Annotated in this window: 110 protein-coding genes and 1 pseudogene (2 of these 111 running past the window's edge); 45 read left to right on the forward strand and 66 right to left on the reverse strand. The window is 36.4% G+C overall.

The annotated features are described in order from the left end of the window. Positions 1-925, forward strand: partial view of an MFS transporter gene (locus NOX80_RS16105; protein WP_256550824.1) — the 3' portion only. 236 nt of this gene lie to the left of the window's left edge; 925 of the gene's 1,161 nt are visible here — the last part of the coding sequence; its start codon lies off the left edge, out of view; it ends in the stop codon at positions 923-925. Positions 926-1,050: 125 nt separating this feature from the next. Here NOX80_RS16105 and NOX80_RS16110 read toward each other — a convergent pair whose 3' ends face one another. Beyond that, entirely contained in the window at positions 1,051-1,644 is a 594-nt protein-coding gene (locus NOX80_RS16110; protein WP_256550825.1) for a hypothetical protein, read from the reverse strand. A gap of 355 nt (positions 1,645-1,999) precedes the next feature. On the opposite strand from NOX80_RS16110, the gene NOX80_RS16115 reads away from it, so the two are divergent. The 4 genes from NOX80_RS16115 (at position 2,000) to NOX80_RS16130 (ending at position 4,438) form a co-directional block, all read left to right on the forward strand. Further along, the gene (locus NOX80_RS16115; protein ID WP_256550826.1) at positions 2,000-2,608 is read left to right on the forward strand and encodes a hypothetical protein; all 609 of its coding nucleotides are present in this window, start codon (positions 2,000-2,002) and stop codon (positions 2,606-2,608) included. Between the two features lie 167 nt (positions 2,609-2,775). Continuing rightward, a complete protein-coding gene (locus NOX80_RS16120; RefSeq protein ID WP_256550827.1) occupies positions 2,776-3,186 on the forward strand; it encodes a hypothetical protein in 411 nt (136 codons plus the stop codon). A 141-nt stretch (positions 3,187-3,327) separates the two neighbouring features. Further along, on the forward strand, positions 3,328-3,798 hold the full coding sequence (locus NOX80_RS16125) for a hypothetical protein (protein WP_256550828.1): 471 nt from the start codon (positions 3,328-3,330) through the stop codon (positions 3,796-3,798). 37 nt (positions 3,799-3,835) lie between these two features. Then, positions 3,836-4,438, forward strand: coding sequence for a hypothetical protein (locus NOX80_RS16130; protein WP_256550829.1), 603 nt, complete (start codon positions 3,836-3,838; stop codon positions 4,436-4,438). A gap of 69 nt (positions 4,439-4,507) precedes the next feature. Here the strand turns inward: NOX80_RS16130 and NOX80_RS16135 are convergent, their stop codons facing one another. After that, entirely contained in the window at positions 4,508-5,635 is a 1,128-nt protein-coding gene (locus NOX80_RS16135; protein WP_256550830.1) for a WG repeat-containing protein, read from the reverse strand. 2 nt (positions 5,636-5,637) lie between these two features. Then, on the reverse strand, positions 5,638-6,669 hold the full coding sequence (locus NOX80_RS16140) for an RNA ligase family protein (RefSeq protein ID WP_256550831.1): 1,032 nt from the start codon (positions 6,667-6,669) through the stop codon (positions 5,638-5,640). A gap of 302 nt (positions 6,670-6,971) precedes the next feature. Here NOX80_RS16140 and NOX80_RS16145 point away from each other — a divergent pair, with 302 nt between their 5' ends. From NOX80_RS16145 to NOX80_RS16175, 7 genes are all read left to right on the forward strand, one after another. Then, a complete protein-coding gene (locus tag NOX80_RS16145; RefSeq protein ID WP_256550832.1) occupies positions 6,972-8,492 on the forward strand; it encodes a hypothetical protein in 1,521 nt (506 codons plus the stop codon). A 139-nt stretch (positions 8,493-8,631) separates the two neighbouring features. Then, positions 8,632-9,459 carry a toll/interleukin-1 receptor domain-containing protein gene (locus tag NOX80_RS16150; protein WP_256550833.1) on the forward strand — a complete coding sequence of 276 codons (828 nt, stop codon included), beginning with the start codon at positions 8,632-8,634 and terminating at the stop codon, positions 9,457-9,459. Between the two features lie 140 nt (positions 9,460-9,599). After that, positions 9,600-10,244, forward strand: coding sequence for a hypothetical protein (locus NOX80_RS16155; protein WP_256550834.1), 645 nt, complete (start codon positions 9,600-9,602; stop codon positions 10,242-10,244). A 116-nt stretch (positions 10,245-10,360) separates the two neighbouring features. After that, positions 10,361-10,603, forward strand: coding sequence for a type II toxin-antitoxin system ParD family antitoxin (locus tag NOX80_RS16160; RefSeq protein WP_256550835.1), 243 nt, complete (start codon positions 10,361-10,363; stop codon positions 10,601-10,603). Between the two features lie 241 nt (positions 10,604-10,844). Then, positions 10,845-11,492 carry a JAB domain-containing protein gene (locus NOX80_RS16165; RefSeq protein WP_256550837.1) on the forward strand — a complete coding sequence of 216 codons (648 nt, stop codon included), beginning with the start codon at positions 10,845-10,847 and terminating at the stop codon, positions 11,490-11,492. A gap of 216 nt (positions 11,493-11,708) precedes the next feature. Further along, entirely contained in the window at positions 11,709-12,557 is an 849-nt protein-coding gene (locus NOX80_RS16170; RefSeq protein ID WP_256550838.1) for a hypothetical protein, read from the forward strand. Between the two features lie 144 nt (positions 12,558-12,701). Beyond that, entirely contained in the window at positions 12,702-13,310 is a 609-nt protein-coding gene (locus tag NOX80_RS16175; RefSeq protein WP_256550839.1) for a hypothetical protein, read from the forward strand. Positions 13,311-13,436: 126 nt separating this feature from the next. Here the strand turns inward: NOX80_RS16175 and NOX80_RS16180 are convergent, their stop codons facing one another. The 10 genes from NOX80_RS16180 to NOX80_RS16225 all read right to left on the reverse strand — a co-directional run bounded on the left by NOX80_RS16180 (position 13,437) and on the right by NOX80_RS16225 (position 30,599). Further along, entirely contained in the window at positions 13,437-14,423 is a 987-nt protein-coding gene (locus NOX80_RS16180; RefSeq protein ID WP_256550840.1) for an SH3 domain-containing protein, read from the reverse strand. Between the two features lie 207 nt (positions 14,424-14,630). Next, the gene (locus NOX80_RS16185; RefSeq protein WP_256550841.1) at positions 14,631-15,149 is read right to left on the reverse strand and encodes a phage tail protein; all 519 of its coding nucleotides are present in this window, start codon (positions 15,147-15,149) and stop codon (positions 14,631-14,633) included. A gap of 50 nt (positions 15,150-15,199) precedes the next feature. After that, on the reverse strand, positions 15,200-16,093 hold the full coding sequence (locus tag NOX80_RS16190) for a tail fiber domain-containing protein (RefSeq protein ID WP_256550842.1): 894 nt from the start codon (positions 16,091-16,093) through the stop codon (positions 15,200-15,202). 26 nt (positions 16,094-16,119) lie between these two features. Continuing rightward, positions 16,120-18,162 carry a hypothetical protein gene (locus NOX80_RS16195; RefSeq protein ID WP_256550843.1) on the reverse strand — a complete coding sequence of 681 codons (2,043 nt, stop codon included), beginning with the start codon at positions 18,160-18,162 and terminating at the stop codon, positions 16,120-16,122. A gap of 23 nt (positions 18,163-18,185) precedes the next feature. Then, positions 18,186-19,982, reverse strand: a complete 1,797-nt coding sequence (locus NOX80_RS16200; RefSeq protein WP_256550844.1) for a hypothetical protein — start codon at positions 19,980-19,982, stop codon at positions 18,186-18,188. Positions 19,983-19,993: 11 nt separating this feature from the next. Then, positions 19,994-23,551: a hypothetical protein gene (locus NOX80_RS16205; protein WP_256550845.1), complete on the reverse strand. Its 3,558-nt coding sequence runs from the start codon at positions 23,549-23,551 to the stop codon at positions 19,994-19,996. Continuing rightward, positions 23,544-25,742 (reverse strand): hypothetical protein, encoded by a 2,199-nt coding sequence (locus tag NOX80_RS16210; protein ID WP_256550846.1) that lies wholly within the window; start codon positions 25,740-25,742, stop codon positions 23,544-23,546. The genes NOX80_RS16205 and NOX80_RS16210 overlap by 8 nt, the downstream gene beginning before the upstream one ends. 23 nt (positions 25,743-25,765) lie before the next feature. Next, entirely contained in the window at positions 25,766-29,032 is a 3,267-nt protein-coding gene (locus NOX80_RS16215) for a DUF6603 domain-containing protein (protein ID WP_256550847.1), read from the reverse strand. 143 nt (positions 29,033-29,175) lie between these two features. Beyond that, on the reverse strand, positions 29,176-29,865 hold the full coding sequence (locus tag NOX80_RS16220; RefSeq protein WP_256550848.1) for a hypothetical protein: 690 nt from the start codon (positions 29,863-29,865) through the stop codon (positions 29,176-29,178). A 20-nt stretch (positions 29,866-29,885) separates the two neighbouring features. After that, positions 29,886-30,599: a phage tail protein gene (locus NOX80_RS16225; protein WP_256550849.1), complete on the reverse strand. Its 714-nt coding sequence runs from the start codon at positions 30,597-30,599 to the stop codon at positions 29,886-29,888. 343 nt (positions 30,600-30,942) lie between these two features. Here NOX80_RS16225 and NOX80_RS16230 point away from each other — a divergent pair, with 343 nt between their 5' ends. Beyond that, a complete protein-coding gene (locus tag NOX80_RS16230; protein ID WP_256550850.1) occupies positions 30,943-31,677 on the forward strand; it encodes a hypothetical protein in 735 nt (244 codons plus the stop codon). Positions 31,678-31,723: 46 nt separating this feature from the next. On the opposite strand, the gene NOX80_RS16235 is transcribed toward NOX80_RS16230, so the two are convergent. Both NOX80_RS16235 and NOX80_RS16240 read right to left on the reverse strand, forming a co-directional pair. Continuing rightward, the gene (locus tag NOX80_RS16235) at positions 31,724-32,158 is read right to left on the reverse strand and encodes a RidA family protein (RefSeq protein WP_256550851.1); all 435 of its coding nucleotides are present in this window, start codon (positions 32,156-32,158) and stop codon (positions 31,724-31,726) included. 158 nt (positions 32,159-32,316) lie between these two features. Then, the gene (locus tag NOX80_RS16240; protein ID WP_256550852.1) at positions 32,317-34,041 is read right to left on the reverse strand and encodes an FG-GAP-like repeat-containing protein; all 1,725 of its coding nucleotides are present in this window, start codon (positions 34,039-34,041) and stop codon (positions 32,317-32,319) included. 195 nt (positions 34,042-34,236) lie between these two features. Between NOX80_RS16240 and NOX80_RS16245 the strand changes: the two genes are divergently transcribed. Continuing rightward, the gene (locus NOX80_RS16245; RefSeq protein ID WP_256550853.1) at positions 34,237-35,259 is read left to right on the forward strand and encodes a sensor histidine kinase; all 1,023 of its coding nucleotides are present in this window, start codon (positions 34,237-34,239) and stop codon (positions 35,257-35,259) included. After that, positions 35,256-35,981 (forward strand): LytR/AlgR family response regulator transcription factor, encoded by a 726-nt coding sequence (locus NOX80_RS16250; RefSeq protein WP_256550854.1) that lies wholly within the window; start codon positions 35,256-35,258, stop codon positions 35,979-35,981. The genes NOX80_RS16245 and NOX80_RS16250 overlap by 4 nt, the downstream gene beginning before the upstream one ends. Before the next feature lie 58 nt (positions 35,982-36,039). Here NOX80_RS16250 and NOX80_RS16255 read toward each other — a convergent pair whose 3' ends face one another. Together NOX80_RS16255 and NOX80_RS16260 are read right to left on the reverse strand one after the other, a co-directional pair. Then, on the reverse strand, positions 36,040-36,768 hold the full coding sequence (locus NOX80_RS16255; RefSeq protein WP_256550855.1) for a LytR/AlgR family response regulator transcription factor: 729 nt from the start codon (positions 36,766-36,768) through the stop codon (positions 36,040-36,042). Beyond that, positions 36,765-37,829: a sensor histidine kinase gene (locus tag NOX80_RS16260; RefSeq protein ID WP_256550856.1), complete on the reverse strand. Its 1,065-nt coding sequence runs from the start codon at positions 37,827-37,829 to the stop codon at positions 36,765-36,767. The genes NOX80_RS16255 and NOX80_RS16260 overlap by 4 nt, the downstream gene beginning before the upstream one ends. Positions 37,830-38,039: 210 nt before the next feature. Here NOX80_RS16260 and NOX80_RS16265 point away from each other — a divergent pair, with 210 nt between their 5' ends. The 4 genes from NOX80_RS16265 (at position 38,040) to NOX80_RS16280 (ending at position 41,743) form a co-directional block, all read left to right on the forward strand. After that, complete coding sequence (locus NOX80_RS16265) at positions 38,040-39,053, forward strand: hypothetical protein (RefSeq protein WP_256550857.1); 1,014 nt, start codon at positions 38,040-38,042, stop codon at positions 39,051-39,053. 24 nt (positions 39,054-39,077) lie between these two features. Next, a complete protein-coding gene (locus NOX80_RS16270; protein ID WP_256550858.1) occupies positions 39,078-39,287 on the forward strand; it encodes a hypothetical protein in 210 nt (69 codons plus the stop codon). A 150-nt stretch (positions 39,288-39,437) separates the two neighbouring features. Next, the gene (locus tag NOX80_RS16275; protein ID WP_256550859.1) at positions 39,438-41,243 is read left to right on the forward strand and encodes a beta-lactamase family protein; all 1,806 of its coding nucleotides are present in this window, start codon (positions 39,438-39,440) and stop codon (positions 41,241-41,243) included. A gap of 98 nt (positions 41,244-41,341) precedes the next feature. Next, positions 41,342-41,743, forward strand: a complete 402-nt coding sequence (locus tag NOX80_RS16280; protein WP_256550860.1) for an ACT domain-containing protein — start codon at positions 41,342-41,344, stop codon at positions 41,741-41,743. Positions 41,744-41,755: 12 nt separating this feature from the next. Here NOX80_RS16280 and NOX80_RS16285 read toward each other — a convergent pair whose 3' ends face one another. Beyond that, a complete protein-coding gene (locus NOX80_RS16285) occupies positions 41,756-42,400 on the reverse strand; it encodes an MgtC/SapB family protein (RefSeq protein ID WP_256550861.1) in 645 nt (214 codons plus the stop codon). Between the two features lie 300 nt (positions 42,401-42,700). Between NOX80_RS16285 and NOX80_RS16290 the strand changes: the two genes are divergently transcribed. Together NOX80_RS16290 and NOX80_RS16295 are read left to right on the forward strand one after the other, a co-directional pair. Next, a complete protein-coding gene (locus NOX80_RS16290; protein WP_256550862.1) occupies positions 42,701-43,069 on the forward strand; it encodes a nuclear transport factor 2 family protein in 369 nt (122 codons plus the stop codon). Between the two features lie 343 nt (positions 43,070-43,412). Then, positions 43,413-44,243, forward strand: coding sequence for a DUF5694 domain-containing protein (locus NOX80_RS16295; protein WP_256550863.1), 831 nt, complete (start codon positions 43,413-43,415; stop codon positions 44,241-44,243). A gap of 80 nt (positions 44,244-44,323) precedes the next feature. On the opposite strand, the gene NOX80_RS16300 is transcribed toward NOX80_RS16295, so the two are convergent. From NOX80_RS16300 to NOX80_RS16330, 7 genes are all read right to left on the reverse strand, one after another. Then, entirely contained in the window at positions 44,324-45,643 is a 1,320-nt protein-coding gene (locus tag NOX80_RS16300; protein ID WP_256550864.1) for a serine hydrolase domain-containing protein, read from the reverse strand. 10 nt (positions 45,644-45,653) lie between these two features. Then, the gene (locus tag NOX80_RS16305; RefSeq protein ID WP_256550865.1) at positions 45,654-46,253 is read right to left on the reverse strand and encodes a DUF1700 domain-containing protein; all 600 of its coding nucleotides are present in this window, start codon (positions 46,251-46,253) and stop codon (positions 45,654-45,656) included. Next, on the reverse strand, positions 46,250-46,582 hold the full coding sequence (locus tag NOX80_RS16310; protein ID WP_256550866.1) for a PadR family transcriptional regulator: 333 nt from the start codon (positions 46,580-46,582) through the stop codon (positions 46,250-46,252). Before NOX80_RS16310 ends, NOX80_RS16305 begins: the two co-directional genes overlap by 4 nt. A 189-nt stretch (positions 46,583-46,771) precedes the next feature. Continuing rightward, positions 46,772-47,686 (reverse strand): tetratricopeptide repeat protein, encoded by a 915-nt coding sequence (locus tag NOX80_RS16315; RefSeq protein WP_256550867.1) that lies wholly within the window; start codon positions 47,684-47,686, stop codon positions 46,772-46,774. 75 nt (positions 47,687-47,761) lie between these two features. Beyond that, the gene (locus NOX80_RS16320) at positions 47,762-48,571 is read right to left on the reverse strand and encodes a helix-turn-helix domain-containing protein (RefSeq protein ID WP_256550868.1); all 810 of its coding nucleotides are present in this window, start codon (positions 48,569-48,571) and stop codon (positions 47,762-47,764) included. A gap of 28 nt (positions 48,572-48,599) precedes the next feature. Beyond that, complete coding sequence (locus NOX80_RS16325) at positions 48,600-49,031, reverse strand: DUF1801 domain-containing protein (protein WP_256550869.1); 432 nt, start codon at positions 49,029-49,031, stop codon at positions 48,600-48,602. 115 nt (positions 49,032-49,146) lie between these two features. Continuing rightward, positions 49,147-49,500, reverse strand: a complete 354-nt coding sequence (locus tag NOX80_RS16330; protein ID WP_256550870.1) for a winged helix-turn-helix transcriptional regulator — start codon at positions 49,498-49,500, stop codon at positions 49,147-49,149. Positions 49,501-49,604: 104 nt separating this feature from the next. Between NOX80_RS16330 and NOX80_RS16335 the strand changes: the two genes are divergently transcribed. The 8 genes from NOX80_RS16335 (at position 49,605) to NOX80_RS16370 (ending at position 54,698) form a co-directional block, all read left to right on the forward strand. Further along, positions 49,605-50,234, forward strand: coding sequence for an NAD(P)H-dependent oxidoreductase (locus tag NOX80_RS16335; RefSeq protein ID WP_256550871.1), 630 nt, complete (start codon positions 49,605-49,607; stop codon positions 50,232-50,234). Positions 50,235-50,372: 138 nt separating this feature from the next. Then, entirely contained in the window at positions 50,373-50,933 is a 561-nt protein-coding gene (locus NOX80_RS16340) for a DUF4256 domain-containing protein (RefSeq protein WP_256550872.1), read from the forward strand. Between the two features lie 36 nt (positions 50,934-50,969). Next, a complete protein-coding gene (locus NOX80_RS16345; protein WP_256550873.1) occupies positions 50,970-51,914 on the forward strand; it encodes a polysaccharide deacetylase family protein in 945 nt (314 codons plus the stop codon). A gap of 153 nt (positions 51,915-52,067) precedes the next feature. Further along, positions 52,068-52,703, forward strand: a complete 636-nt coding sequence (locus NOX80_RS16350; RefSeq protein ID WP_256550874.1) for an NAD(P)-dependent oxidoreductase — start codon at positions 52,068-52,070, stop codon at positions 52,701-52,703. 124 nt (positions 52,704-52,827) lie between these two features. Next, on the forward strand, positions 52,828-53,343 hold the full coding sequence (locus NOX80_RS16355) for an ankyrin repeat domain-containing protein (protein ID WP_256550875.1): 516 nt from the start codon (positions 52,828-52,830) through the stop codon (positions 53,341-53,343). Continuing rightward, entirely contained in the window at positions 53,336-53,749 is a 414-nt protein-coding gene (locus tag NOX80_RS16360) for a hypothetical protein (RefSeq protein WP_256550876.1), read from the forward strand. The genes NOX80_RS16355 and NOX80_RS16360 overlap by 8 nt, the downstream gene beginning before the upstream one ends. Before the next feature lie 142 nt (positions 53,750-53,891). Further along, positions 53,892-54,260 carry a hypothetical protein gene (locus NOX80_RS16365; protein ID WP_256550877.1) on the forward strand — a complete coding sequence of 123 codons (369 nt, stop codon included), beginning with the start codon at positions 53,892-53,894 and terminating at the stop codon, positions 54,258-54,260. Between the two features lie 30 nt (positions 54,261-54,290). Next, the gene (locus NOX80_RS16370) at positions 54,291-54,698 is read left to right on the forward strand and encodes a hypothetical protein (protein ID WP_256550879.1); all 408 of its coding nucleotides are present in this window, start codon (positions 54,291-54,293) and stop codon (positions 54,696-54,698) included. Between the two features lie 177 nt (positions 54,699-54,875). Here NOX80_RS16370 and NOX80_RS16375 read toward each other — a convergent pair whose 3' ends face one another. Together NOX80_RS16375 and NOX80_RS16380 are read right to left on the reverse strand one after the other, a co-directional pair. Further along, positions 54,876-55,217: a hypothetical protein gene (locus NOX80_RS16375; RefSeq protein ID WP_256550880.1), complete on the reverse strand. Its 342-nt coding sequence runs from the start codon at positions 55,215-55,217 to the stop codon at positions 54,876-54,878. 109 nt (positions 55,218-55,326) lie between these two features. Further along, positions 55,327-55,848, reverse strand: a complete 522-nt coding sequence (locus tag NOX80_RS16380; RefSeq protein ID WP_256550881.1) for a hypothetical protein — start codon at positions 55,846-55,848, stop codon at positions 55,327-55,329. A 279-nt stretch (positions 55,849-56,127) separates the two neighbouring features. Here NOX80_RS16380 and NOX80_RS16385 point away from each other — a divergent pair, with 279 nt between their 5' ends. Beyond that, a complete protein-coding gene (locus tag NOX80_RS16385) occupies positions 56,128-56,730 on the forward strand; it encodes a hypothetical protein (RefSeq protein ID WP_256550882.1) in 603 nt (200 codons plus the stop codon). A 194-nt stretch (positions 56,731-56,924) separates the two neighbouring features. Beyond that, positions 56,925-57,242, forward strand: coding sequence for a hypothetical protein (locus NOX80_RS16390; protein ID WP_256550883.1), 318 nt, complete (start codon positions 56,925-56,927; stop codon positions 57,240-57,242). 188 nt (positions 57,243-57,430) lie between these two features. Here NOX80_RS16390 and NOX80_RS16395 read toward each other — a convergent pair whose 3' ends face one another. The 23 genes and pseudogenes from NOX80_RS16395 to NOX80_RS16505 form a co-directional block, all read right to left on the reverse strand. After that, entirely contained in the window at positions 57,431-57,769 is a 339-nt protein-coding gene (locus tag NOX80_RS16395) for a hypothetical protein (protein WP_256550884.1), read from the reverse strand. A gap of 111 nt (positions 57,770-57,880) precedes the next feature. After that, a complete protein-coding gene (locus NOX80_RS16400; RefSeq protein ID WP_256550885.1) occupies positions 57,881-58,378 on the reverse strand; it encodes a hypothetical protein in 498 nt (165 codons plus the stop codon). Positions 58,379-58,496: 118 nt separating this feature from the next. Further along, on the reverse strand, positions 58,497-58,733 hold the full coding sequence (locus NOX80_RS16405) for a hypothetical protein (RefSeq protein WP_256550886.1): 237 nt from the start codon (positions 58,731-58,733) through the stop codon (positions 58,497-58,499). 164 nt (positions 58,734-58,897) lie between these two features. Next, entirely contained in the window at positions 58,898-59,254 is a 357-nt protein-coding gene (locus NOX80_RS16410) for a hypothetical protein (protein ID WP_256550887.1), read from the reverse strand. A 249-nt stretch (positions 59,255-59,503) separates the two neighbouring features. Then, a complete protein-coding gene (locus NOX80_RS16415; protein ID WP_256550888.1) occupies positions 59,504-61,174 on the reverse strand; it encodes a PDZ domain-containing protein in 1,671 nt (556 codons plus the stop codon). 9 nt (positions 61,175-61,183) lie between these two features. Next, positions 61,184-61,558 (reverse strand): annotated as a pseudogene (locus NOX80_RS16420) (DUF5675 family protein); the annotation flags it as partial. Positions 61,559-61,902: 344 nt separating this feature from the next. Further along, positions 61,903-62,550, reverse strand: a complete 648-nt coding sequence (locus NOX80_RS16425; RefSeq protein ID WP_256550889.1) for a tyrosine-type recombinase/integrase — start codon at positions 62,548-62,550, stop codon at positions 61,903-61,905. A gap of 440 nt (positions 62,551-62,990) precedes the next feature. Beyond that, complete coding sequence (locus tag NOX80_RS16430) at positions 62,991-63,131, reverse strand: hypothetical protein (protein ID WP_256550890.1); 141 nt, start codon at positions 63,129-63,131, stop codon at positions 62,991-62,993. A gap of 111 nt (positions 63,132-63,242) precedes the next feature. Beyond that, complete coding sequence (locus NOX80_RS16435; RefSeq protein ID WP_256550891.1) at positions 63,243-63,755, reverse strand: hypothetical protein; 513 nt, start codon at positions 63,753-63,755, stop codon at positions 63,243-63,245. Positions 63,756-64,009: 254 nt separating this feature from the next. Continuing rightward, positions 64,010-64,612, reverse strand: coding sequence for a hypothetical protein (locus NOX80_RS16440; protein WP_256550892.1), 603 nt, complete (start codon positions 64,610-64,612; stop codon positions 64,010-64,012). 941 nt (positions 64,613-65,553) lie between these two features. Continuing rightward, on the reverse strand, positions 65,554-65,859 hold the full coding sequence (locus NOX80_RS16445; protein WP_256550893.1) for a hypothetical protein: 306 nt from the start codon (positions 65,857-65,859) through the stop codon (positions 65,554-65,556). Between the two features lie 465 nt (positions 65,860-66,324). Continuing rightward, positions 66,325-66,885 (reverse strand): hypothetical protein, encoded by a 561-nt coding sequence (locus tag NOX80_RS16450; protein WP_256550894.1) that lies wholly within the window; start codon positions 66,883-66,885, stop codon positions 66,325-66,327. A gap of 433 nt (positions 66,886-67,318) precedes the next feature. Beyond that, on the reverse strand, positions 67,319-67,723 hold the full coding sequence (locus tag NOX80_RS16455; RefSeq protein WP_256550895.1) for a hypothetical protein: 405 nt from the start codon (positions 67,721-67,723) through the stop codon (positions 67,319-67,321). Positions 67,724-67,726: 3 nt separating this feature from the next. After that, complete coding sequence (locus NOX80_RS16460) at positions 67,727-68,410, reverse strand: hypothetical protein (RefSeq protein WP_256550896.1); 684 nt, start codon at positions 68,408-68,410, stop codon at positions 67,727-67,729. A gap of 330 nt (positions 68,411-68,740) precedes the next feature. Next, positions 68,741-72,334 (reverse strand): DUF6443 domain-containing protein, encoded by a 3,594-nt coding sequence (locus tag NOX80_RS16465; protein ID WP_256550897.1) that lies wholly within the window; start codon positions 72,332-72,334, stop codon positions 68,741-68,743. Between the two features lie 10 nt (positions 72,335-72,344). After that, on the reverse strand, positions 72,345-75,623 hold the full coding sequence (locus tag NOX80_RS16470) for an RHS repeat domain-containing protein (protein ID WP_256550898.1): 3,279 nt from the start codon (positions 75,621-75,623) through the stop codon (positions 72,345-72,347). Positions 75,624-75,634: 11 nt separating this feature from the next. Then, positions 75,635-77,233, reverse strand: a complete 1,599-nt coding sequence (locus NOX80_RS16475; protein WP_256550899.1) for a T9SS type A sorting domain-containing protein — start codon at positions 77,231-77,233, stop codon at positions 75,635-75,637. Positions 77,234-77,366: 133 nt separating this feature from the next. Next, a complete protein-coding gene (locus NOX80_RS16480; protein ID WP_256550900.1) occupies positions 77,367-78,953 on the reverse strand; it encodes an ABC-F family ATP-binding cassette domain-containing protein in 1,587 nt (528 codons plus the stop codon). 230 nt (positions 78,954-79,183) lie between these two features. After that, positions 79,184-80,209 (reverse strand): NAD(P)-dependent alcohol dehydrogenase, encoded by a 1,026-nt coding sequence (locus NOX80_RS16485; protein ID WP_256550901.1) that lies wholly within the window; start codon positions 80,207-80,209, stop codon positions 79,184-79,186. A 229-nt stretch (positions 80,210-80,438) separates the two neighbouring features. Next, positions 80,439-80,984: a GNAT family N-acetyltransferase gene (locus NOX80_RS16490; RefSeq protein WP_256550902.1), complete on the reverse strand. Its 546-nt coding sequence runs from the start codon at positions 80,982-80,984 to the stop codon at positions 80,439-80,441. Positions 80,985-81,093: 109 nt separating this feature from the next. After that, complete coding sequence (locus tag NOX80_RS16495; protein ID WP_256550903.1) at positions 81,094-81,705, reverse strand: 5'-methylthioadenosine/S-adenosylhomocysteine nucleosidase family protein; 612 nt, start codon at positions 81,703-81,705, stop codon at positions 81,094-81,096. A gap of 192 nt (positions 81,706-81,897) precedes the next feature. Beyond that, positions 81,898-82,074 (reverse strand): histone H1, encoded by a 177-nt coding sequence (locus NOX80_RS16500; RefSeq protein ID WP_256550904.1) that lies wholly within the window; start codon positions 82,072-82,074, stop codon positions 81,898-81,900. Positions 82,075-82,198: 124 nt separating this feature from the next. Next, positions 82,199-83,110, reverse strand: coding sequence for an NAD(P)/FAD-dependent oxidoreductase (locus tag NOX80_RS16505; RefSeq protein WP_256550905.1), 912 nt, complete (start codon positions 83,108-83,110; stop codon positions 82,199-82,201). A 526-nt stretch (positions 83,111-83,636) separates the two neighbouring features. Here NOX80_RS16505 and NOX80_RS16510 point away from each other — a divergent pair. The 6 genes from NOX80_RS16510 to NOX80_RS16535 all read left to right on the forward strand — a co-directional run bounded on the left by NOX80_RS16510 (position 83,637) and on the right by NOX80_RS16535 (position 89,467). Beyond that, positions 83,637-84,611: a ribonucleotide-diphosphate reductase subunit beta gene (locus NOX80_RS16510; protein WP_256550906.1), complete on the forward strand. Its 975-nt coding sequence runs from the start codon at positions 83,637-83,639 to the stop codon at positions 84,609-84,611. A 15-nt stretch (positions 84,612-84,626) separates the two neighbouring features. Continuing rightward, positions 84,627-86,324, forward strand: a complete 1,698-nt coding sequence (locus tag NOX80_RS16515; protein ID WP_256550907.1) for a ribonucleoside-diphosphate reductase subunit alpha — start codon at positions 84,627-84,629, stop codon at positions 86,322-86,324. Between the two features lie 210 nt (positions 86,325-86,534). Beyond that, positions 86,535-87,176 carry a FadR/GntR family transcriptional regulator gene (locus NOX80_RS16520; RefSeq protein ID WP_256550908.1) on the forward strand — a complete coding sequence of 214 codons (642 nt, stop codon included), beginning with the start codon at positions 86,535-86,537 and terminating at the stop codon, positions 87,174-87,176. A 108-nt stretch (positions 87,177-87,284) separates the two neighbouring features. After that, positions 87,285-88,118, forward strand: coding sequence for a sulfite exporter TauE/SafE family protein (locus tag NOX80_RS16525; RefSeq protein WP_256550909.1), 834 nt, complete (start codon positions 87,285-87,287; stop codon positions 88,116-88,118). An 11-nt stretch (positions 88,119-88,129) separates the two neighbouring features. Then, entirely contained in the window at positions 88,130-88,516 is a 387-nt protein-coding gene (locus NOX80_RS16530) for a DUF1634 domain-containing protein (protein WP_256550910.1), read from the forward strand. A gap of 99 nt (positions 88,517-88,615) precedes the next feature. Further along, on the forward strand, positions 88,616-89,467 hold the full coding sequence (locus NOX80_RS16535; protein WP_256550911.1) for an aldo/keto reductase: 852 nt from the start codon (positions 88,616-88,618) through the stop codon (positions 89,465-89,467). A gap of 45 nt (positions 89,468-89,512) precedes the next feature. On the opposite strand, the gene dapB is transcribed toward NOX80_RS16535, so the two are convergent. Beyond that, complete coding sequence (dapB, locus tag NOX80_RS16540) at positions 89,513-90,313, reverse strand: 4-hydroxy-tetrahydrodipicolinate reductase (protein ID WP_256550912.1); 801 nt, start codon at positions 90,311-90,313, stop codon at positions 89,513-89,515. Positions 90,314-90,663: 350 nt separating this feature from the next. Between dapB and NOX80_RS16545 the strand changes: the two genes are divergently transcribed. Both NOX80_RS16545 and NOX80_RS16550 read left to right on the forward strand, forming a co-directional pair. Then, positions 90,664-91,560 (forward strand): 3-hydroxyacyl-CoA dehydrogenase, encoded by an 897-nt coding sequence (locus NOX80_RS16545; RefSeq protein WP_256550913.1) that lies wholly within the window; start codon positions 90,664-90,666, stop codon positions 91,558-91,560. A gap of 73 nt (positions 91,561-91,633) precedes the next feature. Next, positions 91,634-92,242: an REP-associated tyrosine transposase gene (locus tag NOX80_RS16550; RefSeq protein ID WP_256550914.1), complete on the forward strand. Its 609-nt coding sequence runs from the start codon at positions 91,634-91,636 to the stop codon at positions 92,240-92,242. Positions 92,243-92,335: 93 nt separating this feature from the next. On the opposite strand, the gene NOX80_RS16555 is transcribed toward NOX80_RS16550, so the two are convergent. The 5 genes from NOX80_RS16555 to NOX80_RS16575 form a co-directional block, all read right to left on the reverse strand. Beyond that, positions 92,336-94,024, reverse strand: coding sequence for a T9SS type A sorting domain-containing protein (locus tag NOX80_RS16555; RefSeq protein ID WP_256550915.1), 1,689 nt, complete (start codon positions 94,022-94,024; stop codon positions 92,336-92,338). 77 nt (positions 94,025-94,101) lie between these two features. Next, positions 94,102-95,802 (reverse strand): T9SS type A sorting domain-containing protein, encoded by a 1,701-nt coding sequence (locus NOX80_RS16560; RefSeq protein ID WP_256550916.1) that lies wholly within the window; start codon positions 95,800-95,802, stop codon positions 94,102-94,104. A 362-nt stretch (positions 95,803-96,164) separates the two neighbouring features. Next, the gene (locus tag NOX80_RS16565) at positions 96,165-97,850 is read right to left on the reverse strand and encodes a T9SS type A sorting domain-containing protein (protein ID WP_256550917.1); all 1,686 of its coding nucleotides are present in this window, start codon (positions 97,848-97,850) and stop codon (positions 96,165-96,167) included. A 168-nt stretch (positions 97,851-98,018) separates the two neighbouring features. After that, positions 98,019-98,867, reverse strand: a complete 849-nt coding sequence (locus NOX80_RS16570; protein ID WP_256550918.1) for an EamA family transporter — start codon at positions 98,865-98,867, stop codon at positions 98,019-98,021. A 60-nt stretch (positions 98,868-98,927) separates the two neighbouring features. Next, positions 98,928-99,401, reverse strand: coding sequence for a GNAT family N-acetyltransferase (locus NOX80_RS16575; RefSeq protein ID WP_256550919.1), 474 nt, complete (start codon positions 99,399-99,401; stop codon positions 98,928-98,930). A gap of 313 nt (positions 99,402-99,714) precedes the next feature. Here NOX80_RS16575 and NOX80_RS16580 point away from each other — a divergent pair, with 313 nt between their 5' ends. Next, the gene (locus tag NOX80_RS16580) at positions 99,715-100,248 is read left to right on the forward strand and encodes an HdeD family acid-resistance protein (protein WP_256550920.1); all 534 of its coding nucleotides are present in this window, start codon (positions 99,715-99,717) and stop codon (positions 100,246-100,248) included. Here NOX80_RS16580 and NOX80_RS16585 read toward each other — a convergent pair. Then, positions 100,243-100,470 carry a hypothetical protein gene (locus NOX80_RS16585; RefSeq protein ID WP_256550921.1) on the reverse strand — a complete coding sequence of 76 codons (228 nt, stop codon included), beginning with the start codon at positions 100,468-100,470 and terminating at the stop codon, positions 100,243-100,245. The two genes, NOX80_RS16580 and NOX80_RS16585, sit on opposite strands and share 6 nt — an antisense overlap. 119 nt (positions 100,471-100,589) lie before the next feature. After that, the gene (locus tag NOX80_RS16590; protein WP_256550922.1) at positions 100,590-103,022 is read right to left on the reverse strand and encodes an outer membrane beta-barrel protein; all 2,433 of its coding nucleotides are present in this window, start codon (positions 103,020-103,022) and stop codon (positions 100,590-100,592) included. 209 nt (positions 103,023-103,231) lie between these two features. Here NOX80_RS16590 and NOX80_RS16595 point away from each other — a divergent pair, with 209 nt between their 5' ends. Beyond that, the gene (locus NOX80_RS16595) at positions 103,232-104,458 is read left to right on the forward strand and encodes a hypothetical protein (RefSeq protein WP_256550923.1); all 1,227 of its coding nucleotides are present in this window, start codon (positions 103,232-103,234) and stop codon (positions 104,456-104,458) included. Positions 104,459-104,508: 50 nt separating this feature from the next. Here the strand turns inward: NOX80_RS16595 and NOX80_RS16600 are convergent, their stop codons facing one another. Both NOX80_RS16600 and NOX80_RS16605 read right to left on the reverse strand, forming a co-directional pair. Further along, positions 104,509-105,204, reverse strand: coding sequence for an alpha/beta fold hydrolase (locus NOX80_RS16600; protein ID WP_256550924.1), 696 nt, complete (start codon positions 105,202-105,204; stop codon positions 104,509-104,511). A gap of 120 nt (positions 105,205-105,324) precedes the next feature. Further along, complete coding sequence (locus NOX80_RS16605; RefSeq protein WP_256550926.1) at positions 105,325-105,909, reverse strand: HdeD family acid-resistance protein; 585 nt, start codon at positions 105,907-105,909, stop codon at positions 105,325-105,327. A gap of 144 nt (positions 105,910-106,053) precedes the next feature. Between NOX80_RS16605 and NOX80_RS16610 the strand changes: the two genes are divergently transcribed. Beyond that, positions 106,054-106,500 (forward strand): nuclear transport factor 2 family protein, encoded by a 447-nt coding sequence (locus NOX80_RS16610; protein WP_256550927.1) that lies wholly within the window; start codon positions 106,054-106,056, stop codon positions 106,498-106,500. An 8-nt stretch (positions 106,501-106,508) separates the two neighbouring features. Here the strand turns inward: NOX80_RS16610 and NOX80_RS16615 are convergent, their stop codons facing one another. Together NOX80_RS16615 and cls are read right to left on the reverse strand one after the other, a co-directional pair. Then, positions 106,509-107,255 (reverse strand): metallophosphoesterase family protein, encoded by a 747-nt coding sequence (locus tag NOX80_RS16615; RefSeq protein ID WP_256550928.1) that lies wholly within the window; start codon positions 107,253-107,255, stop codon positions 106,509-106,511. Positions 107,256-107,340: 85 nt separating this feature from the next. After that, the gene (cls, locus tag NOX80_RS16620) at positions 107,341-108,816 is read right to left on the reverse strand and encodes a cardiolipin synthase (protein WP_256550929.1); all 1,476 of its coding nucleotides are present in this window, start codon (positions 108,814-108,816) and stop codon (positions 107,341-107,343) included. A gap of 126 nt (positions 108,817-108,942) precedes the next feature. Here cls and NOX80_RS16625 point away from each other — a divergent pair, with 126 nt between their 5' ends. After that, positions 108,943-109,929, forward strand: a complete 987-nt coding sequence (locus NOX80_RS16625) for an alpha/beta hydrolase (protein WP_256550930.1) — start codon at positions 108,943-108,945, stop codon at positions 109,927-109,929. On the opposite strand, the gene NOX80_RS16630 is transcribed toward NOX80_RS16625, so the two are convergent. From NOX80_RS16630 to NOX80_RS16640, 3 genes are all read right to left on the reverse strand, one after another. Beyond that, on the reverse strand, positions 109,924-111,567 hold the full coding sequence (locus NOX80_RS16630; protein WP_256550931.1) for a patatin-like phospholipase family protein: 1,644 nt from the start codon (positions 111,565-111,567) through the stop codon (positions 109,924-109,926). The genes NOX80_RS16625 and NOX80_RS16630 overlap by 6 nt on opposite strands. 168 nt (positions 111,568-111,735) lie before the next feature. Further along, positions 111,736-112,200, reverse strand: a complete 465-nt coding sequence (locus NOX80_RS16635; protein WP_256550935.1) for a protease complex subunit PrcB family protein — start codon at positions 112,198-112,200, stop codon at positions 111,736-111,738. A 165-nt stretch (positions 112,201-112,365) separates the two neighbouring features. After that, positions 112,366-112,773 (reverse strand): hypothetical protein, encoded by a 408-nt coding sequence (locus NOX80_RS16640; protein WP_256550937.1) that lies wholly within the window; start codon positions 112,771-112,773, stop codon positions 112,366-112,368. Between the two features lie 276 nt (positions 112,774-113,049). Here NOX80_RS16640 and NOX80_RS16645 point away from each other — a divergent pair, with 276 nt between their 5' ends. Continuing rightward, on the forward strand, positions 113,050-114,222 hold the full coding sequence (locus tag NOX80_RS16645) for an MFS transporter (protein ID WP_256550938.1): 1,173 nt from the start codon (positions 113,050-113,052) through the stop codon (positions 114,220-114,222). Here NOX80_RS16645 and NOX80_RS16650 read toward each other — a convergent pair. Then, positions 114,196-114,822, reverse strand: a complete 627-nt coding sequence (locus tag NOX80_RS16650; RefSeq protein WP_256550939.1) for an LpxA family transferase — start codon at positions 114,820-114,822, stop codon at positions 114,196-114,198. The genes NOX80_RS16645 and NOX80_RS16650 overlap by 27 nt on opposite strands. A 121-nt stretch (positions 114,823-114,943) precedes the next feature. Between NOX80_RS16650 and NOX80_RS16655 the strand changes: the two genes are divergently transcribed. Then, on the forward strand, positions 114,944-115,343 hold the 5' portion of the coding sequence (locus tag NOX80_RS16655) for a TetR/AcrR family transcriptional regulator (RefSeq protein ID WP_256550940.1). It continues 185 nt past the right edge of the window; the window shows 400 of its 585 coding nt (coding positions 1-400); the start codon lies at positions 114,944-114,946; its stop codon lies beyond the right edge, outside the window.

Here is a 115,343-nt window from a genome sequence, read left to right on the forward strand (position 1 = left end):
GCTAACGGGTGTTATTTCCTCCTTTTCCCCTCCTTTTTGGTTACTGATGCTGGTCCGTATATTACCGGCGTTTTTGCAGCCTGTTTATATTTCCACTGCTTTATCAGTAGCGGTAGCCAATGGTAACAAGAAGAACGAAAACGAACTAATGAGTATTGTTTTCAGTGGTGTAGCAATTGCGATGGTGTCGACCGTTCCGTTTGCGACCTGGTTAGCCAGTCGGTTTTCATGGGAATATTCATTTATAATCCAATCTCTGGTAACTATTATAGCGCTTTTAGCCATTTATTTCGTCCTTCCTGATATGCCGGTAGCTGCGAAAAAATCATACGGAAGTCAGTTGAAAATTTTAAAACAGCCAACATTTATTGTCAGTACGGCAATGAACTTTTTTATGATTGCCGGGTGGTTTTCTACCTACAGTTATTTTGCTGAATACCTGAACAAAGCTAAAGGTCTGGATAGTATGATGGTTAGTTATATGTTGTTTCTGTTCGGTATAATTGGCGTCATCGCAAATCGTATTTCAGGGAAGATGCTCAATAAAAATATAGCCAATACCACAGCCTTGTTTTTATCCGGTACTATTCTGATTCCGTTATTGTTGCATTTTTCAGGTACGAACACCATCGCTATAATTTTCGTTATTGCACTTTGGGGTTTTCTCTATTCTCCTAGTTTTCTGAATGCTTCCACTTATATGATTTCATCAGCACCTAAGTCTTTGGAATTTGCCAATAGTCTTGCCACTTCATTCGGAAATCTGGGTATTACCTTAGGCACGACTGTCGGAGGATGGATTATTGCTACAAATGGAGTAGAATACACGCCCTGGCTTACCCTATTATTTGGGGTATTAGCATTTGCAATGATCGTATTGCGGAAATATTTAGAAAAAGGAAGTATATCGGTACAAAAAGATTAACTCCCTCTTTATTTGCAACTTTATAAAAAACCTGATACTACTACTATCAGGTTTTTTCTTGTAGTTTTTGTAGACATGGAATTACTCCCGAATAGACAAAATAAACCCACACTATTCATGCTGAACTATTGTCTCAAATCGTTATTCCCATTCGTAATTTTTATTCGCTGTATTTGGTTTTCTTGCCGTATTTCAACCTTATCTAGTCCGTTTTGATCCAGCGCATTAAAAATGGAAAAGAAATTTTCAATGTCAGAAGGCGATTCTTTTTCGAGGACAAACTCAATTCCGTTGAGCATAGCTCCGGTTTCATGCTCTTCGCCACTTGCTAAGTCTTCACTTATAAAGTTAAAAGTCAGAATATTAATTCCTACTATATTTTTATTCAGGTTTTTGGCTAAGTCGGAATTACCGTTTTCTTTCCAAATTAAAGGCAAATCATCTCCCATTCCATACCAATCTAATTTATCTTTCAGATTAAACGTGTCTATTGTTAAACTAAATTCGTCTAATTGAAAAGCTGTAAATTCGTATCTCTTTCCATCAATTTCAAGAACTATCGGACCATCGTTAAACCATTCATTCTGTTTTGTATTCCACATCACCCAGAATTTTTCAATTCTTTTTCCAATAAGTTCAAATAGTGTTGCATTAAACGCATTCTTAAAATCAGCAGCAGAAGTATGAAAATTCGGTTTATAATTTGGAATGCCAAGCATAGGATTATATAAATGGTTACAACGGGTTTAGGAATGCCAAAACTAAATAAAATTGTTTAAAATAAGTCTGTCATGAATGGTTTTCATAACGAGATCACATTTTATGCAAAAAGCTTGTAACAAAATATTTTAAACTTTATTAGCCTCTAAATTAGGTAAAAACACGTATTGCTTTGTTATTTATAAATTGCTTCTTTTCAGATTAAAACAGAATTGATATTTTGTTAGGTAATATAAGCCTTTTACTAAAGAGAATTAACAACGTAATTTCCGAAATACGACTTATATAACTTTAAACGAAACAAACAAGTGATCGGTTTCGTAAAAGATTGATAATCATTTTTAACCAAACATAATGAAAGAACAATCTCTCGAAAAATTTAAAGAACAACTTTCACAAATTCTATCAAGTGAAAATGCTTTAATAACTAAAGATGTATCTGATACCATTGCGGCAAATTTTTTTCAAATCGAAGTATCTTATGAGATCGATTATGAAATTGAAGATCTACCAAATAATCGAACACAATACATCACTTTTGATGATAATTATAAGGGAAAAACAGTAAAAGTCCAGAATTTATTTTTGAATTATAGGAATCTATTTAAAGAATTACCCGATATAGTACTTACGACAACAGGATTAGTTGAATTTCCTGATCTAGCATTTCTTGGCGCAATTGTATTATGGAACAAATTATGGGCACATGTAAAAGTCGATTTTGATGAAAAACAAGCTATTGCTTTACGTATAATGTGGAAAAATGCTAAGATTGATGATTGCAAGATATTAGATGATCAAGCTTATGGCTACTATAACAATTATATGGTTGGATTGAATAGAAATACAATAACCAAAAATGAATTTGATCAAATAACAGAAAGTTTAAAAAATTTAAAATGCATCCGAAAAACGGGCAATGAAAATGAGATGTGGGAATTAATTGAACGTATAAAAATCTGATAAAACGACTACAAATTTCACATTTTAAGCCAATATTATTTTCAGAAGGCAGTTTGATACAATAGATAATTTATCAACTTTATGTTACTCTCTCTAAAAATGATTCTATCTTTAATCAAAATTATCCCCAAAGGTTCTAACACAATAGATCCAAACAGCAACCAAACATGATTAAAATAAATCTAAACGCACTTGAAGGCGAACTTGATATCGAAATCAAAAAAAATGATGATCACTATAACCTGATCGTGATCTTGTCGAAATCGGACTACTTTCAGGAAAACGGCAAGGCCTGGCATAAAAAAGTTGAAGACAATCAAACGATATTCAAAATTGCGGACCTGATTAAAGCGTGTTATACTACTCCATCCATCCCCAAAGGCATAACAATAAATGACGGTATCAGTAGAAAAATCAGTCTGGAAGATTCCGTTTCTATCCATCTCGTTCTCCAAAATAGCTATTATACAAATACAAATGAATCGGAGTTAATAAAAAGTATCTTTGAATATGTTTGCGAACAGCTTCAAGATCCGGTTCTGGAAAACTATGTACAGGTATTTGATCATTATAAATAATGCAACTGCGATTAAAATCGATTGCTGTTTTAAATCTTTCCGATTTTCAGGTAGCTTGTTTCACTACAAATATTTTGTAAATTGATGCGTTTTTAAACCTCAAACGTTAGAAACAAAAGCAATTTTATCAATATCGGAAATATGGATTCAAATATAGGTTTCAGATTATCGGCAGAAGCAAATACGTACAATTCGGCATTACGGATTATAAAATCCAAAGGCTACAAAATATTTTTATATCCGGACCAAAGTGATGACCTTTACGGTACGTATTGGGCGATAAAAGAAAACCGGGATTTTATTGCTGAAGATCCGCTAAGATTATTGGGAATCATTACAATTTGGGAAACAAATGGGGATAACTGGAGCGGACCAAATCATGAAAATATACGGGATAAAATCGCAAGTAACGCTTTTCCGGATAGTGTTGCGGATATTGAAAAACTGAGCGAAGAAGACTTTGAAGTACTGGTTAAGGACTATACTATTTTTTTAAATCGAATTTTCCCGAAACAAGTACTACCTGTCAACCCAACAAGACAAACGTTTTTTGATGTAATCAGTAACTTCTACAAATGGGATTTGGAACAATTTTACGAATGGGAAGAATAACAACTTCACGAAGCTTCAAAACGTAAACTACAATTTTATGGAAACAACATTTGAAATAAACGATCAAAACCTTTTGCACTTTTTGGCTGCAACAAAAACGAACAATTCTTGTGGTGGCCATACCGATTTTTTGGAATGGAATAACGAAACGGAAGAATTGAAAACGAACCTGACTAAAATCGGACAAATTGCAATTCAGCCCAACGAAAAGCAATGGGATTCGCAGTATTGGGGACAAGAGGCTAAAATTCAGTTAGACCGCTACCCGTATTACGGTTGTGAAATTTTCCAATGTCAGAAATGCAACACTTTTTTCTTTTATTATTTAGAATCAGGCGGACATGGTGCGCAAAAAAGATATCGGGTTATCCGAAAAGAGTTAATCGACATTGAATCAATTACACCTTCTTATCCCATTATAATTGACTATAAAAATTTAGATTATACAATCTTTAAAAACCCCGATTTAACCTATGCTGTTTCAATTAGCAAAAATATCGGAATCGGTTTAGACGTTTACTACCAACTCTCAAAAGAAGAGCAGGAAGGTTATCTGCGGGACGGTATAAATAGTCTGAGTAACAGAATAAAAGATATGGATTTGAATTACAGCAACTATAAAGTTACATCATGGCGGTAAAATTATAGTAAAAGGTTATGTTTAAAGCCATTTATTTATTGGTACGAAACAAATCCATTCCGTTTCTGTTTAAAACAACCGTTTTCCTTTTTTATCGATAAAAAACCAGATTCCGTTTTGTTTTACCAGGGCAGCTCCGTCTTTAAAGGCATCCACACTTTGGTACTCTCCCGGGAACAGTACGTTTTCCTTAGAATCGATAAAATATCCTTTTCCGTCTTTCATCACTGCAAAATTTCCTTCTCCGGAATACATCTCATCATATATAAACGGAATAACCGTTTCTCCTTTTTTGTTGATACAACCAAATTTACCTGACACTCTGGCTATTGCTAAACCGTCATAAAAGCCATATGAATTTGTGTATTTCATCGGGATAACCAGCTTTCCTGCTGTATTAATATAGCCATACAGGTCATTGATGTTTACTTCTGCCATTCCATCTTTAAAATGAAGATGTCCGTCATAGAGCAACGGCACCACTACTTTGCCTTTTTTGTTTATCAAACCACTTTTTCCATCACGTTTCACACAGGCCAGACCGTTATAAAAATAAGATGCGCTTTGGTATTGAGGCGGAATAACAATTTTTCCCTGCATATCCATATACCCTTCTTCCGATTTTCCGCGTAGTCTTATGGAAGCCAGTCCTTCGTAAAAAGAACCCAGTCCATCTACATCTAATTGGACCCGTTTTCTGTTATTCAGGGTATCAATAATGTACCATTGCCCCTTCTCTTTAACGGTAGTTTTATCTCCATAAAAGTAATTGGAACTTTCATAAATAAGAGGAATAACTTCGTTCCCTTTTTTATCGATATAGCCCCATTTTCCATTCAATTTCACTATGGCCCTGTTACTGTCTTCAAAACCACCGATAAAATCGTATTTCAGCGGCACTACTTCGCGACCTATTGTATCAACAATCCCGTGTTTTCTATCCAGTTCGACGACAGCCAGACCCTTATGAAAACTGTAAACAAAGTTGTATTTACAAGGGACAACATTGCGTCCTTTTTTGTCGATAAATCCGTATTTCCTATTAATTCCCACTGTAGCAAATCCGTTTTGATACGGATAGAATCCGGAATAATCCGCCAGAGGATCATCCTTTTTAACGACCTGGGAATTACCCTGTCCACAGCTAAAAAACAGCATTACGGAGCACAATGTTATTATCTTCTTTAGAATAGTCATATTTATTCGTTAGCTGCTGCCATTATTTTATTGATTTCAAAATCCACTCTTTCGATAATCCACTCTTTTTCGGTAAGCTGTAAATCATTTAAAAGATTATTGTTGTTTTCATTAAAATCAACCAGTACATCTTCTAAAAATTCGTTTTTAATTTCTGAAATCCGAAGCGCATCACTCCTATCCAACTTCCCTATTTTAGAAATGGCACTATCCAGTCGGTTTTGCGTAACATAGTTTCTTAGTTCTTCCACAATAAAAGACAAATCTTCTGTTTTTGAAGACACATCCGGAACAAACGACCATTTTTCAGCTTCGTGGAATTTATCTTCCTCGTCAAATTCGGCGTTTTTAAGTTTTACGATCGGTCGCGACAAAAGCGTGCTCTGATCTATTTGATTAAACGGTTTGATCACCACACCTTCAATTAAATTATCTTTTAATTCCGGAAGATTAAATTCTTTTGGAATCATGGAATTCATTCGGATATTAAAATTCATGGCTTCGGCAAATTTTCCGACCAATAACGGTTTGGCATAAAAGATCCCAAACTGATTAAAATAGGCCACGGCACTTTCATAATCCAGATAATATTTAGAATCCGAACCCTTTTCAATCGCAATATCAAAGGCGCAGAATTCAATTGCCGGTGTATAATACACTCCGGTTTGAATCGCGTGTAAATCGGCTATAGGTGCAACCTCCGGATGCGGATATTGTCCACCGAACAATTCGCCGTAAACGATATATTTTTCTCCGGGGATTTCATTGCTTAACTTTTCAAAAAGGCGAAGCATATTATCTTCTAATTTGTTTACCACTAATTGGAAACCAAAAAAATCATCGGTCCACTTCAGATAGTCTTTCCTTTTCGCAAATTTTAAAGTACCGTTTTGATAAACAAAACTAAAGTTAGCCCCGTGTACTTTCTCCGTAACGACCCATTTTAATTTTTCCATTTCAGAAAAATCTTTTTCACTTAGCCCCAGCTTTTTTAAACTGTTAGGCATCTTTTCATATCCTGAAAATTCACTCATTGTTTTTCATTTTTGCTAATGTATTGCAAATTAGTAAGGTTACAACACGTTATTGCTAATAACTACAAATGTATTGGAAATATTTGAAAGAAAAAACTTATTATTTCAATCGTGTTATTTTGTTTGTCATTAAAGCTTTTAATGCTATACTTCAAAATTTAAAAAGCTGAAAATTAGGTATAAATACGTATTGTGTTGTTAGGGGTAAATTGTTTTCTTTCAGGTTTAAGAAATAGGATTTTAGTGTTTTTTATATAGCAAGTAGACAAAACAGTTACATATTAACTTCATATCTAATAGAAATGGGATTATTTGATAATAAAGAATTAATAAACAAAACTAAGTCATTAGAGAAATCATATGAAAAGTTAGTAAATAATCAAAATTTACTAAACAATAGAATTTCTCAACTTAAAAGTGACTTAGAAGAATCAAACAAAAGAAGTCCAGAATATGAAAAAGTTGCTAAAGAAGCATCAAAAAAAACTTCAGAGTATAGAAATCGGGCTAATGAAACTTTAGAAACAGTTAAAACCACATTACAAGATACAAAAGCATTACATAGCGAAATTGAAAAAATAAGATCTGATATAGAATCAAAATCAAATTCAATTCAGACTACATTCAATAAATTTAACGAAGATAATAACGAAGTAATTTCATATATATATGAATTAAAAGAAAAAATAGATTCCATAGACTCTACGATTAATTTATTCGAAGAAACAATTAGAAACCATCCTGACTTTGAAACAGAAATCATTGAACTTGAAACATCTGTAAATAAAATAAAAGAAAATGAAAGTAAGTCATTACAATTAATAAGAATAATCAATAATAGAAAAATTGAGCTAGACACACTGTATAATGAAATTTTAGGTTACGAGGATAAAGATGAATATGGAGATATTTATCAAGTTAATGGCTTAAAAAAAGAGTTAGAAGATTCTTTAGACGGACTAGAAGAACGTACAAATTCATTTAAGAAACAATTTACCGAGTTAGAAACATCCACTATTAAAAACACATCAAATCTCCTAAAGGTAAATAGTGAAAAAATAGCTCAACAAATTAAGGATTGGGAAGAAAAGTATTTTAATCTTAATAAAAAAATAGAAAGTTTACTACCTAATGCAGTTACCGCAGGATTATCTCATGCTTTTTCAAAGAAAAAAGAAGATGAAGTAATATCATATGGAAAGCATAAAGAACAATTTGGGTATGGCATTACAGGGATGATTTCTGTGTCCATTATTCCATTTATAATTAGCTTAGTTACTTTATTTAGTGAAGATAGTTTAGACGTTATAATTAATCGTGCTCCAAAATTAGTAATTGCAATTCTTCCCCTATACATCCCTGTACTTTGGTTATCAATATCTTCTAGCAAAAAAATGAATTTATCAAAAAGATTAATTGAAGAATATGCACATAAAGAAGTATTAAGTAAAACATTTGAAGGTTTATCAGGACAAATACATAATCTTGAAGAAGATAATATATCTAAAGAACTAAAATTAAAATTACTTCAAGATTTCTTACAAATGTATTCAGAAAACCCTGGAAAACTTATTTCAGATTATAATAAATCTGATCATCCTATAATGGAATTATTAGAAAATTCAAATAAGTTAGATAAAACAATTGTAAAAGTTCAAAAAATCCCTGGATTGAATAAATTAGCTGAAATCATAGAGAAAAAAACTGAAAAAAAATTAGAACAGGTTAGTAATGCTATTGAAAGAACTTTAGATAAAAAAATAGGAGTAACCGAAACAGAGGATAATAATGATGAAGAATATAAGACTAAAGAATTAGTATAAAAATTATAGTTAAAAGTAGTTTCTCAAAAACTAACTTTATATTTTTTGGAAAATCCATTTGATTTTTCAAATTACCACTACTAGACCTATGCAATGCTATCAGTAATAGTCAAAAATTATCTATTAAAATTCAAATAATATGGAAACTAAAATTTCATATCACTCTCCAAATGTTTTTATTTCCTATTCATGGGATAACGAGGAACATAAAGCATGGGTTCTTGACTTATCAGAAGTTCTTTTCAATAACGGAATTAATGTGATTTTAGATCAATATGAACTTAACGCAGGTTCAAATATGCATTTTTTTATGGAAACCTCGGTATCAAAATCGGATAAAGTCATAATAATATTTACGCCAAAATATAAAGAGAAGGCTGAACAAAGAATAAATGGTGTTGGCTTTGAATATTCATTAATAAACTCTGAACTTTATAACCAAATAGCGACTAATACAAAATTTGTACCGGTACTTAGATCTGGTTCTTTCCATGAAAGCATTCCAGCTTTCATGCAGCAATTCATTACAGTTGACATGCGAGATAACCTAAATTTTTCAAAAAAATCCGAGGAATTAATAATGGCATTATATGATAAATCTGTTCTGGAGAAACCTACTCTCGGTCAACATCGATTTGTTAAAAAAAATAATGGAGTTATCCTTGTAAGAAATCATGATAATACTGTCACGACATTAAAAGACATCAGGTTTAAAACACGTTTTCTTTGGGAAGAATTAACAAAATTGAAAAACAAAAACTATTGTGAGGCTGATATTAGAAATTCTGTTTTAGAATTAATTAAAAATTCTATTGATTATTTACAAATAAATGGTTTAATAACTTATGAAACAAAATATGCATACAATATGAATACAACTGGAGAGCCCGTAAATATTATCCAAATTAAAAATATTTCAACAGAAATTAAAAATCTAATAGTACTAATAAACGATAACAAAATCTAAGGATACCACCACCACCACAACAACCTCCACATTTATTTTAGATGATCAACTATTAAAACAAGAAATTTCTATCTTCATAGAGACTACAAATACTCAAATTTCTGTTCCTATGCATATAGCCAACGACAAATTGATACAAAATGGAAAAATTCATAAGTCGAAATAATAAATTCAAAACAAAGCTCAACAATCATTTACAGAAACTTACGGGACAAAAAGCCGATTTTTATACAGCTTTAAAAAACGAGGATATTTTAGAGCTTAAGGCCGTTTTATCTGACATAAACAATTTACTAACTTACAAGTTGACACTTATAGCTGGAGAATGGATTGGAAGTTATTTTAAACTTCATCAAACCGAAATTAACCATATTTTAGAAGAAATTGATGCTAATGAACCCAATTCACAAGGCTATGATATAGTATATATAAACGAATTTATAAAGGTAATTGCCGAAGTGAAATGTAATATTCCTGTTAAGAATGGCTCAAAATTTGGATCAATGCAAAGCAAACACTTAATAGAAGATGCTCAGAAACTACTAAATGGTAAAAGACAAATTTCAGATACATCTGAGTATTTAAAATTTTTATTTATAGTAAAAATTGGAGAAAGAACAGATAATGCAATAAATAAACTATTACAAAAAACAACAATTCGTGTAGAAAATGAGGAACGCTTGAGTAGAAACATTACTAGAGAACAAATTATGCTTTTAAAAAATGAGGAATATCACGAATTAGAAAAAGACAAAGTTTATATAAAAACATTGGCTCTGGACTAAAATGACTTCGTACCATCGCTAAACCACAAACCATAACAACTAATTCCCCTTTAACTTAACGTTAAAAAAAACACACAATTACCAATTTTTGGTAACTTTACCAAAAAGGAACAATCATGGGACGAAATACATCTATATCATTAGGACCTCATTTCGAAAGCTTTATTGAATCAACTGTTTCAAAAGGACGCTTTAGTAACGTAAGTGAAGTTGTTAGAGCCGGACTTAGACTATTGGAAGAAGAAGAAAACAGAATTATTGTCTTGAGGAATGCAATTCAAGAAGGAATTGAGAGTGGGCGTACCGAAAACTTTGATCCAAAAAAGCATCTGAAAACTTTAAAGTCAGTAAAAAAATAACAACTAAATTTCGCTTGGCATTTTAGTCATAAAATCACTTATAACTAAGATTTTACACAGAAATTGAATTACAAGCCAGGTCAAATAACCCCATCTCACTCCCACTTATCTTACCACACGTTTTACTTCCCTAAAAAATTCTACCTTTAAAAATAAATCCGTTAGCCGACTTTCAAAATAACAAAGTCGGTCGGTATAAACTATACGCCATCTAATTGTATTACCTATTTATTTTAGCCTTATGGATGTAAAACTGACAGAAGCACAAAAAATCAAAATTCTTAATTCCGACGATATCTATGTAATCATGCAACAAGTACTACTTCGGGAAAACAAAATTGATCTCAATCGGGAGCATTTTTGGGTTATCGGATTAGCCAACAATAACATGGTGCTTTTTATTGAACTCATAAGTTTAGGAACCGTAAACAAAACCCTTGTCCATCCAATGGAAGTATTTAGTTTTGCGCTACAAAAACGAGCGGTTAAAATCATTCTATGTCATAACCATCCAAGTGGTGAACTCAGACCCTCGGAAGCCGATAATGACATTACCGACCGATTAATACAAGTGGGCCTGATTATCGAAACCGAAGTTATCGATCATTTAATCATTTCAGAAAAAAGCTATTTAAGCTTTGCCGACGTCGGACTGATGGACGAATTAAGAAACAGTACCAAATACGTTCCAAGATATAAACTGGAAGAACAGATACGTAAGGAAGCAAAGGAAATCGGAGTAACAGCCGGTCTTAAAACCGGTCAAATAGCTAGTCGAAAAGAAATGGCAATAAAATGTTTGGAAGAAGGATTGGAACCCCAATATATTGCGAAGCTAACAGGACTTACCGTAAAAGTTATCGAGAACTTAAAAAATAAATTAAATTAACCTCAAATAACCAAACTGGTATTAGGCATAAACGATACGACACGAAATTTTAACAAGAGAATTATGTACCTTGCATAAGTCAACTAAAGAATAGAAAACAAAAATTAACTCAAATTGAATCAGTCAGGTACTATAAGCGCCAGGATTTTTTTCCTGAAATCAAGAATAACTAACAGCGCTATTGTTTTTAGACGCGGGCCAACCGATTGGATCCAGATGAGTATCTGGAATTTGGATAACGACACGCTGGAACCCGGACAATGGATCAATAAAAAAGTACTGATGCGAAATTGTGATATTTCGCCTTCCGGGAAATACTTGATTTACCCGATCGATAATTTTGAAAACAGCGATTATAGAGACAACAGCAACAACAGAACTGCCATATGCAAACCGCCGTTCTGGACCGCGCTTACCGTTTGGGAACACGACCATGCCCTTTTTGACACCGGAGGCGGATTATTTGCTGATGAAAAAACGGTATTACTTAACTTATATACTACACAGGCACATAAAGAATATCCCGTGCCGTCAGACCTGAACGTTTCCAGGTTTCATACAAGAAAAGAATACTCGCCATGGAAAGGACATATCAATTTATTACACGAGCATCGGTTGGAAATGAACGGATGGACCGAACAAAATGATCCCGATTTTATTCAAAAAGAAACCGAGCAATTAACTGTAAAAAACGTCAGCGAACATTGGTTGGCAATAGACCGGAGAAGTATCGAACCAATCGTTCCGAAACTTTGGAAGAAATCAATCACCAATAGTACGGCTTTATATATGATTACCTTCTATCATGTCGAACATCGAAAAAATGTTGATTTGTTTTATGTCGGCAAAAAGGACAAGAAAACAAAACTAAAAGGCATTAAATGGGCCGATATTGATAATAGAAACCGAATAATTGCTACTATGGGAGGGAAATTATATGCTTCAAAAATAGCTACCGACGGTTCCGTTGACTATACCAATCTGGAACTATTGCACGATCTGAATCCGCTAAAACCGAAATCAATACTGACACCATTACATATGAAAAGTTGGGATACCCTCTGATAGCACGGTTTTCATTACATCCAACGGGCTTAAATATTCCGAACGAGCAATTTTATACGATTTTTCAGTTATTTAATTAATTTTCAACACTAAAACCAACACCGAAACGTTAATCATAATAATCACAACATAACTCCTTATCAAATGAGAATATTCTTTTTTGTTGCTGTTTTTCTAATTTGTTCCTTAAGCTTTATTCCTTCTCCGAAAACAGAGTTAGAATCCGAATTCCTAGAACAGATCATCGTTCAGGAAAGAGGCTCTATTACTTACGTAAGAGAAAGTTGGGGTTGGGAAAAGATGAAGGAGTTACTGAACCGGAAAGTCTTTTATGATTACAACCTAGATAACAGGAATAGTATTGAATTAACGGATTCAGAATATAACTTTATTTTAAATGAAATCGACGCAAATCGAAATCATATCTGGAGTCCGAAGTTGCTTAAAAACGCTGAAAGTATTGATCAAAATGAAATTGAATCCTACTTATTGCGAAAAAGTCAGCCCGTCAAATCCGAACTTAAAGAACATCTTAAACTTAATGCTACCAGTGCTGTTGTAAAACTTAAAAATAAAATGCCTCTTGCCTTCTCGTTTTCCAAACCGATTTTCTTTAGAAAAGGTACGCTTTGTATTTTTGCTTATAGTGTTGTTACTCATGATAATTTAGGCAACTATAAGCAAATTGCCTTTTATAAGAAAGAGAAAGGAAAATGGGTGGAAAATTTAGAAATTTATAATAGTTTAAATTAAAAAAACTACTGCTCATCATACTTTAGCAGATTTCCTAATCGATTTAAGCGACTTCTTTCATAAAAATAACAACTTTTATTCTTAATCCGGAAATATAAACGCCCACTTTTCCCATCTGTTTTGTCTTTAAAAGTTCAAATAGGATCGGGTAACCCATTTGTCACCGAGATCAATTTTACACCAACCGTTTACTTCTTCAAAAACAAAAACTTCTTGGTCTTTTTCAATTCGGTCAACTTTAGGAAAATCGGTACCGGGTCCGGTTCTGACATTTAAAACCGTAGCATTTACGGTCGCTCTTTTTACCTCAACGGCATATCGGGCAGCAACCCAATTGGATTGTGTATTGGATATTTTCAGCCAGCCGTCTTTTTCTTCATATATCCGCAAAACAGCACCCAAAGGAATACCCGGACGATCAGCAGCCTTAGCACTTCCTGCATCCGGTTGCGTACGCACATTAAGACTATTAGCCGTTACGCTTACATATTTCAAAATACCGCTAGTATCGGTTTTAATAGGATGACCACCTAATTTAGCTCTTACTAAAGGCGCAAAATGGTTTTCGAAATCGGGTACTTTATTCCCGCCGAAAAAATTAGTTCCCGGACACGTTTTATTGTTTCCGGAACCGTTATTCCGAACACCGTTATCCAGACGAAACCAATGGTGATAGACTATTGTATTGGAATTAACCGGAAGATTAAACCGCTTACATAAAGCCGCTGTAATGGCTATAATAGCGTCCTTTTGCACATTCGTCATCACATCACCATTATGATCAAAGTTTCCGAAATTTTCGATACAAATGGCATTCGCATTTTGGTTTGTAATACAAGCCGGTGACTTTTCCAGACTTCTTCCGGTCACAACCGTTCCATCCGGGAAAATGGTAAAATGTTGCCCGATGTCCTGCCATCCGTTTTGATTGACATGATAGTTTTTCATCGCCAATTGACGGTCAAAATGGTTGTTACCCGTAAAATGAATATAACTGGGTACATAAGTATGATGCTGTTGAATTTTTAAAATTGTCCGGCCAATTCTCAGATTGGAAATCCAGGTTTCAAATTCTGAAACGGTCATTTTCGTAAATCCGTATTTTGCTTCCATAGTACAGCTCTTTTTGATCACTTAAAACAATCTAAATTAACAACTTAATATTTATTGATCAACACGAAAAAATACGTGATTTTTAGTTTTGTCTAATGTAGCTTTTTTAGTGCACGATTGTATCATCACTACTCTTTCCTCTTTCCTCTTTACTCCTAACCATTAAAAATCAAAAATGGGGCATCATCACCCCATTCTTTACTCTTTTTACTCACTTCCGGCATAAATGATATAATTGATCACATAATATGGTTGCATAGTATTATGGAATTTATCGCCTCCTTCAGCATCAACACCGTACAACTTTCTATTATCGTCTGCATGCGTTTTAAAAGGTATATCAGAATCATCACTCCCCTTAAAGCTTCTAACGTGTAATCCAAAATCACCGCCGTTTATGGTATGCTTGTGTTTTGGCATTTCATCTACAGTTAATTTGTGTTTATATTCCCCTCCCGTCTGTCCAAGAGGCCAAGAAGTCTTGTTCTCGAAATTAGGATATGTTCCGTCCGATTGGGAATTGTTATTAGCCGTACCGGAGCCAATTAACGTTCTTCCGGCTAAATTAGGAGTGCAATCCATCTTTAATAATTTCTTTAATGTTATATATTTATCCGGTATTTTACTACCATCACATTTTAACCAGCCAACCGGTATTGAATCGTCATCAAACGCACATGGTAATATTGTTCCCATCGGAATTTGTGTAAAATCTGAAATCATCATGGTATTATTTTTAGCTTATTAATAGTTCTCTTTTCTCTTTTCTCTTTTTCTTATTTTACAGTATCATTTTCCGCGACTGCCGGTAATAGCAACTGTTCTATCGCTTTCAAACGATCGCTTGTTTGCTGTTGTTCTTTTTCCAGTTTGCTTACCGTTTGAACCAGATTGGTATTCTTATTTTCCAGCATTTCGATACGCTTTAATAATGCCTGAGTAGCACTTACATTAAGCATCGCAATCGCTTCGTAATCCACAGAATGAAAATCATGAACTTCTTTTCCGTACACAAAAACACTTCCTTCTTTCGTACAATTAACCCGGATTGCCTCTTTATTGATCGCCAGAATATCGGTAAGTATTACGTCACCGCTAAAAACCAGTTTGATTTTATCACCAACAGCAAGGTCTTTTGAGTTGACCGGTATCCATCCGTTTTGAATAGTACTTAACTGATAAACATTCGGGATAATCTCGGTCTGCTTAGTCGTCACAGCTAGCGGATATACTTGCTCCACCTGCTGAGCGATCACCTTTTTATACAACTGATTCCCCCTTTGTACCGAATCGATCATCTTATAATCTGTTATCACAATTTTCGAAAGGATATCAAGGTCATTCGCATTATTACTTACGCCCAAAATCTTTTTGATACGCGCGTCAGAAACCACATTAAACTGTTGTGCGGTTACACCGTCTGTCGCATATATCGAATTTTTCACAGTCCCCGATTCCATCACTTTAGAACTTCTGTAGCCGTAAACAAACATTCCGCTTGCATTGGTACTTTGTTCTCCGGAAACAACTAATCTGGCTTGTGTGGGCGTAGATGTACCGATACCAACGTTTCCGTTCGCAAGAATTTTCATTGCATCTGTACTTTGTGCATATAACGGATTCGAAAGGATAAAGAATAGAATTCCTAATAACCGATAATTTTTTTTCATGGTAGGTATATATTTGATATGAGTTTTTAATTCGCTGTTTTACAATTGAGTTGCGCTCCTTTGGTTACGGTAAATCCGGGTTCAAACGAAATACTGCCGCCGGAATTAAGAATAGTGTTTACTGAAGGCGCCAGCGTAATACCTTTTACCGTAATGGAATTAGTCGCACGATAAACAGTATTCGTCTTTAAATTCGTCTGGTCGACTACATAATCGTTTTCAGCCAATTTACCGGCTGTAACTGCAATCAGATTCGTAGCCGTAACGGTATAAAGTGTTCCGTCGGGAGCCAACACTATATTCTTCTTTGTGTTTTGAATAGTGTCATCAATAGCAATTGCAAAGGCATTCGGATTGTCTGTATTGGTTTGAAATCCCAGTATTTTTTTTGTTTTACTATAAGGATCGGTTGCATAAATATGAGATGAAGCATCCGTTACTAATACCGATGCATTATCCAGTTCAGCTGATTGTTCGAAAACCTCAGCTATATTCAAGCTTGGATTATACTTTGCTAATTTGAAATTAAAAACAAAAAACACATTGGATTCCGCATCAACTACCGGCTGTGATATTCCGGTATTAACCGAACTTCCGGATGTTATAAACTGTGTTCGGGAAATACCGCCTTTATCGTCAAGATCAAATACAAAGAGTTTGTTACCGTTGTCAAAGCCGTTAAGAACAAAAACTTTAGCGTTATTTTGGACAACCGGCGCCGGAATATAAAAATTAGTATCATTCTGATAACCGTCCAAAACATAATCGGATGTGGCAATTATACTTCCGTCCAAATTATCCAATACGATCAAACGACTCTTTTTTTGCTGCGTATCGACCGCAATAAAAAATGCTTTGCTTTCATCCGGACTTAATGAAACCGGACCGTTAATTTCATTGGCTTTCGGTTCGTATTTCCATCGTATTTTACATTGCGGATAAGCCGAAAGGGCAACAATACCTGTATCCGATGGCAGATAAAGCGTACCGTCGTATCCGATTGCTGCGTTATTGTTGATGGCTGACAACTGCTTGTTGGTGGTATCCGACAGGGATTTACTAAACAGTGTATTTCCGGCATTGTTTAAATCCAATATGCTTAGTTTTCCGGATTTGGAAATATAATATAAACGTCCCTGTTCATCGATCAAAGGCCATGATTTAGCAACATCATCTACGTCTTTCTGCCATAGCACATTTCCTTTCGAATCCAGTTGCTTTACATAAAAGACTGCCGATGTTCCTGTAGTTGACTGTGTAAACACTACCGGTAAATCTTTATAGATGGCAAGCGCTCCCGTAGGACCGATTTCCTGTAGATATCCGCCGCCATATGGAAGTGTACGGATTCTCGCTTCCTGAACAAAAGTATTACTCTTCCAATTCAGCAAACTATTGTGTTGTGCATTTCCAAAAGGTTGCGCCCAATCTTCCCGAAACGGATACGGATCGATTTCATACGCCACCAGTAATTTTGGTTTTTTGGAGAAATTGGATGGTGTTTCTGATGTTATAGAAGAAAAAAAGCGGGTATCCTGCCCTTTTTCAGGCGATCGTGTTACTAAGGATAAAATACCGTCCGGTAGAAAATCAGTAACCGGTTTAAGGGAACCCGGGAATTTGAGTTTCATCGTTATAGATGTCGTACTCTTCCGGATCTCAGCTCGTCCCACAGGTCCTTCCGTATTATTATTTAAAATGGCCCAACTTAATTTCGGATCGGTTAAGCTCGTTTCTGTTCCCGTCCACCCGTTTGTACCGCGTAAAGCCGTTATCATCTGAACTGAAAAATCAGACATATTAACATTCGGTCTGTTGTATAATTTCAGATTTAAGGTTTCAATCTTGGCGTTAGCCGGCAAATTTCTAAAGTCAAATTTAAAAAATGACTTATTGGTTTCGTTTCCTTTGTCATCTGCTGCAACTCGTAAATCGTTATTACTTTCTATCGGTACTGCCTTATCGATTTCCGGTAATAAAGCGGTATACTTTGATTGTGCAAACAATGTCTCTGATTTTGTAAGCAGCACCAGCAATAAAAGCATGTAACTATACCCTATTTTATTCATAATCGTTCTTTTAAATTGGTAAACTAGGTTAAAATTAAAGTCTGGCCGGTTGCTACCGGTATCCAGTAAAACAAATCGGAATAGGTAATTCCTAAATCACCTTCATTGGTAAAGACCATATACCACAAGCAACCTTTAAAAAAGGCCGTTACGATTTTGGCCTGTTTTGTAGTAGCAAAACTGTCCACACCCGCAGCCGTATCCATTTGATTGCTACCGTATTTGCCGTTATTTAACGTCACTCTGTAAAAATATTTCTTTTTGTTTTCCTGCTCCTGATAGCCGCCCAATAAGAAAACGCCCGTACTGTCTATCGTATCTTTACCAAGAAAGGACAACCCGGAAGACAAATACGTATTATTATTGATGATCAATGGTATAATAGTCATCCAGTTATTTTTGTCCCATTTCCAGATATCTGAGGTTTCACTTCCGCCTATTTCCGAAAAACCACCACCTATCCATAACGCTTTTTTACTTCCGTCTGCATTCAATTCAGTCGTAATCCCGCTAAGACATCTTGATTGCCACGGCATTTTTACAGGATTGGTTTTATCGGGATTTACATTTCCGTTTATTCCTATGTTATCCCATGTTTTACCGTCACCTGACACCCAAATATCTTTTAAAGCGGCACCCCATTCATCAACACCACTCATCAGCCAGATTTTATCCTGATCACCATGCGGGAAAATTGCACAGGAATGTCCCATACGGGAAACCCACGGTAGGTTGTCAACAATCGTTACTCTGGAACCGATTTCCGCATCCATATTTACAATGGCAACTGCATTATTAGTCTCCATCGGTTTGATATAGCTCCCACCGATAAAAAACAGGCGCCCGTATAATTCTCCCGCACTTTTCATATGCAATAAAGGAGCCGTCGCAAAAGGTTTCAAATTGTTTTTTTCTTTATCGGAAAGGAGTACGCTATGCCAATTTTCAGAAAAACCTTCGTTGGTATTTGTATAGCCGATATGATCAATCTGTGTTATTTTATTTTCCGTTTTCAGCATTAAGCTATACAGATAGGATGCATCCTGAGCGGCACAAAAATTACCGATTTTAAAGGACGCATACGCTCCGGTCGGATTTGCATTGGAATATAATTTTGATTCCCCTAACGCCCGGACCAATATCGTTTTGGTGATGGAAACAGTTCCCATCTGTACTTCTAAAGTATACGAGTGATCTCCATTAGCGATATTGGCTATGGTATAGTAATCCGTTTCGGCAGTACCGCGTTTTAACTCTTGCAGCCCTTCCCTTAAAATATATTGGGAACCTTTAATATTCCAGGATAAAGTAACCGGTGCGTTACGCTGTACCACTGTTTTATCCGATTCAAACACGTTAATTTTCGGTTTGGCTTCCTCCGCAATCACTTCAAAAGGAATGGATACAAGCGGTTTCGGATTGGTCGGATCGTTTTTATCTTTAAAACTTAGTTGTATTATAGTCGACGGTGTTGCAATGATACATTTTTCCGCTCTTATTTTTACAATCAGATAAGTATAGGCATCGTCATAATCTCTCGGAAAGTTATACATGCGTTTTCCCGGATTATTGTTATCGTATGAAAGTTCACAGATTTTTACCGGAAAAGTCGTTGTCTTATTTCCGTCGTCCGTTTTGGCCCATAACTCACAACTCAGCTTTTTTAAATCGGCTGCCGCTACCAGTGTATCCAAATTTTCAATCGTAAAAACGCCCATCAGTAAGATGGCCTTTTTTTCTTCCTGAGCGATCATTATATCCAACGCCAGTGCTTCCCCATTCGTAACCGAATTACTGCTACCGGTAGTTACATATCCCATATTTTTATCTTTTAATTATTCGTTTTTAAATTGCTTAGCCGTAGCCATCCTTCGTAAACCTGCTGTTTTTTAAATCCGGAAATCTGCTTGTTTTTTCCTTCTGCCAAAGCTTCATCACTTTGCCAGGTTGTTACATCCGATTTATGAGTCCATTTCCAATTCGCGTTAATTCCGGCCGGTATCGGAATATCCGGAGCTACTTTTTCGGCTATAAAAGGAGCTACCCTAAAACCAATGTCCAGTTGCGATAACAAACGCCCCGAATTATGATTGAACAGTTCAACAAACTTGGTAGGCAAAATTCCGGTGGCTAAATGTACCCCTGCCGAAGGATACAGCAATAAAGTTACTTTAACCGGTTCCTGATTCAGGTTTAATTTTAATGCCGTATTCTTTGCAAAAAAGGAATCGGAATCACTAAAATTGAATTCCGGCGCGTTTGTAACTGTATGAAATACTTCACTTTCCGTATCGGCAAAATAACCGATCACACCATTTTTTTCCATTTCATAATCCCCGATTGTAAGCGGAAATTTAACGGTTTCTATATTCCCGGTATCTTCTTTCCCGGATTGACTCCATCGTTGATCATAACAAGGAAGCCCTAACGATTCCAAACCTACCGAACAACGTACTAAAGCCAAAGGCTGACCGTATAATAAAGCCGATGTCGTATTCTGTAAGGCCGTATTTCCGGTTGCATTTAAACTTACTTTATAAGCCAGATCCATGATACCCGAAGCCTTACTTCCGCTATTTATCGTCTCCAACAGCTTTTTTAACTGCGGATTTGTTGTGAGTTCCGGAATTGTATTTCCTCCCGGAAAGGGTTGTTTTATTAATTTAAGTCCTTTATTTTTGGTAAGATCCGATACGATTTGTAAAACTACGATTTCATTTCCATCTCCGTCATAAACCAATATACTATTATCCAGATAATTGGGAACGAGCCATCCTAAAACCGGACTGTCCGTTTTTCCGGTATCCTGATAAATGATATTATCATCGGTATTTAACCAATTGAATTGCAAACGGGAAGGCTGAATAATTCTTGGCGGTAACGGAATGATCACACCTGATTCTTTTTCATCGCCTTGTAACGTAACCGAGCAAGCTATATTGGTGATATTCGTATCGTCTTCCACTATTACTTTTTTTACTTGTCCGAAAGCATCCACAATCGAAAGGCTTTTTATTTTTAGCGCGCCCGAACGCAACGGATTAAAAACAGTAGCGTCTGTCCCGTTTATATTCCCGGGATCGCAACCTAGCTTATACCCGTCTTCACTGATCACATTTAACTCATTCCGGTCAATCTGATATTCCGTATTAAAATTATAATCGGGATCACTGCTATACAGAAATGGCGGTAATTGAATATCGGTTCGCTGCATTAATAAATTTTTATGCAAACCGCTTAATGCCTGTGCTATCAGATTTAATTTTCCGTATTTATCTACTATGGCTTCCGGAACGGTCTTTTTCAGATTGGCAAAAACCGAATTCGAAAACGGACTTATACCGCTAATTGAAACCGGCGTTCCCTCTACTTTCGCTGCTTGTTTTTTAAAATACAGTCCTTCTTCTAATTTCCATCCGGTCGAATCTGCAAGAAGGTCCAGATTCTTTATATCCGGATTATTGGATGTATAAACAATATCCCAAACCATAAACAACGGTGTCCATGCCTGTTCCCATCTGGTAATGGAAAAACTTTCGTGTGCTTTTTCTTTGTCTTTGTAATCCGGTTCGGACTGTATTTCCCTTACTTTTTGGGCAAAATCTTTTATAACGGCACTGGTTTTGTCTTTTCCGTCTCCCAATTGCGCGTCGATATAGGCTTGTAGCGCGATATCTATTGAAAGCGAGTGATCCAATAAAAGTGTCTCTGACACCAATGCTTTTATAGCGGCAAAAGGTATTTTAGGATGCTGCAATGCATTTACTGCCGGAATGTTCATCTGACTAGCCGAAATCGTTACCGGGATCGTTGTAGTATTATAAGGCACATTCAAATAAAGCTTTGTTAGCAACTGCTCTTCCAATCGGCAATTGATCTCTTTATCGGTGGCCTGAAAAGCCGGTTTTTCGGTATTTCCGATTCCGGATCCGCAAAAGAGCACAACGGGATCATTTGGTTCCCAAAAACGGTCTTCTAAGACTTCTTTTAGTTCATATTCCGGATTTGCTCCTGCTAATTCTTTATATTGTCGTAAGTCAGATGTTCGTTGCTGAATTTCTCCGTCCAGCAGATTTACTTCTACTTTTTTAGCCACCAACTGATCCAGTATTATTTGTCGGGAAGCGTCATAATCGAAGTTTTGAACCGTATAATTGTTCACGGTTTTATACGCTTGTTTGTACCATAGAAAATAGTATTCCTGTTGTAGGCTTACTATTTCCTGTTTGATTTTATTACAATTGATCTGCGTTTCGTTTAACGTATTTAATTCTTTTAGAATAGCATTGTTTTCAGGAAAATGCGGTCTTTCGTCCTGTTTCTCTTCCAAAGCCGTATCCGTAGCTTCAACCCGACTGATTTCCCAGATTGAGCTTCTGTTTTTAGGTGTAAAACCTCTTTTATGAATTTCCGTTTGAATGGATTTCAGACCCGGTTCATTTTTGCTATCGTCCAGAAACTGATATTGCAAGGCATTTAACAGTTCTTCCACTCCCGGTTTTTCAATTGTATTACTTTTGATAATCTGGGCGCTTAACGATTCAATGGCTGTATTTCCTACGTAAACCTGTACTTCTCCTTCCGGAACACCGCTTTTTAGCGCACTGTTCCACTGAATACTATGGATGGACGCATGCAATAAACACGATTCCGGATAGGTTTCCTGATCGCATTTCCACTGTTGTTTAAACCAATCCTGTGTTCTTTTTTGACGAACCTGCGCGACTGTTGCTTTTACTTCATCAAAATCGAAAGGAGCTAACGGATCTGAGGCGGGATCATTATACCAACCGGTAACGACATAGGTAACGGTACAATCAGAATTGATGTCGGCCATATCATCGTGAAAACCATAAACATTTTTGCTGCTGTGATATAAAGATGCAAAATACGGATTCACCGCTCCTACACCGGTTAAAACGGGTGATGTTACGCTATCTTCATAGGCAGCCGACCATTCGACAACCTTTCCGAGATTACTGAAATCCAGCTTATCATTCTGTACTGTTATCCAGTTCGGTACGGGTTTATTATTTTTTATTGTATTTTTTTCATCACTTTTAACGATCCACATTCGGGATTCCATATTTTTTATCCCTTTATCCGTCCGGATACGAATCACCATCCACCGATTAGGTGTAAACGGAAACTGCATTTCTTCTCCTTCGTTTATAAAAGCGTGTTTTAATGCTTTGGGTAATGTCCAATGCAGGTGTACTCCTTTTTTGAGTTGTATTGTTTTGTTTGTATCCGGTTGTAAAACATTCCCCAGAATACTCTGATTGTATTGTTGCAATTGCGGACCTAAATCCATGCAATCGTTTTTATCGCTACCCAATGCCAGGGCTTCCATATACATGGGTACAAAAAGTCTGGAAGTATTACTCATGGCTATCGGTATTTAGGACGTTAATTGTTATACTCTTTTTTACCGGACTGTCGATCATCTGATAGGCGAACTCGGCTGATGTAAAATAAATACCTTTACTTTCTCCGGTGGTATTCATCCAGTGCTTAGCGGTTAATTTCTCCTGCATGATACTCGCTAAACCGGCTATATCAATAACGCCGTTTTGAATCAGTCCGTCGTTTAATTCGGCATTCACATCGGCAGTACCATCCGTTATTTCCTGATTCGTACCGTCCTCATTTTTTAGGTTTTTGAGATAAGTACTATTGTTTTTTATTCCGAAATGTAATCCTTCGTAAGGTTGTTTTATTGTGATGTCAGCAATATTACCGTCAAAAATTCCCAGGAAAATATCCGAATCGATACGTTCAAAACGCAAAGCAGGAAGCAGCTTTCCATCGGCATCAAAAGCCGTAATTTCGAGTCCGCGCCAACCGGAGACAAGATCCGACCGAAGTAAAAACCCGGTAGTATTGAGTCGTCGTCCTTTTCTTTCGATTGTCCCGCTGCTGATATCGATTGACTGTGTTTGATACCCGTCAATAAAATTACCGTTCACCGCCTGTTCCAGCAGCGCATCACTTTTATTGATTCTGCCAATACTAAGTGCACCGTCCAGTAAGGCTTCTATCCAGTTCGGATCGACATAAAACAATGCAAGTGTTCCGGTATAGCTTCCCGTATTTTTCTGATGCTCTTTTTGCAAAAGAAATTCATGGGGAACGATATAAGAAAACGGGATTCCGTTTAATTTGTATAAGTTACCTAAAAAGTGTTTGACTTCTTGCGGTATCGTCATAGGTAAATCAGAAATAGTTTCAACCGGAGATGTCATTTCTATTTCATGTAATGCACCCAGATAGCGCGTAACTTTATCTTTTATGTTTGTTTCACTGTCATCGCTCAAAATGGTATTCAGCTTATCGCCTCTTGACTTTCCGGCTTCGAGTTGATTTTGTGCCATACGCCAATTCAGAATGGCTTTGGAAAATTCCTGATTCTGTAACGCCAGAATACGTCCTAACTGCCAGGCAGCCGCAAAGGAAATATCAAAAAAACCGGTCGTTTTATCATATCGCAATGCCGCATCGGATGAAGCAAATGAAATACACTTTGAAGTTGCCGGAAATAATTTCGGTACAAACGGACCGTGGTACCATGAAATCGTACTCGCTCCGGTTCGGGTTAGATGTTCCAGCGGGACATATCCGGAATTAAAATATGACATTAGTTCCGGAGCATCATTACCCCGTTGAATTTTGATGCTCTTTACTTCCAATCCGTCCGCTAGCTGTGAAAAACTGGCATTTCCCGAATCTGTAAAATTCCAGTTGGCCAGTACAACTAATCGGGCTTTATGATTGTTCGGAATATTCTTTTTGGAATCAGCATCTTGAAGATAATCGGTATAACCTTCCAACGATACCAAAATAGCGGTATGCTGCTTTCCTTTTGCGGGCAGACGATTTCCTACGATAACCGCAAAAACGCCGGCTCCTTCCGCATTTATATCTGTAATTCCTTCTTTATCCTTATTGTCAATGCTTACCTCTTTGGCATGAGCCAACAGCGAAAGACTTTTCATGGACGGAATATAGTGTTCAAATTGTTCTTTTGTCAGGTCAATTGTAAAACAACCGTTGTTTTTATCTTCCCATTCCATTAATTTTAAAACTTCCTGACCGGTTGCTCCCGTCTCAAAAATAGCAGGGCGGATAATCCCATCGTTAAGATTCGGTTGAATAATAGCTGCAATGGTATTTCTGTTGATTTGCAGGCTTTTCATTTCATCTTCATCAAAAAGCAATAATGTCATCCAGGGAACCGGTGGTGCTTCCTGCGGATTGCGTTTGCTCTCCGGAGTTGATGCTCTTTGGAAAACCGGGAGTTTTCCGTCTAAAGTACGTTCCCACGGTAATGTTCGTCGCGTAAATACCAAATGTGGTAATGATTCCGAATAGTTTCCCGATTTATTCGCGGGCGGGTAAACGGAATAAATATCATTCGGATTAAGCGTAAACCGAGCGGCATCGACACCAAAATCGAATGTTTTTTTAATGTCCTGAATGCTTGCTTTGTCTTTTATAACCCGCTGACTGACTTCCGTTGTATATTTTCCGGCCACCATAGCAGGTAAAAAACATTGCACTATTTTTGTATTCTCACTCATTCTTTTACGTTTTACCCTAAATTTTATTCTACATCGGTACTATATTGCGGTAGTTGACCTATTTCACATATTACCGGAATACCGGTAAAATAATCGTCGTCATTGGTCATATTTCTGTTTATTGCTTCTTCATCGATATCCGGGAAGCTCTCGTCAAATCCGGTTTTAAGAAGCGCTACCATTTTTTCCCGTTTCTCTTTTACGCTGCTTTCATCATATGTTTTTTCAAGAATACCGGTTACTTTTATATTGTTTACCTCATCATAATAGCCTAGAACTTCAAAAGCATGATAAGCCTCGCCCGTTTTGGCCAATGTGAATTTCCAATCGAATGTTCCTTTTGAAGCATCGAATAAGACTGAAAAATCGAACGTTCGTATTTGGGCAACCTGCGGCAAAACCGGTGGTTGAATGATAACTCCACTCAACACATTGGTCAGTACTTTCGAAGTGCCCGGATTGGCATTATTACTTTTCGATTCCTCACCTCCCCATAAGGCTTCGGCGACTCCTTTTGCAATACCGGAAACCATTACATCCATTTTTGTGTTATTCAGTACAACATCAACATTCATTTCAAATGCTACGGTACCTTTTGTAAAACCACACGGACGGATTCCGATATTTTTTTCTCTGTTTGCATAAATAATATTGCCTGTTTCCGATTTTATCACAGTACTTTCCGGTACTTCTTTATCGTTGATTTTTAATTCGGATACCGGAATAAAAGAATCAATTGTAATCGCTAGCTGATGCGGATTGATTATCGGGAATTTTGCTTCCCCTTTTACTTCAATCAAACCGTTACTAATCGTTATATTAGTTGGATCCGGGTTAGAAACTGTATTTGCTTTCCCCTCTTTAAGTCGGGCATTGACCGGTCCGTTATTTTTCTTCTGTGGAATAAAACCGGTTGCAAATTCTTCCCATAGCAGTTTTTTCGGTGCTTTTTTCGAATGATCTCCAAAAGGAATAGTAAAGGAGAATATTGTCCAGTCCACATAGGCTTCTCCGGCAAATGGCGGTCCCCATATATGCAATTCGGCGCCCATTTCGAAGCTGAAATGAATTCGTACAAATAAAATTTTAATATCAGCCTCAATCTTAACCGTAATCCCCATATCGATGTAATAGTGAAACGGTGCCCATGAAATAAGCATATCGGCCCATATCACAATTGACGCACTTATAATCGAGGTTTTAAAAAGTACTTCCCATTTACCGCCTGCCATAATTGCCGAAGCAGTAAGTGCATAGTACATTTCTCCTTTAATCGATACCAGACTACTGATTTTCCAGCTTAATGCCAATCGCGGTACGGTTGGATAATGTGCCGGTTTTACAAATTTCGGATGATAACCGCCCAGTGTAATGACAAAATCGCCTTCATGTAGTCCTTTTATCCAGGTATAAAAAGCAAAACCTCCGGATAATTTACAGTCTTTCGAAAGAACATACGAATTGGGTGTAATAACTGCTTCAACGGAAATCACATCACTACCCGGTCCGAAATGCGCCAGAATAGCAAGTTCAACATACACTATCGGTTCCGGAGCCATTGATTTTTCCGGCCAGCTCAATCGAGAAAGTCCCAGAATTGCAAATTCAAGCTGGGTTCCGAAATTAACCGTTAGCAGTACAAACGATTCAATGAGTTTAAATGAGGTAAATTTAATTCCGACAGCTAACCAGTAGTCTCCAATGGAAATTTCTATTGGTTTTTTACCGTTTTTCATTGGTGTTTCCAGAGAAGTCAACAATGGCAATAATCCTTGATCTTCTTCCGGTCGCATCGCCAAAGCGACTAACGGAAATAGCGCCACTTCGTTAATCGAAGGCACATTTATTTTACGGTTATAACCAAATCCGGCGGCAATTCCGGTGACAAAAAAGAAAGCCGGGCCGCCAATAGGTCCGTCAAATACACCATAAATAAATAAGGATGCTTCATCAGCTACTTTAGCATAGGATCCGATGGCTGAAATGGTAAAACGACTTACTTTTATAATCGCTCCTCCATTATATACATCAATGGTTGTTTCTTTATAGGGCGCTGTGGTATGTAAAAAGGCTCCCGATATTTCGATTGGCGGCGCTTTATAGGAAAGTCCGAGACCTTCCAGATAGAAGTCAGGCATTCCGGGGGGCCATTGCAGTTTAAAGCCGAGACCAAATCCCATAAGCTGCATTCCCATGCCTTTCATTTCCATCGAGGCATCAAGCAGCAATACCACTTTACTGTCCTGATAAGCAAAACCCAATCGCTGTAAGGTTACCGGGCCTATTTTTTTATCTAACTTTTTCCATTTTGCCTTAGCAATTATTCCATCGCCTAGCGGTGTTACACTGGTAACTGCCGGTTGCTGTGGTTGTTCGGGCTCTTTATATTGCTGATCGGTTCCTTCGTTTAAAGCATAATATTCCTCAACACCGTTGATTTCCAGTTGTGTGGTAATATTAAAACCGGAACCTATTGCGACCGGCGGTAATCCTTCAAAACGTTTTAATTCCTCTTTTTCAAAAGTTCCGTTGGCATAAATCGCCAGTACTTCTTTAAAACCAAAGGCATTCCCTTGTGTTAAAACAGGTCCGGCCAAAGGCAGTTCCTCTAAATCCAGGTTGAGATCCGCACCCATTCCGAAAAACAAACCGGATGTGTTTTTTTCTTTTTTATAAAGTAAAAAGGCTTTAAATTTTTCGAGCGTAAATGACAGTGCCGGCATTTTATTCGTTACACTATCACCAAAGAATTTAGCGGCTAAGTTCCGTAAATCGATTGTTGTTTTTCCTGAATTCTGATAAGCGGCATATACATAACCGGCTTCATTTTCCTGAACAAAATTTAAGACAAAACGATGTTCATCCACCGATAAAATGCCTCCAAAAGCAAAAGCTGTTTTCGAACTGTTTTTCTGATAATCAATTGTTATAACAGCATCAAAATAGCTTTCGTTAATTTTGATTTTACAATTGAATTCGATTTTAAATTCTGAAGCCTCGATTCCACCGGAACCATAGGTTACCGAAAACTGTTTAAATGTAACGGCATTTAAAATTTCGGGGATTACTTCCTGTTTTGTCGTACAGCAATTTATGATATCCTGTACGCTAATTCCGTTTTTATTTTCGGAGGTTAGAGTGGCATACAAAAAACTTTCCTTTGTTGCATCTTCTGTAATTCTGCTTCTATAACCGACAGCAATGTCAACAGCAATCGGAGCAGACGGATTTCCTAAATGAAATTCCGTTTGCCCCGTGATTTCTACTAAAAAAGAGTTATTCGTAGCCATAATAAACCGCAATGCTATTACTTGATCAACCTATTAAAAAACGACAGGTCAGTCAATGCAAAGGGGATCCGTAATTTATAGATTAAACCGGATCCCTTTTGAATGGTAATGTTTTATTTTTAAAATCTTTTTCCTACGGAATATTATTTTTCAATTGCTTTGGTTGCAACTGTTACGGGTGTATTGGTTACTCTGAAACCTGCTTTTTTAATGGTGAAATTTCCGAATTTCATTTCATTCCCATCTTTTGACTGTACATTAAAGTCGAACGTATTTTGTGTTACGTTATAGTAAAACTCTTTAAATTCGATTTCATAATCTTTTATGTCTTTACCGTCGCCTTGACCCGGAGGAAAGCTAACAGCTGTTTTATCACCTGATTTACCTTGAATCCAACCTACCAAATCGTTAAGTTTAATAGACGTACCCGGCGCTCCATCCTGTTTATCGCTAAAGTCGATGATCAAATCGCCTTTCGGATTTTTTTCCGACGGAATATTTCCAATTCGTACGCTTACTAAAACGGCATCCGGTTTTGTATCCGGCCCAATTCCAAGTTGTCCGTTTACGCTCACACTGTATTTGGAAACATCTACTAATCCGGTTATTGTTTTATTTTCTTTATCCAGCATTCCGTTAACAGCTCTTCCACCTGCTTTAGCGCCATCCGTCCAGGTTACCTGAATGTTGTCTGTAGGCTTCCAGTCCGGAGCATCCCCTTTAATCGTAATCGTATCGGTTGTTGTTCCTTTAAAGCTGAAGTTTGTCAAATCTGCTCCATCAACAATAGCGGAACTGGTAAGGTTTTTAATTTCTGTGATTGTAATTGCCATAATAATTAGATTTTTAATGTTTAGTATTTAATGATATAATTCAGAGCCATCCATTTCGGGCGATTTTGTCCCGTTGATTCACCGCTGGTAAAAGCGGGCAGTGTAACAGAAACCGTGTGGTAGTGATTTCCGTCACTTTCCGTTGTCTGGTATTTAATATCGGTACCATTGGTATCGATACCGGAATAATTTCCTTTGTCAAAATTTCTTTTATACCAGCCGGAATTAAATTTATGGGTATGCGCGCCGTTTGTCGTTGTTGTAAATGACTGAGCAGGCGGGCTTATAGTATGAGCATGTCTGTCGGCTTCTCCTCTTCTCCCCAATTGCTCGTTTCCGTTTGCCGGATTCGCCCCCATAACAAAAGTTTGCCTTAAATCGGGTACATTAAACTGACCGTTAGCCCCTCCGTACATATTACCTATTATTTTAAAAAGGTCGTTTTTATCGCCGGTTGTCGGGTAAGATCTTCCGTCACATAACAACCATCCGTCCGGCGCCTGTGTTCCGGCAAAAGCCATTACGGAACCTACCGGCATTATGCTTCCGGTTTTATCCTCGATCCGTCCATCGGATTTAATATTTCCGGCAACCTGCAATTTTTCCTTCGGATTGGATGTTCCGATGCCTACATTTCCGTTCGGAAGTATTTTTAAAGCATCATTTTGAGAAAACAATACCGAAACATTAGCTATTAGGCAAAGAAGAAGTAGTATAATGTTCTTTTTTTTCATCTGTTCCTTTTTTATTGCTTTTATTCGCTTTTTAAGCATTCAACATTCAAATGCCGAACCTATAACTTTTTCATAGATTTCTTACAGGTAAAAATACCTATTCCAATAACAAATATTCCTTGCTTATTCAGTAATCGGTAAACAATTGATCCTATTCTTTTGGTTTTTATGCATTGGAAAAATGCCATAGAAAACTGTAAATGATGTATTTATTTACAGTCTTTAATTAACTATATTAGCGAATCTATATTTATGACATACGTTATATACTATTTTTTCATAAAATAAATATGTAAAAAATTTCTCAATAAAACATTATCAATCATTTTAAGAGCAACCAAAAGTGGACAAACTATACCAAAAGCAACTTGAACAATTACGGCAACGCATTCCTATCGGACTTAAATACGGACAAACGTTACTCGAAATAACTAACGGAGATTTAGACAAAGCGGAGCAACATTTTGCCGATAAAATGATTGCCTTAACAAGTAACAAAACGGGTGTAAAACAGGACGTTGCTATAAGACATTTAAAAAAATGTAATTATGATATTGCTTTGACAATTAAAAGTATAAATGAAGAACGCTATACTTTGACGGAACTTGTTTTAATAAAGTACAAAGACAATAAAGAAGAAGCATTGGACAAAATTGTTTCTATAATTGAAGAAAAATATCAGTTAAGAAGAAACTATTGGTTCGATTTTGATGCATTGAAAAAATTATCATCGGAACAATATTGTTTTATGACAATTATGGAATGGCTTAATTATGAAAATTGGGAAGATTATCAAACGGCATTGACATTCCATTTCGATATCGTTATAGAACAAATTGACAAAAATCTTGGCCTTTATGATTTATCCGATTCTTTGAAAAATGCAAAAGCGATTTTGACACTAGTGTATGAAAAAAATGAGATACAAAAAGAGCATAATCATTATATAAAAGCCACTAACGAATTGCGGGAAAACGACGATTTTCAGAAAAATGAAACTGAATTTAAAAAACAAAGGCCACTACTTATAAGCAGCCTTTATGAATTAATACAAAATAATATTTCCCAATTTCCTTAGTGGATCTTATTTTATTTAAACCAATAATTACAGTAAGTGAATTAAATTATTTCGGTAAATGTGCGATCAATTCGACTTCTAACTTTGCTTGCGGCATATATAGTCTTTCTATTTGTACCCAGGTAGCAGCGGGAAAGTCCCCTTTATAAAATGCTTTTCTAACGTAATTATACTTTTTCATCGCCTCTATATCTGTCGTATACAAATTTTCTTTTACAACATTTTCGAATGTAGCGCCATAGCCGGATAAGGAAGCTTTTAAGGCTTTATAAACCGATGTTATCCCTTCCGGGGTTATGTCATTTGTCACTGCCCCTGAAATATAAAGAATATTGTCGACCTTCAAAACCTGCGTATAACCGGCAATCGTATCTTGTTTTATTTCATTATTCCAATGCCATTTTTCTTTTTTAATTTTTGTTTCCTGCGAAAAAGTTTTACAAAAAAGGAGAAGAAAAGAGAATACTATACAATACCGCATAATCCTTTAATTTAAATTAAGTTCACAATATAGCAATTTTGATGTTTTTATACTTGATCAAAAGACAGAAATGCTAAAACACATAAAAGCCTTAAACAAACTGCTTAAGGCTTTCTTCGCTACTTCATATCACCAAATTACACACTGCTCATTTCAATTTACTGTTTTATAATCTTTCCGGAATTCTTTACTGCTTTATTCTCTGATACATTATAGAAATACGTTCCCGCAGGAAGATCAGCGATATTAACTTCATGATGTACATCTGATCCGTCTATTTTTATTTCTTTAACCGTCTGTCCCTGTGTATTTATAATGGCAAGATGGTAGGCTCCTTTTTCCGGAATTTCAATATAAAACTGATCTTTCACCGGATTAGGATAAATATTCACTTTTATTTTGTTTTGTTCTCCTACGGATAAAACACCCGTGCCTTCAATAAAATTATGTGCTGTATTGATTCCTCCGGTAAAATTTTCAATTAATCCCGACGGCCATTTTATCTGAATAGTTTGTATCGTTCCGGCATCACCCAAACCAAAATGAGTCGTCAGGGAATTTTGACTCGCATATCCTGAAGCGGCTTCCACTTTTCGGGTTTGCGTCACTACATTTCCGTTAATTACGGAAGTCACCTTAACAACAGCCCCGATCGCCGATTTATTAGAAACGGTTCCGACACACTTAATTTTAACCCAATTATTTCCGGTTCCTGTATTCTTATAAACTGAATTCACCTGACTTTCATTTTGATTATTGGCTAAAATAATATCCAGCCAACCGTCATTATTATAATCACCAAATGCTGCTCCGTACGTCCAGCCTTCCTGAAGGGCTAATGCACTGGTATGATCCTGAGTGAAATTACCATGTCCGTCATTGATAAAAACTGAATTTTTAAAATGGGTATCCGAATAAGAATTTCCGATAAACAAATCCAAATCACCGTCGTTGTCAATATCTCCGAAGGTAGATCCGAACGAAATAACGGTTTCCAATGCGATTGCTGAGCCGGTCATTTCCGTAAAAACCCCGTTATTATTAATAAACAACTGATTCCCCTGTTCCCAGTTGGCTACCAACAGATCAAAATCACCGTCATTATCAACATCCGCCCAGGAACTGCCTAACGAATCTTTGATGTCCTGAACAATATTCAGATTGGTTATCTGCGTAAAATTATTAGGCCCGTCATTTCGGTAGAGCGTATTCGTATTATTCATTTCGTTTGTGACAAACAAATCGTTATCTCCGTCATTATCATAATCAACCCAGTCAACCGATCGTGACGGTTTCACCTCATTGGTAATCGTTAAATCCGTTCGCTGTAAAAATGTACCGTCTCCCTGATTTTCAAAGTATAAGTTCCGCAAGGATTGTGCACTGTTTGTTATGTACAGATCCAATAATTGATCATTATTAATATCAATCCAGTTCGCTGTTTCAGAATACGTAGGATTCGGTGCCACTCCCGGATCAAAAGTAAAAGTGCCGTTACCGTTATTTCGATAAAAATAATTGCGTTTAGCAATTCCGCCAACACCCCATGTCACGACATAACCGTCCAAATCGCCGTCATTATCCGTATCGGCAAAGCTGGCTCCAACTGCACGGATACTATGTTCAACAATGTCATCATCCGTTACCGTGGTAAAAGTTCCGTCGGTGTTATTAATATATAACATGTTTTGCTCTCCCGAAGAAAGTCCGTTGGTAAAGAAAATATCGTCCCATCCGTCATTATTCACATCAATAAAGTTGGCACTTCTGGACGATGATAATGTGGTTGTAATGTCCGGGAAATGCATTCTTTCAAATGATTGTGCCTGCAATGAAAATGAAGGGATCACTACTACTGCCATAAAACGTAATGCTGTTTTCATAACTATGATTTAAAGATTCGATGGTAAAATTCCGTAATAATGAATCGCCTTTTTTTTAATTGATATGAACCCCAGAAATTTTGAAATGATTACCGCCTTTTTTGACTGTCAATTCTAAAAGACATCGTTGTTTTTGTGCCGTTTTTTAAATCTGATTAAAGAAATATTGATTTTATTTGTGCAAAATACACCGATATGAAACGCATTCATTTGATTTTAGCTTTATGGCTGTTACTTGCAATTTCGACCTGGTTTCAAATGTTTGTTTACGAATATTTCGGAAAATATGACTACGGATTGACCGACTATCTGGTTCGACCGCTTGCCAGTATGGCTACCGGAATCGGGCTGTTCTTTTTGCTGATTTTACCGGTTTTTGACAAGACCTTACAATGGAATAAGTGGAGTCGTTTTTTGACATTAAGTGCATTAGGTCTGTTTTATTCCATTATTTTTATTTTAATCCTCCATCTTTTTCCGATTCTCTTTTATGATAATCCTTCTGACTATAAAAAGAGTATTTTTGGCTTTTTTGTAGCCGATTTTCATAACGTACTGAAGAACTATCTGTTTCAGATTGCCGTTTTATTTGTTTTTGAATATGTCCGGAAAGAAACCAATTCGATAACAAGGCAAAAGGATCTCGAAATCGAATTGAACCGTACAAAATTGCAATTGCTAAAAAGCCAGTTACAACCGCATTTTTTATTTAATGCGCTGAATAGCGTCGTTGCCGAAATAGATATCAAACCGGCTAAAGCTCAGGATATGCTAATCAACATCAGTGACGTTTTACGGGTAACACTTGACAGTGATTTTATGGAACCGGTTACGTTAGCGGAAGAGTTAACGATTATAGAAAAGTATCTTTCTATTGAGAAAAACAGATACGAAGATCAGTTGATTTATCAAATAGCCGTTTCTGACAAGGCGCTACAATTAAAAGTTCCGAAGCTAATTTTACAGGCTATCGTAGAAAACGCCATCAAACACGGATTCAGAGGAATGGAAACAGCTCTCACAATAAAAATTGAAGCCTCATTTGAACAAAAAGTCATTTATATTAAAAACAACGGTTCAAAACTAAACCGAAAACCGGATTTCGGAACCGGACTAACTAATGTTTCAGAACGTTTAAAGATATTTACCGGACAAGAGAATGCCTTCGAAATTTATCAGGATGATCAATGGATTATTAATAAAATCAGTTTAAAATGAAACCTCTTAATGTTTTAGCTATTGATGATGAAATGCCTGCCTTAAGGCGTTTAATAAGTATGGTTGAAAATCATCCGAATCTTACGTTAGTGGAAACGGCAAGAAGTTCCGTGGAAGCTCAGGAGAAAATTATCCGAACGAATCCGGAGTTGCTTTTGATGGATATCGAGCTAAAAGATGCAACTGCTTTTGACTTGTTAACCCGTGTAAAAGATAGTTTTAAAGGCGATATCATTTTTTGTACGGCATTCGACAAATATGCATTGAAAGCTTTTGATTTTCATGCGGTCGATTATCTATTGAAACCGTATTCGCAAGAACGCTTTAATGCTGCAATTGAACGGATTATCAAGAAAGAGCAAAAAACGGATCTGGATCAGTTAATTGCGCTGTTAAAACGATCTGAATCGCATAATAGAACATTGATCATTCCAGATGGAAATAAGAATTACTTTCTTGATAATGAAAAGCTGTATTATATTATAGCCGAAGGTTATTATGCAAATTTTATTTTGGAAAATGAGAAAAAGATGATCCGGATTTCACTTAAAAAACTGGAAGAATTACTTCCGGAAAACTTTATCCGGATAAACAAATCCGTTATCATCAATAAAAACTTTATTACGGAATTGATTGTACACAAAACAACATCGAGAATCAAAATGCGGGATAAAAATGAGTTTTTAGTATCCGGGAAAATAACGGAAAAAATCCAACTGTGATTCGCTTCAATTTCCGTTTACACTTCCACTAATAAACAATTATTCCATAACGGGACTTTTAAACCGCATCCGGATTAAAAAAACCACCCGCATACATTCTAAAAAATTCCTTTTTATAGACTTCTCCCAGTGGTATTTCGTTGTCACCCATAAATATTGTATGATGATCAAATGAGTCAATCTGTTCTTTGTTTATCACATACGATTTACTCACACGAAGAAACATATCCTGCGGAATCTTTTGGTGAATTGTTTTTAAATTCATTGCCGTGATCAACTTTTGATTTTTGGTATAGATCACGACATAATCTTTCAATCCTTCTATAAATCGGATATCCGGAAAATTAATCCTGTAAAATCTTCTGTCCGATTTGATGATTAAATGCTGTTCCGTATTGCCTTCAATGGTATTCTTTTCCGTTTCATCAGAAAGCAGTTTTTTATACGTTTTGGCTTTCCGAATGGCTTTCTCCAAGCGGATTTTGTCGACTGGCTTTAAAAGATAATCGATAGCATCAAGTTCGTAGCTTTTTAAGGCATAAGTAGGATAAGCCGTTGTAAATATAGTCAAGGTATGACTTTGTAATTGCGTAGCAAATTCCAGTCCGTTTACCATTGGCATTTCGATATCCAGAAATACCAGATCAACATCATTTGTTTTGATAAATTCCAAAGCTTTTGGCGCATTCGGAAACATCCCGATTACTTTCAGGTCGGAAACTTCCTGAACAAGTACCAGCATTTCTTCTCTGGCAAGAGGTTCATCATCTACTATGATACAGTTCATATCGGTATTGTTAAGTTAACAACATATTCCATGTCGTTTGAATTGATTTCTAATGTATAATTTTCAGCATAGAGCAATTCAAGTCGTCTTTTGATATTCGGTAGTCCTAAACCATTATTTTTCGGCCCTCCGGGAATATAATGCGGGTCTTTTGAATTGGTACAAACAAAATGAAGCCGGTCTCCTACTATTTCTATCCCGATGGCAACGGTCGATTCTGCACCGGCGAGGTTTACACTATGTTTTACAGCATTCTCAACAAACGTGGTAAAGAGGTTCGGCGGCAAAAAAGTCGTATTCAGCGTTTGTATCGGAATCGTACTGTCAATACGCACCGATAGTTTGTCTCTTCGAAGTTTTTCCAGATCCAGAAAATTGGAAAGAAAATTAATTTCGGCCTTTAAGATGGTTTTTTCTTCGTTGTTTTCATAAAGTTGGTACCGCAAAAATTCCGATAGCTTCATAATGGCAAAAGTTGCTTTTTCCGGATTAGAACGCACAAGTGCTTTAATTCCATTGAGCATATTGAAAAGAAAATGAGGATTGATCTGATTGCGCAACTCATTCAGTTCCATAACCAGCGTCAAATGGTTTAATTCTGCAATCTTGCGGTTATCCTTAGTCCACCGCTGAAATAATTTTATGGTTGTCGTGGTCAATATAATGGGTACTAAAATAAAAACGCCTTCATAACCTCCTCCCCGATCTACGACCTCTTTAGCATCTGAAAATTTAAAATAGTCCATTACCATTCCTAAGATGTTCACACCGATAGTAATCACGAGTATAAGGAGTATCAGGTAAAGTAAATAGTGTTCCTTGAAAAAAAATCCCGGAACCAATATATACATATTGATATAGGACAAACTTACTAACATTATAAAAACGCAGATAAGTCGCTCATACTTATATAAGCCGTTATAATTCTGAAACCAATTGGAATAAAAAAGCATCAACAGTACGGTTACCAATAGAAAACCATGTCGTAACAACCGGTATTTATCATCTAAAAGGCATGCTATGATTTTTTTTTCTTTTGGTTCTCCGAAATCGTGTTTCATGTTCTTACACGCTATTTTTTTCCAAAGATAGATCAATAAATACCGGTTCTATTCAATTTTATACCAACTTGTTGCTCCGCTATACCAAACACCCCGTAATAAGGGAGTTGGTATAAAAACCAATCCGGTTGGTATAAAAAGAGAACCGCACCTTGTGTTTATCGATTCATTTGTGCCAAAATAATTCAAAAACCGATCTTTAAAATGAATATGAAAACGCAAAAAAAGGCTATCGCGTTCGGCTTATTATTGTTTTCACTCGCGGGTTTTTCTCAGACGGCAAAAGATAGTATTTCTAAGCAGGATAGTCTTACCAGAAAGGCTAAAGCTTATTTTGCCCGACAATTTGCTGTCGCCAGACCACTCAATCTGGAGTTTATCCATATGACTCCGTATCAATTCGCGCCAAAAGAAGGCGGTACATCTGTTCCGAAAAATACGGTCGATGGCTATTCCCAGATAAAAGCAAGTGTCAATTTTGATTTTATCAAAAAAAGAACCTGGTTACTGGGTTCAACGTTCGGCTATAAATACACCAACGGTTCATCAGAAATTATTAGTCCGTCAAGTCATCTTGAATTACCCAATACTACTCAGTTTCATTATCTTTACGGCTCACTTAATCTGACCTTTTTTTCCAGACTTTTCGGAAAAACCGTCATCTATACTTCCAACATAACGGTTGACGGAAGCGACCAACATTTCGAAAGAGCAACCGGTTTAATTACCGGTACCCTGATACTAAAGGCTACTGAAAGAACCCGTTTTATGGTAGGCGCAATTGTCAGTATCGACCCCACTTCCGAGATTCCGGTTATTCCTTCTGTTATTTTTGAACACCGTTTCGGTAATGGTTGGATGGCCGATATCCTGCTTCCGAAACAAGTAATGCTTCGCAAACATATCTTCAAAAAAGGGCGCTTATCTGCCGGAACAGAGCTCGACAGGACTTCATTTTATCTTTATAATATCAATCCGGAAAATACTTCCCAAAAATACGAATACCGCCAACTTGAATTGAATAACGGACTCGTTTACGAACATCTGATTACCGATCATGTTATCCTCACGGCAAGAACAGGGATGAAATGGATCGCTATTAGTCGGATTTTCGAAAAAAACGGGAATTTTAATGATCCCATCTATGAAACGAAAACAGATCCTGCGTTTTATTTTAACATCGGGATTTCCTTCAACCCTTTTATAAAGAAAAAAGTAAAATAACGATTCTTTTAGTCTGCATATATCATGATCAAAATATTCAGGACAAATGTTCAAACGGAATATCAGGTAGTTGAGATAACGAACCTACTCCTTCAGGAATTCCATAATTTCAAGATCAGTATCGATCTGGAAGATTGGGAAAAAATTTTAAGAGTTCAAGGAAACGGATTCAAAAGTGAGGATATTGAACGAATTGTAAGTGCTTATGGCTATCGATGTGAGGAACTTATATAATACCTTTTCATAATTCTGTATTTTGTATCCAAAACGGATCGGTTTACATCTTGACAATACAATAAGATACGTAATTAAAATGCTGTTTCTTTCCCATTCGGAATACTTTCATAAATATTATTATTTTTGAGTAACTAAACCTAAAACGAAATGAAAGTGAAAAGCACTTTTTATATGGCACTCGTTGTCGGAATGATGGTACTCCCCGTTTCTGCGCAAACAAAATCAAAATTCAAAAAGGACATTTCCAAAGTCGAATCCGGACTAATGCCGGCTGTTCGGTTTGAAGGTGAGCCTCTTTGGACTATAGACTCCCGAATGAAACATTACAATATTCCCGGAGTGAGTATTGCAGTGATCCAAAATTCTAAAGTCATCTGGAGTAAAACATATGGTTTAGCCGATATCGAATCGAAAACACCTATTACTTCCAAAACATTATTTCAGGCCGCCTCGATGAGCAAACCGGTAAGTGCATATGCAGCATTACAGGAAGTCGAAACCGGTAAATTAAATCCGGAAGCCGATGTAAATACTTATTTAAAATCCTGGAAAATTCCGGAAAACGATTTTACAAAAGATAAAAAAGTAACCCTTAAAAATATCCTGAGTCATACAGCCGGTTTAACGGCTCATGGTTTTATGGGATACGAAGTCGGACAACCACTTCCAACATTGGTACAGGTTTTAAACGGACAACCACCGGCCAATTCTACAGCTGTTTTTGTAAATAAATTGCCAGGAACTCCTTTTCGCTATTCCGGTGGTGGCTATACCGTTATGCAACAAATGCTAATCGATATTGAAGGAAAAGATTTCCCGACCATCATGAACGAAAAAGTGTTGGCACCGCTGAATATGAAAAACAGTACTTTTTCACAACCTTTATCGCAAGCGCAATCCCAATTAGCCGCTACAGCCTATTCTCAAAACGGTGTTAAAGTTCCGGGTAAATATCATATATATCCTGAAATGGCAGCTGCCGGCTTATGGACTACGGCCGAAGATCTTGCTCAATTTGTAATTGACATTCAAAATACGCTGAGCAATAAAAGTAATATCGTCGTTTCTCAAAAAATGGCAACGGCTTTTACCATTCCTTACATCGATTCGTTTATGGGATTGGGTATTTTTCTGGAAAACAATAACGGACAGGTTTATTTTAGCCATGGTGGCTGGAACGAAGGTTATTCCAGTAAATTCGTCGGTAGTAAAACCAATGGCAACGGAATTGTAGTTTTAACCAACACGAATAAACCTGAGTTTATTGAAGAACTGATTCGATCGGTTGCTGCTGTGTATCAATGGCCTGATTATAATACTCCGGTCAATACGATTGTACCGTTAACCGAACAGGATTTCCGCAATCATATCGGTCGGTATAAACGCGATAAATACGGTGTTATTACAATCTATCGTGATAAAGGAAAGCTAATGGCTATTACCAATGCTGAAGCTCCAAAAGAATTGATCAAAGTGGGAGAAAACACCTATGCTTTACGCAATCAGAACTATAAAATCAATTTTGCGAGCAACAATAAAACCGGAATTTACGAGCTTTTAGAAGTACTACCGGACGGCACTGTTCAATCGGAAAATCAAAGACTGAATGCCGATCAGAAAACACCTTTCGAACTAATCCAACAAGGTGATTTTGATAAAGGTGTAGCTGCTTATCAAAAGGCTAAAACCGATGATCCGAATCACGCCTTGCTTTCTGAAGATTATCTGAACAGAGTCGGTTATACCTTACTTGAACAAAAGGAATATACCAAAGCCATCGCTATTTTCCGTTTGAATATTGTACTGTATCCCAATAGTGAAAACGTATATGACAGCTTAGGAGAAGCTTTTCTATTAGATGGTCAAAAGGATAAAGCCAAACAGTATTATCAAAAAGTTCTGGAAATCAATCCTAAAAACGAAAATGCCGCAAAAATTTTAAAAACATTATAAAAGCAACAGCCTTCGTATTTCCGGAGGCTATTTTATTTTGTTTTTTATCAAATGTTAAATACATTCTGAAACCGAAACGCTAGTTTTACACCAAAAAAATGGCAGGAGAAACCAACTTAACTGTATTACTCGAAAACATGGAACCGGTTTTAAATCCGGGAGCGTATGTTTTCTGTAAAACGACTCATTTAAACCGAATTCCGGATATCGATCAACTGTTGTTTATTTTTAGAGAAACAGAAGCGATTACAATCGTTTTGGAAAAATCGATAGCTGATCAATGGAATCTGGAATACGATTATATTGCTTCCTGGATTACACTCAATATACATTCAGCACTGGAAGCTGTTGGATTAACCGCTGCTTTCGCTGATGCGCTAAAACAGGAAAACATAAGTTGTAATGTTGTAGCGGCGTATTTTCACGATCATATTTTTGTCAACCAAAACGATGCGGTTAAAGCCATTGAAGCGCTAAAAAAACTTAGCATTAAAAAGTGATCTCAATAAAAATCAGGCATTTAAAATCTCGACATTAAAAAAGAATTCGTCCATTAAAAAAGCGAGGTTCAACGACTCCATTTTTCTTTCATTGGCATGAATTTCCCAACTGAGCGTAATCTGATTTCCTGCTTTTTGTTGTACAATAAGTCTGGATTTTACGGCATACGCACTAAAAAGATCTTTACAACGGGTATGTCCGTCTTCACTTTTATCGAATGTAACATGAATGATCCGATGTTGGTTTATCCGATCTATTTTTTCTTGTAAATAAGTCAGTGTAGTCAGTACAATCAGTATCAGAGTACCGCCAAAGGCAGCGATTTGATAATGTCCGGCGCCGATTCCCATACTAATTGCCGCAACTGACCAAATCGTTGCAGCAGTCGTAATCCCGTTGATATGATTATCGGCTCGAAATATAACACCGGCACAGAGAAATCCCAAGCCGGTTACAATATTGGATGCAATTCGGTCGGGATTGGCCTCACCACCTATCATAACCGACATTACCGTAAAAAAGCAGGCGCCTATAGAAATCAGGATAGTGGTCCGAAAACCGGCTGCTTTTCCCCGGTATTCCCGCTCGGCTCCGATTATAGCGCCCCAGATAACCGCTATAATAAAACGCAACATAATTTCTATTTCAATCGTCATATGCGCTTGTTTTTATTGAATGATCATCTAATAAATAAGGTTTACACTTCCGAATAACATATTACATTATAAACACTTACCTGTAAATTTACTAAAAATAGTAATGCATTATTTACAAAAATATTCCGGAAACCGTTTTGCTTTTTTCTGGTTCTCATAGTATAAAATGAAAGAGTAAGGACTATAAAACAGCTAAAAATAAGAGTGCTTAACACTATTCAAAAAATGAATTGCTAAATTTGAAATAGCAACTGCTCGAAAATGAAGCATTGAAATAACTATTACCTTGATATGATACCTATGACTCAAAAAGAAATGGCGCAGGATTTTTTACAACTTGCAGCAAAAGGAAAGGCAAAAGAGGCTTTTCAATATTATATCGGAAGTGATTTTATTCATCATAATGCTTTTTTTAAAGGCGACGGCACAACTTTAATGCACGCAATGGACGAAAATGCCCGAAATAATCCGGATAAAGTTTTTGAAATTCAAAGAGCATTGGAGGACAATGATCTTGTTGCGGTACATTCCAGAGTACGCCAAACACCAGATGATACCGGTGCCGCTGTCATCCATATTTTTCGTTTCTATAATGATAAAATTGTAGAACTATGGGATTTCGGACAAGCTGTTCCGAATACTATGATAAATGAAAACGGAATGTTTTAATCACTAACTAACTTCCGGTTCTTTTTTTCCTTTCTTTCTCTATGCTCTTTAGTGATCTTGATGCCGTTTTTCCAATTCTTACTTACTCATTACTTCACCCTGAAAGCGAAACATCTATCGTAATATCTGTTATTTTTACTAATAATTCCGGGTAATGCTTTCTATCTTGACTCATTGAAAAAATATATCCTATAATTTAAAATTATCGCATCAAAAACAGAAATATACCCGCTATCTCTCCTTTAAAATTGATAAGTTTGCGTACTAAAAAAATATTTAGCTTTTTACTTACAAAAAAACCAAAATATCACACTAACAATCAATTATTTAAAACCAATCAACCATGAAAACCTTCTGGGCTATCTGTTTTATTTTAATCTCCTTTTTTGGTTTTAGCCAGGAAAAAATCAATGTGCTGCTTATCGGTACTTATCATTTTAATAATCCGGGACATGATGCCGTAAAAATGAAAGAACGAAATATCCTGACACCAGAAAGTCAGAAAGAATTGGAGCAGCTAACTGATTTGATCAAGAAAAAATTTAACCCGGATAAAGTTTTTGTTGAAAATGTTTATGCCAAGCGGGAAGGCTTAAACGATATGTATCAGAAGTACCTTAAAAACGAAAAAATGTATAATCCCGATACTTTAAAAAATGATTTCCGGAAGCGTTTTTACAGTGAAAATGAAATGTTTCAGTTGGGTTTTCGTCTGGCTAAAAAAGCCAAAAACAAGGCTATTTATTCGATTGATGATCGTCTGGAATTTCGCTACGACAAGGTGATGAAACGAGTTAAGGAAGATGAAAAACTAAACAAAAAATTCGAGGCTCTTTTATCGGAATCCGGTAAAAACATGAATGAGTGTATGACCCAACCTAACCTAAAAGAGGTACTAATCTGTTTGAACAATGAAGAACAGGCCAAACGAAACAAAGGATTTTATATCAACTTTGTCAATGCATTAGATCCCGAAGAGCGATTTGGTTCTACTTTAGTTGCCGACTGGTACAAAAGGAACTTGACTATGTATTCGTATTTCCAAAATCAGGTAGCTGATACCGATAAAAATGTGGTTATTCTGGTTGGAGTCGGACATTCCTCGATGCTGAAAGATTTTATTCTGCATGATGCCCGTTTTAATCTTATCGAATTTAAGGACTTATATAATTAATTGTCTGACTGAAAGATTCTCGTATCCCAATAAAAAAACCCGGTTATAAGCCGGGTTTTCTATTTTATTCTATTATGTTTTTACTCTTTTGTAAAGCGAAACGCTCCTCCTCTTTGTTTTAACAACATCGTTTTTTCAGTCGGATTAAACTCTAAAACAACTCCGGCTTTTTCAAACTTAAACTGATCTTTGGCAGCAGCTTCCAATGCGATTGTAGGTTGCCCGGGCGTTTGCAATTGAAGTACGCCGTTTTCTTTTACAACGGTCATTTTTACCGGAATTTCTGTCGACGCATAGGTTCCCAGATATTGATCCAGATCTTCAGGTTTTACGGTATAAGTTGTAAACTCCGGAATAGCAAAAGGCTCTTTAAAAATGGCTTGTAATGCGGTAAGCGCAATCGTATTATTACTGTAATTCGTTCCGTTTGATGTCATTGCAAAGGAGAAATCACCGTCACTATAATACGTAAATGTATTATTAAATCCATCGATATTTCCGGCATGTCCGTAACCGATTTTATCATTAAACGGCATTCGGAACAAACCTTTTCCGAATTTATCCTGAATGGTTTTCATCGCTTCTACACTTTCTTTTTTTAGTAATTTCCCTTTAAACAGCGCTTCGCTCAGTTTTAGCAAATCGCCGGGAGTTGAAACAATACCTCCGGCTCCCATCGGGATTGAAATATCCGTTTCCGGTCTGACCTTCCAATTTCCTTCATAATTATAGGATTTACATTCGTTATTCTGCGTATTGATTTTACCCCCTAAATAGGTATTCTTCATTCCAAGCGGTTGGGTAATCTCATTTTTTAATAGATCCGAATACTTTTTTTGGAAAGTTTTCTCTAAAATATATGTCAGCAATACATAATTGGAATTACAGTATTCTGCTTTAGTATCCGGTTCAAAATCAGTTCCGCCTTTTGCAATTCCGGCGACCATTTCTTTTTCGGTCATCGTTTTGGTATTCCAATCATAATAATCATCGTCATCCGTAAAATCATGTAGTCCGCTTCGATGACTTAACAATTGTCCGATTGTAATTTTACCCGCATTTGGAATTGTCGGGAAAAACATTTCAATTGTTTGATTTAATGTCAGCTTTTTATTTTCAATGGCTTTAAAAACCAAAATTGAGGTAAAAGTTTTAGAAATTGAACCGATTCGATATTTCGAGTTTTCATTGGCTTTTAATTTATTTTCGACATCCGCAAAGCCAACCGTTTTTGTATAGATTCGCTGTCCGTTTTGCGAAATAGCTACGCTCCCCATAAACTTATTATTCGCTTCTAATGTTTGAAAATACAAATCCAGTTTTTGTGTATCCATTTTTTGCGACCACGCCAATGCGGTAACAAAAAGGCCCAGTAAACAGGCCTTATAGTTCTTTTTCATAGTAATCTTTTTATTTTAAGGTTCTTTTTAATCGAAGTAATAAAGTAATCAGTACGTAGAAAATGACAGCCAATACAAGCATCAACGGGATAAATCCATTTCCTAACTGTTCATATTCGGTATGCGTAATTCCGTTATCGCGGTAATAACCCAGAATAAAAACAGTATCAGGTCGATAAAAGAAACCTACATTTTGCGGATCAACGAGTTTAGCGACAATTAAAAACAAGAAACTGAATAACATCAGATACAGAATCGCAAAAATCACATATGCTATTCCGTTACCGATATTCAAGGCCAATGCTTTAGCGACTTGCAACGGATTGAATGTACGGGTTGCTTCGTCTAATTTTTTCTCAGCCACCAATGGTTTTAAAAAGACTTCCGGTTGACCTAATTTTTCCAGGATATCCAATAATCGGGTTATTTCTTCCTGTCCGGTGTCAGAATCCGAGATCAGGCTTTCATAGATATGACTGTTGATTTCCAGTAAAACTTCCTGTTGGTTTTCATTATTCAATGCTTTTACAGCCTTTTGAATCCGGGCGATATAATCCAGGTAAATTCGTTTGGAATTCGGATCCCGGAAGGTTATTTCTTTAAACTTCATATTAAATTAAGCGTTGTATTGAGGCTGTCCCAATAGTTTTTCATTTCGTTTACAGTATGCATTCCCAGCTTGGTAATGGTATAATATTTCCGGGGAATGCCCGACTCCTGCTCTACCCATTTTGAAGCTACCAGTTCTTCTTTTTTTAATCGGTTCATCAGCGGATAAAGTGTTCCCTCTGCGATTTCGATTTGCGTTCTTTTTTTAATCTCATTGATTAAATCATACCCGTAGTATTCCTTTCCGTCTTTCAAAATACTAAGCACCAGGAAAGACAAAGTACCTTTCTTGAGTTGCGATATCCATTTGGTTGTAAAATCCTCATTCATAGGACAAATATAAAAACAAAACACATAGCATAACAAAGTATATAGTTAAAAAATATATTTAAAAAATCAAACAACTAATAATCAATAAATTAATTTAAAAATAAATTTCTCAGCAGTGTGATATAGATATAAAAAACTCCGACTAATTTACTAATCGGAGTTATAATAAAGGTTCAAAAATGGACTATTTTATCCTTTCTTGCTTTCTAAAATCGTACGGGCATTTTCATTTTCCGGATTTAATTCCAATGATTTTTTATATGCTTTTATTGCCTTTTTAGTTTGTCCGGTTAACATTAGTACTTCACCGTAGCTATCGTAAGTATTAAATCCTTTCGGATATAATTCGGTATTCAGTTTAAAGATCTTTAAAGCGTCTTCATTTTTGCCCGACTGTAACAATTCGTATCCGAAGGTATTCACACTTTCTTCACTGATATTGTATTCGGATTCTTTTCCTCTTTTAAATTCTTGCTTTATCAGTTTGATAGTCGGATCGACAGCCTTAGTTGTGTTATAATAAGACGGTATCGATTTCAGATTCATCGTTCTAATCTTTTCTTCCTGTTCGGCCAATGTTTCCACTTTATAATATTTACGTTGTGCGTCGGTAACTTTGGTCGGATCGATTTTATAACGTTCCCATTTGGCATCCGGTCCGTTCTTTTTGGTAAACTGCGTACCGTAAATCTGCGGTTCGCCTCTACGCATCAAATCACGATCGACAGCTGCAGCATACCACCATTTATTTAATGTTTCGTCAAGTTGTATGGCTTTTTCAAAACTTTTAACAGCCATAGCCGAATCGATTGTATCGCTACCATGTTGAAATACGATTCCGGCATTCAGATAGTCTTTAGCTGTTTTTACTTTTTCCTCTTTAAAAAGTTGAAATACCCGTTCCCGTCTGGCTTTGTCTTCTTTACTTAAAATATTCCAGTCGATGTTTTCACTTTTTCGGGCATTTTGATCATCATCAGCCATTTTCTGTAATTCCGGGTTATCCTGACTTTGTGAAAAAGCAGTTGCCGATAATAATAACAGCATAATTACCCCTAAACCCGTTTGTTTTGTGATGCGCAACGGCATTTTCAATAGTCGCATGTTTTCGATTTTTAATATTATGCAGCAAGTTTAGCTGTTTTATATTCGCTAAACTTGTAAAAATGGGACATTGTATTATTTTTCAAAATGCCAGAATGTATCTTGTTCTCCCAATAACGTTCCTTTATTAAAAAATTGTTTCGGAGAATGCTGTGTGAGTTTTTCAAATACTTTATTCAGATGTGCCTGATCACTAAAATTATATTCATGAGCCAATGCAGTAAAACTTTTATTATTATTGGCAAAAAGTTTATGCTCCATAACCTTTCTAAAAAGTACGATTTGCTGAAATTTCTTTAACGACACTCCAAAATGGGCTTTAAAAACCCGTACCAAATGCCGCCGACTCGTTTGAAGTTCCTGTGCCATGGCCTCAATTGAAAAATCCTCATAATGTTTAAAAATATAAGAAATCGAACGGGTTAAAATCGTATTTTCGAAAGGGATATGGCGCTCTGTAAGGTATTTATCCAGTAAATCCGTCAATACGGTTGTATCTTCGGTTTCGAAAAGGGATTGCATTTCACTTGCCGTAAAAAAATCATAATCTGTGATATAGCCTGAAAAATTACAGCGGTAAAATTGTTCGACTCCTAACGGATTAAACACAATAACAATTCGATGCAGTTCGCCGAGCTGCCGCACCTGCATCACATTTTCCCGGATGGGTGTAAACATTTGAAGCGGCTTAACCGTTTTATCGAAAACCATTGTTCCGTCTGGCATTCTCGTATGCGCCCGATAAAGAGAAATTACATTATTATAATGCGGAAAACAGGTAAATTCGGTTTTTATATTATCCGGTTTACTATCAATGTAATAATAATCGACATATTTTGCTATTACGGGATTTTTCGGCTTAAAGGTTTCAAAAACTGTTGTCATGATTCAAAACGAATCTATATTTATACTATTATTCCAATTTACCGTATTTTATTTCCAGGTTTTTTATCGTAGCGTCCATCAGTTCTTTTAACACCTCAACATCAATATCGGATAATTTTTTCACATAGATACAGCCTTTTCCCATTGTAAACTTTCCGAATTTTTCCAAGAGTGTTTTTTGTTCTTCCAATCCCATATAAACATATAGCGAAATAGCTGCTTTTCGCGGCGAAAAACCAACCAATAGCCAATCCCCTTCTTGCCGGCTTCTCTCCGATTTATAATGATAGCGCCCAAAACCGATTATCGAAGGTCCCCACATTTTAGGTTCACTTCCGGTAAAATCCTGCATAATTTTTACAAGGGCATAACTATCCTGTTTTTTCTGTTCGGTATTCGCAAAAGTATCGATAAAGGCATGAACATCCTCCTCTGTTTGTTTGGTTTTAATCGCAGCCATAATTCAGATTTTAATGATCAATAAAAGTTTTCAAAATTGAAATTATACAAAAATCGGCTATGAAATTACATCTTAACTAAAATTTATAGCAATCATTATTTTTTATTGGTTCCACTTAAATCTCCCGGATTACCTCATTTCTGTGCGTAATGCCCCATTGTGCCAAAATGGTAATAACCGGCTGAACCGTTTCGCCATAAGGAGTGAGCTCGTACATCACACTAACCGGTTGCGTACTGATAACGGTTCGCTTAATTAACTTATTGACTTCCATCTCTTTTAATTCGCGGCTTAACATTTTACCGGAGATACCGTTGACATCCTTTAAAATATCAGAATAGCGTTTTTTTCCGAATAAAAGAGAAGCTATGATCGAAATTTTCCATTTACCTCCTAGTACATACATTGCATCGTGTACGGCCATAATAGCTTTATTACAGGCCATTTGTGAGTGAATCGGTTGTTCCATAGTATGCTTGTTACCTCTGTGTTACTATTACTTTTTGTTTGTTAGTGACAAAAGTAAACAAGATATTCGGAACTTTGTCCTCTAAATCATTATATCATAAAGCTATGGAATTAATTGAAAGCCTTAACTGGCGTTATGCTACTAAAAAATTCAATACTGAAAAAGTAGCTCCGGATACCATCAATCAAATTGTAACCGCCATCAACTTATCGGCTTCTTCCACCGGATTACAGCCTTACCGTTTGTTTGTTATCGAAAACCAGGATCTGAAAAAAGAATTGGGAGAAGGTTCATTTAATACGCAAATTGCCAATTCTTCTCATTTGTTAGTCTTTGCCGCATTCGAGAAAATTACAACGGAACATATCGACGATTATATGAATCATATCTCAACTGTGCGTAGTATTCCGGTAGAAAATCTGGCCGATTTCAGAAACGCGATTATAAACGGCATCCTATCCCGAAGTGAGGAAGTCAACTTTCAATGGGCGGCAAGACAAGCTTATATCGGTTTAGGAACCGGAATGATTGCTGCTGCCGAATTACGGGTAGATGCTACGCCAATGGAAGGTTTTGATGCTGAAAAATTTGATCGTCTATTAGGTTTACCAGAAAAAGGACTGAAAAGTGTTGTGACTTTAGCTTTGGGTTACCGCGATACCGAAAACGATATTTTTGCCACCTTTAAAAAAGTACGCTTACCGGAGGACAAATTTGCTACAACTTTGGTCTAATTATTTTATACTTTCCCTTTTAAATCCCTGAAACAGGGATTTTTTATTTTATAGCCATTTGTATCCCAAACAGGTTATCGTCTTTTCATCTTTATTTTATACTTTTATCATAACCAATCTGATAACCTACTATTTACTATGACAAAAAAAGAGTTGACTCCGGCGGAAAAAAACGAATTGCTCCAAACTTTAAAAACCCGTTTTGAAAAACATACAAACCGACATAAAGACATTGAATGGTTGGCTGTAGTTACCAAACTGGAAGCAAATCCGGAAAAAATAGGATCCTTATATGAAATGGAAAGAACAGGCGGAGAACCGGATGTTGTGGGTTTGGATCCGCAAACAGGCGACTATCTTTTTTACGATTGTGCACCGGAAACACCAAAAGGACGGAGAAGTATCTGTTATGATCGCGAAGCACTGGACTCGCGTAAAGAACATAAACCGGAAAACACAGCTCTTGATATGGCAGCCGCTATGGGAATTGAGATTCTGAATGAAACGGAATATCGCAACCTGCAAAAATTAGGAAAATTTGACACCAAAACATCCAGCTGGCTCCTTACACCTCCGCCCATACGAAAACTAGGTGGTGCTATTTTTGCCGATTTCCGTTATGATACTATTTTTATTTATCACAACGGTGCTTCTTCTTATTATGCCGTAAGAGGATTTCGAGGTTCGTTACGCGTTTAATTGTATTGTCATATGAAATTAAAGTGGTTATTTTTGATGCTAATCTGTCTGTCCGGTTTGCTGATACAGGCACAACCGGTTTCTAATTATTCGCAATACACCGGTTACGGACAACTTAACCGGGAAACCCTTTTAATTTTAAGGCAGTTTAAACAAAACGATCAGCTACAATTTCTGACCGTGAATCCAAACACTTTAGAAACCCGCGTTGTTCCCGCAAAAACAATAGCAGCACAAAGGCTTAGTTGGGAAGCTTTAAAAAAACAATTTAGCAATACACCTTATATCAAAGCCATTCAATTTGCGCAATTGCAGTCTTTTTCGTTACAAGATGCGGGAATTATTCACGGTTATCCGAAAGAAAAAGGAATTACACTCACCATTGATCTTTGTCCGTCTCATAAACCATTAGATCGTCAGGTTTTTACCGATCTGTTTACCGCATTCGGAGACATCGAAAAACCGGTTCCGGTAGCGCTTTCTCTTTCCGGTCATTTTCTGCTCAATCATATCGCTGATATTAACTGGCTACAACAACTGGAACGGGAAAACAGCATCCGAATTACCTGGATCAACCATACCTATAGTCATTTTTATGATCCGAAAGTTCCGTTACAAGACAACTTTCTACTAAAACCCGGCACTAATATTGATCGTGAAGTATTACAAAATGAGATTGCCATGCTGGAACAAGGACTACTTCCTTCCGTATTTTTTCGCTTTCCCGGGTTAGTTTCCGATAATAAAGTTGTAAACATAATAACCGGTTACGGATTAATCCCCATTGGCAGTGATGCCTGGCTTGCCAAAGGACAACCGGCAATTTCCGGCGGTATTGTCCTGATACATGGTAACGGCAATGAACCCGTTGGCGTTGCTGATTTTATACGATTATTGAAAACCGAAAAAAATGCTGTATTAGAAAAACAGTGGTTACTATACGATCTTCGTTATAGTATCGGATCCGAGTTTAAAAATTAGCTATCAATCTGATTATCCGGTTCTCCTTTTTTATATCTTAGCTGCATCAGAATTGTTTTATAAAATATTTTTTCCGGTTCAGATTGTATTCTGAACATATGGACTCCATAGGAGTCCCGGTATTTTATTATCTAATTTTATAAAGCAATTACTATGAAAACTATAAAAATAGCCGTGATAGGCGGCACCGGTAAATCCGGAAAATATCTGGTACAACAACTACTTCAAAAAGGATATTCCATTAGATTATTACTCCGGAATCCGGAACATTTCGAAATCAAAAGTCCGCTTATTGAAATCGTAAAAGGGGATGCACGGGATTATGAATCGGTATTTTTGGCATTACAAAATTGCGATTGTGTATTGAGTATGTTAGGTCAGCCAAAAGGAGAAAGTTCCATTTTCAGTACTGCTACTTCCCATATTATCAAAGCGATGCAACAACTCGGTTTACCCCGATATATCGTTACTACAGGACTAAATGTCAACACAGAAATAGATTCAAAAAGCGAAAAAGTACAAATCGCAACAAATTGGATGTACGAACATTATCCAGAAACGACAAATGACAAACAAAAAGAATACGAAATACTATCAAAAAGCGAATTAAACTGGACAATGGTTCGGCTTCCGTTAATCCGACAAACAAACGATTCTTTCCCGTATCAGACATCTTTAACCGATTGTTCAGGTGATTTTATCAGTGCTACGGATCTCGCCGACTTTGTTATTCGGGAAATGCAAGAAGGTCATTTTATAAAAAAAGCCCCTTTCCTGTATAATTTCTAAAATTAATCACAAGAGCCTCAATCGAGGCTCTTATCTTATAATACGTTCTTTTTTAAATTGTTACATATATTTCAATGTTTTTATTTAGTTTTGTTACATACCCGTATCTACTAAACCTTAACAAATGAAATTATTCCGGAATCCGAAAAAAACAGAATCCCTCTTGGAAGACATCAATTATGAAATCCAAAATTCGAAAAATGAAAGTGCCAAAAAACGCTTAACCGAAGTCGGCATCAACACTGTTGATGAATTGGGGCGAAACGCCTTAATATGGGCTTGCTCTGTTGAAAACATGGACATGATAACCTGGTTGGTTGAAAACAACGCCAATATTGATCATCAGGATCGAAACGGTTATTCCGCGTTGCATTTTATTGCATTGGAACGAAACGAAAAAGCAGCTGCTTATTTGCTATCCAAAAACGCACAAACGGAACTTAAAGATTGTCACGGGAACACGCCCCTTTGGGCCGCTGTGATGAATGCAAAAGATGATCTTTCGGTTGTAGAATTATTATTAAAAAACAATGCGAATCTGAATAATGTAAATATCGCCAATAGAACTCCGAGAGAAATCGCCGAAAAAATATTGGGTCTTGAATTTCAAAAACTCATAAAACGATTAAATCTTGAATAAATTTGCCTTTATTATTGTTACTGAATATATGACGAAAAACTTTTCTCCTAATATAAATCGTACTCTCTTTAAAGAACATCTATTAAAAATACAGGATAACGAAGGGAATAATACGCTTGTTGTTACAACATTGTCCAAGCGATTAGAGTCCGCATCCCAACTGAGTTTTTTTGATCAGTTTACTGAAATTTGCAACGATTATAATATCGCTTTTCGATTTAGTCAATCGGATACTTCTTATAAAATCAGCATTCTGGTTAATGGCTCCGAATCTCAAACATTCACTTATCAGGATATTGAAAAAGATATAACCGTCTTACTAGCCAATGCTTTATATGAAGAACTCGCAATTCAGATTTTAAATAAAGTATTTATACAAAACGTTGAGAATGGAATTGGAGATTAAGTCATATTACAACGTTTATAGTCAGGGGAATTTATACAACCGTAAACCGTTCATGTAGAAAATGTATTCACGAGCGAGACGCTCGCGCTAGCAGAGGGATTTCATACAACAAAACCATTTAAAAATAAAAAGATTTTACAATATGGAAGCAATTGCCTTTATTACATCCCTACATCAGACAGTTGTAAATGAGGATCTAAAAACGTATCAAGACATTTTATCATCAGACACGAAAAAAATAACCGATAAATGCTGGCTGCCAATTGTTGTGATGTATCAGCAATTTTCAAATGAAGAGAAGGAGAATTTCCTTAATTTCATTCGTTTGATAGAAGTAAATACAGTTTCTCATGTTTTGGGCATATTAGATGGTTCAGCGTACCTTGATGCGAATCAGGAAGAATTCAGACTAATATGTCAATCCGATGACGAAGTAATAAACGGTGATTTACAAGATTACTTTTTAGGTTTGGAAGAAGACCCTGAAGCTATAGCCGAACAGAAGAAATAAATTTCTCAAGACCTTAAAGACCTTATTTTTATGGCAATATCCATCCTTTTAACTACCAATAAGACAATTACAAAACATAACGAACATCGTTCATTTTATTTTGAAGACAGTGGAGCTGATTATTGGTACCTCTGGCCGACTATGATAAAAGAAATCAATAATAAAACCGGAGAATTAATTGATCTTTACCAGGATGCCGAATTTTCGGGCAGTCATCTGACTATCTTTAAAACAACAGTAGCAAAACACCTCGCTGTTATAAATTCAAAAAAAGAAAAAAGTTGGGAAGTTTATATCGGTACGCAAATGCATCCTGTAAAACAGGATATATATAAAACCTTAGTTAAAAAAGAGATTGCAGAAAAACTAGAAAAATTATTACAGATGATCGATCTTGCTATTAAAAGTGAAGAAAAAATTATTTGTATCGGTGATTAAAATTGACCGATGGAGCGGATTTACTTCGTCCGTTCGGGTATTTTTTTTCCAAATGTGTAACCTTTCCGACATATACAGATTGTGAAAAGCCCGACCAGCTTAACAACAAAAAAACGATTACCAATCTTTTAATATGCATTTATTTTTTACAATATAAACAGTATACCAATTAATATATTATACTTTTTCAGATAATAACTTTTTTTCAATATCATCATAAAAACAAATAATTCCGGCAATTACAAAATGATATACCGATAAGATCTGTCCGACTATCCCCGAGTTAATTGCAGCCCAATTCATTAAACCGCTAAAAACATGAAATCCAACTAATATCCAAAGTGCTATATTCGATTTCTGTTTTAGTATTAATAGCATCAGAACAAGCTGAAAAATTAATCGGATAAACTGAACTGTTAGTCTTTCTTCACCTATTACATTATAAACCCAAATCATCATTATTATTTCAACTATAATAGTTAAGGACATTACCCCTTTTAGTATTGTTCTTTCTTTCATCTTGCTATTTTGTCGGTATCGCTTATTTTATAAAACAAAACTACATTTTTAGGATTGTAGTTACTCCGTTATTTCTTTATTGAGACGGATTCCAAATCCATCAGACAATCTATTTCTTAATTTCAACAATAACCGTATTCCCGAATTGTTTTAACACTCCAAACGTATTAAAGCTTATTTTTTTATCCGTATAAATGGCTTTTTTTATCGGAGGATCCTCAAAAAAATTATAATTATTTACGATTGGAGTAAAAATATCCGCTTCTTCATCCGACTGGTACAAATACTTCCCTTTTTCTTTAAAAGACTGCATATAATCCGGTAAGCCTATCATTTCAACAACGGGCACAATAACCAGATATTTATATAGCCTTTCTTTTTCGGAAACAGGTTCTGAAAGCAAAGAATCGTTGAAACATAAAATATACTCCTTGATGATCTGCTCTTTACCGTCTATCTTAGCCTCCTTTATTCTGGAATATAGTTTTGCCGGTATCGGCTGTCCGGTATCACTCAGTATGCTATAACTTGAAACTTCGGGTAATTTCCGGTGGCATTTTGTTGCCCATACATAACCTGATATAATCACTATTAACAGGCTGATCAGCAATGTTATTTTTTTAGTTTTCATAATTTTCAACGGATAATGATTCTAATAATACTAAAAAATATTCTCTCATCCTATCACTAAAACAAAACTACGACTTTTTAGGTTTGTAGTTTTTAGTTTTTAGTTTTTAGTTTTTAGTTTTTAGTTTTAATTGCACGGATTAAATTCATAATATCAGGCAATTCAACAGATTTTACACAGCAGAAAAATGCATTTACAATATTATTTTCTATAAATTGCAGTACGATTTTACGTATAAAAGCATTTTATCTAATACAATCACAAATACTGAAATAGGATATGAAAGAAAAAATAGGTTTAATCGTTTTAATGTTATGTACACTTTGTAGCTGTGCTTCATTTTCTAAAAAGATTGCATTTGATAACCAGATCATTCTTAAAGAGGAATCCATTACTAAATTAAACGGAACGTATGAGATCGAAAGCCTAAAAGCAATTCGGAAATTTGAAAGTTCTAAACCGGATATTATTGAAAATGATTCCTTAAATCGGTTTTCTTTATTTAAAAATATAAAAGAAATTAATCCGCAATTAAGAGAGGATATAAAGAATAATAGTAAGAATTACAAAGTAAAAATTGATATTAAAGATAAGAATTCCATATCATTTAGTCTTTTGAAAAACAATAGTAAAATTGATAGTATTACTATGGATTTTAAGATTCAAAATGATGGTTACCTCTATTTAAAAAATAAAAATTTCAAGACTAAAGGGATACCCGGATTATGGGGCAATTTTTCCGTTAACAGGACCCGAATTGGAATAAACAGCAATAATAATTTAATTATCAGTAATTCCTATTTTCTTTACGGTGCCGTTTTAATTCTAATTGGCGACACAAAAAAAACGAGTTTTTCAAGTGAATACAAACGCGAAATATAATCTGATGATGCGTTTTTTTTCAACATCAATTTACGAACGTCGGATTGTGATTCCGAAGGTTTGCACGGATTACACCCGAGGCTTTAGCCGAACGAACGAAGTAAATCCGCGCGATCAGGGTTAACTCCATGAGCTAACACAATATTTATTTAAACTGAATTGTATAACTTTCCAAAAAATTTAAAATATAATTTATGAAAAAAAATATACTTTTTTTTACACTTGGTGCAAGCCTTAGTTTCATTGTAGCTTTTACTACTTATAATCGCAATAAGCAAGCGGAGGTTAACGAATATGAAGGTAAATTAATATTTTCAGACTGTGAACCAACAAACCAAAGGTATACAATTGTAGACACAGAGAAAACGAGTGCGATTTATAATGTAAGCTATTTTTATCAAAAAAAGAGAATTGTATCTAATGCGCTAAAAAATGGCAAAGATTTCGATGCGATCATTTTCAAAGATGATGATAATAAAAACCTAAAAGGAATCCTGATAAAATTCAGATAAGCAGCTAACGTATATCAAAACGAATACTTTTTCAAGGTATTTAATTAATATATAATCCTGATTACCAGTATTTTTTTTTAGATGTAAACCTTTGCTGAATTGTGGTTCCGAAGGTTTGCTTCTCTTAATGAACGTGAATTACACGAGGCTTTAGCCGAACGGACGAAGTAAATCCGCGCGATCAGGAGTTATTCAATTAAAAGGTATAAATTCTTTTTCTCATCCCAACACAATTTAGCCCGATGGTCTTTAAGCCAATTTTTCCATTTTATAACATCAGACATTGTAGGATGAAGCTTTCCCAAATAATTGCCGTCAGATTCTGATTCAATTAATGAAACGGATTCGATTCTTTCGACAATTGACGGTATGTCTTTTAGATTAACATTAGAATCCTTTATAGAATGAGTGATACCATCAAGGTCATTTTCAAATTGTTTAATTGCCAGCTCGTTATTACATTGAGCCTTACAGGAGATATTTGTAAGACTAAATAATATTGTTAACACTAATATCTTAATTCTCATCGTTTAACTTCTTTTACGTTATTATTCTCTATTATTATACTTGCTTTCACAGTTTCAGAACCCTTAGTATAATTAACATTCGTATTACCCGATGGCGCGGATTTTATACGCTTAATGGATGTTTTCTTTTTTGACTTTATTGACAATATCAATATACACACTTTTCATCTTAGTGTCATTTTTCAAAGTCTTCAAGATCTTTTTAGAAATGCCATCATCAAAATGAGGTTCATCGCTAAAAAAGTACCAAAATCCTTTGATTTCTTTTTCATTTTTACTGTTAAGTCTTTTTAAAAACAATTCACTATTTGCCAAAAAATAGTCCCTTACTTTTTCCTGAAAGGAATTCACGGAATCGGCATCCCATTTTCCGTCTTTACTAATGTGTATAAGCTTATCAATAAATGCTTCTTTCTTTAATGCAGAAGCCGTTTCAAAGAAAAATACAAGATGGTTTTCTGAATTTGAATAATTAGGTGCTTCCCCTTTAATATTGTCATAACCATACTCTTTTAGAAACTCCTGAAAAGTTGTCGGAAAACTGTTAAAAAAAGACATTTTACATTCGACTGACGAATGCTTTTTACAGCTTTCAAGAATAGTCGCCAAATTGTTTTTTTTGTTTTGTGAGTGACAGCTTATCGTGATAATAAGCACTAACGTGAATAGTTTAAAATTCCACATAATTCGTTTTCTAATTTTGTTTTACCTACTCTAATCGCAGAATTTATTTCTCCTGTAGCGAATATGTTGTCGATTCTTTATCGAAACCATCCCAAAAGATATGTAATCTCTTGCAACTTTTGCATTCTATTATTATTTTCATTTTCATATAGATCGCTTCTGCATCGACCATTCCTGAAAAATGATCATATTCAACATCTGAAATTACTAAATATTGATTCGGATCGGGTATCCCGCCTAAACCTATTATGTTTCCGCAATTGCATTTTATTTTCGGCATCTTTTACATTCCCATTATATTGGGCTATCTTTTATTCTATTAAAAACAAAACTACAACTTTTTAGGGTTGTAGTTTGCTCTTTCTTTATTGGCACGGATTGCACCCGAGGCTTTAACGAAGTAAATCCGCGCGATCAGGTTATTGATTTTGATCCATTTTATATTTACTCTACTGTTAAAATCTTGATTCCAAAAATATTCAGCACATCAGTAGCATAATATTGCCCCGCATATTTCAATACTTTTTTCCTTCTCCAAAATGGCAAATTAGAATCATTAGAATCCGTAAAATTTAAAATTTCAACAAATTCACTGTCAATCATATTAATTTCCTTAACTATCTCATCCTTATAATTCAATCCGAAAAAATTATCTGATAAAATAAATTCTTGCAATTCCTCTCTTATTTTTAAATCATAATCAAACTCGTAAATTGATTCACAATAACCAATTTTACAATCTTCAACAAAATCTTTCCAACTGTTCTTTAACTCGAGTAAACTACTTGCTGAACTATCCATTTGCTTAATATGTTTTTACTTAATTAATATACCATTGAACCCGATGGAGCGGATTTGCAACCCAGATGGAGCGGATTTGCAATCCGTTCCATAATTAGAGTAGGTAAATTGAGACAACTATATACTCCCATAAAAAAAACTACAACTTTTTAGGGCTGAAGTTTCTCTCATGATTTGCACGGATTGCAAATCCGCGCGATCGGGGTTTTGAGAGTTATCATTATAACCTTTATAGACTAAAATTATTTATTATAAGTCAGGAATAGAATCTGCTTTCATCATTACACTTTTTTCAACGTAAAATGAGCCATTAAGCTCAATATATTTTAATATTACATCATCATCTGGATTAATGTTTCTTAAGGTGTTGATAAAACTTTGAGAATCATATACATTATTCCCATTTATAGATGTTATAAAGGTACCTGAAACAATATTTCTTCTATGTAAAGCAGAACCTTCAGCTATCCCTCCTAAAATTATCCCTTTAAATAATTGATTGTAATAAACAAAACCGTTACTATTTAAATGTCCATAAAATTGATGAGGAATTCCTCCAATTAAGCCGATATCTCCTTTATAATTTACATCTTTTTGCGAGTTTATTTTTTCCGTAATAGAATGTTGAACACTGACTCTTTTTAATTGACTCCAATCTTTATGTTGCTCAAACTCATTATTATCAACAATTACCCTTCTAAAATCATTATTCCCTTTAACCTTATAATCTCCCCACCTTACTCCATTTGCAATAAATCCTACATAGTCTTTTCTTGAAAGAGCAGCAGCTGCCTTAGCTATATCAACTTCAAGATTAGGGTCGTTATTTTGCAAAGACTTTACATAGTCATCATGAATTTTCTGCAATTCTATATTACCTTCTAGTTTTGCTATTTCGGCAGCCTTTAAATGATTCTCTATTGCTTGGGATTGACTTAGTATTGGAAAAAAAGCATTCTCAAATTGTTGTATCATTCTATCATCTGCATCAAACATTTCAACAGATGTACTACTATAAGTAGCTCCTTTATAATTACTTTGCGCAGTATAATTAAAAGAGGATTTTATAGACTTCCTTCTACTACCAAAACCTAAAAATGACCAGCCACTAGAACTTTGGCTGACCATACTTTTCTGAGCTTCATCAAGAAATTGATTTACAATAGTTTTAGCATCAAATGTAGCATCTACATAACTATTTTGTGAGTCTCTAAATTTATACGATATATATATCGAATAATCACCTGAAGCAATTCTGTTTTTAACATAATTAGAAGGATTTTTAAATGATATTTTATTGTTTCCAATATAAGTTCCATAGTAACTTTTATTATAAACAACATCATCATCTATTTCTAATGTTATTTGAACTTCTGATAAGGATACTAACTCAGGTTTATAGCTTTTATATTTTTCGGATAGTTCGTTTTGCTTCTTTAAAGACTCCTCATATTTTTGAGTTTGCGCATATATTTGAGTAGAAAAAAAACCAGCCGCATTCGGATGAATTATTAGATTTCCAAAATTATCTTTTAATAAAGGCCTATAATAAGCCAAGATACTAATTCCATCTAAATTTGAACCAATTGAAGGTATTTCATATTTGGTAGGTAATTTTGAAATGAAAGTAATTGGAATAGAAATTGAATAGATGTTACCATTACTTGTAATTGCATTGCCATCAGAATCAAAGTATTTTATATCATCGTCATCAATCTCTATAATTGGCATTATAAAGATTCTACCACTCTTATTATCAGGAACATTTTCTACAAAACCATGAGTTTTATACAATTCATACTTCCCAGAATTTCCGATTGTATAATATTCATTTACTTGAAACCATTTGGAATTTGAAGTAACTTGTCCATAGCTATATGCTATAAAGAGAATCAAAAAGATAAAGTACATTTTTTTCATATGACCTAATTATTTAAAAGTTACGATGATTTTTTTATTAGGACTACTGTTCGGTGTGCTTGAACCATAAAATACTTCTTTCAACTTATAATAAGCAGTCGAACTATTGAGTACGCTACAATTGTCAATCTTGGCATCTGTCCCGACTAAAATGCAGCCTTCTATTTGAGTTGTATAATTACCCATGTGAATTTGTCCGCCAGTTCTATTAGGAACATTTTCCAACTGAATTCTCCATCCATCAGTTTTGTCATATCTTAATATGCCATGGTAAATACCTACAGGAATACAACTAATATTATTTGAATTGTCTTTCCATGGCAATTCAAGTGTACAACAGATAACCCTTTCATTTGCTATAAGATAGCCCATTGTGCAATTATCTGACCAAAGCTTTCTTCAATAGCTAATTCAAAATTTTCTTGTGAATAACAAATGGAAGAAAGAAGTAATATTAATGAGGTTAACAATGCTGATTTCATATTTTTCTTTTTTATTTGTTCTAGTTTTTATAAGCTCATCCATGTATTAGTAATTTTTTTTTGGATTGACACAAAGGAGATATAAATTTACTAAATAAGACGAGTCCAACAATCCCTATTTATAGTGATTTTCTTACTCTCTAAGTTTAGTTATTGCTATAAAATCTAAATCAAGGGAAAATACCTGTTTATAGGCTCTCGCTCTGCATTCACATCAATCCGTATATATTTCTCTGTTGTCCCTGGTCATTTATGTCCAACCAACTCTTGAACCTTTACCAAGTCATATTTCTTTTCATTGAGCCAATTACAAATAACACTCATCCTAATGGTTTGAGGATTCAGTTTTCTATCTGGAAAGAGGCTCTTTAATGATTCAGTTACCGAGTGAATTCCATCAACTGAAATCGGCTTCCCTAACTTTTTCAAAATCAGTTTATCACTTTTGCATCGAAGCATCTTTGGTCTTACCTCATCAATGTATTTGGATAATGGTAATATCTGTTTATTGAGTAGTTCAAGAGTTCTTCTATTCAGGGTTTTGGAAGCCTTGATGTAGATTGTTCCGTTTTCCAAATCAATGTTTTTCAATTCCAGATTCGTGATTTCGTCACTGGTTAGCCCTTGATAAATCAAAAGCGATAAAAGCACATTGTTTCGGGTTTCTAAAAACCAGTAGCTATTTTCTCCTTGTAATAATAATTGCAATTCTTCACTGCTAAACAAATCCTGTAACTGAATATCTTGATTCGCTTTATTTTTGATATTCAGTTTCTTGCTGGGATGGTCTTTTCTCGCTCCAGTCATTACCAAGTATTCATAGTATCTTTTGATGGCAGATAAGATTTGGATTCGGTATTGAACATTGGTTTGTTTTTGTATTACCTCATCCATATATCTGATAATATCCTGAAACTTATACCCCCGATGGAGCGGATTTGCAATCCGCTCTATAATTAGATTAGGTCAATTTCATAATTGCACAATCCCATAAAAAACTACAACTTTTTAGGACCGAAGTTTCTCTAATGATTTGCACAGATTGAAAATCTGCACGATCGGGGTTACAGTTTGTCTTATAATTTGCACGGATTGCAAATCCGCGTTATCTATCAGGGATCGGGTATCACGCCTAAACCTATTATGCTTCCGCAATTGCATTTTATTTTCGGCATCTTTTACATTCCCTTTATATTGGGCTATATTTTATTCTATTAAAAACAAAACTACAACTTTTTAGGGTTGTAGTTTGCCCTTTCTTTATTGGCACGGATTGCACCCGAGGCTTTAGCCGAACGGACGAAGTAAATCCGCGCTATCTGATTCTTAAACCACTAATCGTTTGGTTTATGTTTATGCGGTTTTAAGTCAGGATGTTTTTCCTTATTGGGTGGATTAACCCGTGGTCTTTTATCAGGGGTTCCATCTTGTTTTTTTGGTTTAGGGCCCGGTTTAATTGCATGAATTTGTTCCATAATAATTATTTTAAAGTTTGATTATACATTTCAAAATAACATGAAAAATAAATTATTTAGTTACGAAAAACCGTAACAAGGAAATAAATTCCAGCATATCACGTTGTATTTTTAGTCTCTTACATACCAATTTTCTTTATAGTATTTAAAAGACATAAAATTCTTTTTAATTTTTAGTTTATTTCTTTCTTGATGTAAAAACAATAAATAAGGTTTCATATCTATAAAGAAAGGATTAACTGAAAAATTATTATCATTATCAACACTCAAATAAGGAAAATCATATTTTCTGTATTTATATATCAAACTTTCAATCTGTTTTTCCCTTTCATTACTTAGATTTTGATCAACTCTTTTAATTTTATCAATTTTACCACTGATTTTATTCACTGTTACAAAGCAAATTACATCATCTATATTGGCATCGGAATCTGAAACTATATAAATTGTTTCGTTAAACGTTTTTTGACGAATGGCTATTGTATAATCTTTGAATTCTGAAAAATCTTTTATATGATATAAATTAATAAAATCATCTATATTCTGCTTTTTTATTTCATTTTTCGAGCAATTACTAACTGTTATACCAATAATAATAAGTGCTAAATATTTAATTTTTCTCATAATATCTTACTTTATCCGATTGAGTAGATTTTCAATCCGCTCCATAATTAGATTAGGTGAATTTCATAATTGCACAATCCCATAAAAAACTACAACTTTTTAGGACTGAAGTTTCTCTCTTGATTTGCACAGATTACAAATCCGTAAGATCGGGGTTGCAGTTTGTCTTATAATTTACACGGATTGCAAATCCGCGTTATAGGGGTTTAACTGAGCGGACGAAGGAAATCCGTGCTATAGGTGGGAGTTCAAACCTACCACCATAGAACACTTTCTTTTGCTTTCTTAAATTTGAACTTTAAATTTTGGTTAATATCTATAGAATCTGTTATTACTTCTTTACGATAATCATAACAATCTTCAAATCTTGCCAAAATTGTATAATCAACATCGAGCAATAAAGTTTCTTTTCTAGAATCATAACCGTTCTCTTCATAATATACTTTATAAATATTTTTATAATCTTTAAAATTCGTTTTTCCTTTATTACATAAATAAAAGTTTTCTAATCTATTATGTACATGAAAACAAGTGTCTGTTTTTGTTGGAGAAAAATATAACGATTTAGAATAGTCATTTTTTATATTTGAAAATATAAAAAGATCTATTCCTTTCTTATAAAATGAGCGTTTATAATCAAATGTTTTCTTCCCATCTAAATCAATCTTTAAATATTTCTCTCTAATTGTATCGGTATTAAATTCATATTTTCTTAACGAAAATCCAATTAAACTATCTTTTTCAGAATATAATTTATAGTAAATATTTTTCTCTTTAGTTTTTTCTATATTACTGTGACATGAAGCCAAAATCTGTAAAAACAGAACACATATAGTTAGTATTATGCTTTTTTTCATTTTATTTATTTTTTAAGAGTGTTAAACCTGATGACGTGGATTTGCAATCCGTCTCATAATATGTAGGGGTAGTTATTATAATTGTACAACTCATAAAAAAACAAAACTACCCCTTTAAAGGGGTGTAGCTTGTCTTATAATTTGCACGGATACACCCGAGACTTTAGCCAAACGGACGTAATAAATACGCGCTATAAGGCAACACAATTATTGAGACTTAATAAAATCCCAATGTCATTCTTTTATTAATCATTTACAATATATATTATCACCTCATATATAAAATAAAACAGCCAACCAATATAAAAAATGACTGATGGTAAAACTAAATAAAAGGATTTAAAAGGACTTTTAAATTTATTTCTGTAATAAAACATAAACACTTTTAATGTCAAAATCAAATTAAGTATAAAAATTGGTAAGTGTATAAAATACGATATAAAAACATATGTTTTCCTCATATTAAAACCTTCGACAGAGATACATTTATTAATTATGACAAATTCTAAAATTATCATAATCAAAAATAAAGCTAGTGACCAATATGATGCTGATATTATGCTTTTTTTCATTTTATTTATTTTCTAAGAGTGTTAAAACCATTAGTTAAAGCTCGTTGGTCGGTTTTTGTATCAATACCCAATAAAACAGATTTGCAATCCGTTCCAAAATTAAAGTAGGTAAATTTTATAATTTTACATCTCATAAAAAAACTATAACTTTTTAGCACTGAAGTTTCTCTCTTGATTTGCACGGATTGTAAATCAAGAGAGCTGGTTTAGCCGAACGGACGAAGTAAATCCACGTTATCGGCTGTAGTTTGCTCCTTCTTTATTGGCACGGATTACAAATCCTAGTCATCGAGTTGCATCCGATGTTTTAGCCAAACGGAAGAAGTAAGTCCGCGCTATCGGGGTACAAATGCGCGTCATCGGATTAACTTAATTTTTCCAGTTAATTGTGTCCAAATCTTTTTCAAAAAGTACTTTTTTATAATTCGTTTCTTTTAATATGATTTCCGTTAAATTTATTTTGATAGAATCATTCTTTTTAAATTTAACTTTCTCATTATTAATATTATAAAAACCTCCTTTATACTTGATAGTATAATCTTTTAAAATTTCTGATTTGTTTTTTAAAAAAGACAAATCGCTATATAACAATGTTAAATAAAAATGTTTTTTTGAATTTGCTTTCAATGTTATAAAACTATCATCAGAATTAAAAAGATAATCTATTGTTTTCATCTTATCATTGGATAAATAAAATCCTTCAATATTACTATTATCATTTTTTTTATTTTTAATCTGGAAGCATTATTCAATTTTATGTTGAAATCAGAATTATTTTCGTATTCGATTTTGAAAACTAATCTAGTTGATTCATTATCATTGATGCCCAAAACATAAGAACATTTAAAATCAAGGTTATTCTTAAGTTCTTTTTTACTCTCTTTATTACTACACCCAGCAGTAATTAAGAATAAGATTGAATATAAAAAATTTGCCATCATAATTATTGACCTAATATTCGTTTATACATATTTATAACATTATTAATATCCCGTTTAAATCCAGGTGTAGTTCCATTCCATGTTGAATGTTCTTTCTGTTGATTAAGAAGATTTAGATGTGATTGAGCTTGTCTCATAATTTGTACGGATACACCCGAGGTTTTAACCAAACGGAAGAAGTAAATATACGCTATCGAGGTTATTTTTTTTCTTGAAAATATTGAAGAATATTGTAATATTTCTCAACTTTTAATTTATCATTACCTCTTAAATCTGTGAAAAGATTTCCGTTAGCTAAAATTTTAAATTGCTCCCCCTTTTTTTTAATCAGCAAAGTGTAATTCTTACATCCAAAACAGTCTTTACAGTCTTGAATATAAGATTTTGATTCAAAAAAACCAAACAGACTTAAGGTTTCTTCCTCATTAAACACTATTTTACTTACTTTTTTCTCATCTTTCTTTATTTGAATATGATACCAATCATTATTATCATCCACATACCATCTTTCTAAAAAATAATTATTAGTCCCTTCAATCAAGTAATGAAAAAAAACATCGTATCTAAATTCGCTGGCATTAAAAGATTTTAATTCAGTATTTGACAATTCATTCTCATTTGAAGATAAATTAAGAATATCAAAATTTTGTTCTACAAGTAAACATTCTTTTTTAACGATACTGTCACTAAGTACTGTTTCTTTTTTACTACTACAAGATATTAGCGTTAAAAAAATAATAATATAAAAAAACAATCTCATCTCTAATTGGTTTTTTGATAATAATTAAAATTAGTTTTTGTAGTTTTTAGATTTTCATAATAAATTTCTAATTTTCCACTAAATCTATTAACCAAATGGAACGGATTGCAAATCCGTTCCATAATTAGATTAGGTGAATTTCATAATTGCACAATCCTATAAAAAAACTACAACTTTTTAGGACTGAAGTTTCTCTCATGATTTGCACGGATTACAAATCCGTAAGATCGGGGAATTTCATAATTGCACAATCCTATAAAAAACTACAACTTTTTAGGACTGAAGTTTCTCTAATGATTTGCACGGATTGCAAATCAAGAGAGCAGGTTTAGCCGAACGGACGAAGTAAATCCACGTTATCGGTTGTAGTTTGCTCTTTCTTTATTGGCACGGATTACAAATCCGCGCTATCGGGTTAATGTTTTTTAAAAATCTAACTTTTAATAAAAGATAATCCTTTAAGATTATTAGAAGTATATAGTTTTATCCCCTCTTCCTCGCAAATTTTTGTGTTCTCAAACATATAGCAACGTATTACATTTGGTGCAGTTGTTGCATTTGTCAAAGGGTTACTATCATTATTCGGGCGATATAAATTTAAAACAAAATTATAGGATTGTCCTACAGCAATTTTTTCATTTGAATTAATTACTTTTTCATTTTGTTCTTTTGAAACAATTTTGTATTTCTCACCATTCTTCTCACAATAAATTGTATAGAACGAATCAATAGTGTCTATCTTATAAACTTTGTATTCCCCAACCTGTTCTTGATTGTTGTTTAATGGTTTACATGATATAAATAAAATAACTGCTAATGTAAAAATGATATTTTTCATAAATTATCGTTGTTTAGGTACTGTATGGAACGGTGTATTATTTCCAGTCGTATAAATTAATTGGACAGGCTGGAAATTACTACTTCCTCTATACACTTCTTGTCCCTGTGCATTATAAAAATGCTCTGATATATTTCCTCCTTGGCTTACTGCACCATCATGTGCTCTTCTATATACACTTGTTGGATTACCCCCATCATCATTATTTGCCGTTGAACGAACACCTGAATTACCATCAGCTTGTGTTATTACAGCTCCACGGTAAGCTTCTGTTACTTCATGTAGCATTGCTTGCCCAGGGTTTCCATTTATATTTGACAACTTTCCTAGTGCATCAGCATTTACCTCCTGATTAGCAACTATTTTTTGGTCTGGAGCACCTGGAAGAGATGATTCAATAGATGGATTATCACTCTTATTGCCACCAAAAAAGCCTAATAATGGACCTTCTCCACCAGAAGTAATGTCATTATCAGTTGCTGAAACGTTCACAGTTACACTACTATCACTCGTTGCTGCCAATAATTCAGATGCTCCTTTTGAAAGAGTTGAACCTTCAACCTGAGTAGCTGTTACCTTTCCTTTATCATCCATCGACAAACTTAATTGTCCATTTACAGATGACTGTAACTGTTGAAAAGCTTCTTTAGCTTTATTTCCTGTTAAAATTACATCATCAACACCCATTCCATCAGGGTTGCAAATCCGCGTTATCAGGGAAATCTTATTTTAAATCTAATTAAGAGTAGAAATAAAAATAAAGTGCACCAATTATATACAAAGAGATATTAACAAATAAATAGTTTGTTTTTATACTTTTACTAAATCTTTTTATATAAACGAATCTCATTATCAAAAAATGAACTAACATAATAATTGTATACAATAGCCATATTTCTTTTTGATATTTCATCGAATTACTTGCAAACCCTAATAAAAAGCAGAAAAAAAACCATATAATCAACAATATAATAAGAGAAAATATACTGATCCCAAAAAATTTTATTTTTTCCATTCCTATTTTATTTTTACAGTTATTCCATATTTTTCTTTCATCATTTTAATGAAATTATTATTTATATCTTTATTTGTCCCACCTTTAAGATAAGCAGATATAAATACTTTTAAATTATCATTAAAAGATGTTATTGAATGAGCTCCAAAAGCTCCATTAGATTTCTCCTTAGATGTAAATGCTCCTTCAAGCCCTTTCATATCATTATCTGACAATTTATCCCTAGAATGATCCATTGAGTATCCATCAACTCCTTCTGGACTAGTCAAAAAATCTGACTGATGAGGAGCCATATTAAATACATAATCAATTACATTATTAGCATCCAAAAATTCACGAGCATTCTCTTTTATTAGCTTTAAAAGTTCTTCAGTATACCCAACTCCAAAAGCAGATCCTCTACTATGAGTGTATATCTGAATTTTTTCAATAATCTTTCCAGTTTTTGGATCTCTTGCTAATTTTGACAAAACATTTTTCCAATCATCTTTGGCAGCTAACCTTCCACCCATTCTTCTATCGCTAGGAAACTCAGGATTACGTTCTGATGCCCAAGATTTACCATTATAATGATTCCATCCTCTATTACCATCAACATAATGCACTTCTCCACCTGGATTTGCAATACCCGAATTTTTAATTGTGTTAACTATTTCTTTTGTCCAATAGCTGATATCAGCTCGTTCAGAATCAGCCATAGTTTTACCATTAATCAAAATTGGTAATTCACCATCTCCATCAACATATACAATTGGACTATTTAATGCATATACATAAGGAGAAGATCTCTCCAATAATTCTGATTTTGGATCAATATTCATCCATCTACCAATCGCCGCATCGTAATTCCTTGCACCATAATCATAAACATTAAGCCCTAGCTCGTCTTGGAACTCCTTTCCGTTATACCTATATTTATACGGATTCGGTATTCTCGGAACCACAATATTTAATTCCGGAACATTATACCCCGGAGAGCCGTCCATCGGCATCGTATAAGTATATTCTTCCGTATTATAAGCCCGGTGTTTTAGTCCGAACGGATAATAATGGTTTTCTTCCATGATTGCCAAAGCTCCGTTTTTATCGTCCCAGGTCCAGCTTACCCGAATATTACCCAAATGATCCGTGTAATTAAATACATAATTAAAATAAGTATCACTTGTAACCTTTACATACCCCTCAACATGCGGAAAAAATGATAGCTTCATATTTAAATATTGAAAACCGGATAAGTAATCAATACTCTTGGTACTACCATTTTCCAATACACTTTTCTGTACCTTATTACCGCCTGCGTTGTAAATATAATTAATTTTATTACCATCTGCGAATAGAATCTCCGTTGGCAGATTTAAATGATTATAAACAATATTCGTAATCTTTTTATTCGCATCCTGGGTCATATTACCGTTGGCATCATAAGCATAATCGTTATAGGTATTTCCATAACCGTTGTCTTTAAAACCTTCCGGATTATTGGTCAGATCGTTTACCCGCATTAACCGGTTCCCGTTATAAACATAAGTCAAATCGTCAATGTCTATCGTGACATTCGGATGATCCAGATTACCCATACGTTTTAAATTCAGAATATTACCGTTTTTGTCATAACTTACATATTCATCATAAGAATTGGTTATCGTCTCCGCAGCTAATGGTTTTTGGTAATAAGCACCTGTCAGCCGGTTTAAATCATCATACTTATAACCATATTTCCGCAGGACATTATCACTTTTTGTTTTCCAGAACGTTTCGGAAATATTTCCGTTATAAAGCCGTTTTACATTACCATAAGCGCTTGTTGTTCCATAAAAAACAATACCGTCTTCATCTGTTTCCGTTACCTGATTATAATTGATTTTAAAACCGAATAAATCGGCCTCTTCCATCCGTAAAACCGGATCATCTACAGCATTCATATTATTTATATCGGTCAGCCATCCGCGAATGTTATAACGATAATCCACTTTTTGTAATCCTACCGCTCCGGTTGCATCAGTACCTCCGACATTTTTTGAAATCAGTTCGCCAATCTCATTATACGTGTTTTTGGTAAGCAATTGTACCGGCTCATTATTGATTTGTTGGGTATGTAATAAAGGCCTGTCTTCCGGTGTATAGGTATATTGATCGACAATGGTCAATAAAGCCATAGTATTATCTCTTTTATGAAAAGTCTTTGTATATAGCTTTTTACCGGTGAAATCCAGCTTTGTATCAATCTGGGTATAACCGCCGAATTGATTGCTTATATATCCCCTTACTTCTCTGGCTTTTGCATCGTAGAAAATTGTATTTACCTCAGCCAATGTTTCATTGGATGTTGTCAATATGCGTAACCAGTTTGCCGTCATCAAAGTCTTCGGATTCGACAATACGGATTGTCCTTCGACAGCAGACGGAACAGCCAATGCAGACGGATAGCTGTAATTGTCATAATAATTGATACTCAATACATGCATACCGCCGGTTGGGAAAGTATAGTTCGTATAGCCCACCGTTACACCGTTTAATACAAACGGATTGTTACGGGATTCGTAAAAGTCGCCTGAAAAGTTTAACGTTGCCTGCATCGTTTTCCGACCGGTTGCCGTAGCTTCCGTTCCATTATACCAACCTGAATAGGCTACTCTTCCGAAAGCATCATACTTTGTAATCAACCAGCCTGTCCCCGAAAGATTCGAAAACGGTGAATTGGCAGGTCCTGTAGCAACCAGTTTATCTGCTTTATTATAAACCATAAATTCCCATTGCTTACCCGGCAATTTCTTCTCTGCCAGACGCTTCCGTTTATCGTATTTATACTGATAGCACAAATCATTTAATTGGGCGGTCGGATTTGTTACCAAAGGCGGAATTACATATGTAAGATTTCCGAACTTATCATAAACATAATAGGTGTCATGCGCCCCGTTACTATAGGTACGTTTTAACACCAGTTGCCCCTCTTTATTTTTAAACTCTTCTGAGGTATTATTTGTTCCGCTTGTCCAGTTTTCGTCTTTGACACTACTCTTTTCAAGGTCGTTTGCCGCATAATAACCATTGTCTGTCAATTGAATATCATAAAGGCCGGATGTGGCATTCCATGTAGTGGTAGCAAAATAACGCTTTACCTCATTTTGCACGTTAGTCCGATACTCAAACTTTATGGTATGGTCATTATTTGCTGTCGGATTAACTTGCCAGTCGGCTCCGGGAGCGCCTTGTTTTAGTACTCTTTCAAGAGGTGAACTTTCGAAAAGCTTTTCACTGACCGGATACTTCCCTACGTAGTGTGAATAGTTTAAAGTAGACTGTTCTGCATTCGGATAAAAAGGCATTGTCATCTGATCAGTCGAATACGTAAGATACTCTTTAATCTGTCTACCCTGATCATAGGCATAGTGCGTAACCAGATCTTTTCCTGTTCCGGATTGCTTGTTAACTACCTTTTGAACCAATCGTCCGAATCCGTCTAAATACTGAACCGTAGCCTGAGGATTTCCGGAACTAACCTGACGATAATGGATTGATTTTACAAAATTCTGGCTATTATCCTGCGCCCTCAGCATTAAAGGCAACAGAAATAGGATATAAATTATTCTTTTCATATTTTCCGTTTTATGGGCGATAGTTGTACATATGTTCAGTAAGTGCATTGCCATCATTATCTTTTACCTTTATTAATCGGTTGTAACTATCATATTCAAATGTGGTCTTCTCTCCTTTCGGATCGGTAGTTGATTTCATTCCTACCATCGGTTCAAATTCCAATGTGGTAGTATTGGCAGTCGGTAAACTGTTTCGCAATCCGTTTATTTGCGAAAGATTACTTTCGTTAAGATTTTGTACACCATTGATTCCGATACCTAATGTGGCTCCAATCTGCATAATGGTTGCATTTTCAATTTTTGCAATCGGAAGACTCTTATTGTAGCCCCAGATAAAGGATACCGGTGCGCCTCCTTCTGTACGGTATTCCTGAATATTTCCACTATTATCATAGTCAAAAGAAATTTTCGATTCTAAAAGATCGTCACTACCTGCATAGATCACACTCGGAAGCAAAAAAGAATTACCGGTAAACATTTCAAATTCGGTCATCTTGGTATAAATACGATCATTACCGCGATATTGTTCTGTTTTGAGTTTCGTCCCGGTCATATATCTTGCTACTAAAGCCGTTGAATTCGGTTCACCGGCAACTTCGGCATCCTGAGGGTAATAATGTTTGGTGGTCATGGTTTCCCCTGCTGATACTGTTGTTACTTCTTCCGACAATAATGTGTGTTGCGCGTTGTTGTACTTAAAGTTTTTGGTCATCACAGATGTTCCTGAGAGATTATCGGTTCCGTCATAAAAAAAGCTCTTTTCTTCCAAAGATTTTAAATACGACCAATTAGGACGAATATAAGTTCCCATTACATCAACATTTTCAATACTATTTAGCTGTCCGGTCTGATAACATACGAGACCAAAAGCGATACGAACCGGGTAACTGTAAATTCCGGTACTGATTCTTGTATCCAGAAAATAATCAAAAGTGTTTTCTTTTACGGGTAAAAGGTTTCCGGCAATTCCTTTTTTGTAAATAATTGTCTTTTTCTCCTGACCGTGATCCCAGCCGGAATTGGTTCTGGATCCATTGTTAAAGTCGGTATTATTAACAACCTGACCCGGTAAATCGAAATTGACGGTATACTGATGCTCTTCGGCTCCGTTTTTAAAATTATCATCACCATAGCTTACGGTAACATTTTGGTAAAAGAGGTTATTTCCTTTTTCAAAAATCGGAATAATACTACTTGATGAGATGACCCGTAAAGCAATATCGCGATAATCACAAGCAGCGCCTCCGCCACCTGATCCCGGAGCTCCCGGATTTGGCGTACATACCTCTCTTTTAATCACTTTATCTGAATAATACGGAAGGCCGGATGCTATTCCGGATGATTTGTTCAGATCGGACGGAGCGTTATAATAATAGCGTTTATAAATTGCTATATTACTATTATCCGTATCCTTAATACTTTTTACCCGGCTTCCGCCTGTATCCTGATCCACGTAAACCGTTTGTTGTTGTGTATCCGACCATGTGATTGTACAACTACCGGTTGTACAACGATAGTTACCTGTAAAACTGATACGATAGGTTTTTCCGGGAACTGCCGAAAAATAAAAACCAGTATATAGCGAATTGGCCGAGAATTGCGCGCTGGTTCCGTAATATTGATAACCGCCTTGTGTAGGTACCTGTAACGGAACAAGTTGATTATCCTCTATACTGCGAACCGAAAGCGTAGTCGCATGATGAAATCCCGTGTCCATACCCGGATCACATTCCGAAATATTAAAACCTCCATGGCCTCCGATCGAAACCATTTGGCTAAAGCCAACAGTTATATCCTTGGTATTATTCGTTGCATAACCCGGTAAAGCTCCCTGAGGTCCGTTATTGATATACATCGCATGCGAGACCACATTCGCCGGAATTACTTTCGGCCCTAAAAGCCTATTGGCTTCATATTCAATCTCCGAACAACCTTTAGTCGGATAACATATTTTGTTCAATAATCCGGATCGCCCATATACAAAATTAGGATCACGATTTGCCGCTGTAAAATTGACTCCTTCCAATCCCGGAACTCTCGCTATTAAACTTTGATTTCCGGCGCCGTTGTAATAGCCCCAATGATCCTGTGCCATACTAAGTCGCAACGGTAAATATTCCGGGGTCATATAGCTGAAAGTATGCTTTTTGCCCGGATCTTTAAAAGTGATCTGATTTAGAAAAGTTCGTTTGTTTGGTGTTTGAATATAACCGAATGTCAGTTCTTCAATAATAGCTGAAGCAGCATTCCGTTGTGTTATTTTTTGAAGTTTATTATTGCCGTATTGCATTTCCGGGTCATTTCCCGCTTCGTAAGTAAACACCAACTGCCCGTCTAAACTATTATTGGAATAGATCCGTTTTAGCCGTTTCCCGTTGATTGTCATCAGGTGATTTACAGGCGTACTTAGAAAAGGGCCGTAACTATACAAGGATGAATTACAACTGGCCTGATAATAGGGATTGGAAATCGTAAGTGATTGTGATTGAGAAGCCGTATAACGATAGCTATGCTCTTCATATTCAAAATTTACCTGATCGCCTAAAGGATGTATAATTTTGTTCAGATACCAAACCGTAGTATAGGTTTGCGGTATACTATGTCCGGCTCCCTGTGAACGGAAAGTTGTAGATTCCGTTTCCTCAAAATAATATTTAACACCGTCATTAGTAGTAACGATAAAATTCAAGACCGTACCGTTCTGGATTTTATCAATCTTAACCGTCTGATTTTCTACTTTCAGCGGATTTCCGTTACGATCCAGTACAAATTTTCCTGAAATTCCATTAAAATTGAACGAAAAGATATCCACTTCCGAATCCACTGCGCTGTTGTTTCCAATCTCATATATATAATTGATTGCAGCGGTTGAAAAAGTTCCTCCGATAAGATCATTATCAGGTGGAGTAAGTTGTGAAGTAGCCGCCTTCTCATCAGCGACATCATTAGCTGTTCGGGTCATAACACCTCCGGCATTTACATTCCATCCCAAACCGACTTTAGAAGCAATGTCATCAACACGAATGCCGTTGGAACCGTAGAATATATTGATAGGGACTGTGATATTCCTGTTTTTGAATGTTAGTAACGGAACTTCGATGTTGGGTGCGCCTGTTACCATTCCTACCGGTACATTTCCGTAATTACCGAGCGCATAAGCTGTAGGTGAAGGCGGAACAATATTCGGAAGATAACTGCTGGCATCATCCTGAGCGGCTACGTAGGTTGTATTCCATAGCAAAAACCAAAAAAATAATGCTGATCGCAAATAGGTAGTACTGTTTTTCATGTATTTTTTTCTTATTTAGGTTGGATGCCTTTAATGACTTTTACCGAGTTGTTTTGTACGTTGGTTCGGATTTCTACGATGTAGATCCCTTCCGGATACGTACTTAAATCAACCGGTACGGTACGACTGTCGATTGTGAATTGTTGGAGTTGTCTTCCGGATAAATCGAATACTGATGCAGTTCCGGTTTGAAAGTCATAGCCCACAATGATGTTGGTAAATTGCTGCGCCGGATTCGGTAAGGCTTCGATCGCCGGTTTGTCCGGTTCTTTCTTGTAACGATCTTTGAGTTTTACCACCCAGAAATCACTACCGCCATGACTACCGTTTTTATCACGGGATGCAGTACCTTTAGAGGTACCGGCCAACAGATAACCGCCGTCACGTGTTTCAACTAATCGGGATAAAATGTCTTCTCCGTCACTACCTACGGTTTTGCTCCACAATTCTTCACCTTTATCATTGATCTTTAAAGCGATATAATCGTTGATGTCCTTTTTGTCTTTCTTTCCGTCACCCACTTCTGTAGCAGCATGACCGCCGATTAAAAAGGTATGATCGGGATTCTCAATAATGGAAGTTAGTAAATCCGTTTTACCGTAGTTGTAGGTTTCCTGCCAGATCGTTTGTCCGTCCTGGTCCAAACGCACCAACCAGAAATCCGTTCCTTTACCGTTAGCCCTGCTTTTATCGCGTGAGGGATTCGAATTGGAACTTCCGCCCAATAAATAACCGCCGGTCTGACATTGGATGAGTGCCGTCAGGTTATCATCCCCGTCACCGCCTAATGTACGTTGCCATTCGACAAGACCGTTTTTATCGGTTTTCAGGATCCAGTAATCACCGGCACCGATGTTATCGCTTTGTTTGTTACCCGAAGCCGGAGAATTGGAATAGCCACCGATAATATAACCGCCATCCGGGGTTTGTTCGATGGTTTTCAATTGATCCAGGTGTTTACCGCCATAGGTTTTTTGCCATTCGATGGTACCTTCGGCATTTAATTTAACAACCCAATAGTCCAGATTGCCATAATGGTCTTCGGTTTTATCTCCGGATTTACCCGAAGCGGAGGAGCCGCCAATAATATAACCACCGTCTTTGGTACGACGGATACAAGCGAGTTGTTCCTGTCCGCTACCGCCAATAGTGCGTTGCCATTGTTCGCTTCCTTTTGCATCGAGCTTGATGATCCAGAAATCGTCTTGTCCACGGGATTTATCTTTTTTACCGGCTCCTTCTGTCGATTGGGAGATTCCGGCCAGAATAAAACCGCCATCGGAAGTTAATTGGACGCTTTGCAAGAAATCCATACCGGAACCGCCGAAGCTTTTTTGCCATTCGGGCGATCCGTGTTCATCCATCTTCCAAAGCCAGTAATCGAAATTACCGCTGGAAGCCATTTCTTTGTTTCCGTTTTTGTCGGATAAGGAACTGCCGGCTAAGAGGAACCCATAGTCGGGTGTAGGCAGTACGTCTGCGAGGAACTCGGCATGCTTACCTCCATACGATTTTTCCCATAGGATATCCTGCGCCTGGGATACCATCGGAAAAAGGCATGGCAATAGTAGTGCCGAAATCCTAACTTTAGTGGAGGTACGATTTGTCATTTTTCTGTGAATAAATAGTTATAGTTTTAATGAGGAGGAACTTAAATTTAATTATAAAAATGGTATAAACTAATACTTATTTATACACAACAGGTTTTAAAAACCTGTTGTGTATAATAACGAACTTGACCTACTATAAGTCAATCGTCTTATCAACGTTGATTTGTTTCAGGAAATACATATCATGTGAAACAACAATTAAAGTACCCTGATATTCCGTAATCGAAGCCATTAGAATTTCAATATTCTGAATATCCAGATTATTAGTCGGTTCATCCAGTATAATACAATCCGGCGACTGATTACCGATGGTGAGTCCGCAGAGTAATAATCGCATTCGCTCTCCACCGCTTAACGATTTACAGGATTTTTGCCAATCTTCACGAGTAAACAAAAACCGGTTTAATCGCATTTTGATCTCGTGTTCCGGTAAAGCTGCTGTATTGAATTCTTGTGCCTGCTCATATACCGTGATCGTATTATCGATCAGCGAATAATCCTGATCAATATAAATTAGTTTTCCTTCCGTACGTTGGATCATTCCTTTTTCCGGTTGTATATTTCCCAGAATACAATTTATCAATGTTGTCTTTCCGGAACCGTTTGCTCCTTTTATCACAACTCGATCACCACTGACAATTTCAAACTTGATATTCTGTTTCCAAAGCCATTTTTGATCATATCGGTGATTCAATCCTTCTGTTTTAAATTGCAATTTTCCTTTATGTAATCCGGGCGTTCCAAAACCGATTTTCATTTTATCGATGTCCGGTAATGTCGTCCGTAAATCCTGTAATTCTTTTGCTATTCCGCCAATTTTCTCAGCATGTATACTTTTTAGTTTCGATGTACTGTTTTCGGCCTTATTACGCATTGTATTCAGCATGATTCGGGCAACTCCTGACTTTTCCTGTTTTCCTTTTCCCCGCGCATCCAGTTTTTGTTGTCGCTCGAGGGTTTCCCTTTCTTTTTCCTTTGCTTTCCGCAGTGCTTTTTCTTTGCTTTGAATATCCTGATGCAACGCATTGTTTTCGATCTGTTTCTGAGCAGCATAAAAATCATAATTTCCGCCATATACCCGAATACTCGCAGCTGTTAAAACGGCAGTCGTATCAAGCAGGTTGAGCAGCGTCCGATCATGACTTATTACAATCATCGTTAAGGTTGATGACTTGATAAAATCATACAATAACTGTCGGCTTTCATAATCCAGATGATTACTGGGTTCATCCAGTAAAACCAATTCCGGCTGATGGATCGTAATTCCCGCCAAAAAAACTTTTATTTTTTGTCCGCCACTCAGACTTTCCATCAATTGCTCCGGATTAATATCCTCCAGTTTCCAGTAAGTTAACGCTTCCCGGCAACGGTCCTCTATAGTCCAATCGTCGTTAAGTTGCGTAAAGTTATCTTCATCTACATTACCGGATAAAATTTCGGACAGCGCTCGCAATTTACGATCAATCCCCAATGCTTCTGCAACGGTAAGCTGATTGTATTGTCCGAATATTTGCGGAATATAATACGGTTCAGTATCCACAATACACTGACCTCCGGATGGTTGTAGCGCTCCGGTTATGATTCGGAATAAAGTCGATTTCCCGACACCGTTATTTCCGATTAAAGCTATTTTTTCATGGTTGTTCACTACCCAATTCAGGTCGTCAAACAAAAGCTCCCTATTGGGATGCATATAGGATAGTTGCTGTAAAATCAACATAATTTCTTTCTTTAGAAGTAAAACAAAACACCTGAAGTATCGTTTATGAAACTTCGGTTTTTATTGCCTGAAAGAAATTATTTTCACATAGTGGATTCAAATTGTATTCGGCAAATATAGTATTTTTCTTTTAATTGTCTTTTTTATTGTGCTTTAGTCACTTTTTATTCCAAAAACAGGCTGATATTGTACAATATCAGCCTGTTTTTTATTTTTGTTAAAACGGAATTTTAAGGTACCAATACGGCACGTCCTTTTATTTTTCCGTTTCTCAGTTTATCGTAGACTTCTACCGCATCATCCAGTCGGTATTTTTCAACTTCAATATGGATTTTCTTCTGACGGGCTAATCCGATCACTTCCATTAATTCGGTTCTGGATCCCCAATACGGATTGGTCATACTAACACCAAAGGGCAAACCGTTCATATTGTATTCGTATTTTCCGCCTCCTAATCCGACAATTGTCAAATCGCCGTCCAATCCGACAATTTTGGTTCCGAGATCAATCGTAGAAGATGCGCCGACAAAGTCAATGACCACTTTTGCTTTTTTGATACCGGTGATTTTTCGGATTTGTTCATCGGCATCTTTATCCATTGAATTAACGGTAAATGCAGCTCCGAGTTTTTTAGCAAATTCCATACGTTCCGGAGTAATATCACAAGCAATAATGGTGGCTCCGCTCATTTCAGACAAAATCTGTAAAGCCACATGTCCTAATCCTCCTACTCCAATCACCACTACAAACTCATCCGGCATTAATTTATGAAGTGAGCGCTTTATAGCCGAATAAGGCGTTAAAGCCGCATCGGTTAGCGGTGCTGCAATTATCGGATCCAGATCATGAATCGGAACCAGTAAACGGGAAGACGGAACCAACATATAATCGGCCATACCGCCGTTTAATCCTAATCCGCCGCCAAATGCCTGTTCCGACTGATGATCACAGTAATTTTCCTGTGAATGCTGACAAGGTTTACAATGTCCGCATCCCCACGGTCCGTATACCAAAACAGCATCTCCTTTTTTAAATCCTTTTACATCCTGGCCCATTTCTTCCACCCAACCGGCATTTTCATGACCTAATGTAAAAGTTACTCCGGAAACGATTCCTTCATCAATAATATGTAAATCGGAATGACAAACACCGGCACCTCCGATTTTTAACAATACTTCATCTCCCGACGGAACCGGCTTCTCCATATCGTTTACTATCCTGACATCTTTATGTCCAAAATATCGTACTGCTTTCATAGATTACTTTTTTAAGGTTATATCCTATAAATTTAAGCATATCTGATTTAAAAATTGATTATATAACCGTTAAATCCTTTCCGCGGGAAATAAATAATTCTATTTTCAATTCATCATAAAGCACGGATTATCAATAGTAAGAAAAAACAAAAATCAAATCTTTATCTTTCAGGCATAAAAAAAGACGCCCCATTTCCGGTCGTCTTTCGCACTTGTAATTTGTGAAATATTATATCTTTTTATTTGCCTCTTCCCAATCCTTTTTTTCTATTCGGTAAACAAAATTCAGTTTTGGTGCTTCACCATGATAAGCAACATTCTCCTCGCTCACTTTAACTGCTCCTAAACGGGATATAGCAATTTGCGAACGAAAATTTGTAGCTCCGATATGAAAGTAAACGGCATCAACAAACTGAAAAGCATAGTCCATCATCAGCTTTTTTACCGATGGATTAATCCCGGTTCCCCAGAATTTCACCGCATAAAACGTATAACCGATTAAAATACTGTTTTCGTTTTCATTATAATCGTAAAAACGGGTACAACCGGCTATTTCTCCGGTAGCTTTATCGACAATGCGATAGGCTCCTTTACTCAGCATCGCTCCCTCAAAAAAAGTACGGAATACTTCTTTTTTCCAACGGTCTTTATTGGGATGCTGTTCCCAGACTTTCGGATCGGAAGCCAGGTTATATAAAGTTTCAAAATCGGATTCCTGTAGCGGATGTAAACTGATTTTATCGTTTTCTAACGGAGTTTGAATGGAAAATGACATTGTTTTATTTTTTATGATATAAAATTATCGCAAAAAAGGACTACCCATCTAGTCCAATACTAAAAAAACAACTAGTCCAATATTACAACCGACTTTATACTGTCTTTTATTATTGTATCTGCTTTTCTTCAATAGTAATCCCATTAAGGACATTTTTAAATGCAACGGCAGCATTATGTACCTGAACTGTCCAATCATCCGCAGCTGCTCCGTCAGCACCGTCAGAAATATATTTAAGGCAGAGAAACGGAATATTTTCCTGTTTTGCAATTAAAGCAATCGCATACGCTTCCATATCAACTACCGTGTAATCAGTAGCGGTGTGATTGGTTTCGAAATTATCACCGGTACCGCAAATTCCTTCTTCTAAACCAGGCACGGAAAGTCCATAAGACAATACGATTTCTTCATTGGAAAGCGGCGTTTGATACAATTCGAATCCCAAACCTCTTACATCCATATCCCGCTGTATAAAACGAGTACAACATATCACCGATCCTTTTTTAAAAGTGGTACTTCCGGCAGATCCGAGGTTAATAATCAATCCCGGTCGGTTAGTCTGTATCGCTTTAGTCAGATGATAGGCCGTATTGACTTTTCCGATCCCTACAAAAAGCGTATTTTCATTTTGAAATTCTTCACCTGCTTCGGAATTTAACGCAAACACATATAACGGATTCTCATTGATTAATTCCTGTAATTTTTTCTGTTCCGGGTTCATTTTTTAAAATTTAAGCCGAAATACGGCAAGGGATTAGTATTAGATGGTTTCAGAAGTATTTGATCTGACAAAGATACATAAACCGGTTCCTTTATTCTGAAGCGGTCATAAAAAATGCCACTCAGTTAAACCGGTGGCATTCGATAGGGTTGCAATCGGCGGTATTTACAGTAAATACCTGACTTTCGCTAATTATTTTTTAGACTCCTCTACAGATACTTTTCTGAATTCTTTTAATAACTTGCTTAGTTCTAAAGCAGATTTACGTGCTCTTGTTCCGGCAGCTTTATTTCCTTTTTCAACTTGTAAGTCTGACTCGGCTTTGAATGCATCGATTTCGGCGTTGATCTTGGTTAATAAGTCTCTCATAATATTATATATATTAAAAATTAAAAAAACAAAAATAGTATTTTCGGGTTAGGAAAAAGCTTCCGGAAGGCTTATTTTTACAATTAAACCCGGTAAAAATCATTAGCCTTTAAAAATCAATCCATTACATTTTAACAAAATCGATTGCAGCCAGTTCATTATTGATAAAAGCACCCGCCTGAGTCCCTGAAGACACCGCTACTGACACCGTTCGCATACCGGAACAGTCGCCTGAAGCATAGATACCTTCTACAGTTGTTTTAAATGTAGCATCGACCTTTAGCAAACCCATTTCGGTTAATTCACAGCCCAATTCCTCCGGTATCGAACAATGTTGCGTCCAATCCGGTCTGGAATAAAGCACCTCAAGTGGCATATCGGTTGTGTCTTTAAAAACAATACGGCTTACTTTTCCCTGTTCCTGATCCAAATAATCAATTTCTTTTTCTATAATCGCAATTGAATTGCTCTTTATTAATCGTTGCTGTTCTTCGGATAAGGTCGATTTCCCATTCGTATATATTGTCAATTCTTTCGTCCAGTTATAAATTAACTGTGCATAATGAAAAGCGATATCTCCGTTAGCTATGATACCGGTTGGCAACTGTTTAACTTCATAACCATGACAATACGGACAATGTAATACTGAAATACCCCAACATTCGGCAAATGCTTTTATATCGGGAAAATGATCTTTTAAACCTGTGGCGAATAATAGACGGCGTGCTGTAAACGTATTTCCATCCTGCGTTGTGATCTCAAAATATTCAACTTTCTTTTTCCCTTGTACGGCACGACCTTTATAAAAGTTGACGGTCGGATATTGTCTTACCTGCTCCATCGCTATAGTCGCTATTTGTAACGGCGGTACTCCATCCTGCGTCAGGAAATTATGAGAATGCGGCGTCTGACTATTACAAGGTTTCCCTTCGTCAATAACCAATACATTTCGTAAAGCTCTGCCCAGACTCATTGCTGCGGATAAACCGGAGTAGCTTCCTCCGATGATAATTGCATCATAAATTGTTTTTGTCATAGTTTTTCCTATTTACTTTAAAACATTCGGAATTATATTTTTTTCATTTACAAAAGTAATATTATTTCAATAAACGCAACTTTATTGCATTTAATTTTTAAAACATTTTGATTCTCAAAAGGATATCCCAGCAACCTAAATCATCTCCTTATTTAAAATCATTTTAGATAAGAGTCAAAATCAGACAGTCGTTTTTAAGGAATAAGAAAAGGGTCATCTTCTAAACTGTTGATAAGTATTTTTAAAACTTAAAAAAGAATAAAGGCGAAAACTGTTTATAACTTCAGATCGAATTCCGGCAAGTCGCCACAGCCATACTACTTACCGTAAAATTATCTGTTGTTGATAACTATTTTTAATCAGCCAAAGTGACGTTGTTGATAAAACTTTTTAATTCTCCCTTAAATCCGTTGACCGAAAAAAGAGGTTGTCGTACCTTTGAAAAATATCAGACAAGCTACTTTTCCAATCGGAAAAAAGTCGGATGCTACCCCCAAAATCAGGTGCAATTTTAAATTCTATATATATGTCCATTTTCGATAAACGAATCAACTATAAACCGTTTGAATACCCGGAGGTATTGCAGTTCACGGAAGCCATTAATAAATCGTACTGGGTACACAGTGAAGTCGATTTTACTGCGGATACTCAGGATTTTCACTCGCATCTGACCGAAGCTGAAAAAACAGCGATAAAGCACAGTTTATTAGCCATCGCACAGATTGAAGTAGCCGTAAAAAGTTTTTGGGGTAATATATATGAACATTTTCCGAAGCCTGAATTTAACGGTCTGGGCAGTACGTTTGCCGAATGCGAATTCCGCCATTCAGAAGCTTATTCCCGTTTACTGGAAGTATTGGGTTATAATGATGAATTTGAAAAATTACTGGACATTCCGGTGATCATGCAACGTGTAGATTACCTTTCGAATGTATTAAAAGACACCCGTTCTCAGGACAATAAAAAATATGTAGTAGCGCTTATTCTTTTTAGTATCCTGATCGAAAACGTATCACTATTCAGTCAGTTTGCGATCATTTTGGCCTTTACCCGTTTTAAAGGGTATATGAAAAATGTAAGTAACATTATCGCCTGGACTTCTGTTGATGAACAAGTACACGCTAATGCCGGTATTTATATTGTAAATAAAATCCGCGAAGAGCACCCGGAATATTTTGATGCCGAAACAATTAACCTGATTCGCGAAAGTGTTAAAGATTCTATCGCAGTAGAATCTGATATTCTGGACTGGATTTTTGAAAAAGGAGAAATTGAAATCATTAAAAAACACGATCTGGTTAATTTTATGAAGTTCCGTATTGACGAAAGTTTAGGTCAGATCGGCATTGAAAAAGTATTCCATGTTTCTCCTGAAGAATATCAGAAAATGGCCTGGTTTGAAGAAGAAGTATTCGCTAATAGTCTGGATGATTTTTTTGCTAAACGTCCGGTTGACTACACGAAACATGACAAAAGTATTACTGCCAACGATTTATTTTAATTTGAGTTTTTGATTATGCAAGATATCCCACAAATAAATACTGAAATTGCAACCGACAATACACCATTACCGAAACTATGGTGGAAAAATTCGGAAAGCGAACAAATCTTAAACCGCGGTTACCTGCTGAAAGGAGAAACCGTAGAAGGTGCTATTGACCGTATTTGTAGTGCAGCGGCTCGCCGGTTGTTTCGTCCCGAGCTGAAAGAATCGTTTCAGGAAATGATCGAACGCGGCTGGATGAGTATTAGTTCTCCGGTATGGGCCAATATGGGAACCGAAAGAGGATTACCGATCTCTTGTTTTAATGTACATGTTCCGGATCATATAGAAGGGATTACCCACAAATTGGGCGAAGTCATTATGCAAACGAAAATCGGAGGTGGTACTTCGGGTTATTTCGGAGAATTACGCGAACGCGGAAGTGCTGTAACCGATAACGGAAAAAGCAGTGGTTCGGTGAGCTTTATGAAATTGTTCGATACTGCTATGGACACCATTTCACAAGGTGGTGTACGCCGTGGTGCTTTTGCTGCTTACCTGGATATTGATCACCCGGATATTGAAGAATTCCTGAAAATCAAAAACATCGGAAATCCGATCCAAAACCTTTTTACCGGTGTTTGTGTCCCGGATTACTGGATGCAGGAAATGATTGAAGGTGACACAGATAAACGTCACGTATGGGCTAAAGTATTGGAAAGTCGTCAACAAAAAGGACTTCCTTATATTTTCTTTTCCGACAATGTAAACAAAAATAAACCGCAGGTATACAAGGACAACAATATGCGTATCAATGCCAGTAATTTGTGCAGCGAGATCATGTTACCGTCTACAAAAGACGAATCCTTTATTTGTTGCCTGTCGTCTATGAACCTGGAATTGTATGACGAATGGAAAGACACTGAGGCCGTAAAACTGGCTATCTTTTTCCTGGATGCCGTATTACAGGAATTTATAGAGAAAACGGAAGGTAATTATTACCTGACCGCTGCGAATAAGTTTGCCAAAAGACACCGCGCGCTTGGATTAGGCGTTTTAGGATGGCACTCTTATCTGCAAAAAAATATGATTCCGTTCGAAGGAATGGAAGCTAAAATGAAAACAACTGAAATCTTTAAACACATTAGCGATAAAGCCGACAAAGCAACACAGGAACTGGCTCGTATTTACGGAGAACCGGAATTATTAAAAGGTTACGGACGTCGAAACACGACTACTTTAGCCATTGCTCCGACCACCTCATCTTCTGCTATTTTAGGGCAAACTTCACCTGGAATTGAACCTTTTAGCAGTAATTATTACAAAGCCGGTTTGTCGAAAGGTAATTTTATGCGTAAAAATAAATACCTGAAAAAACTGTTGGAAGAAAAAGGTCTTGACAATGAAGAAGTATGGCGTGAAATCATGCTAAACGGAGGAAGCGTACAACATATAAGCGGACTTACACAGCAGGAAAAAGATGTTTTTAAAACGTTTAAAGAGATCAGCCAGCTGGAGATTATTCAACAGGCTGGTATTCGTCAGAAATTCGTAGATCAGGCACAAAGCCTTAACTTAAATATCCCATCTGAATTACCGATTAAAGAGGTCAACAGTCTGCTAATCGAAGCCTGGAAACTGGGTGTAAAAACATTATATTACCAACGTAGCCAAAGTGTTTCGAAAGAGTTTATCACGAATCTGGTGAGTTGCAGTAGCTGCGAATCGTAATCAAAACTGCACACAATACAGATTATAAATCCGTACTATCTGTATAGCTTTGAATCCTGATTAAAAAACAAACCAATTATATCCTAGGGACTGTCTGACATATAAGACAGTCCCTTTTATTTTATTCCTTTTCAGTATTAAATCGCAAAAAAATCATAAAAACATCTGTCTTTACATTTAAACATCTTATGTTTGTGTAAAATCGGACTTATGAAACTGTATACCAAGATTGTTAATCATATTAAAGAAGACATTGCCAACGGTGTTTATCAACCCGGTGAAAAAATCCCGGCCGAACCGGAATTAATGGAAAAATATGGTGTGGGACGCTCGACTATACGGGAAGCGATTAAAACACTGGCTATTTCGGGAATCCTTAATGTTAAGCAAGGTTCAGGGACAACGGTAACCGGAAACTATCGGGAACTGAATATGGAACAACGGCTGCAACGGGCTGATTTTGAAGAAATAAATTCAGTTCGAAAATTACTCGAAGAAGAAATTATCCGTCTGGCAACTGTAAACCGTACGGAACAACAACTTATCGAAATCAAGCAATGCCTTGAAAAGCGAAAAACAGCCATTCTTTCAGAAAAGCCGGAAGAATGTGCCAATGCAGATATTGACTTCCATATGGCTATTGCTTTCGCATCCGGCAATAAGGTTTTAGCCGAATTATACTATGGTTTTACCGTTATTCTTCGCAATTTCTTTACTGCTCGGGAACCAAAAGGAATCAGTAGGTTTGCCATGAATCATCACCTGCATGAACAATTATTTCTGGCGATACAGGAGCAAAATGAAAATGCCGGAATCGAATTACTTCGCCAATTATTAAATGCTAATTATTAGATAGCGATGTTAAATTTATTCCAAAATCAACTAAAACATCATATGTTTAAACAAAAGAGCGTACGTTTGTATTCAATTTAACGAGACTCGTAATTAAATAACCTTATTATGTCAATACTTACCTTTACCCTTATCCTTTTACTGGGTGCCTATCTGGCCGGGCTTTTAGGATCACTGACCGGTTTGGGCGGCGGTGTGGTAGTGATACCCTTGCTGACACTTGTTTTCGGCGTTGATATCCGCTATGCCATCGGAGCTGCTTTACTGGCTTCAATCGCAACCTCATCCGGTTCTGCCAGTGCTTATGTAAAAGAAGGAATTACCAACATCCGCCTGGGTATGTTTTTGGAAATTGCCACAACCATTGGTGCAGTAATCGGAGCTTTGATAGCGGTTTATACGCCTACAAATACAATTGCTATGCTATTCGGTTTTGTTCTGATTTTTTCAGCGGCAATGACGTTGCGAAAAAAGAACCAATCGGCTTTAACAGAAGGAAGTCCGCTTTCTTATAAATTAAAATTAAACAGTACGTATCCCACTCCAAACGGAGAAGTTCCGTATAAGTTAAAAAATATCGGAGCCGGTTTTTCTATTATGACAGTTGCCGGTGTGCTATCCGGTTTATTAGGAATCGGTTCCGGAGCTTTAAAAGTACTCGCAATGGATGCCACGATGCATATTCCTTTTAAGGTGAGTACAACAACCAGTAATTTTATGATTGGGGTTACAGCCGCTGCCAGTGCTGTGGTCTATCTGCAAAGAGGTTATATGGATCCGGGAATTGCCTTTCCGGTAATCATAGGAGTATTGGCCGGCGCTTTTACCGGTTCTAAATTACTGACCCGAATGGATCCGAAAGTATTGCGTATCATTTTCTGTGTTGCAATAACATTTGTCGCTTTGGAAATGATTTATAACGGTTATCATCATAAATTCTAAAAACGCATCCTATGAAAAAACTAATTTCTGATACTGATGTACAGCAACTGGTGGGTCAGGTATTGCGCTATGGTGTTTTAACCGCTTGTTTCCTGGCTATTGCCGGCGGAGTTGCTTACTTACTTCATCATGGCGGATCTGACGTGCCGTCTTATCATGAATTTAAGGGCGAAGGTGCCGGTTATACCACTTTCGAAGGAATTATTAAAGGCGCTTTAGCCTTACATCCGACGGAAATCATTCAATTCGGCGTACTGGCGCTCATCGCAACCCCGATACTTCGTGTTATCTTATCGCTGATCGCATTTATTCTTGAAAAAGATAAAATGTACATCATTATTACCCTTATTGTACTAAGCATCATTATGACCAGTATTTTCGGCGGATTAAAGGTATAGATACAACATGAATTTAACATTCTTTTCCTGTTGAATTGGTACATTTGAAAAAGCGGTATTTCTGCCGCCCTACTAACATTATTTAATACATTATAACTCATGCATACAAACGTTAAAGATTATACCCTTAACAACGGCGTTACGATTCCTGAAATCGGATTCGGAACCTGGCAAACTCCGGATGGAGCAACAGCTGTTCAAGCTGTAAAATCGGCTTTAGAAAACGGTTATCGCCATATTGATACCGCAGCAATCTACGGAAATGAAAAAAGTATCGGGCAGGCTATCGCCGATTCCGGTATTGACCGTAACGATTTGTTTTTAACCAGTAAGCTATGGAATTCTGAGCGCGGTTATGAAAGCACATTAAAAGCTTTTGAAAAAACAGTAAGCGATTTACAAACTGATTATTTGGATTTATACCTGATTCACTGGCCGGCAAATGCAAAACAATTTTCCGATTGGAAACAAAAAAATGCCGATACCTGGCGTGCTTTTGAAAAGCTATATCAGGACGGAAAAATAAAAGCCATCGGAATAAGTAATTTTATGGTACACCATCTGGAAGCTTTACTGGAAACAGCAACCGTGAAACCGGTGATCAACCAGATTGAATACCATCCGGGTTATATGCAGGCTGATGTAGTCGCTTTTTGTAAAGAACGCGATATCCTGATCGAAGCCTGGTCGCCACTGGGAACCGGAAAAATGCTGAACGATCCTACCTTATTGGATATCGCTTCACAATACAATGTTTCCGTAGCTCAATTATGTATCCGTTGGTGTTTACAAAACGGAACATTACCGTTACCGAAATCAATCACTCCGGAACGAATCAAACAAAATCTGGATGTTTATCATTTCGAGATTTCGGAAAATGATATGAAACGAATTGATGCCTTACCTTACATCGGCGGATCCGGTTTACTTCCGGATGAAGTGGATTTCTAAAATAAACTTTCCCAACCGGACCGGCTCTAAAACCGGTCCGGTTTATTATTCCATCACGCTATCCAGTCCGCGTTTAAAACCTTTAAAGCTTCCTACTTTTTTAATCGCCAGTAATCCCCCTTTAACATACGGTTCGGCTCCTGTTCCGGAATCATGCCGAATGGTTAATCTTTCATCTGTTAGTCCGAAAATAGTTTCTACCGAAATCGTATAACTCGGCAAACGCAATGCATGTACCCGTACTCCGTTGATTTTAGCGCCCCAGGTTCCGGGTGTTCCGATCCGTTCACTTTCAGCAATCGTTTCATTCGGTAGCTGAACATCCGATAAGCGTTTTACCAGTTCGCGTACCGTTCCGCTTGGCGCATCCGCTTTGTGATCATCCGCATAATCGATCACTTCAAAATTCGGAATATATTTTGCCGCCATTTCGGAGAATTTCTGTAATAAAACAGCTGTAATCGCAAAATTTCCTACGGCCAGTACCGATACCTGATATTGTTCCGCTAAAGCCGCAATCTCCTTATAATCATCGTCTGTTAAACCGGAAGTTCCGATTACCACATTTACCCCTTTTTGAATCGCTGCCATGACATTCGCTTTGGCACTTTCCGGTTTTGTAAATTCGACAAAAACATCACAATTTATTTCAGTCAATGCAGCTGCAACCGTTTCATATACGGGAATCGGCTCTGTTTCCAATTCCAACAACATCGCTAAATCTGCTCCTTTCGCTTTTCTGGAAATACCGGCTACTAATTGTAATTCCGGATCGGCAGTCACGCCTTTACTTAATGCCGAACCTGCCCAACCTGTTGCTCCGGCTATACATACTCTTATTTTCATGGTCTTTTTATTTTAAAGTTACGGTTTTTAACGTTTCTGAAAACAATCTTATACCCGAATTAAGTATCCTATTATCTTCCGTTAAAAAATCATTATCAATACCAAAATGCCTCTGTTTTATTTCTGTTTCCGTTACTAATTGTGTAAATTTAACCTAAAGCTATTCCGAAAATTTTCTGTGCTAAGTCTTTCTTCCTGTAAAGTATTCCGGGAATCGTCTCGTTGTTTTACGTGATTCTCCTATCTGTTTGCTTTCGCTAATAGTATGGCATAAGACAAAGTCACAGTACTTGCAGGAAATACTATTTCCTCATTTAAAGATCGATTCTATAACTTAAAAAACATACAACATGAAAATTCAACTTGTAACGGTAGCCGGAAGCGGTGTTTTGGGAACTCAGATTGCTTTCCAAACGGCTTTTCACGGTTACATGGTAAACGTTTATGATATTAGTGATGCCCTACTGGAAAAAGCCAAAACAACTTTTTCAAAATTAGGAGAAGCCTATCAACAGGATTTAAAAGCCACGCCCGAGCAAATTGAAAAGACATTGCAAAATATCCATTATTTTTCGGACCTTGCTGAAGCTGTTCACAACACCGATTTACTGATTGAAGCGGTTCCGGAAAATCCGTCTATTAAAATCGATTTTTATCAAAAACTAGCTGCTGTAGCTCCGCAAAAAACCATTTTTGCATCAAACTCATCTACTCTTTTACCCAGTCAGTTTGCCGCAGCTACAGGTCGGCCGAAACAATTTTTAGCACTGCATTTCGCTAATGAAATCTGGAAGCACAATACCGCTGAGATTATGGGGCATTCGGGAACAGATGCAAAGGTTTTTGATACCGTAGTAGCCTTCGCTAAATCAATCGGAATGGTTGCCTTACCACTGCATAAAGAACAACCGGGATATATTGTTAATTCTTTATTAGTCCCTTTATTAGGGGCGGGTCTCGGATTATTGGTTAAAGGGGTTGCCGATGTAGAAACGATTGACAAAACCTGGATGGTTGCTACCGGTGCGCCGGTTGGACCGTTTGGAATATTGGATGTCGTTGGTATTACAACCGCTTATAATATCAATAAAATTACAGCCGAAAAAACAAAAAACGGTAACGAACAAAAAGTGGTAGACTATCTGAAAACTCATTTTATCGATACCGGGAAATTGGGTGTCGCAACCGGAGAAGGATTCTATAAATATCCTAATCCCGCCTATCTTGATCCTGATTTTTTAAAATAAAACGGCTATACGGCTACGCAAAGTCGCTGCTATGCAAAGTCTCCTGACTTTGCGTAAAATTAAAAACTAAGAAATGAAAGAAGGTTATACAATAAAAAATCAAGAGAAACCGCACTTTATTACTTGTACAGTAGTAGATTGGATAGATATCTTCACAAGAAAAGTTTATAAAGATATTGTGGTTTCCTCTTTAGATTATTGTATAAAAGAAAAAAGAATGGTATTGTATGGTTACGTAATCATGAGTAATCACATTCATTTAATAGTACAATCGAAAGAAGGCAAATTATCCGATTTGATAAGGGATTTTAAAAAATTTACAAGCAGAAATATTTTAAAAGCTATACAAACAGAACCTGAAAGCAGAAGACAATGGATGCTCGATTTATTTAAAAAAGCTATAGAAAGCCATAGCAGAAATAAGAATTATCAGTTTTGGCAATATGGAAATCATGCAGAAGAAATATACACCTTACATTTTATGTGGGTTAAATTAAACTACATACACCTCAACCCAATAAGAGCAGGAATTGTGGAAAAAGCACAACATTATATATATTCCTCAGCTAGCAATTATACAAATAACAAAGGATTATTAAAAGTTGAATTGGTCGATAATCCCAAAATTGATGCACCAAAAAAGAATGAATTTTGGAAGTATAATCATTATGATGAAAAATAGTTTGCGCAAAGTCTCCCGACTTTGCGCAGCAGGTGTTGCTCAAAGTCAGGAGACTTTGCGCAGCGAGTGAGACTTTGCGCAGCGTTTCTGATTTTACTCTTTTATAATTTTGATCGTTTCCGGATTTGCTTCCGGATTTTGCAATTGTAACAGATATACACCCTTTGCAAGTAGACTCAAATCAATCGTTCCGGTTTCCGGTCGGATACTCCCCTCTTTCACTTTTACGCCGAGCAGATTAAACAAAGAATAAGCTTTATATAGATCCGGCTGACTGATCGTTAACTGCTCTTTTACCGGATTCGGAAATATCTTTATTTGATTTTGATTCCAATCGGTTGTACTTAACGGTTCGTAGTATAATTTAGCCAGAAACAAATTAGAAGAAGTCTCCGATTTTGTAATCATCTGACTTCCGAAAGTCAGCGTTGGATTGTTAAATGTTCCGGTGATATAGATTTCATTTTGCGTTTTACAATCCATACTCAATGTATTATTTCCGTTAAGTGAAAGTGCTTTTCTCGCCCAAATCGCCTGACCTTGTGGTGTATATTTTACAACAAAAAGAGCTCCGTCAGTCGAAACAGGATTGGTTAATGTAACTCCATTCCCAAAATCCATTTGCGTATTGATAAAAGTTCCGGCCGTATAGAGATCATTATTTTCATCTACATCAAGAGAATGAACACTATTATAGCCGAAATTAGAATTGGCTGCCTTCGCCCAAAGTACGTTACCGTTCGGATCATATTTTACGATAAATTGTTGTGATCCTCCGGAAGACATCAACGTGGTATTTCCAAAATTTACGGTATTGGTATAATAACCGGCAGCATAAACATTATTTTCCAGATCGGTTTTTACGGCTCTGGTACTGGTTTCATTTTCATAATTGCTGCCTGTATTCCGTCCCCAGATTTCATTTCCGTTACTATCGTATTTAACCAGATACATATTCATATTATAACTTGCTGTAATGGTTTTCGTTAACGTAATGGTTCCGAAACGAATCGTATGACAACCGAAATAACCGCCTGTATATACATTTCCGTTTGTATCGACATCCAATCCATACGATACTATCCCTACTGGATGTGCATCGCTACTTTGTGCCATTTTTACCCATAAATAATTTCCCTGATTATCCATTTTAGCCACATATGTCCTGTTAGATGAGCCGGCACTGCTATATCCTTCGTTATTGAGTACAATAGTTCCAAATGTTACCGAAGGTGAATTAAAAATACCGGTCAGATAAATATTCTGATTCGCATCTGTTTTAAGCACATTGACTACGGTAGCAGAATTATCTTCTGTTACTTTTTTAGCGAAAACAACATTTCCGTTTGCATCAAATTTCACAATAAAATTACCGGTCGGATTACCGGTTAATGTAACCGAATCAAAAGTGATACTATCCATAAAGCCACCGGCTATATAAAAATTACCCGAATCGTCAGCTGTAATGGAAGTTGCCTGATCCACTCTTGGACCGCCAAAACTTTTAGCCCATATTACATTACCCTGATTATCATACTTTGCAATGGCAATATCAGCATAGTAATACGATGGACTGTAATTACTTACGGTTATCCCTCCGAATGTAATTGTAGGTGTTATAAAATCGGTAATTACTATAATATCCCCGTTACTATCTACTACAGAAAACTGTTTTACAGTATTAAAATGTATGTCCATATTACGAGCCCATTCCCAATCAGGCGTTTGACTGCTGGCAATTTGAACAAAAAATAATGTGATTAACAATGTAATGATTCGCATAGTTTTCTGAATTAAATTATTATTATCCATACCGATAAGACCTTAAAAATCTGACTGATACAATATCGGTAAGGATTTTATTCTTTTATAATTTTTAGTACTTCCGGTTTTGTCTTTGCATTTAATAAATGTAACATATATATACCTCCGGAAAGGGAACTGACATCAATAGTTGCTTGTTCAGCACGGATATCCCCTTCTTTTACTTTTTCGCCCAAAACATTATACAGTACATAGGTTTTAAACGTTTCCGACTGACTTATCGTAAGCAGTTCTTTTACCGGATTCGGGTACACTTTTAGTCCTTTTTGATTCCATTCACCTGTGCTTAATGGATTATACGCTAACTTGGCCAGAAAATGATCGTAGGTTCCATCTCGTTTTTCCACTGCATGATTTCCAAAAGTCATCGCAGAAGCATAAGAACCGGACAAATAGATTTCATTTTCCGATTTGCAATAGATATCCACCAGGCAATTTCCGTTAAACGGTAAGGCTTTTTGTCCCCAAACTGCTTCCCCTTCCGGTGTAAATTTTACCAGAAACAACGCTCCTTCAAATGGTGTCGGATTTGTTAGCACAACTTCATTTCCAAAATCGATTTGCGGAATATTTGAAAATAGTCCGGCGGCATACAAATTATTTGCTTCATCAATCGCCAGTCCCTGTATCTGATTAATGCCCGATTCATTAATCGTTGTTTTTGCCCAAAGCACATTTCCGTTTACATCATACTTAACAACAAATAGTTGTCCCGACGAACCGGGAGATTGCAAGGTTATATTGTCAAAACGGATGTCATTCACAAAATGACCGGCTGCGTATACGTTATTTTCCAAATCGGTTTTTACCGACCATAGGTGAGCGCTTTTATTTTCTGAGCTACTTCCTGCGTTACGAGCCCAGATTTCATTACCGTTAGGATCATACTTAACCAGGTATATATTTTTATCACCGGGCCCGGTAGTCGTTTTATTTAATACTATTGTTCCGAACTGAAGCGTATTGCAAACAAAATGTCCTCCAACATACACATTCCCTTCAGCGTCAATATCAAGATTGTAGGCAACAACTGTTTTCGTTTCCGCATTCGGACTTCTCGGGACTTTCACCCAAATATAATTCCCTTGACTATCCATTTTAGCGACGTAAGGTCGTAGAACCGAAGCGGTATTCGCTGTCCATCCATCATGAGTAAAACTAATCGTCCCAAATGTGGCTGTGGCTGTATTAAAAGAACCGGTCAGATAAACATTCCCGGAAGCATCAGTTTTTATTGCATTGTAAAACGCTGTAACAGCATCTTCCTGTATAATTTTCTGTGCAAAAATAGTGTTTCCGGTAGCATCCAATTTTGTTATAAATCCGCTTTTCCCGTTAGTGTTTAAAGTAAAAGAACCAAATGTAATGGCATCTTCAAATTGTCCGGTCAGGTAAATATTTCCGGTATTATCTGTAGTCACCGCAGAAGGAATATCCGTTTTGGGTCCGCCGTAATTTTTAGCCCATAACACATTTCCTTGATTATCGTATTTTATAATTGCAATCTCGCTATAATAATGGGAAGGATTATCACTCGTCAGCGTTATATCTCCGAATGATATGGAAGAACCGACAAAATCAATAACAACGATAACATCACCATTATTGTCAACAGTAACACAGCGTGCCCAATTATTCAGATTCCCGTCCATAGTCCTTACCCAATCCCAATCCGGCGTTTGGGCTCCGGTTATTTGAAAGAAAAACAATACAATAAAAAGAGTAATTATCCGCATGGTAATTTTATATTATGATCATTAAATATTGCTTTTTCAGCAGCATGATTTTATATCATTTTTTACGAATTTAAAAAAATATTCATTCTTTTAACCAAAAAACTACACTTTTAAAAACAATATCACGATTTAATATGTAAATTTTACATTTCTAAAGCAGTATAAAACAACCTGATTTTACGTCAAAAAAGAGAGGTTACTGATGATCATTAATGATGAGTTTAGCGCAAAGTCAGGAGACTTTACGCAGCGGGGCGGGGGGTGCTCAAAGTCGGGAGACTTTGCGCAGCGGGGGGCTCAGGAGACTTTGCGCAGCGGGAGACTTTGCGCAGCCGTATCGTTATAATAAAGCAGTACGGTAATTATTCCTTTATAATTTTGATGGTTTCAGATCGGGATTGCGGATTGGCTAACTCTAACAGATAAATTCCTTTTGCCAGTGAACTGAGATCAATAGTATTTATTTCTTCCCGGATCGTCCCTTCTTTCACTTTAACGCCCAACATAGTATACAAACGATACGTTTTAAATTGCTCGGGATTACTTATTGTAAGTTGCTCTTTAACCGGATTCGGATATACTTTAGTACTATTCTGATCCCAATCGGTCGTATTTAACGGGTTGTAGGCTAATTTGGCCAGAAACTGGTTGTAGTTTTCCTCCGATTTTACAATTGTATGATTTCCGAAAGTCATTCCGGTTCCATTATACGAACTGGATATATAAATATCGTTTTCGGTCACGCAATTGATATTGACAAAATTAAATTTGTTAAGCGAAAGAGCTTTTCGTCCCCAAACCGCTTCTCCTTCCGGTGTATATTTTACGACAAAAAGCGCTCCGTCGATTTCAACCGGATTGGTCAGTACGACTCCGTTTCCGAAATCAACCTGAGCATTATTAAAGATTCCGGTAGTATACAAGTTATTATTTTCGTCCGTATCAATTGAACATATTGCATTATGTCCCGCAGGAGCATTCGCATTTCTGATCCAAATCACATCCCCGTTCGGATTATACTTTACAATAAACTGTTGCTCTCCGCCTGAGGAATTCAAAGTTGTATTACCAAAATTTACACTATCCGAAAAAAAACCTGCTGTATATACATTTCCGTCCGAATCCGTTTTCACAGCACGCGCGCAGGTTTGAGTTCCTGTTGTACTTCCGGTACTTCGCACCCACATTTCATTTCCATTGGTATCATATTTTACCAGATACATATTATAATTTGCATCATTTCCAATACTCTTCGTTACTGTTATAGCTCCGAATTTCAATGTATTACATCCGAATTTTCCGCTGTTATACACATTTCCCGCGTCATCTACAGCGAGCCCGATAGATTCTACTCCGGTAAAATGCCGATGCGGACTTTGTGATGCTTTCACCCAAAGATAATTCCCGTTACCATCCATTTTAGCAACATAGGAACGATCAGAACTTAGCGCATTTTGAAATCCTTCGTTTTCAATAACAATCGCATCAAAGGTAACGGTAGGAATACTAAAAATTCCGGTCAGATAAACATTTCCGTCATTGTCGGTTTTAAGAACATTGCAGGCAATAATCTCTTCGTTGGTTATCTTCTTTACAAAAACAGTATTGCCGTTCGTATCTAATTTAGCAATATAATAGCCTAGTGTAAATGCTGTTAATGTAAAGGAATCAATCGTTATTGTTTCTTGATAGCCACCGGTGAAATAAATATTACCCGCATTATCGGTCGTTATTGCAAAAGACCAATCCGTTTTAGGTCCACCGAAACGTTTCGCCCATTTTACATTTCCCTGACTATCATACTTTACCATTGCAATATCAGAATAGTAATAAGACGGGCTATCATTATTTATCGTTATATTTCCAAATGTAATTGTTGGTTTTGTAAAATCGGTAATCACTATAACATCACCATTATTGTCAGTAGTAATGCTACGTCTCCAGTTATTATTGGTCATGTCCATATTCTTAACCCATTCCCAATCCGGTATTTGAGCATTGGCTATTTGAAAGGAAAATAATACAAGTAGCAGGGTAATGATTCGCATGGTTATTCCGGTTACAATTGATAAATAGCGCTTAATTAGTCAGGTACATTTTATACCATTTTAAACGAAAATAGAAAAATATCTATTATAATATTCCAAAAACAACAAAATAAAACAACAAAATACTTTATAACTTACTATTTTAACACACTGAAATTCCGGCAAATATCACTTTTTCACCGTCAGTGTCGCGCCGATACTGGCCGCAATTACACAGCCGATGGCAATGCCTTGTATAAGGTTAAGCTGTTCGTTTAAGAAGATCAAACCGGATAAAGCTGCAAAAGCCGGATGCAGACTCATTAATATGCTAAATGTTTTAGAAGGTAATTGACGTAAAGCTCCCATGTCCAGACTAAACGGAATGGCACTTGTGAGTAAAGCAACGGCAAGTCCTAAAAGCAATAAATTACCGTTTAATATGTACAAATCGCCACTTAACACACCAATAGGAATAACAAATAGCGATGCAAACAACATTCCTAATGTTACCGCATCACCGCTTTTCATTACTTTGGAAATTTTGCCGCCTATAACAATATAACCGGCCCAAAAAGCACCCGCCAAAATAGCAAGTACAATTCCCCACATATCCGCCGAACTGTCACCACGAGGTGTAATTAAAAAAATACCCAATCCGGCCAATAAAGCCCAAATCAGGTCAATTGCTTTACGGGACCCCATTAAAGCCAACACCAAAGGACCGAGAAACTCCAGTGTAACACCCAATCCCAACGGAATACGTTGAATAGCAAAATAGAATATCAGGTTCATGGCGCCAAGACAGGCTCCGTATCCAAGTCCTAACAAAAGCTCCTTTTGCTTTAGATTTCTGAAATCAGGTCGGAAAAATCCAAACAATACTATAGCAGACATTCCGATTCGTAAGGTCGCAACGCCGCTGATCCCCAAAACCGGGAACAATTGTTTGGCCAATGATGCCCCCGACTGTATACTGATCATTGATAACAGAACAGCGGGTATAGCCGATATACCAATCTTTTTTTTAGGTAACATTCGTATTTACAAGAGGTCTTTTCTCTTTTCTCTTTTCTCTTTTCTCTTTTCTCTTTATTCTTAACTCATTTCTCCATCCAACAAACTCATTTCCATATATACATCGGCTCTTTTGTATTTCGTTCCGTCAATCGGTTTATCAATAAAACCATACTTTCTATAAATACTCAAAGCAGTTTGCAACTGTGTTTGCGAATATAAAATTAATTTTTCCTGTTTCAGATCACGGGCAAGTTGTATTGCTGCTTCGCACAACATTTTTCCGGCTCCTAATCCCTGGTACTTTTCATCAACCGCCATTTTAGTAAACTCCATAACACCTTCATCTACTTTTCGAAGTGCCACAGTTCCCACAACTGCCTCATTATATACGGCAAATAAAATTCGTCCGCCGTCATTTAAAATCGCTTCTTCAGGATGCGTCAGCACATATTCGTCTATCGCCTCCACAACATAATATTTTTCAAGCCAGGCCTTGTTAAATGCTTCAAAATAGCATTGGTATTCGGGTTTATAATTTTCAATCGTAATCATTAAAGTAAGTTTATTCGTTACGCTACAAAATTCCGAAAAAGGATACAATGATTACAGATACAATTTTCTTATTTTTAAAGGGTACAAATTGCATTCCACCCTCTTTTTTCAATTCCGATTTAACAACACTAAGCCAAAGACGGACAAGTTATGATCATTTTACTTAATCCCGAAACAAAATGCTTTTTTTCTTCTGATAATACACTGATTTCAAGATAAAATAGTACATTTATAATCATTTTTAAGCTTAATCGAACATACGATCGATCATTATCCGATTTTTCCAAAACTAATTTAATTACTGATAAAAACGATGAGTAATAAACTTATTTTTCTGGTACTGGGCTTACTATTTATTGGGGTAGGCATATGGATTTTTCAAACACCGGTTGCTGCTTATGCAACTCTCGCCACCGTATTTAGCCTTACATTTCTGATAAATGGTATCTTAGAATTAGGCTATTATATTTCGCAAAAAGAAAAAGTTTACGGTTATGGTTGGGGTGTATCAGCCGGTATATTGGATTTGGTTTTGGGAATCTGTTTGTTGGCCAACCCGGGATTGTCGGAAATCGTATTGCCTTTCTTTATCGGTTTTATGTTATTATTCCGTTCCTCAACTATTTTCGCACTGGGCTTCGAGCTTCTTTCGTTGAAAAGACATAATTGGGGGTGGTATATGATGTTGGGTGCTTTAGGATTCCTTTTTGCGCTTTTCCTGATCTGGAATCCGCTTTTTGCCGAAGCAACAATTATCGTATGGACCTCCCTTAGTTTTATCACAATCGGGATATCCAAAATTTTGTACATCATGCTTTATCCGCAAAATATTCAACCGATTTTATAATTTATCCTGATCGGAAGGCGGATTATCCTGTTTCATTTTCCGTAACCATAAGGCAACACACCAAATCATTGTAATTCCGAAAATGATTCCTAACAGGAAATAATAATGTTCGAAAAAAGCATGAAAATAGGTTCCAATTATCAGATAGGCGGCGGCAATACACAGCTTTAGCGGAATAAATTCTGCATTCGTCCAGGTTGATTTTAATTTAAAGAAATTCATAATAATCTGTTTTTCAAAATTCAACACTACAAGTTACCAAATTATCCGATTACTTATTACGTCAATTATAAAAGAAAAACCGCCAAATCAATTGAAGTAGCGGCTTTTCCGAAGGTAGTTTAATTTTTCATCCGTTTTTTAGTCTCATCATCCTCGATATTTATTTTTCGTTTATTCTGATTTTGATCACCAAAATTATACGTAAAAGAAACATTCAGAATACGACTATCCAGATTGATATTTTCTTTCATATTAATGTTGTTAAACAACATGGTACGGTAAAACCGGCGGCTTTTAAAGATATCATTCACAGCCAGTTTTACAGTTGCTTTATCCGAAAACAGTTTTTTCTGAATACCGGCCGAAACAACGAAGAAATCTTTACGCTCAAACGTACTGTAAATCGACCTTGAATTGTATTGGAAACTGAATTCTGAAGTTAGCCCTTTGCTTAATTTCAGACTATGTTGCGAATTAAGGTCATAACTCCAGATTCCGGTTGCTACAGATGATTCATTTTGTTCACCGCTGAATTCATTGCGATACAGATTCACAAAATTGTTAGCATCCCACCAACGTGTTAGTTTTATCCCGGAAGTTAAGCTTACACCATAATTTTTTCGCGTACTTAAATTTTCAGAGCGTAATATGGTCGTATTTGTATCGTCAATTTGCGTAATAGCGTCAACAATTACATCACTTGTTGTACTGTAGAAGAAATTGATCATATGTTTATTCCGGAACGAATAGCCCCACTCTACTGAATGTGTCAACTCCGGTTGCAGATATGGATTTCCTTCATAAAATATAAACGGATCCCTGAAAAAACGGAACGGATTCAGATCATAATAATCCGGACGGTCGATTCTTCTGCTATATGATAACTGTACAACATGCTCTTCTCCGATATTTTTCTTTAGAAACAAGCTTGGAAACAATTGCGTATAATTCCTTTTCACGACAGAATTCATCGTTACCTGATTTCCTTCCGCAGCGGTATGCTCAGCCCGAAGTCCGGCCTGAACATCTATAAAACCGAAGTTTTGTTTATAGTTAATGTATCCGGCATGAATCTGCTCCTTATAAATAAAATGGTTGGTTGTACCACGATCAATGATCCAGTTTCCTCCGGAAATCGTATCATACTGCACGTCGTTATCCGATTTTACAAAACTGCTTTTCCAACCGGCTTCAAACGATAAATTTTCTTTTACCCGATACACATAATCGGCTTTGGCAACAAAAATATTGGTACCGGAAGGTGTCATCCCTCTACGAGTTGACTGATAGGCGTCCTGAACCGGCGTCTGATTAAATTGCGTGTCCAATAAGGCATTATCCCGGAATCGGGAATGGGTATAATCGACATCGGCACTAATTTCCTGCTTTTCCTGATCAAATTTGTGAAGAAAGCTACCATTATAACTCATACTATTCCACTTTGAATAATTATGATTATTGGTAAGCGCATCCGACAATAAACTATTATCCGACGATCGCACTTTATTTTCTGACATACTGTTATTCGTATAACTTCCTATACTTCCATTTACTTTGAAACCCAGAAAAGTGCGCTCCGAAAGATCATATTCCAGTCCGGCTTTAAAATTATTGGTTTTCAACGGTTCATCCGTAACGCTATACTGATTGGATACCTTATCAATTGTTTGTCGGTTCGCATCAGTATAAAAGTTCCGTTCAAAAGTAAAGGTTTCGCTTTCCCCTCTATAATATTGATCATAACTTCCGTAAAAATTATATTTTCCGGTTTTATAATTCAGGTTTAATCCGCTTCCGAAACGATTTTTTCGTCCTCTTCCATAATTGGCATTTACCGAACCGTTAAAACCGTTTCGGGCATTCTTTTTAAGTTTGATATTAATAACACCCGCATTCCCCGCAGCATCGTATTTCGCCGACGGATTGGTTATCACTTCTACCGCACTGATCGAAGAAGAGGAAGTACCTTTTAATAAATTGGTTAATTGTTGTTGTGATAAATACGTCTTTTTATCGTTGATCATTATTGTAACCCCTTGTTTTCCTCTAAGGCTGATATTGCCGTCGTTATCGACCATTACTCCGGGTGCTTTTTCCAATAATTCCAAGGCGGTATTACCTTCCGATAAGACACTATTTTCAACATTCATCACAATTTTATCCGATTGCAATTGAATCAACGGTTTTTTCGTTGTGGTTTCAATTACTACCTCATTTAACAACTTACCGTCTTCTTTTAGGTTGATCAGCGGAAGTTTATGTATAACACCGCTTTCAGCTTTTATAATTGCGGATTCATAATTCTGATAACCTAAAAAACTGGTTTTTATACTATACGTTCCCGGTGTTACGGCAAATGAAAAAGAGCCGTCGTTATCAGTTGTCACTCCGGTTACTACTTTTTTCGATTCCCAATCCAATAATACAACGTTGGCAAATGCGACCGGTAACGAATCACTGACTACTTTTCCGGTTATGGTTGTTGGGGATTCCTGTGCGTATAACGAGTATTGACTTAACAATACGAAGATCAGAAGGTAAATTTTTCTCACGATTAAGGATTTAATTGCGGTCAAAATTACCAATATTTAGACTAAATAAAAATAATAACAGTCTTAAAATATTTGTTAAATATTATATAATTTTTTCTCCTAAATACCAACATCAGAAACAAATAAAACAATATGTGATATTTTTAATTATATTTATACCTAAAATAGTACAATTTGAGAACATTAATAACTTTTTAAATCGTAAGCAAATGGTAAAAAAATTACTTTTAGTCACCGCAAGCCTTACTTTATTCTTTTTTTACGGCTGTAATGACAACGACGACGATCCAATAAATTACGCCCATGATTCGATGTTTTTTATTGATTATCGCGACTTAAATGGCGGTTCAGATGGAATGGCTGTAATCGAATTGGACCCGGAATCGCCCAATTTCGGACATATCAGCAGTAAACTTGAATTAGGTGTAGGCGTTCTTCCCCATCATATTTACTATGATTATTTTGCTCAGAAACTATACACCACAGCATTAGGCGGGAGTTATCTTTATCAAATCCGTACTGTTGAAGATGCCAACGGTAATCCTACCCTTGTAAATGCAACTCCCGTAAATACCGGAACAAGCACCGTTGGCGAAGATATTTTCTTTACCAGTGACGGGCGTTATTTTGTAACTTTTATGGGAGGTGACGGTAGCTTAAAAGGCGGAAGTGTTGGCGTATTTAATGCCAGTAATAATCAACTGATCAAAACAATATCCGGTTCAATCGACACGAATCCGAATAAATTTATCATGTATCCACATGGTATTTCAGTTAGTGAAGAAAAAGGATTGATGATGGTCACCTCAACTATACATCCGGATCTGACTTCCGGTGTTGGCAATACCTGTACGTTAATTGATCTGAATACCTATGAAATGATTGAAACGTATACCGTAGCCGATAGTCCTTCGGATATGTCTAGTCCGGTTGAAGTTTTATTATTACGTGGTCAGTTTCCTAAATTTGCTTTAGCCACTACCATGCTTGGCGGTGATATCTGGATGGCTCCGTATAATCCTGCAACCGGTAAATATGATGTTTTTACTAAAGCTTTTGACGGTTCTGCTATGGGATTGGGATGGGCATTGGAAATGTATATGGACAACAACAAGCATCTTTATGTTAGTTTCGGCGAACCCGGAAAGGTTCTGGTATTTGATATCAGTAATCTGCCTAACTTGACATTATTACGTACACTGGATGCTGATCAGGGTGCGCATCATATGGTTTTCTTTAAAACAAAATCAGGAAGAGACGTCGTTGCTGTACAAAATAATCTGCTAAATCTGCCGAATCTGAATTCCGGAACTATTACTGTGGTCGATGTTATAACCGGAGAAAAACTGGGAACTGTAGATTTGCGCAACCGCTACGGCATCTTACCCGAATCGATTGAAGGTACCGGCGGACCAAGTAATTACTTACACCATTAAAGACTTATAAAAAAGGCTGATCATAATCCGATCAGCCTTTTACTTCTTTTTTATTTTTCCAGTTCTTTAGCCGCTCTTAAAATCAGTTTTGCAATTTCATGCGGGTGCGATACCATTGAAGCATGACTTGCATCGAGTGATAATGTTTTTGCGTTCATCCTTTCGGCAAAAAAGTGCTGTGTAATTGGCGGTAACATCTGATCGCTTTCTGAAATCTGGTACCAAACCGGTAATTTTTTCCATCCGACTGAAGTCGGTTTATCTTCAAAACATTGTCCGAAAGTCGGTTTATGCGTTGCCGCCATAACCAACGCTTCTGCATCGGTACAATCATGGGCAAAACTTTCTTTAAACTTGTCTCTTTTAATCCAGAAATAACCGTTTGCATCCGGATAAATATGAGCACCTCCTGCCGGAATAGCATCTTTGGTTAACAATGTTTTCAGGTTTTCCGTTTCGTCCGGAGCAAAAGCAGCAATATAAACCAAACCAACCACATCCGGGCATTTAGCCGCTGTATCAGTAATCACAACACCGCCATAGGAATGGCCTACTAACAGTGTTTGTCCTTCCAACGAATCAATTAGTCGCTTCACAGTAGCAACATCATCTGCTAATGCTGTTAAAGGATTTTGTGCGGCTACAACAGTATAACCTGCCGCAGTTAATTCGGGTATAACGTTTTTCCAGTGCGAACCATCGCCCCAGGCTCCGTGTACCAGTACAATATTGAGTTTTCCTGACATAACCTTGCTTTTAAATTTACTATTAAAAGTACGAAAAATTCATTTTTACAAATCAGAACCTCATCATTCTTCTTATAAATTTAACACACTTTATGCTACTTTAAACCAATGTAAATCAAACTATTCGTTAAAATATTTTTCTCCTAATTGATGTAATTTTCGCAATTTAAATCCCAGTATAACCCGAAAAAGGCCGTAGGTTATAAATGCCATTGCCGTCCAGATTACAATCGTCATACCGCCAAAAAGCGGATTCCAGATCATGATAAATGAAAAAAGTAGTCCTAAAATCCCTAATATGAGTAGCCAATACCAGTCATTTACGCCAAAAGATTTCAGGTCGAATGCATAACCGATAGCCGCAATGGAACGAAACAATAACATAAAACCTACATACAAAGGTAAAACGGCCATAGATAGTTCCAAATTGGACAACAGTAAGATTCCGAATACTAAATCAATGATTCCGCCGGCCAAAATCCAACCCCAATGATCAATTGTTTTGCGATTACTTACTGAAAAGATGATTTCGAAAATCCCGTTTACAAAAAAAACGACACCAAATAATAGCGCCAATGTTACATAGGATTCCATTGGTGTTTTGAATATCCAAAATCCGAATAAAATAAACAGAATACCTACAATAACGGATAGGTACCAATGTTTTACCGCATTTTTAATGTTTCGGAATAATTGCTTTTCCATATTAATTGTTTTAAAAGTGAATACATCGCCTGATTGCTTCTTTTTACACACCCAACATCGAAATTCTCCACAGAAAGAAGTTATTATATGGCTATAATTTAGTAATTTTCTATGACTTTACAATCATTCTTAACCGGTAAGCTTATGAAAAACATTGCTTTATCTCTACTTTCCTTACTATTACTGGCTTCCTGCACTGGTGAAAAAAGAGACAAAAAAGAGACAGTTCATCAAAACGAAAAATTGATCCAACAATACTTCGATTATTTCAATCAACATAATTGGGTAAAGTTATCGGAAATGTATACTGAAACGGCCGAATTCCGGGATCCGTCATTAGGTCCGGAAGTAGTCAGACAATCCCGTTATCAGATTATCAAAAAATATACGGAATTAGCCCAGATGTTTCCGGATTTGAAAGATACGGTTTCGGCCATCTATATGGCCGGCGAACATCATGTGGTTGTGGAATTTACATCAAGCGGTACCGCGCCCGATAAAAGTCGGTTTATATTACCGATCTGCACCATTTTCACAATTGAAAACGGTGCGATCACTAAAGATTTCACTTATTATGACAACTTTGAATAAGTTATTTGTTATCGTTGTAAAAGCAGGAAATTGGCATAAAAATCAGGGATTCCGCTAGCCAGAATAGCTTCTACAGTTTCCTCAACCGGATACGGCAATTTCACCAGCTCTACAGTTAAGGTTGTCGTACCAATATCAAGTAGCAGATAGGTCGCCAAAGCTTCTCCTTCTTTAGAGCGTCCGACTGATCCGCAGTTCAGCGCCAGTTTTTCCGGTCCGTCGGGTGTATTGATCTTTCGGATATACGATTGATGTGTATGTCCCATTATCAGCACATCGGCATTTTCATCTTCCATCATTTGATACAAGTCAGCTTCATTATGATTTTCATAGATGTATTCCTCATTACTTCTTGTACTGCCGTGAACCAACAATATAGAAAGTTCTTGTCCCTGTTGAGTAAAATTCAATCGGATCTTCTGCGGTAATTTTCCTAAGAAGTCTTTATTTCCTGCTGAAATGGCATCACGTGTATGATCAACAGCCTGAATTCTGGCATTGGTTTCATCTTCGGTATGTTTTTTTAACGGAATCACTTCGTGATCATAGGCAATCCGTTCGTCGTGATTTCCCATAATACAAGGAATGCGACAGGCTTGCAATAATTCGATCACTTCATTGGGCCACGGGGCAAAATCAACAAGATCGCCCAGACAATATACCTGATCCGGTTTTCGCAAATCAAGGTCGGCCAAAATGGTTTTTAAGGCCGGAAGGTTACCGTGTACATCACTAAAAATAGCTATTCGACTCATCAATTGGGGGGTTTTATAACAAATGTACGGCATTTCGTGTACTTCGGATTCTTTTTTCGATTATCCATCCGATTATAACGTTCTGTTACATTAATGGAGCCGCCAAGCGTACGAGTCGTTCTTTAAATTTCTGCATTCGGGAGCGTTTTCGCCATTGTACCGGATCAATCCGTTCGGCATCTTCGAGATCTTTATAAAACTGGCTTCGTAAAGTCGCTGCTAATGTAAAGTCATAAATAATCGCATTGGCCTCAAAATTCAGGTCAAAACTGCGGTAATCCATATTCGCAGAACCGATCATACTCAACAGTCCGTCGCAAACCATTGTCTTTGCATGAACAAAACCTTTCTGATAGCGATATACTTCCACTCCGGCTTCCATTAGTTCTTTATAGTAGGACGAAGATACAGCGTTAACGATTTTCGAATCCGAAATTCCGGGAACCAATAGTTTTACCGGTATGCCACTTAATGCCACTACTTTGATTGCATTTAAAATCGTGTCATCGGGAATAAAATACGGTGATGTTAAAAGCACTTCTTTACGGGACACGGCAATACTCTGTGCCATTGACAACATAATAGACGGTATTTTCGAATCGGCTCCGCTTACCACCGTCTGCATAATCGTATTTCCGACTCTTTCTCCATTTAATCCGGACGGAAAAAAAGTTTCTTCCGGTTGTAAAGTCTGTCCCGATGCAAAATTCCAGTCGCTTAAAAAGGTGTATTGCAAATTATATACTCCGGTTCCTTCAATACGAATTCCGGCATCACGCCAATAATAATCGTTTTCAAACCGGGGATCGTTAACATAGCGATCGCTGACATTGATTCCGCCAATATAACCTATCTTTCCGTCAATTACTACGATTTTCCGGTGATTGCGATTGTTTACGCGATTGGCTAATAACGAAAAAATGATTTTATAAAACGGATATACTTCCACTCCGTTAGTCTTTAACCGCCGGGCGAGTTTCTTGATTCCCGAGCTTCCGAAAGCATCATATACAAACCGGACAGCCACTCCTTCCCTGACTTTTTGAATCAGCAGATTTGCTATAGCATTTCCGGTTTCATCATCTTCATAAATATAATATTCCAGGTGAATGTTTCGTTGTGCTCCGGCTAAATCATCGAGTAAACGGGGGAATTTCTGTTCACCGTTTACCAACAAATCAATTTTATTATTATCCGAAATCAGGCTATTTTCATTTTTCAGCACCATTCGGGCTACAGAATCAAAATTTCCGAATAGCTCGGGTCGGGTTCGCAGAATTTTTCGGGAATTATCATTTACCGCCCGGATCACCTGAGCCAGCAAATTATCATCTTTAATGATTTTTTTGGAATAAATTTCCCGTTTCCGATAATTAAATCCGAATGAAAAGTAGACAAAAATTCCCGCCACCGGTACAAAAGTTACCAAAAGCAAATAAGCAGATGCCTTGGCCGGTGATTTGGTATTATAGATCACAATACAACAAACGGCTATTACGATCAGGTAATAAACCGCTAAAAACAGCGTACTCCACGGATTGACGAGTTCTTCCAAAGTCATGAAAGCCAATTTTACATTAAAAGTACCTTGTTTTCGTTATAGTAACAAATTTTAACAGGAAAAACAGAAGTGTTATATTTGTGAGTATCCGTATTTTAACAAAAAGTCGCAACTGATTTATTCGTCATGAAAATAAAAAAAATCTTATTCCGGTCCTTTCTTATTTTTCTGATTTCAGGAATACTACTCTATTCGGCTTCCAAAATAAGTCCGTGGCCTTCTGCATTACTCATTCGGTTCGCTTTTGATTACGGTGCAGATAAAAAGGCTGAGGCATTGGAAAAGCATTTACCCGAAAATGTGTCCACAATAAGCGATCGCCCATATGATCCAACCGACAAAGCGGTAACCCTTGACATCTATTACCCTGAAAAAAGGCTTTCAACAGCGACAATTGTATGGATTCACGGTGGCGGATGGCTGTCCGGGAATAAAAATCAGGTTGCCGGATATTGTAAAATACTGGCTTCAAAAGGTTTTACCGTTGCCAATATCGATTATACGCTGGCGCCATCGGTTCATTATCCCAATCCGGTACGCCAATTAAACCGTGCTTTGGATTATCTTATTCAAAATCGAAAAAAACTCCATATTCATCCGGAAAAAATCATTTTAGCAGGTGATTCTGCCGGAGCTCAGATTGCCGCACAAATGGCCGTGATTTTAACTTCCCCGGAATATGCCCGTCTGATTGGAATCCGTCCGAAAATAAATTCCCTCCGCCTTGCCGGCCTCTTACTTTATTGTGGCCCGTATGATATTAGTAAAACCAACGTCGAAACCGGTTTTAAAGGACTTGCAAAACCCTTATTATGGTCGTATAGCGGAACAAAAGATTTTATGACCGATCGTTATTTTAAAACCGCCTCGATCACTCCGTATCTTACCAAAGATTTTCCGCCGGCCTTTATTACAGCCGGAAACGGAGATGATTTATTAATACAATCGGAGGTATTGGCACGCGATCTTACCCGAATCGGAGTTCCTGTAACTACTTTATTTTTCCCGAAAGATTATACGCCAAAACTTCCGCACGAATATCAGTTCAATCTCGATACCGAAGCCGGCCAATCGGCGTTGGAACGTTCTGTACAATTTCTAAAAAACTTATAACGATGACTGCATAAAAAACGGATCGGTAGTAAACGTTTCAAAATCCAATCGCAACAAAGCTTCTAATTCGACAATATCCGGTGTTTTATCCGTTTCTTTTAGCTTACCCAGAAACAACAACAAGTTATAACAAGTTGTAAATTGTCCGGTAGCAATAATACTTTCTTTTACTTTTTCCGACTGATGATGCGAATCAAACCATAAAGTCGTACTCATGGTTCTGGCTTTTTCGGCTACCGAAATTAGTTTTTGAGAAGGATATAACGGGCTATTATCGATAACCGGTTGCGAATCGAAATTAACCCGGCTCAGGTCATAAATTGTATTCTGAATCACTTTATTACGATACTTTTTATTCGTAAACAAATTATCATAATACATTCTTCTGATTTGTTTCAGATACACATCATTGGCCAATATAAAAACTGATTTGGCTCTGGATTGCACCATGTGTTTTAAAATGTCAAATCGCAACTTATACAGTACATAACTGTATTTTTTAAAAACCGTATTCCAGGAACCTTTATTAGCCGGTTTTTGAAAAGCTTTCAGTATTTTGAAAAGCATAAATCCGATAACGGCAACAGAAAAAACACCCGTTAAAGTTCCCACCACATAATGCCACGGTTTCCACTCTTTTACAAGAAACCACAGTAACGGAAAAACACATCCGATTACAAAAAGAAGCGTTCCGATAATACGCAACGAAAAACCATTATACCATCGGTTTTTATAAACCGGTAAAGTATAACCGTCCATCAGATAACTACTGACATCACAACTGATAAACAGATCAAATTTTTCGTCTTTTTTTCGTCTGGCATCCGCTTTTAAAAACGATCCGATTCCCTGATTGTCCGTGATACCGCCATCCATAATTCCGAATTGCTTTTTTTCAAAGTCTTTGTTCCTTAGAAAATCCATACGGTTATAATCCGACAAGGTATATTCGTTCTCTTCATATACTATTGCATTTTCCAATGTTTCTTTGGTTAATTGCCGCGATGTAAAATCTTCAGGGAATAACATGGGTTCAAACCCGGAAGGAAAACAAGAGGAACAGGCTAATATATCGGCCAGTTTCAACTGATCTGAAACCGATTTTCCTTTCGGTGTAAAATAAATATAACGGTTTCCTATTTTGCCGACAGATCGTTTTTTATCTTCGTTTTGTGACTGAAACCGAAAGGGCAAGCCATTTGAAAACTCCGTTGCATTCACACAAATCTCTTCCAGATGCACACCCGGAGTCGGATTAGAAAACACCCCGAATGTTTTTCCGGCAAACATTTTGTCGTATACCAGACTGAATGAATTGATCAAATTACGACTTTTATGTGGTCGCTCCTTCCAGGCCGAAGGTGTATCCAGCGTCCGGATAGCATCCCCTAAAAGTTGTTCTCCTGAAAGTTTTTCGTTCAGATCCGCATAAAAAGTATCAAACGATTTTCCTTCAAAAAGGTAAGAACTATACATCAGATTGGTTATACTACCACCTGAAGTTGATGAAATATAGCGCACATTATGCAATAAAGGTTTTCCTTCATATCGAATTCTGTTAAGATAACTAAGACATCCCAGGCTATAGGCGGCAGCCCTGAATCCGCCTCCGGAAAAAGCAAGTGCTATATTTTTCATGTTTTTTGGTTTTGCCTTGCTAAAATCACCATTTACTACTGGATATGCAAATTTTAACGATTATGTTTCCGATAAATATAGCACAACAGCCGTTTTTCTTACCTGAATTAATCTTACAAAAAAAGTGGAACTAATAGTCCCACTTGATCTTTTTTAAAACAACTTGTATTAATCGAATACAATTGCTTTATCAGTGCGTTTGATCTTTACAATTTCAAAAGGTTGTGTTATAACTGTAGTAGCATCTCCTTTTCTTACGTTATCCAGATTTACCAGTATATTATCCTGCGTTTCCGCAATGTCCAATATATCAATAGTCCATCCGCCATTCATTTTTACGGCATCAAAAACGGCTAACACCTGATATTCATCAAAATTGATTTCGGTTTCCGTGAACTGGTACGTTGTGTTATTACTCGCATCCATAGCCGCTTTTAAAGCATTCCACTCTGCTTCAGTATTGATCACTAAGTTCTGCTGCGTGATATTTTCAGAGCTATTACCATAAAGGTTTCCCTTTCCTACTCTATTAAAATTCACACCCTGTTCTTGTGGCGAAAGCAGTACCGAATCATCGTTGTCATTACAGGCGATTAGCATAAGGCCTGCAAAAAGAAGTAGTATTTTTTTCATAATTATTTTGTTTTTGGTTGTATTAAAAGTTGACAAATCGCGATTTACTCTATCAAATTTAAACAAAAACAATATATAATCCACTAAAAATCAACACATAAAACAAACTGAAATAATAAAACCGGAATTATAACAATTCCGGTTTTTACTTCTTTTTTATATCAATTATTTTTTCACTTTATCTAAAGCGTCTTTTGCTTCTTGTTTTGCTTTTTCAGCACCTTCTTTAACATCTGTTGCTGCTTTGTCGGCTGCTGCTTTCACATCCTGAGCTGCTTCAGCTGTTTTGGTTTTAGCTGTTTCCCAAGCCGCTTTCGCTTTATCTACAGCTTCCTGAGCTAATTTTTCCGCTGCTTTATCGCCTTTAGCTTTCGCTTCTTCTAACGATTTTTCCGCTGCTTTAAGATCGGCTTCCAACTTCGACATATCCGAGCTGGTATCCGCTTCCATTTCCGCAGGTGCAGGCGGTGGCGCTACTTCCATTGTTTCTTCTTCCGGTTTTGGTGCTTCTTTTTTACATGATGTTGCGAATAACATTCCGCAAACAGCCAGGGTTAACATTAACTTTTTCATTAGTTATAATTTTAAAGGTTGAAACTTATATCTAAAAGTATAAAAAAATTTAATTAACTCCATTATTTTTTTTAACTAAAAAATTTTTACAAAAACAACACAACGAGAAGCCTGTCAAAAAGAATAATAATAAAAACACTCCAACCCGAACTATTATCCTTTTTTTTAACAATTTGAAATATCCCGATTCTATGTTAACCTATTAAATATGATCGTTGTTCTTTTTTCAGTCTCATATTTAGTCCGTATTTTTGTGTGCTTAAAATCTTTTACCGAATGATTACTAAGCCCTCAAATCCCATTTACAATATTCACTTTGGCTTAGTATGCCTGAGTTCTTTATTATTCTCAGCCAGTTTTAATATGCTTATCCCGGAGCTTCCCGAATACCTGAGCAGTATGGGCGGAGCGGAATACAAAGGGCTGATCATCGCTTTATTTACACTTACAGCCGGAATTTCCAGACCTTTTAGCGGTAGGCTAACCGATACCATGGGGCGCGTTCCCGTAATGGCCACCGGTTCCATCGTTTGTTTTGTCTGCGGCTTCCTTTACCCGGTTTTGAGTACCGTTTCCGGTTTTTTATTCCTTCGTCTATTACACGGTTTTTCAACCGGTTTTAAACCTACAGCAACCGCTGCTTATGTCGCCGATATTATCCCGAGAGAACGTTGGGGTGAAGCGTTAGGACTACACGGACTTTGTTTTAGTACCGGAATGGCTATCGGTCCGGCCATCGGAAGTTCGATTAAAATGTACTTTTCGATGAATATCCTGTTTTATGCCTCTTCTTTATTCGCTTTACTTTCCATATTAATCCTGATGAATATGAAAGAAACGCTCAAGGATAAAGAACGTTTTCGTTTTTCCATTTTAAAGATATCCCGAAAAGATATTATTGCTGTAGAAGTGCTACCGGCTGCTATCGTAACTTTCCTGTCCTATATTGCCTACGGAGCAATACTAACATTGATACCCGATTGGAGTCAGCATATAGGAATTGAAAACAAAGGATTATTTTTTATGGTCTACACCATTGCCTCACTCCTTATCCGCTTTATTGCCGGAAAAGCCTCCGATCAGTATGGCCGAATCCGGATTATCAAAATCGGACTTGTTTTATTAATCCTTTCACTCATCGTCATTGGTTTTGCGGATAATTTTACCGGATTGATGACCGGTTCTTGTCTTTACGGTATTGCAACGGGAATCCTTTCGCCTGCTTTAAACGCCTGGACAGTTGATATGAGTCATATTGATCATCGTGGAAAAGCCATGGCAACGATGTATATTGCTTTAGAAGCCGGTATCGGATTAGGAGCCTTATGTGCCGGATGGTACTATCAGGATGTGATTACCAAAATACCGATTATCATGTATGCCACCGCTGTGATGACAGTTGTTGCTTTAGGCTATATGTTACTACGAAAGCGAACGCAATCTATCTGACACCTGATCAATTAATGCTAATCGGCCAACAACCGATTGAGGTCGTAATATTGTTCCGGGAGATAACACAGCATTAGCGCCCACTTTGGAGTAATCGCCAACCAAAGCGCCGAATTTTTCTACACCGGTGGAACAATTCTCCGTGCCTATCCGGACCGTTATTGCTTTGTTTTCTCTTTCATTATAATGATTCGCAATAACGGCTCCCGCTTCGAAATTCACATGACTCCCTATAATACTATCCCCTATAAAATTAAAATGGGCAGTTGCGGAATCCGGAAGGATAATACTGGTTTTAATCTCACAACCCGGACCAATTTTTACCGCTTCAGACAAATAAACACCTCCGCGTAAATAGGCATGCGCGCCAACAAAACAATCTTTCGAAATAATTATCGGTCCTTTTAAAATAACGCCGGTTTCAATAACGGCAGTTTTATGGATCGCAATATCGTTGGTAATCCGATAAGCATCTTCTGATAACGTTTTGATTTTCTCCTGTATCATTTCGACCAGTCCTTTTGTGATTTCCCACGGTAGCAGGTTTTCATTTCCAGGGAAAATAATATCAAAATGATTCGTATAATCGGATAATTTCATTTGCTTTTCTATTTTGTCATTACAAAAATAAACGAAACCCAATGCGTAATTGCTAAAATTTGATTAAAATCATTGCATTATTATACCAATCGGTATATATTTGTTTTTTAATCGGATCAGTATGGGAAAAGCGGAAAAAACCAGGCAATTTATCATCGAAAAAACCGCACCGGTATTTAACACCAAAGGCTTTTGGGGAACATCGCTACAAGACCTTACCGATGTAACCGGACTTACCAAAGGAAGCATTTACGGCAACTTTAAAAATAAAGATGAAGTAGCCGTTGCCGTTTTGGAATACAATCTGGATAAAGTTCGCGCTATTATTACGGAAGCTATTTCCGAAAAGAAAAGTTATCGCGACAAACTGATGTGTTACCCGGATCTATACGAAAATTTTGCACTTCATGATTTTCCGTCCGGCGGATGCCCTATTCTAAATACGGCCATCGAAGCCGATGATACGCACCCTATCCTAAAAGAAATAGCACGTAAAGCCTTATTATACTGGAAAGACACAT

Origin of the sequence: Flavobacterium cerinum (assembly GCF_024496085.1) — a bacterium.
GTDB classification, from domain to species: domain Bacteria; phylum Bacteroidota; class Bacteroidia; order Flavobacteriales; family Flavobacteriaceae; genus Flavobacterium; species Flavobacterium cerinum_A.

Excerpts from the sequence above, each read along its gene's own strand:
- NOX80_RS16185 (WP_256550841.1), bottom strand. The coding sequence starts at position 15,149 with ATGATGATTTCAGATTTTACACAAATTCCGATGGGAACAATATTACCA.
- NOX80_RS16575 (WP_256550919.1), bottom strand. The coding sequence starts at position 99,401 with ATGATTACGATTGAAAATTATAAACCCGAATACCAATGCTATTTTGAA.
- NOX80_RS16250 (WP_256550854.1), top strand. The coding sequence starts at position 35,256 with ATGAAACCTCTTAATGTTTTAGCTATTGATGATGAAATGCCTGCCTTA.
- NOX80_RS16280 (WP_256550860.1), top strand. The coding sequence starts at position 41,342 with ATGGCAGGAGAAACCAACTTAACTGTATTACTCGAAAACATGGAACCG.
- NOX80_RS16255 (WP_256550855.1), bottom strand. The coding sequence starts at position 36,768 with ATGAACTGTATCATAGTAGATGATGAACCTCTTGCCAGAGAAGAAATG.
- NOX80_RS16355 (WP_256550875.1), top strand. The coding sequence starts at position 52,828 with ATGAAATTATTCCGGAATCCGAAAAAAACAGAATCCCTCTTGGAAGAC.
- NOX80_RS16375 (WP_256550880.1), bottom strand. The coding sequence starts at position 55,217 with ATGAAAGAAAGAACAATACTAAAAGGGGTAATGTCCTTAACTATTATA.
- NOX80_RS16285 (WP_256550861.1), bottom strand. The coding sequence starts at position 42,400 with ATGACGATTGAAATAGAAATTATGTTGCGTTTTATTATAGCGGTTATC.
- NOX80_RS16415 (WP_256550888.1), bottom strand. The coding sequence starts at position 61,174 with ATGAAAAAAATGTACTTTATCTTTTTGATTCTCTTTATAGCATATAGC.
- NOX80_RS16220 (WP_256550848.1), bottom strand. The coding sequence starts at position 29,865 with ATGGCAATTACAATCACAGAAATTAAAAACCTTACCAGTTCCGCTATT.
- NOX80_RS16225 (WP_256550849.1), bottom strand. The coding sequence starts at position 30,599 with ATGAAAAAAAAGAACATTATACTACTTCTTCTTTGCCTAATAGCTAAT.
- NOX80_RS16525 (WP_256550909.1), top strand. The coding sequence starts at position 87,285 with ATGTCAATACTTACCTTTACCCTTATCCTTTTACTGGGTGCCTATCTG.
- NOX80_RS16120 (WP_256550827.1), top strand. The coding sequence starts at position 2,776 with ATGATTAAAATAAATCTAAACGCACTTGAAGGCGAACTTGATATCGAA.
- NOX80_RS16330 (WP_256550870.1), bottom strand. The coding sequence starts at position 49,500 with ATGGAACAACCGATTCACTCACAAATGGCCTGTAATAAAGCTATTATG.
- NOX80_RS16245 (WP_256550853.1), top strand. The coding sequence starts at position 34,237 with ATGAAACGCATTCATTTGATTTTAGCTTTATGGCTGTTACTTGCAATT.
- NOX80_RS16145 (WP_256550832.1), top strand. The coding sequence starts at position 6,972 with ATGGGATTATTTGATAATAAAGAATTAATAAACAAAACTAAGTCATTA.
- NOX80_RS16405 (WP_256550886.1), bottom strand. The coding sequence starts at position 58,733 with ATGCCGAAAATAAAATGCAATTGCGGAAACATAATAGGTTTAGGCGGG.
- cls (WP_256550929.1), bottom strand. The coding sequence starts at position 108,816 with ATGACTTTGGAAGAACTCGTCAATCCGTGGAGTACGCTGTTTTTAGCG.
- NOX80_RS16390 (WP_256550883.1), top strand. The coding sequence starts at position 56,925 with ATGAAAAAAAATATACTTTTTTTTACACTTGGTGCAAGCCTTAGTTTC.
- NOX80_RS16115 (WP_256550826.1), top strand. The coding sequence starts at position 2,000 with ATGAAAGAACAATCTCTCGAAAAATTTAAAGAACAACTTTCACAAATT.
- NOX80_RS16445 (WP_256550893.1), bottom strand. The coding sequence starts at position 65,859 with ATGAAAACAATAGATTATCTTTTTAATTCTGATGATAGTTTTATAACA.
- NOX80_RS16150 (WP_256550833.1), top strand. The coding sequence starts at position 8,632 with ATGGAAACTAAAATTTCATATCACTCTCCAAATGTTTTTATTTCCTAT.
- NOX80_RS16470 (WP_256550898.1), bottom strand. The coding sequence starts at position 75,623 with ATGAAAAACAGTACTACCTATTTGCGATCAGCATTATTTTTTTGGTTT.
- NOX80_RS16190 (WP_256550842.1), bottom strand. The coding sequence starts at position 16,093 with ATGAAAAAAAATTATCGGTTATTAGGAATTCTATTCTTTATCCTTTCG.
- NOX80_RS16205 (WP_256550845.1), bottom strand. The coding sequence starts at position 23,551 with ATGAGTAATACTTCCAGACTTTTTGTACCCATGTATATGGAAGCCCTG.
- NOX80_RS16365 (WP_256550877.1), top strand. The coding sequence starts at position 53,892 with ATGGAAGCAATTGCCTTTATTACATCCCTACATCAGACAGTTGTAAAT.
- NOX80_RS16275 (WP_256550859.1), top strand. The coding sequence starts at position 39,438 with ATGAAAGTGAAAAGCACTTTTTATATGGCACTCGTTGTCGGAATGATG.
- NOX80_RS16320 (WP_256550868.1), bottom strand. The coding sequence starts at position 48,571 with ATGACAACAGTTTTTGAAACCTTTAAGCCGAAAAATCCCGTAATAGCA.
- NOX80_RS16135 (WP_256550830.1), bottom strand. The coding sequence starts at position 5,635 with ATGACTATTCTAAAGAAGATAATAACATTGTGCTCCGTAATGCTGTTT.
- NOX80_RS16450 (WP_256550894.1), bottom strand. The coding sequence starts at position 66,885 with ATGAGATTGTTTTTTTATATTATTATTTTTTTAACGCTAATATCTTGT.
- NOX80_RS16545 (WP_256550913.1), top strand. The coding sequence starts at position 90,664 with ATGAAAATTCAACTTGTAACGGTAGCCGGAAGCGGTGTTTTGGGAACT.
- NOX80_RS16370 (WP_256550879.1), top strand. The coding sequence starts at position 54,291 with ATGGCAATATCCATCCTTTTAACTACCAATAAGACAATTACAAAACAT.
- NOX80_RS16130 (WP_256550829.1), top strand. The coding sequence starts at position 3,836 with ATGGAAACAACATTTGAAATAAACGATCAAAACCTTTTGCACTTTTTG.
- NOX80_RS16210 (WP_256550846.1), bottom strand. The coding sequence starts at position 25,742 with ATGAGTGAGAATACAAAAATAGTGCAATGTTTTTTACCTGCTATGGTG.
- NOX80_RS16440 (WP_256550892.1), bottom strand. The coding sequence starts at position 64,612 with ATGAAAAAAAGCATAATACTAACTATATGTGTTCTGTTTTTACAGATT.
- NOX80_RS16295 (WP_256550863.1), top strand. The coding sequence starts at position 43,413 with ATGAAAACCTTCTGGGCTATCTGTTTTATTTTAATCTCCTTTTTTGGT.
- NOX80_RS16570 (WP_256550918.1), bottom strand. The coding sequence starts at position 98,867 with ATGTTACCTAAAAAAAAGATTGGTATATCGGCTATACCCGCTGTTCTG.
- NOX80_RS16265 (WP_256550857.1), top strand. The coding sequence starts at position 38,040 with ATGAAAACGCAAAAAAAGGCTATCGCGTTCGGCTTATTATTGTTTTCA.
- NOX80_RS16140 (WP_256550831.1), bottom strand. The coding sequence starts at position 6,669 with ATGAGTGAATTTTCAGGATATGAAAAGATGCCTAACAGTTTAAAAAAG.
- NOX80_RS16125 (WP_256550828.1), top strand. The coding sequence starts at position 3,328 with ATGGATTCAAATATAGGTTTCAGATTATCGGCAGAAGCAAATACGTAC.
- NOX80_RS16335 (WP_256550871.1), top strand. The coding sequence starts at position 49,605 with ATGGAATTAATTGAAAGCCTTAACTGGCGTTATGCTACTAAAAAATTC.
- NOX80_RS16340 (WP_256550872.1), top strand. The coding sequence starts at position 50,373 with ATGACAAAAAAAGAGTTGACTCCGGCGGAAAAAAACGAATTGCTCCAA.
- NOX80_RS16520 (WP_256550908.1), top strand. The coding sequence starts at position 86,535 with ATGAAACTGTATACCAAGATTGTTAATCATATTAAAGAAGACATTGCC.
- NOX80_RS16235 (WP_256550851.1), bottom strand. The coding sequence starts at position 32,158 with ATGCGGTATTGTATAGTATTCTCTTTTCTTCTCCTTTTTTGTAAAACT.
- NOX80_RS16615 (WP_256550928.1), bottom strand. The coding sequence starts at position 107,255 with ATGAGTCGAATAGCTATTTTTAGTGATGTACACGGTAACCTTCCGGCC.
- NOX80_RS16555 (WP_256550915.1), bottom strand. The coding sequence starts at position 94,024 with ATGCGAATCATTACATTGTTAATCACATTATTTTTTGTTCAAATTGCC.
- NOX80_RS16110 (WP_256550825.1), bottom strand. The coding sequence starts at position 1,644 with ATGCTTGGCATTCCAAATTATAAACCGAATTTTCATACTTCTGCTGCT.
- NOX80_RS16580 (WP_256550920.1), top strand. The coding sequence starts at position 99,715 with ATGAGTAATAAACTTATTTTTCTGGTACTGGGCTTACTATTTATTGGG.
- NOX80_RS16500 (WP_256550904.1), bottom strand. The coding sequence starts at position 82,074 with ATGAGAGACTTATTAACCAAGATCAACGCCGAAATCGATGCATTCAAA.
- NOX80_RS16475 (WP_256550899.1), bottom strand. The coding sequence starts at position 77,233 with ATGACAAATCGTACCTCCACTAAAGTTAGGATTTCGGCACTACTATTG.
- NOX80_RS16155 (WP_256550834.1), top strand. The coding sequence starts at position 9,600 with ATGGAAAAATTCATAAGTCGAAATAATAAATTCAAAACAAAGCTCAAC.
- NOX80_RS16165 (WP_256550837.1), top strand. The coding sequence starts at position 10,845 with ATGGATGTAAAACTGACAGAAGCACAAAAAATCAAAATTCTTAATTCC.
- NOX80_RS16610 (WP_256550927.1), top strand. The coding sequence starts at position 106,054 with ATGAAAAACATTGCTTTATCTCTACTTTCCTTACTATTACTGGCTTCC.
- NOX80_RS16505 (WP_256550905.1), bottom strand. The coding sequence starts at position 83,110 with ATGACAAAAACAATTTATGATGCAATTATCATCGGAGGAAGCTACTCC.
- NOX80_RS16410 (WP_256550887.1), bottom strand. The coding sequence starts at position 59,254 with ATGGATAGTTCAGCAAGTAGTTTACTCGAGTTAAAGAACAGTTGGAAA.
- NOX80_RS16600 (WP_256550924.1), bottom strand. The coding sequence starts at position 105,204 with ATGTCAGGAAAACTCAATATTGTACTGGTACACGGAGCCTGGGGCGAT.
- NOX80_RS16480 (WP_256550900.1), bottom strand. The coding sequence starts at position 78,953 with ATGTTGATTTTACAGCAACTATCCTATATGCATCCCAATAGGGAGCTT.
- NOX80_RS16640 (WP_256550937.1), bottom strand. The coding sequence starts at position 112,773 with ATGAAAAAGTTAATGTTAACCCTGGCTGTTTGCGGAATGTTATTCGCA.
- NOX80_RS16240 (WP_256550852.1), bottom strand. The coding sequence starts at position 34,041 with ATGAAAACAGCATTACGTTTTATGGCAGTAGTAGTGATCCCTTCATTT.
- NOX80_RS16260 (WP_256550856.1), bottom strand. The coding sequence starts at position 37,829 with ATGAAACACGATTTCGGAGAACCAAAAGAAAAAAAAATCATAGCATGC.
- NOX80_RS16460 (WP_256550896.1), bottom strand. The coding sequence starts at position 68,410 with ATGGGTGTTGATGATGTAATTTTAACAGGAAATAAAGCTAAAGAAGCT.
- NOX80_RS16630 (WP_256550931.1), bottom strand. The coding sequence starts at position 111,567 with ATGAAAAATATAGCACTTGCTTTTTCCGGAGGCGGATTCAGGGCTGCC.
- NOX80_RS16485 (WP_256550901.1), bottom strand. The coding sequence starts at position 80,209 with ATGAAAGCAGTACGATATTTTGGACATAAAGATGTCAGGATAGTAAAC.
- NOX80_RS16305 (WP_256550865.1), bottom strand. The coding sequence starts at position 46,253 with ATGAAGTTTAAAGAAATAACCTTCCGGGATCCGAATTCCAAACGAATT.
- NOX80_RS16565 (WP_256550917.1), bottom strand. The coding sequence starts at position 97,850 with ATGCGAATCATTACCCTGCTACTTGTATTATTTTCCTTTCAAATAGCC.
- NOX80_RS16650 (WP_256550939.1), bottom strand. The coding sequence starts at position 114,822 with ATGAAATTATCCGATTATACGAATCATTTTGATATTATTTTCCCTGGA.
- NOX80_RS16200 (WP_256550844.1), bottom strand. The coding sequence starts at position 19,982 with ATGGGATATGTAACTACCGGTAGCAGTAATTCGGTTACGAATGGGGAA.
- NOX80_RS16645 (WP_256550938.1), top strand. The coding sequence starts at position 113,050 with ATGATTACTAAGCCCTCAAATCCCATTTACAATATTCACTTTGGCTTA.
- NOX80_RS16435 (WP_256550891.1), bottom strand. The coding sequence starts at position 63,755 with ATGAGAAAAATTAAATATTTAGCACTTATTATTATTGGTATAACAGTT.
- NOX80_RS16585 (WP_256550921.1), bottom strand. The coding sequence starts at position 100,470 with ATGAATTTCTTTAAATTAAAATCAACCTGGACGAATGCAGAATTTATT.
- NOX80_RS16635 (WP_256550935.1), bottom strand. The coding sequence starts at position 112,200 with ATGAAAAAAATACTACTTCTTTTTGCAGGCCTTATGCTAATCGCCTGT.
- NOX80_RS16535 (WP_256550911.1), top strand. The coding sequence starts at position 88,616 with ATGCATACAAACGTTAAAGATTATACCCTTAACAACGGCGTTACGATT.
- NOX80_RS16625 (WP_256550930.1), top strand. The coding sequence starts at position 108,943 with ATGAAAATAAAAAAAATCTTATTCCGGTCCTTTCTTATTTTTCTGATT.
- NOX80_RS16385 (WP_256550882.1), top strand. The coding sequence starts at position 56,128 with ATGAAAGAAAAAATAGGTTTAATCGTTTTAATGTTATGTACACTTTGT.
- NOX80_RS16595 (WP_256550923.1), top strand. The coding sequence starts at position 103,232 with ATGGTAAAAAAATTACTTTTAGTCACCGCAAGCCTTACTTTATTCTTT.
- NOX80_RS16345 (WP_256550873.1), top strand. The coding sequence starts at position 50,970 with ATGCTAATCTGTCTGTCCGGTTTGCTGATACAGGCACAACCGGTTTCT.
- NOX80_RS16175 (WP_256550839.1), top strand. The coding sequence starts at position 12,702 with ATGAGAATATTCTTTTTTGTTGCTGTTTTTCTAATTTGTTCCTTAAGC.
- NOX80_RS16380 (WP_256550881.1), bottom strand. The coding sequence starts at position 55,848 with ATGAAAACTAAAAAAATAACATTGCTGATCAGCCTGTTAATAGTGATT.
- NOX80_RS16180 (WP_256550840.1), bottom strand. The coding sequence starts at position 14,423 with ATGGAAGCAAAATACGGATTTACGAAAATGACCGTTTCAGAATTTGAA.
- NOX80_RS16325 (WP_256550869.1), bottom strand. The coding sequence starts at position 49,031 with ATGGCTGCGATTAAAACCAAACAAACAGAGGAGGATGTTCATGCCTTT.
- NOX80_RS16170 (WP_256550838.1), top strand. The coding sequence starts at position 11,709 with ATGAGTATCTGGAATTTGGATAACGACACGCTGGAACCCGGACAATGG.
- NOX80_RS16560 (WP_256550916.1), bottom strand. The coding sequence starts at position 95,802 with ATGCGGATAATTACTCTTTTTATTGTATTGTTTTTCTTTCAAATAACC.
- NOX80_RS16605 (WP_256550926.1), bottom strand. The coding sequence starts at position 105,909 with ATGGAAAAGCAATTATTCCGAAACATTAAAAATGCGGTAAAACATTGG.
- NOX80_RS16310 (WP_256550866.1), bottom strand. The coding sequence starts at position 46,582 with ATGAATGAGGATTTTACAACCAAATGGATATCGCAACTCAAGAAAGGT.
- NOX80_RS16515 (WP_256550907.1), top strand. The coding sequence starts at position 84,627 with ATGCAAGATATCCCACAAATAAATACTGAAATTGCAACCGACAATACA.
- NOX80_RS16270 (WP_256550858.1), top strand. The coding sequence starts at position 39,078 with ATGATCAAAATATTCAGGACAAATGTTCAAACGGAATATCAGGTAGTT.
- NOX80_RS16160 (WP_256550835.1), top strand. The coding sequence starts at position 10,361 with ATGGGACGAAATACATCTATATCATTAGGACCTCATTTCGAAAGCTTT.
- dapB (WP_256550912.1), bottom strand. The coding sequence starts at position 90,313 with ATGAAAATAAGAGTATGTATAGCCGGAGCAACAGGTTGGGCAGGTTCG.
- NOX80_RS16430 (WP_256550890.1), bottom strand. The coding sequence starts at position 63,131 with ATGGAACAAATTCATGCAATTAAACCGGGCCCTAAACCAAAAAAACAA.
- NOX80_RS16490 (WP_256550902.1), bottom strand. The coding sequence starts at position 80,984 with ATGTCATTTTCCATTCAAACTCCGTTAGAAAACGATAAAATCAGTTTA.
- NOX80_RS16465 (WP_256550897.1), bottom strand. The coding sequence starts at position 72,334 with ATGAAAAGAATAATTTATATCCTATTTCTGTTGCCTTTAATGCTGAGG.
- NOX80_RS16195 (WP_256550843.1), bottom strand. The coding sequence starts at position 18,162 with ATGAATAAAATAGGGTATAGTTACATGCTTTTATTGCTGGTGCTGCTT.
- NOX80_RS16215 (WP_256550847.1), bottom strand. The coding sequence starts at position 29,032 with ATGGCTACGAATAACTCTTTTTTAGTAGAAATCACGGGGCAAACGGAA.
- NOX80_RS16425 (WP_256550889.1), bottom strand. The coding sequence starts at position 62,550 with ATGGATGAGGTAATACAAAAACAAACCAATGTTCAATACCGAATCCAA.
- NOX80_RS16350 (WP_256550874.1), top strand. The coding sequence starts at position 52,068 with ATGAAAACTATAAAAATAGCCGTGATAGGCGGCACCGGTAAATCCGGA.
- NOX80_RS16290 (WP_256550862.1), top strand. The coding sequence starts at position 42,701 with ATGACTCAAAAAGAAATGGCGCAGGATTTTTTACAACTTGCAGCAAAA.
- NOX80_RS16315 (WP_256550867.1), bottom strand. The coding sequence starts at position 47,686 with ATGCGACTATTGAAAATGCCGTTGCGCATCACAAAACAAACGGGTTTA.
- NOX80_RS16300 (WP_256550864.1), bottom strand. The coding sequence starts at position 45,643 with ATGAAAAAGAACTATAAGGCCTGTTTACTGGGCCTTTTTGTTACCGCA.
- NOX80_RS16495 (WP_256550903.1), bottom strand. The coding sequence starts at position 81,705 with ATGAACCCGGAACAGAAAAAATTACAGGAATTAATCAATGAGAATCCG.
- NOX80_RS16530 (WP_256550910.1), top strand. The coding sequence starts at position 88,130 with ATGAAAAAACTAATTTCTGATACTGATGTACAGCAACTGGTGGGTCAG.
- NOX80_RS16455 (WP_256550895.1), bottom strand. The coding sequence starts at position 67,723 with ATGAAAAATATCATTTTTACATTAGCAGTTATTTTATTTATATCATGT.
- NOX80_RS16550 (WP_256550914.1), top strand. The coding sequence starts at position 91,634 with ATGAAAGAAGGTTATACAATAAAAAATCAAGAGAAACCGCACTTTATT.
- NOX80_RS16510 (WP_256550906.1), top strand. The coding sequence starts at position 83,637 with ATGTCCATTTTCGATAAACGAATCAACTATAAACCGTTTGAATACCCG.
- NOX80_RS16395 (WP_256550884.1), bottom strand. The coding sequence starts at position 57,769 with ATGAGAATTAAGATATTAGTGTTAACAATATTATTTAGTCTTACAAAT.